This window comes from Curtobacterium sp. CFBP9011 (genome assembly GCF_034045095.1).
Lineage (GTDB): Bacteria > Actinomycetota > Actinomycetes > Actinomycetales > Microbacteriaceae > Curtobacterium.
In genome coordinates, this window is sequence record NZ_JAXCWN010000002.1 from 401924 (window position 1) to 516029 (window position 114106).

Here is a 114106-nt window from a genome sequence, read left to right on the forward strand (position 1 = left end):
GCCCAGTCGTTCAACCTGATGCACGTCTACGGCCACCAGGTGGTGCACTCGGTCGTGCCGATCGGCACCTACTCGACCGTCGGGGAACCCGTTTCGTCGATCGAGACCGAGGCCCGTCTCGCCGCGGCCGGCGTCGTGATCCCGTCGGCCGTCGAGCCGGCGCCCGTCACGGCGTCCATGCCGGTGTTCACGCTCGACTCGGTGCCGGTGTCCCCGATCCACCGCTGAGCGCCCAGGAGGGCCAGCCACGGCCCTCCTGGCGCAGCCTCAGGTGCTGGGGCGTTCCCAGGGTGCCGGGAACGGGAAGTAGCGCTCGAGGAAGTCGGTGACGCGCTCGGTGCGCTCCTCGTCACTGACCTCCGGGAAGCTGCCGTCGTTCAGGCAGAACATGTCCACGTTCCGCTTCTTCAGCAGTTCGTCGAGCTCGCGGAGACCGGCTTCCATCGTCGTGTCGATGTACCCGACGGTGGCGTTCTCCTGGATGATCCCCCGCCCCGTCAACAGCGCGTAGTAGTGGTACAGCGAGTTCGTCACGGAGATGTTGTCTGCCGCGCGGAACCGGGAGCCGGCGGTCGCCGCGAACTCCGCCGCGAACTCGTGCTCCATCTCGGTCATGATGCTCTTCCGCAACGGCGTCGCCGCGTGCTCGAGGTGCCGGGTCGTGACCGCACCGAACCGCTGCTGCAGGAGCTTCCGGTTCACCCGAGCCGAGTTCTCGAACCCGCTGCGGGCCGGGTTGTTCGTCCCGAGACCGATCCGCGTGATCGCCAGGATGAACTTCGTCACCGAGCCCGGGCTGAAGAACATCGACGGGTCGACCTGGCGCCCGAAGAACATGTCGTCGTTCGAGTAGATGAAGTGCTCGCTGAGCCCGGGGATGTGGTGCAGCTGCGCCTCGACGGCCTGCGAGTTGTGCGTCGGCAGGACGGAGGGGTCGGCGAAGAACTCCTCGCTGCGGACGATCCGGACCTTCGGGTGGTCGGCCAGCCACTCCGGCGCCGGTGAGTCGGTCGCGATGTAGATGCGACGGATCCACGGCGCGAAGATGTGCACCGACCGCAGGGCGTACTTCAGCTCGTTGATCTGCCGGAAGCGGGCCGGGGCGTCGTCGCCCTCCCCCAGCACGGCGCTCGCCTGTGCGGCCTGACGGGCGCGCTGGTACTCGATCGCGTTGCCGTCGACCCACGAGAACACGATGTCGATCGGGAAGCGGATGTCGGACACGTGGTCGTCGAACATGTGCTCGACCGTGGACCAGCCGCGGCCGTAGCGCTCGATGTCGACGAGGACGAACTCCTCGATCGGCAGACTGCGGCGCATCAGGGCGTTCTCGACGGGAGCCAGGACCTCGGTCTCGGTGACGCGCCAGAACTCGAGCTGCACACTCGTCTCGGCACCGTAGCGCAGGCGTCCCATCGGCTCGAGCCGGGGACGGAACAGGCGGAGCACGGGCTCGTCGGCCGAGCCGAAGCCGTCGTCCACGACGAGCAGGGCGGCCTTGCCCGGCGGCTTCGCGTAGAAGGGCTCCCCCGCGGCGGCGTCCATCACGGCGCTCTCGGCACGCTGACGGTCCCGCTCGTCGATGGCGATGACGGGCCGCTGGTCGTTGCCGCGGATCAGCAGGTGGTCGACGTCGGCCGCGGTGAGGGCGTCGTCGAGGAACAGCAGGTCCTCGATCATCGACTGCTGGGGCGTGAGGTGCCCGTTGATGAGGGTGAGCCGTCCCTTGCGGAGGACGACGTCAGGACGGTCGAGACCGCCGGAGGACGGTCGAGGGGTCAGCAGAGGACTCTCGGTCACCGGCTCGGTCTCGTTGCTCATCCATGCCTTCCAGGTCGCGCCGCCGCGCGCGATGCACAGCACGTGCGATCTTACCGGGAGGCGCGACGTCAGTCCGCCGCGCGCGGCACCTTGACCGTGATGCCGACGACGATGAAGAGCGCCGCCGCGACCAGCTGCAGCGCCGCCCAGAGCTGCCCGGGGATCGGGACGACCACGACCGGGTTCCAGCAGACGGCGACGGCCGCGGTGAGCACCGCTGCCCACCAGACCCGACCGCGGACCGCGAAGACCAGCACGATGAGCGCGAGCACGGTGACGCCCCAGCGCGCGAACACGAACGCCGACGAGTCGAGGAACGCCACGCAGGCCAGGAGCACCACGGCCGCCAGCAGCGACGGTGCGAGGGCCGGCCGGGTGAAGTCCGGGAGCGCCTGTCGGTCACGAGCCGCCCCACCCGCCCCACGAGCACGACCCGACCCGGCGGGGGTCGACGACGCCGTCGAAGTGGACGGCGACGCCTGCTGTGACGACCCGATCGCGGGCCGTCCCTTCCGAGCCGTCATCGGTCCTGCGCGTCGCGGAGGTCGGCGAGCGAGATCGGGCGGGACATCGGTGGCAGCTCCCGGACACGCTCGAGTGCCGGGACGAGCTCGGCGACGTACGCGCGGTACCCGTCCTCGGTGAGGTGCAGCCCGTCGGCGGTGAAGCGCTCGTCGAGGTGGTCCCCGTCGGCCAGGGCCGGCCAGACGTCGAGGTACTGCGCGTGGCAGGTGGCCACGAACTGCCGCAGGTGCCGGTTCGCCTGCTCGGTCTTCTGCGCGTACTCGGCCTGCCGCGGCAGGATCGACACGAGGAGCAGCCGGACGCCGGGCAGTGCCCGACGCAGCTGTACCAGGGCCGATTCGACGTTCCGGACGACGTGCTCCGCGCTGGCCCGGTGGTGACCGAAGTCGTTCGTGCCGATCAGCAGCACGATGACCTCGGGTGCGGCCTGCACGACCTCGTCGAGCCTCGCGAGGACACCGTCCGTGGTGTCGCCGTCGACACCGAGGTTGATGGTCCGCTCGTCGGGGAGCCACTGGCCCCAGTCGCCGCCCGCGGTGATGCTGTCACCGAGGAACAGGAGACCGCCGCCACTCGTCGTGCCGTCGTCGCTCATGCCGCCTCCTCGTGCGCTGGCTGCGCGTCGTCATTCTGGTACGTGGAGTTGCGCTGCGTCGAGTCGGTGTGGTGCGCCTCCCGTTCGGCACGGGCGGTGATCCGCTCGACCATGCCGGGGAAGATCACCCCGTGGAAGGGCAGGATGCCGTACCAGTAGAGCCGTCCGGCGAGCCCCTGCGGGAAGTAGATCGCCCGCTGGTGGTAGTCGCTGCCGCCGTCTTCGGCGGGGGTGACGGTCATCTCGAGCCAGGCACGACCCGGCGACTTGAACTCGGCGCGGAGGCGCAGGTACCGGCCGCGGACCAGCCGCTCGACGCGCCACCAGTCGAGTGCGTCGCCCTGCTCGAGCCGCTTCGGGTCGCGACGGCCGCGGCTCAGGCCGACGCCGCCGGCGATCTTGTCGAGCCAGCCGCGAGCGACCCAGGCGAGCGGGAACGAGTACCAGCCGTTCTCGCCACCGATCGACTCGACGACGCTCCACACGGCTTCCGGCGGAGCCGACGAGTGCCGCTTGCGGTCGTCGACGTACACGGTGTGGCCGGCCCACTCCGGGTCGCTCGGCAGCGGGTCGGCCGAGCCGCTCGAGAGCGTCGCGTTGCGCCAGCTGGTCAGGACCTCGCCGCTGCGCATCTTCGCCAGCGCCAGCCGGACGGCCCGTCGGTACGAGGTCAGTCCACCCTCGGGCTGCGGGATCACGTCGTCGATGTCGTGCTCGCGCTGCACGCACTCGAACTGCAGCGACTCGATGATCGGCGTCGCGAGCTTGCGCGGGATCGGAGTCACGACGTTGAACCAGTGCGCGGCGAGCCGCGGGGTCAGGACCGGGAGGACCGTGATCGGTCGCTGGGGCAGCTTCGCCTCGACCGCGTACCCGTTGAGCATCTGCCCGTACCGGAGGACGTCGGGGCCGCCGATGTCGTACGTGCGGTTGACGTCGGCCGGGATCGTGAGCGCCTCGACGAGGTAGTACAGGACGTCGCGGACGGCGATCGGCTGGATGCGGTTCCGGACCCAGCGGGGCGCCGGCATCCAGGGCAGCACGTCGGTCAGGTGGCGGATCATCTCGAACGAGGTGCTGCCCGATCCGATGACGACGCCGGCCTGGAGCGCGATCGTCGGCACGCCGGAGCCGAGGAGGATCTCCCCCACCTCTTTCCGGCTGCGCAGGTGCTTGCTGAGGTCGCCGTCCGGGTGCAGGCCGCCGAGGTAGACGAAGCGCTGGACACCGGCGTCGTGGGCGACGCGGGCCATGGTCTGCGCGGCGTCGCGTTCGGCCTGCTCGAAGTCGCCGTCCGCCCCCATGGCGTGGGCGAGGTAGTAGACCGCCTCGATGCCGTCGACCGCCGCGGACACCGCGTCGGCGTCCTGCAGGTCACCCTCGGCGACCGTGACACGGTCGTTCCAGGGAACGTCCTGCAGCTTGCGCGGGTTGCGGACGAGGACCCGGACGTCGTGCCCGGCATCGAGGAGTCTGGGGACCAGTCGACCACCGATGTACCCGGTGGCCCCGGTGACGAGGACGCGCATGCTCCGAACCGTACGCCTCGCGCCTGCTTGTAGGCTTGCCGGGTGGACAACGCATCGAACCCCGTCACCGCAGCCGCTCTCGATGCCGACTCGGTGCGTCGACTCATCGACCACGCGATCCTCAAGCCCGAGCTGAGCCGTTCCCAGGTGGACGAGCAGCTCGACGAGGCCGCCGCGCACCGGGTGTTCAGCGTCTGCGTCCGACCGGGCGACGTCCAGCACGCCGTCGAGCGCCTCCAGGGCACCGGCGTCGGCGTCGGCACCGTGATCGGCTTCCCGCACGGCACCACCTCCACCGCGGCCAAGGTCGCCGAGTCGCTGCAGGCCCTCGCCGACGGCGCCTTCGAGCTCGACATGGTGCAGGACATCGGCGCCGCGAAGTCCGGCGACTGGCAGCGCGTCGAGCGTGACGTCCGTGCCGTCGTCGACGCCGCCGGCGACACGATCGTCAAGGTCATCCTCGAGACCGCGTACCTGACCGACGACGAGGTCGTCGCCGCCAGCCGCGCCGCGGTCGCCGGGGGTGCCGCGTTCGTGAAGACCTCGACCGGGTTCGCCGGTGGTGGCGCGACCGCCGAGCACATCCGGCTCATGCGCGAGACCGTCGGCCCGGACACGGGCGTGAAGGCCTCCGGTGGCGTCCGCGGCCTCGACACGCTGCTCGAGATGGTGCAGGCCGGCGCGACGCGCATCGGCACCAGCGCCTCGGCCCGGATCCTCGACGAGGTCGCGCACCGTGTCACGACCGGCGCGTCCTCGGACCGCGGCGACGACACCTCGTCGTACTGAACCCCTCGCCCCGACCCATCTGAACCAGACCGACCTGAACCAGGCCGGCCGCGTCCGGACGTGACCACACGTCGGGGACTGCTGCCGGGCCTCCCGACCGCCACACCGGAGTGCGCATGTCCAGCACCACGACCCCGTCCGCGAACCTCGCCCTCGCCGTCGACCTCGGCGGCACCAAGGTCGAAGCCGCACTCGTCACCGACCAGGGCGTCGTCCTGCCGGCCACCCGGCACCGCAGCCCGACCGGTGCCGGACGCACGTCCGAGGAGCTGCAGGCCGCGGTCGACGAGGTCGTCGTCGCGACCCTCGCCACGCTGCCGTCCGACGCGACCCTGGTCGGCGTCGGCATCGGCTCGGCCGGCCCCGTCGACGAGGAGCACGGCCTGGTCTCCCCGCTGAACATGCCGGTCTGGCGCGGCTACCCGCTCCGCGACCGCGTCGCCGCGCACGTTCCCGACGGCGTCCCCGTCACCCTGCGGATGGACGGCCTGGCGATCACGCTCGCCGAGCACTGGGTCGGCGCCGCGCAGGGCTCCGACCACGTGATGGGCATGATCGTCTCCACCGGCGTCGGCGGCGGACTGATCCTGCACGGCCGGACCGTCAGCGGGCCGACCGGCAACGCCGGCCACATCGGCCACGTCGAGTGCGGTGGGTACGACGACCCGTGCGCCTGCGGTGGCACCGGCTGCCTGGAGGCCGTGGCCAGCGGGCCGAAGACCGTCGCCTGGGCACGTCGCCAGGGGTTCGCGGGCAGCACGGGCGAGGAGCTCGCGGCCGCCTACGCGGCGGGCGACGAGATCGCCGTGGCAGCCGTCAGGCGGAGCGGGCGGGCGCTCGGGCAGGCCATCGCCGCGGCCGCGAGCCTGGTCGACCTCGAGGTCGTGGCGATCGGCGGCGGCTTCTCCCACGTCTCCCCCGACCTGTTCGAGTACGCCCGACAGGCCGTCGCGGAGCGGGTCGAGTTCCCGTTCGTGACGAAGGTACGGATCGTGCCGACGGGGCTGTCGCAGGACGGGCCGCTCATCGGGGCGGCCGCGCTCGTGCACCGCGCCGACGTCCTGCGCTGACGACGCAGCACTGATGTCGCTGGGCTGACGGCTCGGCTCGGCTTCTCCACAGCGGCGACGCCGGAGGCACCGGGTGCGGGATCATGTGCTCGTGCCCTCCTCCCGCCTCGTGACGACGGACGACTGGCCGGCGGCAGAGCTGCACGCCGCCGTGCTCGCCGGTGACCTCGTCGCGGTCGGGGCCTGCTGGGCGTCGATCGCCGAACCGCAGGACGCCGCCCTCCGCGCCGCCTCGTTCGCCTGGAGCGTCGGGGACACCCGGGTCGTCGCGGGCGGCCTCAGCGCAGCATGGATCTGGGGTGCGTGCTCACGACCACCGGTCCCCCACGACGGCTGTGTCCCCGCGGACGAACGCTTCCGGCGGAAGGGAGCGTGGACCGCGGTGCGGGAGATCGCCCTGGAGGCCGACGACGTCACCACCTGCGCCGACGTGCGCGTCCTGACGCCCACGGCGACCGCCCTCGACCTGCTGCGGTTGCGCCGACCGTTCGGCGCGCGCGACGCCGAGGGCCTGCGCGGCCTGGTCCTGGCCGCCGGGGTCGATCCCGCCGCCCTCGCCCGCGGCCTGGCAGAGAACGAGCGGGCGCCGATGGGACGGCAGGCACAGCGACGGTTCCGCGACGCCGGAGTCGAACTGGGCTGACTGGCTGCGACTTGCCTGGCCGGGCCGGACTGGCCCGACGGGTTCAGCCCGCGCTGACCCGGTACACGTCGTAGACGGCGTCGATGCGACGGACGGCGTTCAGCACGCGATCGAGGTGGGTGGTGTCACCCATCTCGAACACGAAGCGGGACAGCGCCAGTCGGTCCGACGACGTCGACACGGTGGCGGACAGGATGTTCACGTGGTGGTCGGTGAGGACCCGCGTGACGTCGCTGAGCAGCCCGGAACGGTCGAGGGCCTCGATCTGGATCTGGACGAGGAACACCGACTTCGACGACGGCGCCCACTCGACCTCGATCATCCGGTCGGGCTCGTTCATCAGCGACTTCACGTTGGTGCACGACGCCTGGTGGACCGACACACCCTGGCCGCGGGTGATGAAGCCCACGATCTGGTCGCCCGGCACCGGGGTGCAGCACTTCGCGAGCTTGACGAGGATGTCCGGCGCACCGCGGACCAGCACACCGCTGTCGCTGTTGCGGAGCTGGCGGCTCGTGACGTGGCGCGGGAACGACAGCTCGGGCTCGTCGGTCTCGGTCTCCGTCTGGATGCTGCCGAGGGCCTTCTCGATGACGGACTGGCTGGACACGTGGCCCTCGCCGACCGCCGCGTACAGGGCGGCGACGTCGTCGTAGCGCATCGCCGACGCCACCTCGGAGATGGTGTCCTGGCTCATGATGCGCTGGAGCGGCAGGTTCTGCTTCCGCATCGCCCGGGCGATGGCGTCACGGCCCTGCTCGATCGCCTCTTCGCGACGTTCCTTCGTGAACCACTGCTTGATCTTGTTCCGGGCCCGCGGACTGCGGACGAACGTCAGCCAGTCCTGGCTCGGCCCCGAGTCAGGGTTCTTCGACGTGAAGATCTCGACGACGTCGCCGCTCGACAGGGCGCTCTCGAGGGGCACCAGTCGGCCGTTCACCTTGGCACCCATCGTGCGGTGCCCGATCTCGGTGTGCACGGCGTACGCGAAGTCGACCGGGGTCGCGCCGGCGGGCAGGCCGATGACCTTGCCCTGCGGCGTGAAGACGTAGGTCTCCTTCGCGCCGATCTCGTAGCGCAACGAGTCGAGGAACTCGGCCGGGTCGCTGGTCTCCGCCTGCCAGTCGGTGATGTGTGCGAGCCACGCCATGTCCTGGTCGGACTGCGTGGTGCTCTCGGCTTCGCGACCGGTGATGCGCTGCTTGTACTTCCAGTGCGCGGCGACACCGAACTCGGCCCGCTGGTGCATCTCGTGCGTGCGGATCTGGATCTCGACCGCTCGGCCCTGCGGTCCGAGCACCGAGGTGTGCAGCGACTGGTAAAGGTTGAACTTCGGCGTCGCGATGTAGTCCTTGAAACGCCCGGGCAGCGGCGTCCACCGGGCGTGCACGGCTCCGAGCATCGCGTAGCAGTCCCGCACCGTGGGGACGAGGACGCGGATGCCGACCAGGTCGTAGATCTCGTCGAACTCACGCCCGCGCACGATCATCTTCTGGTAGATCGAGTAGTACTGCTTCGGGCGACCCATCACGTCGCCGCGGATCTTGGCGGCCTTCAGGTCCTTCTTCAGGGTCCCGGTGACGTTCTGCACGAACTGCTCGCGCTTGGGCTGCCGCTCCTTGACCAGGCTGTCGATCTCGACGTACAGCTTCGGGTGGAGCACCGCGAAGGACAGGTCCTCGAGCTCGAGCTTGATCATCTGGATGCCGAGGCGGTGCGCGAGCGGCGCGTAGATCTCGAGCGTCTCCTTCGCCTTGCGCGAGGCGGAGGCGGACTCGACGAAGCCCCAGGTCCGGGCGTTGTGCAGGCGGTCGGCGAGCTTGATGACGAGCACGCGGATGTCCTTCGACATCGCGATGACCATCTTGCGGACGGTCTCGGCCTGGGCGCTGTCGCCGTACTTGACCTTGTCGAGCTTGGTGACGCCGTCGACGAGCATCGCGATCTCGTCGCCGAAGTCCTCGCGCAGCTGGTCGAGCTGGTAGTCGGTGTCCTCCACCGTGTCGTGCAGCAGTGCCGCGGCGATCGTGATGGTCCCGATGCCCAGGTCGGCCAGGATCTGCGCCACCGCGACGGGGTGCGTGATGTACGGCTCCCCCGACTTCCGCTTCTGCCCGTCGTGCGCCCGCTCTGCGACGGAGTACGCCCGCTCGATGAGCGTGGTGTCCGCCTTGGGGTGGTGCGACCGCACCGTGCGGATCAGGGTGTCGACGGCCCCAGCGGGCTGTGCACGCGAGAACAGCCGCGGCAGCAGCGACCGGAGCGACCCGAGGTTGCCGGTGGTGTTCGCGCCCAGCGGCGGACTGGAGGGCCGGGGCGACGAACCGGGACGGCTTCCGTCCCCGGGGCGGGACGCACCACCGGGCTGGGGAGCGGCGCCGGCATCCGGCTGCGAGGACTCACGCGTGTCGGTCATGCTGCGCCTCCCGGGACTCGATCCGACAACACTACGCGCGTCGTGTCAGTGCTCGTGACCACGTTCGCCGTCAGCGGCGGCGTCCGAGCCGGCGCGGACGACGGGTGCGCCGGACTGCTCCCAGGCGACCATGCCGCCGGCCAGGCTGATGGCCGGGACACCGGCGCGCTCGAGCGCGGCGACGACCTGGGCCGACCGGTACCCGCTGTGGCACACGACCACCGCGGGGTGCTCGTCGTCGACCGGCACCTCGGCCCAGCGGGCCTGCAGCTCGGACATCGGCAGCAGCAGTGCCTGTGGGGCGTGCACCTCGTCCCACTCGGACTGCTCGCGCACGTCGATCAGCGGGGCACCCGCGTCGAGACGGGCGAGGGCATCGGTGAGGTCGACCTCGGCGGCGGCCATCAGACGTCCGCCCCGGCCTCGACCGGACGCTTCTTCGCAGCGGACTGCTGCTTCTTGGCGTCGGCCGCGACGATCTTCGGCTCCTTCTCGCGGAGGTGCGCGTACATCGGCGACGCCAGGAAGATCGTGGAGTACGTCCCGACGATGATGCCGATGAACAGCGCGAGCGAGATGTCACGGAGCGTGCCGGCACCGAGCACGTACGACCCGATGAAGAGGATCGCCGCGACGGGCAGGAGCGCCACGATCGAGGTGTTGATCGACCGGACCAGCGTCTGGTTCACCGCGAGGTTCACCGACTGCTTGAACGTACGGATCGACTCGATGCTCGTGTTCTCACGCACCTTGTCGAACACCACCACGGTGTCGTAGAGCGAGTAGCCGAGGATGGTCAGGAAGCCGATGACGGCGGCCGGAGTGACCTCGAGCCCGACGATGCCGTAGACACCCGCCGTGATGAGCAGGTCGTGGATCAGGGCGACCATGGCCGCGAGCGACATCTTCCAGGTGCGGAAGTACAGCGCCATGAACACGGCGGCGAGGGCCAGGAAGATCACGAGGCCGCGGATCGCCTGCGCCAGCACGTCGGCGCCCCACGTCGCACCGATGAACGTGGCGGCGACCTTCTCGGACGGCACCTTGTACGCCGTCGCGAGCTCGGACGCGATCTCGTCGGTCTGTGCCGTGGTCAGCTGCCCGGTCTGCACACGGATGCCGTGCTGGCCGAGCTGCGAGACGCGCGGGATGACGTCCGGGACGACGCGTTCGACGGTCTCGGTGGCGATGCCCTGATCGGTCGACTTCGCGTCGGAGATCGTGAACTCGGACCCACCGGTGAACTCGATGCCGAGCTGGTACCCGCCGCGGAGCCACGGGATGGCCAGCGACAGCACGATGCACACGATCGCGATGATGTACCAGGTCTTGCGGCGCCCGACGATGTCGTAGGACCGCTTGCCCGTGTAGAGGTCGCTGCCGAACTGGCTGAAGCTCGCCATCAGCTGTCCTTCCCGTTGCCGGTGCCGTTGCCCGTGCCGTTGTCGGAGCCGGCGGCCTTGCGCTCGGCGATGGTCTGGCGACGAGCGGCTTCACGCGCACTGCGCTGCCGCTTGCCGTCCACGATCGGCGCCCGGAACTGGGCACGTCCGCGGTACACCGCGCCGAGGGCGGCCGGGTCGAGCCCGCTGAAGCGGTGCCCCTCGCCGAAGAAGCGCGTGCGGGCGATGAGCTGCATCATCGGGTGGGTGAAGAGCGCGACCACGACGACGTCGATCAGCGTGGTGAGCAGCAGCGTGAACGCGAAACCCTTCACGTCGCTGACCGCGAGCACGTAGAGCGTCACGGCGGCGAGGAAGTTCACCGAGTCGGACGCCAGGATCGTGCGGAGGGCACGCTTCCAGCCGGACTCGACCGCGCTCTCGAGTGCCCGACCGTCACGGAGTTCGTCACGGATGCGCTCGAAGTACACGATGAACGAGTCCGCCGTGATGCCGATCGCCACGATCAGACCCGCGACCCCCGCGAGCGAGAGTCGGTAGTCGACGCGCCAGGACATGATCGCGATCACCAGGTACGTCAGCGCGGCGGCGACACCGAGCGACAGGACCGTGACGAACGCCAGGGACCGGTACTGGATGACCGAGTAGATGACGACCAGGATCAGACCGATCAGCCCGGCGACGAGACCGCCGACGAGCTGCGCGGTGCCGAGGGTCGAGGAGATGACCTCGTTCGACTGCACCTGGAAGTTGATCGGCAGGGCGCCGTACTTCAGCTGGTCGGCCAGGGTCTTCGACGAGTCGGCGGTGAAGTTGCCGGTGATCTGCGCCTTGCCGTTGGTGATCGCGGAGTTCGTCGTCGGCGCCGTGATGACGGTGCCGTCGAGGACGATCGCGAACTGGTTCTGCGGCTGCGTGAGCTTGACCAGACGGTTCGTGACCGAGCCGAAGTCCTTCGTGCCCGCGCCGTTGAAGGACAGGTTGACCGCCCACTCGCCGGTGGTCGTGCCCTGCGAGTTCGACGCGAGGCCGGAGGTGGCGTTGCTGATGTCGGACCCCGACACCTCGACCGGACCGAGGATGTACTTGGCGGCGCCGTCGTTGTCACACGTGACCAGGGGCTCGTCGTCCGGGGCCGACGTGACGTCGTCCGGAGCCGAGCACTTGTAGTTCGTGTAGAGGTCCTGCAGCTTCGGCGTCACCCAGGCGAGGTCGCTGCCGTTCGTCGGCTTCGAGCTCGGGGTCGCCTGCAGTGAGGCGGGCGGCGAGTACGGCGTCGGTGAGGCGGTGGAGCCCTTGCCGGAGTCCCCCACGGCGCTGTCGGACGCGGCCTCGGTGAAGAGCACCGGGCGGAAGGTCAGCTTCGCCGCGGCCTCGATGCGCTGGATCGTCTGCTGGTCCGGCTTGCCCGGGATCGACACGACGATGTTGTTCGCGCCCTGGGTGTTGATCTCGGACTCCGAGACACCGGTGGCGTCGATGCGCTGGCGGATGATGTTCACCGCCTGCTGCAGCTGCTGCGAGGTGACTGCCGAGCCCTCGGTGCTCTGCGCCGCCAGGGTGATCTGGGTGCCGCCCTGCAGGTCGAGTGCCAGCTCGGGGACCCAGCTCGCGCCGGCGTACCACTTGTCGGAGGCGTCCTTGGTGCTGCCCGCGAGGACCGATGCGGCGGTGTTCAGCCCCGCGAGGACCGCGATCAGGATCACCAACCAGGTGAGCGAGCGGAGCGCCTTCTTGACGGGTGTCGATCGTGCCACCGGTCGTCTCGTCTTTCTGTCGTGAGCCCCGCGCGTCGCAACGCACGGGGCTCATGGTGTCGCACCGCCGGTCAGCCGGCGGCGTCGGAGGTCAGTCTTCGGTCTTGCGCTTCGTGCTGTCGACGTCCTCGACACGCTCGCCGTAGATCGGCTCGCCGTTGAGTTCGGTGACGTGCGAGTCCGCTTCGGTCTCGGTCGTGACGGTCGTGTCGACGGCCTCCGGGGTCTCCTCCGGGACGACGCGGGACAGCGTCTGGCGGTGCACCGTGATGACGGTGCCCGGCGCGATCTCGACGTCCGCGGTGACCTTCTCGTCATCGACCGACACGAGCGTGCCGTACAGGCCGAACGAGAGCATGACGCGCGCACCCGGGACCATCTGGCTGGCGGTCTCGGTCTGCTGCTTCTTGCGCTTGCGGCTGCTGTAGAACATGAAGGCCGCGAACGCCACGACGATGATGATGAGGAAGTACTGGTCCATGGGAGCCTTCGGTCGGTCGAGCGGTTTCGGGCGCGAGCAGTCTAGAGCACGCACATGTGCAGTACTTCACGCATCGTCTGCGGCGAACAGTCCGGGCTGTGCCGCGGCCTGACCGGGCGTCAGACCGAAGTGGCGCCACGCCTGCGGGGTCGCGATCCGCCCGCGGGGCGTCCGCGTCACGAGACCGATCCGCACGAGGAACGGTTCGACGACGGACTCGATCGTCTCGGACTCTTCACCGACGGACACCGCGAGGGTGTTCAGGCCGACCGGACCGCCGTCGAAGCGGGTCAGCATGGTCTCGAGCACCGCACGGTCCAGCCGGTCGAGGCCGTACTCGTCGACGTCGTACAGCTCGAGGGCGCCCTGGACCGCAGCCATGCCGTCCCGCGTGCCGTGCACGAGTGCGAAGTCCCGCACCCGTCGGAGCAGTCGGTTCGCGATGCGCGGGGTGCCGCGGGAGCGCCCGGCGATCTCCCGCAGGGCGTACCGGTCGAAGTCGAGCTCGAGCAGATGCGCGGCGCGGATCAGGACCTGTTCGAGTTCGTCGCGCTCGTAGAACTCGAGGTGCGCCGTGAAGCCGAAGCGGTCGCGGAGCGGGTTCGGCAGGAGCCCGGCACGGGTGGTCGCGCCGACGAGGGTGAACGGCGCGAGGTCGAGCGGGATGCTCGTCGCCCCGGCGCCCTTGCCCACCATCACGTCGATGCGGAAGTCCTCCATCGCCAGGTAGAGCATCTCCTCCGCCGAACGCGCCATGCGGTGGATCTCGTCGATGAACAGCACGTCACCGGGCATCAGCGACGACAGCACCGCGGCGAGGTCCCCCGCGTGCTGGATCGCCGGTCCGCTGGACATCCGCAGGGGGCGCGACGACTCGTGCGCGACGATCATCGCCAGCGTGGTCTTGCCGAGTCCGGGAGGCCCGGCCATCAGGATGTGGTCCGGCGTCCGGTCCTGCATGGCGGCGGCCTTGAGCAGCAGGTCGAGCTGCCCGCGGACCTTCCGCTGCCCGACGAACTCGTCGAGCGACTTCGGCCGGAGCGCGCCCTCGAACGCCAGCTCCTCCGGTGACTGCGCGTTGGCGGCGGTGATCCCGCCGCTCATCGGCCGGCACCCGTGGGTCGGAGGGTCCCGAGCGCGGCCCGGAGCAGCGCCTGCGTCCCCATCTGCTCGACGCCGGGCTCGTTCGCGACGGCGTCGTCGACGGCGCTGCGTGCTGCGTCCTCGCGCCAGCCGAGGCCGACCAAGGCGATGACGACGTCCTCGGTCGCGGGGTGGGCGACCGTGGCAGCGGCGCCGGTGGTCGTGGGTGCCTCGAACGCGGCGAGCTTGCCGGAGAGGGCGACGATGATGAGCTTGGCGGTCTTCGGTCCGATGCCAGAGACCTTGCGGAACGCCCCGTCGTCGTCGTGCGCGACGGCGTTCGCGACCTGGGCCGCGGTCATCTGTCCGAGGACGCCGAGTGCGGACTTCGGGCCGACGCCGGAGACGCTCCGGAGCAGGTCGAAGACGCGCAGGGCGTCGGTCGACTCGAAGCCGAAGAGCTCGAACGCGTCGTCCCGGACGATCAGGGCCGTGCGGACGAAGACCTCTGATCCGTGGCGCATCGTCAGGGCGTGGGCGGGCGTCACCGTGACGGCGTACCCGACTCCGCTGACCTCCACCACGGCGGTCGATCCGGCGACGTCGATGCAGGTGCCCCGGAGACTCGCGATCATGCCCCGAGCCTAGGGCGGGCCGGGGACGTCCTCGCGCCGCCGCTCCGCACGAGGGGTGACGCGGCACTGCGGCCGGCCGCCCCGGCCTGCGCGTCACGCCAGGCGCGCTGTGCCGGGGTGAGGGTCCCCGGTCCGGAGCTGACGGCGTCGGGTGAACCGAGCCTCCAGGCATGACAGACCGCCAGGGCGAGCGCGTCCGCGGCGTCGGCGGGCTTGGGCGCCTCGGCGAGGCCGAGGACCCGGGCGACCATCGCCTGGACCTGCCGCTTGTCGGCGTTGCCGTAGCCGGTGATCGCGGCCTTGACCTCGGACGGGGTGTGCAGCCCGACCGGCAGCCCGCGCGCGGCGGCGGCGTGCAGGGCGAGGCCGGACGCCTGCGCCGTGCCCATCACCGTCCGGACGTTCGCCTGCGCGAACACCCGCTCCACGGCCACCGCGTCGGGCCGGTGCGCGTCGATCTGCTCGGCGATGCCCTCGGCGATCGCGAGCAGCCGGAGCTCCAGCGCCATGTCGGCCGGGGTACGGACGACCGTGACGTGCACCAGGCGGGCGCGGCGGTCCGGCGTGACCTCGACCACGCCGACGCCGCAGCGGGTGAGCCCGGGGTCGACCCCGAGCACCCGCAGCGCGCCGGCCCTGGCCGTGATCAGTCCTCGTCTTCGTCGAGCTCGGCCTGCACGTCCGCCGGCACGTCGAAGTTGGCGTAGACGTTCTGCACGTCGTCGCTGTCCTCGAGCGCGTCGATGAGCTTGAACACCTTGCGGGCGGTGTCCGCGTCGACCTCGACCTTGAGGTTCGGCACGAACTCAGCGTCCGCGGCGTCGTAGTCGATACCGGCCGCCTGCAGGGCGGTGCGGGCCTCGACCAGGTCACTCGCCTCGGTGATGACCTCGAAGCCACCACCCTGGTCGATGACGTCCTCGACACCCGCGTCGAGCACGGCCGTCATGACGTCGTCCTCGGTCAGGGCGTCGGTCTTGGTGACCGAGATGACGCCCTTGCGGTTGAAGTTGTACGCGACGCTGCCCGGGTCGGCCATGGTGCCGCCGTTGCGGTTCATCGCCGTCCGGACCTCGGCCGCGGCACGGTTCTTGTTGTCGGTGAGGCACTCGACCAGGAGCGCGACGCCGTTCGGGCCGTACCCCTCGTACATGATGGTCGTGTACTCGATCGACTCACCGGTCAGGCCGGCACCGCGCTTGATGGCGCGGTCGATGTTGTCGTTCGGCACCGAGGTCTTCTTGGCCTTCTGGACCGCGTCGACGAGGGTCGGGTTGCCCGACATGTCGGCCCCGCCCATCTTCGCGGCGACTTCGATGTTCTTGATGAGCTTGGCGAACGACTTCGCACGGCGACCGTCGATGACGGCCTTCTTGTGCTTCGTCGTCGCCCACTTGGAATGCCCGGACACGGTTCTCCTTGCGTCGTGCGGAAAGTCTCCGACAGTTTACCGGCCCGGGAGGCGCGGTGTGCGTCCGCCGCGCAGGCCCGGCTGGCCAGGCGGCCGGGTGGGCATCAGGCGCGACGGACGATGTCGAGGAAGCGGCGGTGGAACCGGTCCTCGCCCGCGACCTCGGGGTGGAACGCACTCGCGAGCACGTTGCCCTGCTGCACGGCCACGACTTGACCGTCGGGCAGGGCACCGATGACGTCGACGCCGGCGCCGTGCTGCTCGACCACCGGCGCCCGGATGAACACCGCGTGCACCGGGGCCTCGCCGAGGTCGGGCATCGGGATGTCGATCTCGAACGAGTCGTTCTGGTTGCCGAACGCGTTCCGCCGCACCGTGGTGTCGAGCACGTCGAGCGTGTGCTGCCCCGCGATGCCGTCGGTGATCCGCGAACTGAGCATGATCATGCCCGCGCAGGTGCCGTAGGTCGGGAGTCCCCCGAGGATGGCGTCGCGCAGGGGTTCGGCGACCCCGAACGCGCGGGACAGCTTGTCCATCACGCTCGACTCGCCGCCGGGGATCACGACACCGTCGAGGGTGTCGATCTCCTCCGGGCGGCGGAGCGGCACGACGTCAGCGCCGAGCTCGGTGAGCGACGCGATGTGCTCGCGGAAGTCGCCCTGCAGGGCGAGGACGCCGATCCGGGGCGACGGCTTACCAGCCACGCTCGGCGAGGCGGTGCGGTGCGGGGACGTCGGCGACGTTGATGCCGACCATCGCCTCACCCAGACCGCGGGAGACCTCGGCGATGACCTTCGGGTCGTCGTGGAACGTGACGGCCTTCACGATCGCGGCCGCACGCTTGGCCGGGTCGCCCGACTTGAAGATGCCGGAGCCGACGAACACGCCGTCCGCACCGAGCTGCATCATCATCGCGGCGTCGGCCGGGGTGGCGACACCACCGGCGGTGAAGAGCACGACGGGCAGCTTGCCGGTCTGGGCCACTTCCTTCACCACGTCGTACGGCGCCTGCAGTTCCTTGGCGGCGACGTAGAGCTCGTCTTCCTTGAGGTTCCGCAGCGCAGCGATCTCCTTCGAGATGGTGCGGATGTGGCGCGTGGCCTCGGACACGTCACCGGTGCCGGCTTCGCCCTTGGAGCGGATCATCGCCGCGCCCTCGGTGATGCGACGGAGCGCTTCGCCGAGGTTGGTGGCACCGCAGACGAAGGGGGTGGTGAACTTCCACTTGTCGATGTGGTTCACGTAGTCGGCCGGCGAGAGGACCTCGGACTCGTCGATGTAGTCGACGCCGAGCTCCTGCAGCACCTGGGCCTCGACGAAGTGGCCGATGCGGGCCTTCGCCATGACGGGGATCGACACGGCGGCGATGATCTCCTCGATCATCGACGGGTCGGACATGCGGGCGACACCACCCTGGGCGCGGATGTCGGCGGGGACGCGCTCGAGGGCCATGACGGCGGTGGCGCCGGCTTCCTCTGCGATGCGTGCCTGGTCGGCGTCGATCACGTCCATGATGACGCCGCCCTTGAGCATCTCCGCGAGACCGCGCTTGACGCGCGAGGACCCGGTGGTCGAAGTGGCGTTGACGGTGCTGGGGGTGCTGTCGCTCATGATCCCCTCAGTCTAGTCCGACGGCCACCCCTCGGCGACGAGTCGACGAGTGTCGCCGAGCATCTGCGAGAGCGACTTCGTCCGGGCGATGATCGGGAAGAAGTTCGCGTCCGACTGCCACCGCGGCACGATGTGCTGGTGCAGGTGGGCGGCGACGCCCGCTCCGGCGACCTCGCCCTGGTTCATGCCGATGTTGAAGCCGTCGCAGTGCGAGACCTCGCGCAGGACCCGCATCGCCGTCTGGGTGAGTTCGCCGATCTCCTGCAGCTCCTGGGGCGTCGCCTCGTCGTAGAGCGGGACGTGCCGGTAGGGGCAGACCAGCAGGTGGCCGTTGTTGTACGGGTACAGGTTGAGCAGCACGTAGGCGTGCTCGCCCCGCGCGACGATGAGGGCGTCCTCGTCGGACTTCCGCGGTGCCTCGCAGAACGGGCAGTCGTCGCGGTGGCCGCGGCCCTCCCCCGCGCGGCCGGCGTCGATGTACGCCATCCGGTGCGGGTTCCACAGGCGCTGGAAGGAGTCCGGGACCGCCGCCTGGGTGGCGGCGTCCCGGATCTCCAGCGGGTTGCCCTCGTCGTCGAGCGGGCCGGTCATCAGACCTGCACGCGGTCGCGGATCGCGGTCGTGATGCGCTCGACCGCTTCGTCCACGGGCACACCGTTGTCCTGGCGGCCGTCGCGGAAGCGGAAGCTCACGGCGCCGGCGTCACGGTCGTCCCCGCCCGCGATGAGCTGGAACGGCACCTTGGCCTTCGTGTGCGTGCGGATCTTCTTCTGCATGCGGTCGTCCGAGTGGTCGACCTCCGCGCGGACGCCCTGGGCGCGGAGCTTCGCGACGACCTCGTCGAGGTAGTCGCCGTACTCCTCGGCCACCGGGATGGCGACGACCTGCACCGGCGACAGCCACGCGGGGAACGCACCGGCGTAGTGCTCGGTGAGGACGCCGAAGAACCGCTCGATCGAGCCGAACAGGGCGCGGTGGATCATCACCGGACGCTGGCGGGTGCCGTCGGCGGCGGCGTACTCGATGCCGAAGCGCTCCGGCAGGTTGAAGTCGAGCTGCACGGTCGACATCTGCCAGGTGCGGCCGATGGCGTCGCGGGCCTGCACCGAGATCTTCGGGCCGTAGAACGCCGCTCCGGCGGGGTCCGGCACGAGTTCGAGTCCGGTCTCCTCGGCGACCTCGCGCAGGGTGTTCGTGGCCTCTTCCCAGACGTCGTCGTCGCCGACGTACTTCTCCGGGTCCTTCGTGGAGAGCTCGAGGTAGAAGTCGTCGAGGCCGTAGTCACGGAGCAGCGACAGCACGAACTGCAGGGTCGTGGTGAGCTCCTCCTTCATCTTCTCCTTCGTGGTGAAGATGTGGGCGTCGTCCTGGGTCAGGCCGCGGACCCGGGTGAGGCCGTGGATGACGCCGGACTTCTCGTTGCGGTAGACCGTGCCGAACTCGAACATCCGCAGGGGCAGGTCGCGGTACGAGCGGGCCTGCGACCGGTACGCCAGGATGTGCATCGGGCAGTTCATCGGCTTGAGGTAGTAGTCCGCACCCTGCCGGGTGACGTTGCCGTCCTCGTCGCGGGCCTCGTCCATGTGCATGGGCGGGAACATGCCGTCCTTGTACCAGCCCAGGTGTCCGGACTGCTCGAACAGGTCGCCCTTGGTGATGTGCGGCGTGTAGACGAACGAGTAGCCCTCCTGCTCGTGCCGACGGCGCGAGTAGTCCTCCATCTCACGGCGGATGATGCCGCCCTTGGGGTGGAAGATCGCCAGGCCCGAGCCGATCTCGTCCGGGAACGAGAACAGGTCGAGCTCGGCACCGAGCTTGCGGTGGTCGCGCTTCGCGGCTTCCTCGAGGCGGACGAGGTACGCCTTGAGCTGGTCCTTGTCGGGCCAGGCGGTGCCGTAGACGCGCTGCAGCTGCGGGTTCTTCTCGGAGCCGCGCCAGTAGGCAGCAGCCACACGCATGAGCTTCGCGGCGTTGCCGATCCAGCGGGTGTGCGGCACGTGCGGGCCACGGCAGAGGTCCTGCCAGACGACGTCACCGGACTTCGGGTCGACGTTCTCGTAGACGGTGAGTTCGCCGGCACCGACCTCGACGCTCTCGCCCGAGTCGCCCTCGGACGCGGCACCCTTGAGCCCGATGAGCTCCTGCTTGTAGGGCTCCCCCACCATCAGCTGGCGAGCTTCGTCGTCGCTGACGACCCGGCGGCGGAAGCGCTGGGCCTGCTTGACGATCCCGTCCATGCCCTTCTCGATCGCCTTGAGGTCCTCCGGCGTGAAGGGCTCGGCGACGTCGAAGTCGTAGTAGAAGCCGTCGGTGACGGGCGGCCCGATGCCGAGCTTGGCGTCGGGGTTGATCTGCTGTACGGCCTGCGCCAGCACGTGGGCGGCGCTGTGCCGGAGGATGTCGAGGCCGTCCTGCTCGTCGAGCGTCACCGGCTCGGCGGTCTCGCCTGCCTGCACGTCCGCGGCGAGGTCCTTGAGGACGCCGTCGACCCGGATGGCGACGACCCCGCGGACGCCGTCGAAGAGCTCGGTGCCCGTCGTGGTGGTCGTCGCGGTGCGGGGCTCGGGTGCCTGGGGCACGGCGTCGGGCTCGGCGGACGGTGCGGCGACTGACTCGGTCACGATGGTGGGGCTCCCTCGGTCTGGTGGTACGTCGATGGTAGTGGCGGGCCGGGTCAGGCGGGCACGCGGCCGAGCGTGGTGACGGGCAGGCGCGGCTCGATGCGTTCGCGACCCGACAGGCCGTCGAGTTCGAGGAGTGCGGCGAACCCGATCGCCTGGTAGCCGGCACGTTCGAGCAGGGTCACGGTCGCGGCGGCGGTGCCCCCGGTGGCCAGGACGTCGTCGACGACGAGCACCCGGGTGCCCGGTTCGAGCTGGCCCGGACGGAGCTCGAGTTCGGCCTCGCCGTACTCGAGCGCGTACTGCTCGCTGAGGACCTCGCCGGGCAGCTTGCCGGCCTTGCGGACCGTGAGCACGCCGACCTGGTGCTGCGCGGCGATCCCGCCGGCCAGCGCGAACCCGCGCGCCTCGATGCCGGCGACGGCGGCGAAGCCACCACCGACGGCGAAGGGCGCGGCGAGGGCCTCGCACACACGGCCGAAGGCGATCGGGTCGGCGAACACCGGCGTCACGTCGCGGAAGAGCACGCCCGGCTTCGGGAAGTCGGGGACGATCGTGGTGAGGCGCTCGACGAGGGCAGCGGCGGAGTCGGTCATGTCCTCAACCGTACGGGGCTGGCAGGGTCCCGCCGTTCCGCGGTCGGGTACGCGGCTGGCGTCGGACGGGAGGCGCGGCGCCGGCTGGTGCCGAGCCTCCCGTCCGACGCTGGTCGCGCTGGGCGTCCACGTCGGTCACCGCCACATGTGCATGGCGGCGCCGAGGACCACCCACTCGGCTTCACGAGCGAGGCGGGCCTGTTCTTCGCGGTGCCGCCGGAGTTCGGCGGCGGGGTCGATCTCGTGCGGCTGACGCCGGGTGCGGCGACTCCACACGATGAGGGCGAGTCCGATCCGGAGGGCGATCCGGTCCGGCAGCGACACCCGGGAGGGGCGTCCGGTCGGCGGCCGCACCGGGCGGAGGAGGGTCTTCGATGACATGGTGTTCCCTGTTCGGAGAATGGCGGAGGAAAGCGGAATGGGGGTCGACGAATCGACCGGGGTCGCACCTCGGTCGACGTCGAGGCGCGATGAGCGGACGCGCGACGGATCACCCGAGGAAATACGTTCGCGTGAATGCGCGGGGAAATGCGTGTGCATTCAGCGACGATGACCTGCGGTGCGGTCCACTCGCGTGATGAACGGTCGAGTCAGCGTGGACGAGCAGCCGTCGTGGACGAGCCCTGTCGTGGATGACGAGCCGCAGCCCAGCAGCCGGACGGCATGCGGCCGGCGACGACACGAGCCAGGGACCGCGGCCTGAAGGGCCACGGAACCGGCGACTGGACGAGTCCAGCAATGGAACGAGTCCGGCGGATGGACGTGCCCGGCGAGGGGCCGACCCAGGTCAGCCCAGGTCAGCCCTGGCCGTGGTTCAGGACGGCGTGTTCATCAGCACGACCAGGCGAAGGAGCCGGTGGTTCCACGGACTGCTCGGAACGGCGTCTGCGTGGTGATCATTGTCGGCCCCCTTTCGGCACGGTGTCTGCTGGTTCTCGACGGCGGATCGGTGATCCGTTCGCGTCGAGAGAACACTATCCACGTCGAGAACGCACGCGCAACCCTTTTCTCGCATTTCTCCGAGATTGCACTCGGGAACACCCGAGAAGCCCCCGGTACCGCAGTACCGGGGGCTTCTCGGGGAACAGCTGACTAGACCGCCACCGGTGCGTCGACCACCGCGACGAGCACGTCCTCGGCGACGTCGATCCGGACCGTGTCACCCTCGTGCGCCGACCCATCGACCACGAGCTCGGCGATCCGGTCGTCGACCTCGCGCTGGATCAGCCGACGGAGCGGCCGGGCGCCGTACTCCGGCTCGTACCCGTGCTCGGCGAGCCAGTCCGTCGCGGCCTCGGACACCGACAGGACCATGCCCTGCGCGGCGAGCCGGAAGGCCGTGTCCTGCAGCAGCAGCGACACGATGGACCGCAGCTGCCCGCGCTCGAGCTTGCGGAAGAGCACGATCTCGTCGATGCGGTTGATGAACTCCGGCCGCATCGACTCGCGGAGCTTGCCCATCACCCGGTTGCGCAGGTCGTCCTCCGCGTAGCCACCGTCGGCGGCGACCGAGAACCCGAGCGCCCCCGAGCGGGACGCCAGGAACTCCGACCCGATGTTCGACGTCATGATGACGACGGTGTTCCGGAAGTCGACCGTCCGACCCTGCCCGTCGGTGAGTCGCCCGTCGTCGAGCACCTGCAGCAGCAGGTTGAACACGTCAGGGTGGGCCTTCTCGACCTCGTCGAGCAGGATCACCGAGTACGGGTTGCGGCGGACACGCTCGGTGAGCTGCCCGGCCTCGTCGTAGCCGACGTACCCGGGAGGGGCACCGACCAGCCGCGAGACCGTGTGCCGCTCGCCGAACTCGCTCATGTCGAACCGCAGCATCGCCGACTCGTCACCGAACAGCGACGCGGCCAGGGCCTTGGCGAGTTCGGTCTTGCCGACACCGGTCGGACCGAGGAACAGGAAGCTGCCCACCGGACGACGCGGGTCGCCCATACCGGTCCGGCTGCGCCGGACCGCCTTCGCGATCGCCCGCACGGCGTCGTCCTGGCCGACCACACGGTCGTGCAGCTCGGACTCCAGGGCGGCGAGGCGGGTCTTGTCGGCCGAACCGAGGCGGGTCACCGGGATCCCGGTGGCACGCGACACCACGGCCGCGATGTCCGCTTCGGTGATGACGTCGTCCGCGGGCGCCGGACGGGAGGCGCGTTCCACGTCACCGGTGGTGGCGGCGGTGATCCGCGCCTCCAGTCCGGCGACCTCGTCGCGCAGGAGCGATGCCTCTTCGTACTGCTCCTCGGCGACGGCGCGGTCCTTCCGGGCCGTCAGGTCCGCCACCTGCGTGCGGAGGGCCTCGACGTCGACGTCACCCGAGCGGGCGAGACGACGACGGGCGCCGGCCTGGTCGATGAGGTCGATGGCCTTGTCCGGCAGGTGCCGGTCGGTGACGTAGCGGTGCGACAGCTCGACAGCGGCGCGGATCGCGTCGTCGGCGTAGGTCACGCCGTGGTGCTCGGCGTAGCGGGGGCTGAGGCCGGTGAGGATCGCGATCGCGTCCTCGACGTTCGGCTCCCCCACCGCGACGGGCTGGAAGCGACGCTCGAGGGCCGCGTCCTTCTCGATGCGGCGGTACTCGGTGAGCGTCGTCGCACCGACCAGGTGCAGGTCACCCCGGGCCAGGCGCGGCTTGAGGATGTTGCCCGCGTCCATCGAGCCGCCCTCGCCGCCACCACCGGCGCCGACGACGGTGTGGAGTTCGTCGACGAAGACGATGAGTTCGTCCGTGTGCGCGGCGATCTCGTCCATCGCGTTCGTCAGGCGCTCCTCGAAGTCACCGCGGTAGCGGGTGCCGGCGAGCATGCCGGGCAGGTCGAGGGCGACGACGCGCTTGCCCTGCAGCAGGGCGGGGACGTCGCCGTCGACGATGCGCTGGGCGAGTCCCTCGACGATGGCGGTCTTGCCGACGCCGGGCTCACCGATGAGGACGGGGTTGTTCTTGGTGCGACGGAGCAGGATCTCGACGGCCTGTTCGATCTCGTCCGCGCGACCGATCACCGGGTCGATGCCACCCTCGCGGGCGCGGGCGGTGAGGTCGGTGCCGTACTGGTCCAGCGTCGGGGTCTCCGACTGCTGGTCCTGCTGGGCGGTGGTGCCGGGCATGGGACGCCCCTCTCGTGCGGCCTCGGCCGCCTCTTGTGCATAGGACTGCATCACCTGCGGGGTGACGCCGGCGCTCGCGAGCAGTTGGCCCGCGACCGTGTCCTGGTCCGTGACGAGCGCGAAGAAGACGTGCTCGGGGTCGGTGTAGGTGCTGCCGAACCCTCGGGCGGCCTGGGTCGCCTCGAGCAGGATCCGCTGCGCGGACGGGGTCAGCGCGGGGCGGCCCTCGACGGTGTCGCCGGACGGCATCGGCAGGCGCTGCTCGACCTCGGCGGCGAAGCGCTCCGGGTCGGCGCCCGCGGAACGGAGGACGGCCGCGAAGGGCTCGGTACCGACGAGCACGTGCAGGACGTGCAGGGCGTCGATCTCGTGCTGGCCCTGCTCGACGGCGTACGCGGCCGTCTGCTGGAGCAGCTCGTGGGTCCGCCGGCTGAGCAGGCGGGTGATGTCGACCGGTCGTCCGAACGGCATGGACCGCTGGGACTGGCCGGGGTTCTGGGAGGCCGCGAGCAGTCGTGCGAGGAACTCGTCGAACGAGTCGTTGCCGCCGGTCGGGCCGAACGTCTGTGGCAAAGGGACCTCCTGAGGAACTTGAGTGCCTTCGACTCAATGCAACGCAGGGGTGCCGTGCTCATTCCCGTTCGGTGGAAGAACTTGCGGCGGCTCGACTCAACTCCGGGCGATGGGGGCCGTACTGGCCCCGGTGACCCGCGCCAGGTCCGCCGGGGACAGCTCGATGTCGAACCCACGACGCCCGCCGGACACGAAGATCGTCGGGTGGTCGGACGCCGACGCGTCGAGCACCGTGCGGATCCGGGTCTTCTGCCCGACCGGACTGATCCCCCCGACGACGTACCCGGTCCGCCGCTCTGCCAGGGTGGGGTCGGCCAACGAGGCCTTCTTCCCGCCGACGGCCGCCGCGATCGCCTTGAGGTCGAGACGGTCGGCCACCGGCACGATCGCCACCGCCAGGTCGCCGTCCACCGAGACGACCAGCGTCTTGAACACCTGCTCCTCACGCAGCCCGAGCGCCGCCGCCGCCTCTTCGCCGAAGTTCGTCGCGCTCTCGTGGTGCTCGTACACGTGCGGGGTGAACGGCACGCCAGCCCGCTCCAGCGCGAGGGTCGCCGGGGTGCTCGGGGAAGCTGCGCTCATGCCCTGATCCTGCCCCGGAGGACCGTCACGGCCTCGGAGGCTCGCGGTCGGTACGCTGAGCCACACCATGACCGTCATCGAGGTGTTGCTCCGCGGGGTGTCCGCCCTGCACGGCCTCGACCCGTCCGCGCTCGGCTCGCTCCCGGCCCTCGCCGCCGCAGCCCTCGGGCTCGGCGCGCTCGGCATCACCGTCACCGCGGTGGCCGCCCTCGCCGCCGCGCTGCTCGTGGTGCGGCTTGTCGGCCTGCTGACCGGAGCCGACGCGGCGGGCGCACCACGGGCCTCCCGGACGACACCGGACCTCGTGACCCGGATCGCCTGGAGCGACCCGGACGCCGACGGGCACCCGCGACCGCGGGCACCGGGAGCCGTCCCGGCGGTCTGACACCGATCGGTGTCGGGCCGCAGACGCTCCCGACCCCACGATCGAAGGACCACCGTCATGGACATCACCACCCTGCCCGGACTCAGCACCCTGCTGCACGCCGGCGCCACGCTCGTCACCACCCTCACCGACCTGCTCACACCCGTCGCCGGCACGGCCGCTGCGGCGCTCGCCGTGGTCCTGCTGACCCTGGCGGTCCGACTCGTGCTCGTCCCGCTCGCCGTCCTGCAGGTCCGCGCCGAGCGGGACCGGCGCCGACTCGCTCCGCGGATCGCCGAACTCCGCCGCCGGGCCGGGAAGGACACCGCCCGGTTCCAGCGGTCGCTGCAGGAGCTGTACACGAGCGAGCGGGTCTCGCCCCTCGCGGGGTGTCTGCCGGTGCTCGCGCAGGCACCGGTCGTGTCGCTGCTGTACACGCTGTTCACGCACGCGAGCATCGACGGAACGGTCAACACGCTGCTGCGGGCGACCCTGGCCGGCATCCCGCTCGCGCAGTCCGCGGTGGCCGTCGTCACGTCGCCGCTGTGGGTGCACGGCTGGGTGCTGCTCCTGCTGCTCGCCACGCTGGCCGTCGTCGTCGAGCTGACCCGACGCGCACAGCTGCACTGGAACCCGCTGCCCGTCCCGGAGCCGTCCGCCCCGGCCGTTCCCGGCGCGGCGGCGATGACCGGGATCGCCCGGTGGATGCCGTTCGTCTCGGTCGGGTTCGCGGCGATCGCGCCCCTGGCGGCAGCGCTCTACGTCGTGACGAGTGCGCTCTGGACCCTCGGCGAACGGGCGGTGCTGCGGCGGGTGCTCCGGTGACGGGGGCGGGCAGGTCCGGTGACGGGCGGGTGTGACTAGCCGCCCTGGCCCTCCTGCTGCGGCCCCTGGTCCGCCGGGTCGTACTCGGTGTCGCGGCCCTGCTCCTCCTCCGGCAGCGGGAGGTGCCGTTCGGTACCGCTGCCGCCCGGGCTCGTCGCGACGTAGTCGGCCTCGCCGGACTGGGTGTCGTGGCTGAGCGGTTCGAGGGTCTCGTCGTCGACGTCCTGCGGCGTCGATCCGGTGGCGTCCGCGGGGACGGCGGGGTCGTTCGGGTCGGCGGCCTGGTCGTTCTGCGCATCGGTCATCCCTCGGGCGTACTCCCCCCGGTCTGGGTGCGCGCCGTCGCCGCAGCGGTGGCAGCATGAGGACGGGCGTGACGACGAGGAGCGCGGATGAGCCGGACCGACGACGACGCGGCAGCACGATCGCGTCTCGAACGCATCGCGTGGGGCGCCGGGCCGTCCCCGGCGGAGGCGGCACGCGCCCGCATCGCGCTGGAAGACCTCGACCGGGAGGCCCGCAAGCGCCCCGCCACGGCCGCCGGCCCCGCCACGGGGTCGCGTCGCGGGCGCCGGGCTGGTGCAGGGTCGCCGGAGGCTGGGCGGTCCGTTCCGGAGGCCGTGCCGTCCGTCCCGGTCGCTGCGTCGGCCGTTCCTGCAGCTGCACCGGCTGTTCCTGCGGCTGCGCCGGCCGTTCAGAGTGTGACGCCGTCCGTTCCGGACTCGGTGTCCGCCGTTCCGAGGGCGGAGCTCCCTGCTGCTGCGGCGGCAGATGCTGCCGACGATGCTCGTGACGGTGCACCGGCTCCGGTGCCGGACCACGACGTGGACCGTGCAGCTTTCCACGGCGACGGAGACGGGGACGGCGACGGCGACCAGACGCCCGAGGCGCCTGGCGACGGCGGACGCGGGGCGGGCCTCCAGGCCGGCGGTCGGCGGCTCCTCGACCGGGCCCGGGTGCTGCTGCGCCGGGTCCGACGCACCGACCGGACCGTCCTGTGGGCGCTCGGCGGTGCCGCGGTCGTGATCGGTCTCGTCGCCGGCACCGGCGTCGGCCTGTCGATCGGGACCCGGACCGCGGCCGAGCCCGCGTCCGCCGTGACGACCCCGGCGGCTGGCACCGTGACCCTCGAACAGATGCTCGACCTGCCGCAGACCTACGCCGACCAGCTGCCCGGCGGGATCGACGCGCCGGTTTCCCTTCACACGACCCGGCTCGTCTTCACGAACCGGTCCCTGGCGGGCGACGACGCCGCGACGCCCTGGAACGTCTGGGCCGGGGTCGGGCGGGACAGTTCGACGCTCTGCCTGGTCGCGACGGCCGACCGACTGCAGGGCACGAGCGCCTGCTACCCCCGCGACGACGCTCTGCACGGGGTCGTGTCGTTGTCCGCGACCTCGCTGAGCGGGACGCTCTGGGTGCGGGTCGTCGGCGGTGCGGTCCGGGGCACCGTGACCAGCTCGCCGCCGCCGCTGTACTGACCCGGAGCGGCTGGAACCCACTGCTCCAGGTGGGCAGTGCGTTGGAGCGCTCCTGAGAACGACCGGGGAGCCCTCGCGCGATCGGCGTGCACCGTGCAACACTGGATGGAGCGCACTCGCCGTGGAGTGGCCAGAACCACATCTCCACATCCCCAGTCCACCACCGAGCGCGCTCCGACCGGTCGAACAGTCCCTCGTTCCCGCGCGCTCCTCGCACGTCCTCGAGGAGGTCAGCCGCCGTGTCCACCACCAGCAACCGAACCGTCCACCCGCACACGACGCCGATCACCGTCACGACGTCGTCGGTGATCGGGATCGCCGTCCTCGGCCTCGCGACGTTCTTCGCCATCACGACCGAGCTCATGCCGGTCGGCCTGCTCGGCACGATGAGCCAGGACCTCGGCGTCACCGAGTCGACCATGGGCATCGTCATCACCGTGTACGCCGCCGCCGTCGCGCTGCTCGCACTGCCGCTGACCTCGCTCACCGCGAAGCTGCCGCGGAAGACCGTCCTCGTCGCCACCCTCGTCGGCTACACGGTGTCGAACGCACTCGTCGCACTGGCCCCGTCGTTCGCGGTGGTCTGCGCCGGTCGGGTGGTCGGCGGCGTCGCGCACGCCCTGTTCTTCTCGGTCGCCTCGGCCTACGCGACCCGGATCGTGCCGCCCCGGCTCGCCGGCCGCGCCATCGCGTTCGTCTACTCCGGCAGCTCGCTCGGGTTCGTGATCGGCGTTCCCCTCGCCACCGGTGTCGGGCAGTCCGTCGGGTGGCGCCCGGCGGTCGGCGGCGTCGCGGCCTGCGCCGCACTGCTCGCCGTCGTCGCCGCGCTCTGCCTGCCCGCCGTGCGCGGAGCCGCCTCGCCGCACATCGGCTCGCCGAAGGCCTGGGCCCGGACCGGGCTGCTGTCGGTCGTCGTCGCCGACCTGCTGCTCTTCGCCGGGCACTACATCGTGTACACGTACATCGGCCCCTACGTCATCGACGCCGGGCTCGACGCCGGCATGGTGTCCGGCGCGCTGCTCGTCCTGGGCGGGACCGGCGTGATCGGCCTCTGGCTGGCCGGGATGTTCGTCGACCGGGCACCCCGTCAGACCCTCCTGGCCGCCATCGCCGCCATGGCCGTGGCGTTCGCCCTGATGCCGTTCGCGCACGGGTCCCTCGTCGGAACCATGGTCGTCGCGGGCATCTGGATGGCGGCGAACGGCACCACCGGCACGCTGTTCATGGCCGCGGCGATCCGCACCGGTGGCGTCAGCCCGGAGATCGCGGGCGCCCTGGTGAACGGGGCGTCGAACATCGGCATCGCGGGCGGTGCGGCGATCGGCGGGCAGGTGCTCGGGTTGTCGGGACTACAGACGCTGCCGTTCGCCGGCGCACTGGTCCTGGTCGCGGGGCTGTCCGTCGTCGCCTTCGCGAAGCGTGGGTTCCCGGTGCACGCGACGGCGCAGCCGCACCTCAGCACGTCGTCGATCGAGGTGTTCACCTCCTCGCTCGCCGTCGTCACGAGCTCGATCCCGACCGTCAGCCGGGCGATCCAGACCATCACCGGGTCCGTCGCCACGGTGCACCGGGCAGCCACCGGCTCGATCCGGACGGCCACCGGGTCGATGCGGACCGTCCGCGAGCGGTAGCCGCCGACGACGTACCGCCGCCGACGTGCCGGGCGGCTGCGGGCCTCCCGGTCGGAGCAACGGGCGGCCTGGTACGCGACTGGAGGCCTGGGAAACGAGACGCCGCCGACCCCTCGGGGCCGGCGGCGTCTCGTCGTGCGTGCGAGGTCAGTCGTGCATCTCGGGGCGGCGGCAGTTCCGGACGCCGCGGAGGGTCAGGAGGCCCGCGCCGAGCAGCAGCAGCACGCCCGCGGCGACGAGCCCCGGGGTGAGTTCGGCGCCGGTGAAGGCGAGGCCGCCGGCGGTCGGGGTCGTCCCGGCGCCGGTGCCCGGAGTGCTCCCGCTCCCCGGTACCGTGCCGCCGCCGGCCGCAGGGGGCGTGGTCGGCGAGACGGTCGGCGTGGGAGACGGGGTGCCCGGAGTCGGGGTCGGAGTGGGAGTCGGCGTCGGGGTCGCGGCGGCCACGACGAAGACGAGCGGGGTCGCCGCCGTCCCGGCTGCCGGCGTCGTCACGAGCTGCGGTTCGCCAGCGTCGTCACCGGTGCCGGCGACGACCGCGTACTCGGTCTCGGTCCGCAGGTCCGGCAGCGTGAAGGTGCCGTCGGACGCGGTCGTGACCGTCACGGGACCGCCGACGGTCGTGTCGGTCGGTGTCGCCGTCACGGCGAGGTCCGGAACCGGCTCCCCCGCCGTGTCGGTCACCGTGCCCGGGAGGTCGACGACCGTCGGCACCGGGACAGCGGCCGGGACGACGAGTGCGAGGGGCGCCGCGGTGGCACCGGCCGCCGGGGTCGTGACCAGCTGCGGGACACCGGCCTGGTCTCCGGAACCGGCGACCACGGAGTACGCGGTCTCGGTCTGCAGCTCCCGCAGGACGAACGAGCCGTCCGTCCCGGTCTCGGTCGTCACCGGGTCGCTGACCTCCGGGTCGATCGGGGTCGCGACGACGGGGACGTCAGCAGCCGTCGCTCCCGCGGTGTCCGTCACGGTGCCGGTCAGGTCGACGACGGCGGCCGGGGTCGCGAAGGCGAAGTCCTGGGTCGTGCCGGTCGCGGGGATCGTGACGGCCTCGGTCGCGGGGCCGGTCGTCCCCTCCGGCGCGGTGACACGGATGCGGTGGTCGCCCGGCGTGGTCGTGAAGCGGTAGCCGCCGGCAGCGTCGGTGGTGGTGGCGGCGATATCGGTGCCGTCGGTGTCGAGCAGCTCGACGCGGGTGCCGGTCGGCACCGGGCTGCCGTCGAGGGTCACGGTGCCCGTGACCGAGGCGAAGACGAAGTCCACGCCGGTCCGGTCGGCGCCGCCCGGACTGCCGGCGAGCGAGACGCCGGAGACCGTCGCGTCGGCGGCCACTCCGGGCGGGGCGGTCAGGGTGACCCGGTACCCCGAGTCGACGCCGAGGTCCGGGAAGACGTAGGTGCCGTCGGCCCGGGTGGTCGTGGTGACCTGGCGGCCGCCGGGTGCGGTGGCGGTGACGGTCGCGCCGGCGACCGGGGCTCCGTCACGCGTCGCGGTGCCGCTGATCGCAGCCGTCCGGTCGGCGAACCAGGTCTGGTAGACGGGGAACCCGCTCCGCTGCTGGTACCGGATCGTCAGCGACCCCAGCGGGACGGTGGGCGTGAACCACGCGGTCGCCCCGGCCGTGTCGGTCGCGGTGGCGTTGCCGGTGAGGGTCCGCGTCGCGGCGTTCCACGCCGGGACGTCCCGGCCGGTGGTGCCGTTCGGGTCGGCCGAGCAGGACGGCCCGCCGGGCGACACGGCCGAGCAGGAGTTGTACGCCCCCTGGAACCCGAGTTGCGCAGCCGTCGCGGTCCCGCCACCGGGCAGGGTCGCCGAGATGGTGGCCTGGTCGGCGTCGATGTCGCCCAGCACGAAGGACCAGCTGCGGGCGCCGGGCGTCGGCGTCGCGAACCGGTACGTCGTGACCGATGCTCCGGTCGGGTTCGGGGTGTCCACGCTCGGGCGCTGGTTGAGGTACGTGTTCCCCCGGCTCGACCCGTACGTCTGGCCCGGACCGGTCGCCGGCCCCTGCCAGGTGAAGGCTCCGCTGATCACCGTCGTCTGCCGTGAGGTCGACGTGTAGGTCGTCTCCGGGAAGCCCGGCAGGCTCATCGTGCCCGTGTAGGCGCGCGCACCCCCGTCGACGGTGAAGGTCCCCCAGTGGCCGACCGGTGCAGCGGAGGCAGCGGTCGCGCCGCCCACCGCCGACCCGGCTCCCATGACGAGTGCGGTCACTCCCGCGACCAGCATCCGGCTGCGCTGCATGTGCTCCCCTGTCCCCTCTTCGGCCCGTAGTGCGACACATGTCGCGGACCTGAACGACCCTCAGGCTATCCAGGCAACGCAGACGCGGCCAGGCCGTGCGTCGAACGGCCAGTCAAGGCAGGTGGGTCGGCCTCAGATCCTGGCAGCCAGGGCGTCCAGGGCCGCGACCTGGCCCGCGACGACGAGCTGGCGGGCCTCGGCCAGACCGACCCAGCGGGCGTCGTCGACCTCCGGCACCTCGATGACGTGCCCGGATCCACGCGGGAGTTCCAGCGACACGGTGTTGCTCCGCACGGCCTCGATGGTGAAGCCCGGTGCGGCGAGGGTCCAGACGGTCACGACCTTGCCGGACGCCTGCCGGAAGTCCCCCAGTAGTTCGGGCGTGCCCGCGGGTGCGGGGGTGCCGATCTCCTCGCCGAACTCGCGGAGCGCCGTCGCCAGGGTGTCCTCGCCCGCCTCGAGCTCGCCCTTCGGGATCGACCACGCACGCGGTCGCCGACGCCAGAACGGACCACCCATGTGGGCGATGACGACCTCGAGCGACGGTCCGGTGCCACGGTGCAGCAGGAGTCCGGCGGAGCGTGGGGGCACGGCCGGAGACTACCCTCCGGCGCATGCAGACTCGCCGCCGCGGCGCTGCTGCCCGACCGGGTCGCCGCGGTCGCGACCGTCGCCTCCCCCGCCCCCGTCGACACGCCGGTCTGGTGGGACGGGATGGCCGACGACGGCGGGCTCCGCGCCGCGACCGCCGGACGGGAGGCACGCCTCACCTGGGCAGCGACCGCCGACTTCGACCCGTCCCAGTTCGTCGACACCGACTGGGCCGCCCTCGACGGCGACTGGGCCGCCCTGGGACGGGACGCGACGGCGGCGGGTGGGGCGGGCCTCCAGGGCGGTGCGGACGACGACGTGGCGTTCGTGACGGACTGGGGCTTCCCGCTGTCAGCCGTGACGGTCCCGACCGTCGTGGTGCACGGCACGCGCGACCGGGTCGTGCCGGTGGCGCACGGTCGGGCCTTGGCCGAGGCGGTGCCGCACGCGACGTACGAGGAGCGACCGCACGACGGGCACATCGCGGTCCTGTCGACCGTGCCGTCGCTGATGGACCGGTTGGCCGCGACCCTGCGCGGCTGAGCTGCCGAAGCGAGGGCCCGCCGGACCGCGGACGGTCAGCCGAGCAGGTCGCGGAGCTCCGCGTCGAGCTGCCGTGTCAGGTACCGGACACCGGCCGGGTTCGGGTGCAGCGCGCCGGGCTCGAGGTCGATGCTGCTGAACCCGCCGAACGAGTCGAGGGACACCCCGGAGACGTAGGCGCCGGACCGGGCACACGCCGAGTGCGCCTGCGTCGCCGCGAAGACGTCGACGAAGCGGACGCCGGCGGCCCGGGCGGCGTCCTGGCCGACCTCGTCGAGCTGCTCCTGGATGCCGTGCAGCCACCGGACGTCGGTGTCGGTGAACGGGTACGTGTCCGTCGGGAACCGCCCGGCGAGGGTGCCGAAGTCGACGGCCGGCCGGAAACAGCCCCGCTTCGGCGTGTGCTCCGCGTCCGGGAAGATCGCCGGGTAGCCGAGCAGCAGCACGGTCGCGTTCGGGGCGGCACGCCGGATGTCGGCCAGCGTCGCCGCGATGCCCAGGGCGACGCGGCTCTCGATCTTCGCGCCCAGCGTGTCGACCCCGTCGACGTCGAGCGTGCTCCGGCACGACGGCGCGTTCTTGCCCGAGAACACCGGGCCGGACGCCGACAGCGCCATGCACGACGCCGCGGTGCCGAACAAGTCGGCGTCGTTGCCCCCGATCGTCAGGGTGACGAGCCGGGTGGACTCGGAGAGCGCCTCGACCTGCGGCGGAGCCCCGCGCCACTGCGTGCGGTCGCGGACGTCCTCGCTGGTCGCGCCGGCGCACGTGACGTCCGTCAGCGCCAACCCGAAGCGCGCGGCGATCCGGTGCGGGTAGTCCCGCCCCGACTGTGCACACGCGGCGACCGGCAGACCCGTCGGGTTCGCCAGGCCGTACCCGGCGGAGTACGAGTCGCCCATCGCGACGTACTCGCTGCCGCGCGGCAGGTCCGTCAGCGCCTCGGGCGGGTCGTCCGTCACCGGGAACGGCTGGGGCACCGGCCACTGCGGGGCGGCGACCGCCGACGGCGGGGCGAGCGGCCCGCCGGACGGCCCACTGACCAGGGCGGTGCCGACGAGCACGGCGGACGCGACGAACGCGCCCAGCAGGCGGGTGGCTCGCTGGCGGGCGGAGGGCGGACGGCGCAGGGTGGGCTCCGGGAGGCTCGGGTCGGGTCGAGCGGACCAGGCTAGCCGGTCCCGCTCGACCCGTCCTGCGACGACGCCGGCGTGGTCGTCAGGTGTCAGCGACGACCGAGACGGCGCTCGCCGCCCGAACCGGCCTGGTAGTCGAGGCCGTAGTGCTGGAACAGCTCCGGCTCGGTGGCGGCGTCGAGCTCGCCGTCGGTCGCGATGGACGGCGCGTCCTTCACGGTCTTCTTGTCGAACGCCACGAGCAGGTGCTTCGGGGCGACGGTCGCGCCGACGAGCGGCACGAACACGAGCTTCTTGCCGACGACACCGGTGGTCACGGAGCCGAACGCCGGCTGCTGCGTCGCGGTGTCGTAGTAGATGCTCTCGAGGTTGCCGATCTTGTCCTCGTTGCCGTCGACGACCGGCAGGCCGATCCAGTCCCGGATGTTGGCTGCTTCGAACACGGCGACTCCCTCCGACGACCGGACTGTCCGTGCCGTCGGATCGACGCTACCGACTCGCGCTGTGCGCCGCGCTACCGGTCGCCGTCGTGCGCGGGGACGGCCGGCGTGGCGCCGAGTCCGTCCACCGCGGTGAGGACGTCGTCGGCGCTCACCGCGAGGATCGCCGGGTCCGGGTCCTCGGCGAACACGTCGCCGCGGCGGACCGAGGCGTCGGTCAGCACCACGTGCGGGCCGGACGCGGGCGGACCCCAGGACTCGGGCGGTGCCGGGCCGAAGAGGACGACCGAGGGGATGCCGTAGGCGGAGGCCAGGTGCGCGGCTCCCGTGTCGACGGTGACCAGGAGGCTCGCAGCCGCCACGACGGCGGCGAACGGCTGCAGGTCCAGGCGTCCGGCGAGGACCGCCGAGTCGTCCAGGCCGGCCAACTCGGCGACGGCCAGCGCGCGCTCGACGTCGTCCGCGCCTCCCGTCAGGACCACGTGGTGACCGCGTGCGACGAGACCGCGCACCACGTCGGCGAAACGGTCGACCGGCCAGTGCCGGGCACCGTGGAAGGCACCGACGTGCACGACCGCCGCGCCCTCGACCACGGCGGGCAGGGCGGGGACCGCGATCGACACGTCGTCAGGGTCGGCGGGCATGCCGTGCGCGGTCATCAGGCCGGCCCAGCGGACCCGCTCGTGCACGTCGTGTTGCCACTCCGGGCCGTCGGGTGCGCCGTGACCGATCACCCGGCGGGCCTGCAGCGCGTCGATGAGGTCGCCCGACTCGGGGCCGGCGCCGTGCAGGTTGACGGCGACGTCGACGACGCCGGTCGGCACCTGGATCGGGTGGTCCAGGCCGTGCTGGGCCAGGTGCACGTCGACGTCGGTGACGAGCTCGACGACCGGGGCGAGCCAGGCGGTCGTCGCGAGCGTGATGCGGTGCCCGGGGAACGCCCGGCGGAGGGCGTGCAGCGCGGGGACGGCGACGAGCAGGTCGCCGAGCTTGATCGCCCGGAGCACGACGAGCTCGGGTCGGCCGTCGGACGGGGGCAGGGTGGGTACGGCGGTCACGTGGCCCGACGCTACCGGCCCGGCACCGCGACGTCCGCCGGGCGGCACCGGCTTGTCCACGGCGCGCCACGGGCCGGGTGCGGACTGGTCGGGGACGCTGCCCGGCCGGTAGAGAGAGGTGTGGCCCTCTCCGACCGTCCGCTCCGCGGAGTCCTCTTCGACCGTGACGACACCCTGGTGGTCGACGTCCCCTACAACGCCGACCCCGACCGGGTGGTGCCGGTACCCGGTGCCGCCGACGCGGTCGCCGCGGCCCGCGCGGCGGGTCTCGCCGTCGGCGTCGTCACGAACCAGTCCGCGATCGCCAAGGGCCTGGCGACCCGCGACCAGGTCGACGCGACGAACGCCCGCGTCGACGGGCTCGTCGGCCCGTTCGACGTGTGGGAGGTCTGCCCGCACGACCGCGGCGACGACTGCGCCTGCCGGAAGCCCCGACCCGGCATGGTGCTGCGTGCCGCCGACCGGCTCGGGCTGGACGCCGCGGACCTGGTCGTCATCGGCGACATCGGCGCCGACGTCGGTGCCGCGGTCGCCGCGGGAGCGCAGGGGATCCTCGTGCCGACCGCGCGGACGATGCCGGCCGAGGTCGAGGCCGCCGCCACCGTCGCCGGTTCGATCAGGGAAGCCGTGGCGCTCGTCGTCGCGCGCGCTGCCGGGGCGTCGGCATGAGCGACCAGGTGGCCGCGGGCGGACCTGCCGGGCGCCGGGTGCTGGTCGCCCGACTCGACTCGTTCGGGGACGTCCTGGTCGCCGGTCCCGCCGTCCGCGCCGTGGCCGCCGGCGCCGACCACGTCACGCTGCTCTGCGGCCCACAGGGTGCGCCGGCCGGGGCGCTCCTGCCCGGCGTCGACGCGCTCCGCGTCTGGGCGGCGCCCTGGGTGACGGAGACCGTCCGCCCGCTCGACGACGCCGTGCTCGCCGAGTTCCGCGCACTGGTCGCCGAGGAGCGTCCCGACGAAGCCGTCGTGCTGACGTCCTTCCACCAGTCGCCACTGCCCCTCGCGATGCTGCTGCGGCTCGCCGGGGTCCCCCGGGTCTCCGGCGCCTCGGTCGACCACCCCGGGTCCCTGCTCGACGTGCGGCTGCGGCCCGGCGAGGACCTGCCCGAGGACGTCCCGGAACCCGAACGGGCCCTCCGCATCGCCGACGCCGCGGGCTTCGCGCTGCCGGACGGCGACGACGGCCGGCTCCGTGTCCGGTCGGACGACTCCGCGGTGCTCCCCGCCGAGGTCGCCGCGCTCGACCGGTACGTGGTCGTGCACCCGGGCGCCAGCGTGGAGGCCCGCTCCTGGCCGCCCGCCGCCCACCGTGCCCTCGTGGCCGCGTACGACCGGCTCGGCATCCCCGTGGTCGTCACCGGGTCGCCCGGCGAGCGGGGCCTCACCGCCGAGGTCGCCGGCACCACCGGCATCGACCTGGGTGGTCGGACCAGCCCGGCCGTGCTGGCGGAGGTCCTGGCCGGCGCGGAGGTCGTCGTCGTCGGCAACACCGGTCCCGCCCACCTGGCCGCGGCCGTCGGTGCCCGGATCGTCTCGCTGTTCTCTCCTGTGGTGCCCGCCGTGAAGTGGGCGCCGTACGCCGAGCACGTCGAACTGCTCGGCGACCAGGACGCCCCCTGCCGTCTCTCCCGCGCCCGCGAGTGTCCCGTCCCGGGCCACCCGTGCCTGTCCGGCGTGAGCGTCGAAGAGGTCCTCGCGGCACACGAACGGCTCGTCGGATGCGCTCTGCGGACGAACGACGACTCCCTGCGAGGAGCGCCAGAAGCCCGTGCGTAGCGTGCGGCACTGCTTCTCCTTCTCCTTCTCATCCTCCTGATCGACAGCGACCGAAAGGCAGTGCATGCGGATCCTCGTGTGGCACGTGCACGGCGGCTGGATGGACGCATTCGTCCGCGGCCCGCACGAGTACCTCATCCCCACGACCCCCGCCCGAGACGGCTGGGGCCTCGGTCGTGGTGGCCGGAGCTGGGGTACGAACGCCGTCGAGATCGCACCCGAGGACGTCGCCGACGCCGAGGTGGACCTGGTCGTCCTGCAGCGGCCCGAGGAACTCGAGGTCGCCCGCGAACTGCTCGACGGTCGTGACGTGCCCGTCGTCTTCGTCGAGCACAACGCCCCGCGCATCGACGTGCCGGACAGCCTGCACCCCTTTCGGGACCGCGACGACGTGACCATCGCGCACGTCACGCACTGGAACGCCCTGATGTGGGACTGCGGCTCCACCCGGACGACCGTCGTCGAGCACGGTGTCGTCGACCCCGGCCCGCTCTACACCGGCGAGCTCGAGCGGTTCGGCGCCGTCATCAACGAACCCGTCCGACGGAACCGCGTCGTCGGGACAGACCTGCTCCCCCGCTTCGGCGCCGTCGCCCCGGTCGACGTCTTCGGGATGGGCACCGAGAAGCTCGCCGGGCTCGGCCACGGCGACCTGCTGGTCGGCATGGGCGACGTCAAGCCGGACCCGATGCACGCGGCCCTCGCGCAGCGCCGGGCCTACGTGCACGCCAACCGGTGGACCTCCCTCGGACTCTCGCTCATCGAGTCGATGCACATGGCGATGCCGGTGCTCGTCCTCGCCACGACCGACGCCGCCCGGACCGTGCCCGCGGAGGCCGGCGCGATCGGGACCGACGTCGAGGAGCTGGTGCGGGCCTCCCGGACGCTGCTCGACGACCCGGACGAAGCACGCCGACGCGGCCTCGTCGCCCGGGAGGCCGTGCTCGCGCGGCACGCGCTGCCCCGGTTCCTCGCCGACTGGGACGAGCTGCTGGACGACGTGCGGTCGCGCCACCGGTCGCGGACCGGCACGGCGACCGCCGGTGCGGGTGCTGCGGCACCGCAGGGAAGGAGCAACTGATGGAGATCGCCATGGTCTCGGAACACGCGAGCCCGCTCGCGACCCTCGGCGGCGTCGACGCCGGTGGTCAGAACGTCCACGTGGCCGCGCTGTCCGCCGCCCTGGCCGACCGCGGACACACCGTCACCGTCTACACGCGTCGAGACGACGCCTCGCTGCCGGTCCGCGTGCCGCTGCGGCCGGGTGTCGACGTCGTCCACGTCGACGCCGGTCCCGCGCGGCACGTCCCGAAGGACGACCTACTCCCCTACATGGGCACGTTCGCGCAGGTGCTGGCGTCGGAGTGGTTCGTCGACCGACCCGACGTCGTGCACGGGCACTTCTGGATGTCCGGCCACGCGACCGTCGACGCCGTGAACCAGGTCCAGGTGCGGACCGGTGGCACCCGCATCCCCGTCGTGCAGACCTTCCACGCGCTCGGTGTCGTGAAGCGTCGCCACCAGGGCACGGCCGACACCAGCCCGGCCGAGCGCGAGTGGCTGGAGCCCGCCGTCGGGCGGAGTGCCGACCAGGTCGTCGCCACCTGCTCCGACGAGGCGTTCGAGCTGAAGAGCCTCGGCGTCCCGCTCCGCTCCATCTCCGTCGTCCCCTGCGGCGTCGACGTCGAGCTGTTCCGACCGGACGGCCCCGTCGAGGAACGCGGGCGGACCTTCCGGGTGCTCACCGCCTCGCGCCTGGTGCAGCGGAAGGGCGTCGGCACGACCATCGCCGCCGTCGCCCAGCTCGTCGCGGCCGGTCGCGACGTCGAACTCGTCATCGTCGGCGGTGCCGGCACCGCGGGCGCCGACCTGCCGGACGACCCGGAGTACCAGCGCCTGGACGCGCTGGCCCGCGACCTCGGCATCCGTGACCACGTCTCGTTCCGCGGGCAGCTCGCCCAGGAGGCCATGGGCGCGGTGTACCGGAGCGCGGACGTCGTCGTGTGCGCGCCCTGGTACGAGCCGTTCGGCATCGTCCCGCTCGAGGCGATGGCCTGCGGTGTCCCCGTGGTCGCCTCCCGCGTCGGCGGACTCATCGACACGGTCGTCGAGGACGCCACCGGGCTGCACGTCGAACCGCGCGACGAGGACGGCCTGGCCACCGCGCTCGGCGGGCTGCTCGACGACCCCGAGCGCCGTGCCGCCTACGGTCGCGCCGGTCGCCGCCGTGCCGAGTCCCGCTACACCTGGCAGAAGGTCGCCACCGACACCGAACGCGTCTACGACCGGCTGGTCGCCGGCGGCCGGGGCCGACCGGTCCGCCCGGCCAGCGGCACCGACGTCGCCACCACCCGCATCCCGGACTCCGTCCGCCCCGCCGAGGAGCAGCTGGCCGACGCCCCGCTCCCCATCACCGAGAGGAACGCCCGATGACCATCGAGCAGACCGGGATCGGCACGACCGAGACCCCGACCAGCACCCGCACGGTGCTCGACCACATCGCCGCGTCCGTGCCGGTGATCGCGTCCCTCGTCGACCACGGCGACCACATCGCCGCCTGGGCCGACGACATCGCGGGGCGCCTGGTCGCCGGACGTCGCCTGCTGGCCGCGGGCAACGGCGGTTCCGCGGCCGAGGCGCAGCACCTGACCTCGGAGCTGACCGGCCGCTTCGACGGGGACCGGCCGGCGTACTCGGCGATCTCGCTGCACGCCGAGTCCTCCGCCGTCACCGCGATCGGCAACGACTACGGCTTCGAGGAGGTCTTCGCCCGCCAGGTCCGCGCCCACGCCCGCGCCGGTGACGTCGTCGTCCTGCTCAGCACCAGCGGCAGGAGCGCGAACCTGCTCGCCGCCGCAGCCGCCGCCCGTGACGCCGGAGCCCGGTCGATCGCGATGACCGGTGCGCTGCCGAACCCACTCGCGAGCGTCGTGGACGACGTCATCGCCATCGACGGGCCGTCCGCCAACGTGCAGGAGGCCCAACTCGTCCTCGTGCACGCCCTCTGCCGGGCCATGGAGCCCGCCCTCCGCCGTGGAGGCACCCGATGACCGACCGCCAGCTCCGCATCGTCGTCGTCGGCGACACCCTGCTCGACGTCGACGTCAGCGGCACCAGCGACCGGCTCAGCCCGGACGCCCCGGTGCCCGTCGTCGACGTCCGCTCGGACCAGCGTCGTGCCGGTGGTGCCGGCCTCGTCGCGACGATGCTCGCGAAGGACGGCCACGACGTCACGCTCGTCACCGTCCTCGGCGACGACGCGCCGGCCGACCAGCTCCGATCGCTGCTCCCCGGCGTCCGGATCGTCGACGGGCCCTCCGGCGCACCGACCCCGGTGAAGACCCGGGTCCGCGTCGGCGAGCACGCCCTGGTCCGGATCGACGAGGGCTGCGACACCCCGCCGGTCCCCGCCGTGACGTCCGCGATGCACGACGCCCTGGACGGCGCCGACGCGGTGATCGTCGCTGACTACGGCCGGGGGCTCACCGAGGCCGCCGAGATGCGCGCCGCGCTGCACGCCGTCGTCGCGCACACCCCGGTCGTCTGGGACCCGCACCCGAAGGGCGCCACGCCGGTCGCCGGCACCACCGTCGCGACGCCGAACGCCAGCGAGGCCCACCGCTTCACCGGCATCGTCGGCAGCGGTGTCGCCTTCGCCACCGACGCCGCCGCGGACCTGGTCGCCCGCTGGGACGTCCAGGCCGTCGCCGTCACGATGGGCGATCGCGGCGCCCTGGTCGGCAGCCGCACCCCTCGTGGAGCCGACTCCCGCTTCGTCCCGGCGCCGTCCGTCACCGCCGGTGACCCCTGCGGTGCCGGCGACCGGCTCGCCGCGGGCGTCGCCGTCGCGCTGGCGTCCGGGGCGGAGATCGCCGACGCCGTCACCGCGGGGGTCGAGGCCGCGTCCGCGTACCTCGCCGCCGGCGGCGTCGCCTCGCTCGTCGAGGGAGCCCCGCCCGCACCGATCGCCGTGCCCGGCGCCGACCGCGACGCGCTGCGCGTCGTGCACGAGGTCCGCGCCGCCGGCGGCGTGGTCGTCGCCACCGGCGGGTGCTTCGACCTGCTGCATGCCGGCCACGCGCGCACCCTGTCCGCAGCGCGGGCGCTCGGCGACTGCCTGGTCGTCTGCCTGAACTCGGACGAGTCCGTCCGCGGGCTGAAGGGTCCGGACCGGCCGATCATGGGCCAGGACGACCGCGTCGAGCTCCTGCTCGCCCTGGACTGCGTCGACGCCGTGGTGGTGTTCGACGAGTCCACCCCCGACGAGGCGCTCCGCCGCTTCCGTCCGGACGTCTGGGCGAAGGGCGGCGACTACACCGCCGACGAACTGCCCGAGTCCGTGACCCTCGCCGAGTGGGGCGGCCGGGTCGTCACGGTGCCGTTCCACCCGGGCCGCTCCACCACCCGGCTCGCCGCCGCCATCGAACGCGTCGGCTGAGCCGCACCCCGTCTTCCCTCCTCACCACAGCACCAGATCGCAAAGGACATCCATGCCCGTCCCCACCACCCCCATCGGCCGCGTCCTCGTCACCGGCGGCGCCTCCGGACTCGGCGCAGCCGTCGTGGCCGCCGTCACCGAGGCCGGCGGCACCCCGATCGTCCTCGACCTGCGCATCGACGCCGTCCCCGAAGGCGTCGACGCGGTCGCCGTCGACGTCTCGGACACCGACGCCGTCGAGCAGGCCGTCCGCGAGGCGGTCGAGCGCCACGGTGGCCTGGATGCCGTCGTCACCGCCGCGGGCATCGACACCCCCGCCCCGATCGACGCCATCTCGTCCGGCAACTGGGAGAAGATCGTCGGCGTCAACCTCATCGGCACCGCGTCGACCGTCCGCGCCGCGCTCCCCGCGCTCGAGGCCACGCACGGCCGCGTCGTCACGATCTCGTCGTCCCTCGCCCTGCGCGGCGTCGGCCACGGCACCGCGTACTCGGCGTCGAAGTTCGGTGTCCGCGGGTTCTCGCAGGCCCTCGCCGCCGAGACCGCCGGCCGTGTCGGTGTCACCAACGTGATCCCCGCGGGCATGCGGACGAACTTCTTCGCCGACCGCACCGAGCAGTACAAGCCGGGTCCGGACGCGCAGCTCATCGAGCCGGAGTACGTCGCGAACTCGATCATCTTCGCCCTCTCGCAGCCGGCCGGGTGCGAGATCCGCGAGCTGTCGATCATGCCGGCGACGGAGCCCAGCTGGCCCTGACCGCGCCCGCGCCCGGCGCGCGCACCTGACGGACGGGAGGCCCGGTACCAGCTGGTACCGGGCCTCCCGTCCGTCTGCGGGCCGGCCGCCGCCGGCCCACCGACCCGCCGCGAGGTCGCACGAAGTGCCGCCTGGTGGGCTGCCCGGCAGCCGGTCCTGCGACCTCGGCGATGCGCGCACGGCACGTCGTGCGACCCCGGGAGGCCCGCGCCGGCCCCGACGGACCGGCGCACCGCCGTCAGTTGGTGGCGAGCAGGTCCTCGACGTCCGCCAGGACCCGGTCCGGGGTGATCTCGTCGACGAAGGACGGGTCGTGCTCGCAGCGTTCCGCGGTCCAGCCCACCTGGGTGACGTCGACCCCGCACACTGGGCAGCGCGTGACGAAGCTCATGAGGACGCGGTGCCGTCCGCGGTCCAGGGGGCCGGCGTTGATGACGTTGCCGAACCAGAACACGCCGACGGTGGGCGTGCCGACGGCGACGGCGAGGTGCCGCGGGCCGGAGTCGTCGCCGACCATCACGTGGGCGGCACCGAGCACGGCGGGCAACTCCACCAGCGGCAGGGTGCCGGTGAGGTCGTGCAGCCGTCGGGCGGCATCGGGGCCGACGGCCTCGGCGACGGACGCCCGGATCGCGGTCGCGGCCGGCCGGTCCGAGTCGTCCCCGACCAGCACGACGTCGTCGCCCGCCTCGAGCCTGGCGACCGCGACGGCGGCGAACCGGTCCGGGCTCCAGCGGCGGCGGGGGTCGGTGGCGCCGGGGTGCATCGCGACGAGACGCCCGGTGACGCCGAGGCGCTGTCGGACCGCCGCCCGCTCGTCGTCGGTGACCGTGAGGCGGGGGTCGAGTGTGACCGGTTCCGCGCCGGCGAGCCCGACGACCTCGAGCGCCCGGAGCACCTCGTGCTGGTAGTAGACGTAGCGGACCCAGCGCTCGGTGGGGACGGCGTCCTCGGTGGCGGTGCCGACCGAGTGCGCCGCGCCGAGCCGGAGCAGGAACGGGTTCGAGTTCCGACCGCCCCCGTGCAGCTGCACCGCCAGGTCGAACCGGCCGTGCAGGCGGGCGAAGAAGTCGTCCAGGTCGGGGGCGCCCTCGCCACCGTCGCGGACCCCGGGCGACAAGGGGAGCTCCTCGACGGCGTGCACGGCGTCGGTGCGGCCGGCCAGCAGCACGCGGGCCATCGGCGTCCCGAGCAGGGTGATCCGGGCCTCCGGGTACGCGGCCGCCAGGGCCTCGATCGCCGGCATCGCGAACATCAGGTCTCCGAGTCCCCCACCCCGGAGGACCGCGATCTCACGGACCCCCTCGAACCGTTCGCCGCCACGTCCGATCTGCACCACGCCTGTCGTCCTCCTCGGTGTCCGACGTGCCCCGGGAGTCCGTCGCACGTCCCTTCGTTCCTACCGACGGGCAGCCGTGCGGGTGCCGATCGACCGGTGCTGCTGCGCCCCGTGGACACCACGACGGACCCCGTGGGCGTGCACAGCAGCAGCAGTGCAGCGTGGGGAGCCCCGGTGCACGCGACCGGACCACGACGAGAAGGACGCACATGACGCTCGATGCCCCCACCACCACCGCTCCGTCGTCGGACGACTCGTCCGCGGACACGATCACGGTGCTCGACCCCGTGACCGGTGAGGTGGCCTCGGAGACCCGTCGCAGCACGGCGGACGAGGTGCGTGACGCCGTCGCGCGGGCCCGGGCAGCGGCGACCGGGTGGGCGCGGACGGCTCCCGGCGAGCGTGGGGCGCTCCTCCGCGCCGCGGCCGAGCGGCTGCGGGACCACGCCGACGAGCTCGCGGCGATGAACACCCGCGAGACCGGCAAGGTGCCGGGCGACGCCCTCGGCGGGGTCGAGGCGGGCATCAACACGCTCATCCAGTACGCCGAGCTCGGCCCCCTGCACCGCGGTGAGGCGCTGCGCGGCAACCACGGCGCCGCCGACTTCGCGGTCCCGCACCCCCGGGGCGTCGTCCTCGCGCTGACCCCGTGGAACGACCCGGTGGCCGTGGCGTGCGGGATCCTCGGCGCGGCGATCGCGGCCGGCAACACCGTCGTCCACAAGGGCAGCGAGCGGAGCCCGGGCACGATCGCCCTGCTGAACCGCCTGCTCGCCGCCGAACTGCCCGAGGGCGTGCTCGTCGGGGTCGACGGCGACGCCACGACGGGCGAACAGCTCCTGGCCGAGGACGGCATCGCGGTCTACGCGCACGTCGGCTCGACCGCGACGGGTGACCGTCTCGCCGAGGCCGCACTCCGCACCCGCGCGCACGTCATCCGCGAGAACGGCGGCAACGACGCAGCCGTCGTGGACGCCGACGTCGACCCCGTCTGGGCCGCCGAACAGGTCGCCCTCGGCGCGTTCGCGAACACCGGGCAGATCTGCACGAGCGTCGAGCGCGTCTACGTGCACCGCGACGCCGCCGAGGAGTTCACCGCGGCCCTCGTGCGCGCCGCCGAGCGGAAGACCGCGGCCGCCGCAGCGGAGTTCGGTCCCCTGGTGGACGAGCGGCTCCGTGCGACGGTGCAGCAGCACGTCGACCAGGCCGTCACCGCGGGCGCCCAGGTGCTGACCGGCGGCACCGTGCCCGCGGGCGCCGGCACCTTCTACCCCGCCACCGTGCTCACCGGCTGCACCGACGACATGCTCGTCCTCACCGAGGAGACCTTCGGTCCGGTCGCCCCGATCCGCATCGTCGAGGACATGGCCGAGGGCCTGCGTCTCGCCGCGGAGGACCGCTACGGCCTGGCCGCGACCGTCCTGACCGGCGACACCGCGACGGCACTGCAGGCCGCCGCCGAGCTGCCGGTCGGCACCGTGAAGATCAACGCCGTGTTCGGCGGCGCGCCCGGCGGCAGCGCGGAGCCGCGCGGCGCGTCGGGCTCCGGCTTCGGCTACGGCCCGCACCTGCTCGACGAGATGACGACGACCACCGTCGTGCACCTCGAGGCCGCCCCGCGCCGCGCCACGGCCACCGCCGCGGGCAGCAGCGCCGTCGACCCAGCCACCGCCGGCAGCCACGGCACCGACACCGCGACCGCCGAGGACGTCCGATGACCGCCGACGTCCGGATGGTCCGCCGGGTCGCGGACTCCGTAGCCGCGGCCGAGCCGGTCGTCGTCGTGGTCGGCGACGTGATCCTCGACCGCTGGACGGTCGGCGCGGCCGAACGGGTCTCCCGTGAAGCCCCCGCGCCCGTCGTCCGGGTCACCGAGACGATCGCCGTCCCGGGAGGCGCGGCCAACACCGCCGTGAACGCCCGGGCCCTGGGTGCCCACGTCCGGATGGTCGCGCTGATCGGTGACGACGAGACCGGCCGGGTGCTCCGTGACCGCCTGGAGGCCGCCGGGGTCGACACCCGCTGGCTCGTGGCCGTGCCGGGAGCGACGACGACGAGCAAGGACCGGATCGTGGGCGGGGACCGCGTGGTCGTCCGGGTCGACGACCTGGCCGGCCCGCCGAGTGCCGCGGACACCGCGCTGCTCGCCGAGGCGACCGCCGCTGCCGTGCAGGCCCACGCGCCCTCGCAGGGCCACGCGCCGAGCACGGCCGGGTCCTCGGCCCCGACGGACGTGCGGGCCGACGCCGTCGTGGTCTGCGACTACGACCTCGGGGTCGACGCGACCGCGATCGTGCCGGTGCTCGAACAGGACCGCCCCACCACCGTCGTCGTCGATGCGCACGACCTCACCCGCTGGAGCGCCCTGCACCCCGACCTCGTCACCCCGAACGCGGGCGAGGCCGCCGCACTGCTCGGCTGCGACCTCGGACAGGGCGCCGAGCGTGCCGGCACCGTGGTGGCCGCCCGCGACGAGGTCCTCGCGGTCACCGGCGCCCGGAACGCCGTCGTCACGCTCGACCGGAACGGCACCGTCCTGCTGGAGGACGGCGCGGTCCCGGCCACCGACGTGCACCGCACCCGTGCCACCCCGGCGTCCGAGCAGCAGGCCTCCGGCGCCGGCGACACGTTCTGTGCCGCCGCCTCGGTCGCCCTCGCCGTGGGCACTCCGGTGCGCGACGCCGTCTCGTTCGCGCAGGCCGCCGCCGACGTCGTCGTGCGTGAGGCCGGGACCTCCGTGTGCACCGCCGACGCCCTCGTGGCGTCGGTGTCCGCCCCCGCCGAGACCGTCGTCGACCACGACCAGCTCGCCGACGCGGTGGACGAGGCCCGTCGTGCCGGTCGTCGCATCGTCTTCACGAACGGCTGCTTCGACGTCGTCCACCGCGGACACACGACGTACCTGCGGCAGGCCAGCGAGCTCGGCGACCTGCTCGTCGTCGCGCTGAACGACGACGACTCGGTCCGCCGTCTCAAGGGACCCGAGCGGCCGATCAACACCGCCGAGGACCGCGCCGGCGTGCTCGCCGCCCTGGCCTGCGTCGACCTGGTGACGGTGTTCGCGACCGACACCCCCATCCCGCTCATCGAGCGCATCCGCCCCGACGTCTACGTCAAGGGCGGGGACTACTCCCCCGAGATGCTGAGCGAGACCGAGGTGGTCCGCGCGCACGGCGGCGAGGTCGTGATGGTCGACTACGTGGCCGAGCACTCCACGAGCGCGGTGGTCCGTCGGATCCGCGAGACGGCCGCCGGCAACGGGACCGCTCCGGTTGCCCCGGCGGCCGACCCCGCTCCGGCCGGGCCAGGGGACGCATGACACGGGGCGCGCGGTGGTCCGGCGAGTGGGGTCGTCCGGCCGAGGTGACACCGACCGAGAGCGCCTCCGTCGACGTCGACGTCCTCGTCCCGACAGTGGGTCGGACCGCCGAGCTCGCCGCGACCCTCGCCGGGCTCGCCGCCCAGACCGACGTCGCCTTCCGCCTGGTCCTCAGCGACCAGTCCGAGACCGGTGACGTCGCCGAGCGTCCGGCGGTCGCCGCGATGGTGCGCGTCCTGGAGGCCCAGGGCCGCCCCGTCACGCTGCTCACCCACCCGGAACGGCGTGGCCTCGCCGAGCACCGGCAGTTCCTGCTCGACCACGCCCACGCCGACGCCGTGCTGTTCCTCGACGACGACGTGTGGCTGGAGCCCGGTTCCGTGCAGCGGATGCTCGACGCCCTGCGGTCGCTCGACACCGGCTTCGTCGGCAGCGCCGTCCAGGGTCTGTCCTACCTGCAGGACCGCCGTCCGCACGAGACCGAGCCGTTCACGCTCTGGGACGGCCCGGTCGTCCCCGAGGTGGTCCGTCGGGGCACCCCGGGCTTCGACCGCTGGTCGCTGCACAACGCCGCGAACCTCGTGCACGTCGCCGCCGAGCTCGACGTCGAACCGGGCGGCTGGTTGCCCTACCGGGTCGCCTGGGTCGGGGCCTGCGCGATGTACGACCGCGCCGCACTCGAGGCCGTCGGTGGCTTCCGCTTCTGGGAGTCGCTGCCGACCGGGCACGCCGGCGAGGACGTCGTCGCGCAGTGGCTCGTGATGGAGCGGTTCGGCGGCGTCGGCATCGTCCCCTCGGGAGCCGTGCACCTCGAGGCACCGACGACCGTGACCGACCGCTCGGTCGACGCTCCGGACGTCGTCTTCGCGCACGAGACGCACGAGACGCACGACGCGCACCAGCACGAGCACGAGCACGAGCACCGGTAGTACCGACCGCGACGGGTCATACCGCGGTAGGGGGTCGGACGCGACCCCAGCGGGATGGCAGGACGCCCGTCGCTCCGTAGCGTCGTACCCGTCGGCGAGGTCCGCCGACGGGAGGAGCGACACCCGTGTTCGACCAGATCACCCCCTTCGTCGTCGACCTGGCGTCATCGCCGCTCGTCTACCTCGTCCTGTTCGTCCTCTGCCTGGTCGACGGGTTCTTCCCGCCGGTGCCGAGCGAGACGGCCCTCGTCGCCGTCGCCGCGGTGGCCGCGACCTCCGGACAACCGGTCCTGGCCGTGGTGCTCGGCGCCGCTGCCCTCGGTGCGATCGCCGGCGACTCGATCGCCTACGCGATCGGCCGACGCGTCGGACTCAAGCGGCTCCGGAACGCCCGCCGGCCCCGGATCGCGGCGGCGTTCGCGTTCGCCGAGCGGCAGATGCAGCGCCGGTCCGCCAGCCTCATCCTGATCGGGCGGTACATCCCGGTCGGACGCGTCGCGGTGAACATGACCGCCGGTGCCACGGGGCTCCCCTACCGACGGTTCCTCGGCATCAGTGCGGTGGCGGGCGTCGCCTGGAGTGCCACCTCGATCGGCATCGCGCTCGCCACCTCGTCGTTCCTGCACGAGCCGCTCGTCGCGGCCGCGGTCTCGATGGTCGTCGCCGGCGGCCTCGGCCTGGTGGTGGACCGGGTGCTCGGTAGGCTCCAGCGCAGGCGGGACGCACGTGCCGCCGCCACCGGCACCGTCACGAGCCCCGACGCCGCCACGGTCACCGACCGGGAGGCACGCCCCACCCCCGCAACGGGCCGTCCGGTCCGCACCAGTCGGGCCGCGACGCCCCCGCGCACCGCCCCCTGCCCCCTCACCACCGGAGAGACCGCCCGACCGTGACCGACCGCACCAGCAGGAGCGCCGCGGACCAGAGCCCGGCCCGGACCCCGGCCCGGACAGTCCCCGGGACGCGGCTGCGGGCCTCCCGGTCGGTCGTCCTCACCCGCGGTTCCCTCGTCGTCGCCGCCGTCACCCTGCTGGCGGTCGGTGCGCCGGTCGCGGCCGTCGTGCACGGCGTCCCCGTCCCGCTGGCGCTCCTGGTGACCGCCGTGCTCAGCGCGACGCTCCTGGTCGCACCGGCTCGGCCGCGCTCGGCGACGGCCGTCCACCTGCTCGCCCTCGCCGGACTCGGCGTCCTGACCGCCCCCGGCCGGGTCGGACCGTGGCCGCTGCCCGTGACCGCGATGATCGGCCTGGCCGTGTTGCTCGTCGTCCTCGGGCTCCGGACCGGGTGGCGGACCACCGCCGTAGCCTGGGGTGCGTCGACCGTCCTGACCCTGGTGCTCGTCGCCGCGACCCCCGCCCGCTGGGCCGAACCGGAGGTCTGGGTGAGCACGCTCGTCGTCTCGTCCGGCAGCGGGCTGCTCATCGGGACCGCCGCGGTCCTGCTCGGGCAGCGCCGGAGCGTCGGCGCCGAGCTCGTGGCCGCGCGCCAGGACGCCGAGCAGCAGGCCGGTGCCCGCCGTGCGGTCGAGGAGCGTGCCCGCATCGCCCGGGAGCTGCACGACGTCGTCGCGCACAGCATGTCGGTCGTGCACATGCAGGCCGAGTCCGCGCCCTACCGGGTGGCGGACCTGCCCCCGGCGGCACGAGCGGAGTTCCGGACGATCGCCGAGACCTCCCGCACCGCGCTGCGGGAGATGCGGCAGCTGCTCGGCACCCTCCGCGGCGAGGAGGACGCCGAGCGTGCCCCCCAGCCCGGGCTGTCGGACCTGCCGGCGCTCGTCGCGTCGACGCGGGCGGCGGGGCTCACGGTCACGCTGGACGTCCTCGGCGCAGCGGACTCCGCAGTCGACGACACGGTCGGCCGGGTCACGCAGCTCACCGTGTACCGCATCGTGCAGGAGGCGCTCGGCAACGTCGTCCGTCACGCCCCCGGAGCCGACACCACGGTGGCCGTCCGGGTGTCGGACGCCGCCGTCGAGGTGACCGTGACGAACGCCGAGGCGCCCCTCGCTCCCCCACCGCCGGCCGACGACGGCGGGTACGGCCTCGCCGGCATGCGCTCCCGCGTCGCCGCGCTCGACGGCTCACTCGACACGGGACGCACCACCGACGGCGGCTTCCGCGTCGCCGCGACCCTGCCCCACCATCCGGACGGAGACCCCCGATGACCCGAGTGCTCGTCGTCGACGACCAGGCCGTGTTCCGCATGGGACTCGTCGCGATCCTCGGCTCGCAGCCCGACCTCGAGGTCGTCGCGGAGGCCGGCGACGGTGCCGAGGCCGTCGCGCTCGGCATCGACCTGGAACCCGACGTCGTGCTGATGGACGTCCGGATGCCGGTGCTCGACGGCATCGAGGCGACACGACGCCTCACCGCGGCGCCGGGTGCACGGCCGGTCCGTGTCCTCATGCTGACGACGTTCGACATCGACGACTACGTGTTCGACGCGCTGCGGGCCGGGGCCAGCGGCTTCCTGCTCAAGGACGCCGGGGCCGAGGACCTGATCGCCGCCGTGCGGACCATCGCCGCCGGGGACGCCCTGCTCGCGCCCCGGGTCACCCGCCACCTGGTCGAGGCGTTCATCGCCGCGCCCCGACCCGCCGCGCCGGCCGCGGACGTCCTCACCGTCCTCACCGACCGGGAGCGGGACGTCTTCATGCTCATGGCGCGGGGACGCTCCAACGGGGAGATCGGCCGCGAGCTGTTCATCGCCGAGCAGACCGTCAAGACCCACGTCGGCCGGGTGCTGGCGAAGCTGCAGCTGCGGGACCGTGTGCACGCCGTGGTGCTGGCGTACGAGTCCGGCCTGGTCACCCCGGCCGGCTGAGTCGGACGGCCGGTCACGGCAGTCGCGTCGATGCTGGCTGTCCTGGCTGTCCTGGCGGTCCTGGCGGTCCTGGCGGCGGTCACCACCGCTGCCGTGGCAGGATCGAGAGGGCGGCGGTCTCGGCGCCGGCGACGACAGGGACGAGGACACGATGGCCAGCTTCACCCGCGGGTTCGGCGGACGCCGCCGTGACGTCGACGACAGCAAGGTCCCGCCCGGGCAGACCCTGGTGCACGACTGGCCGGTGCTGTCCGCCGGTGCCACGCCGGAGATCGAGCCGTCCGAGTGGAGCTTCTCGATCCGCACCGAGTCCGGTCTGCACTCGTGGACCTGGGACGAGGTGCGGGCGCTCGGGCTCGAGGACATCACCGTCGACATCCACTGCGTCACGCACTGGACGAAGCTCGGCATGGGCTGGCGCGGTGTCCCGCTCGACAAGCTGTTCGCCGAGGTCGAGACCGCGCTCGACTTCTGCATGGTGCACAGCTTCGGCGGGTACACCACGAACGTCCCGCTCGACGAGCTGCTCGAGGGGCAGGCCTGGATCGCGTTCGAGGCGGACGGTGAGCCCCTGACCCCGGAGCACGGCGGCCCCGCACGACTGCTCGTCCCGCACCTGTACTTCTGGAAGAGCGCGAAGTGGGTGCGCGGCATCGTGATGCACGCCGAGGACGAGCCGGGGTTCTGGGAGAACGCGGGCTACAACATGCACGGCGACCCGTGGAAGGAAGAGCGGTACTGGTGAGCCTGCCCACTGCGCCGGTCCGGCCGCTCCGCCGTCCCGCGTGGCACGACGCCACGGTCGTGGCGGTCGCCCCCGAGACGCCGAACGCCGGCCGACTGGTCCTCGACGTGCCGACCTGGCCGGGCAACGACCCCGGGCAGCACCTGGACCTGCGTCTGACGGCCGAGGACGGCTACCAGGCCACCCGGTCGTACTCGATCGCCTCCGCCGGGGACGGCACCCGGATCACCCTCGCGGTGGACCGGGTCGAGGACGGCGAGGTCTCCCCGTTCCTGGTCGACGCCGTCGAGGTCGGTGACTCGCTCGAGGTGCACGGCCCGCTCGGCGGCTGGTTCGTCTGGCGCCCGGACGTGTCGGCGGAGCGCCCCAGGCCCGTGCAGCTGATCGCCGGTGGTTCGGGCGTCGTACCGCTGCTGCCGATGGTCACCGCGCACGCCGAGGCAGCCGACCCGTCGCCGTTCCGGATGCTCTACGCCGTCCGGACGCCCGAAGACGTCTTCTTCCGCGCTGAACTCGACGCGGCGCTCGCCCTGGCGGACCGCGCGCCGTTCACGCTCGAGGTCGTGTACAGCCGCCAGAGCCCGCCCGGGGCCGAGACGCCCGCCGGACGTCTCACGCGCGACCGGCTCGCCGCGTCGGTCCTGCCGCCCGAGGCCGGGGCCCTGGTCTACGTCTGCGGATCGACGCCGTTCGTGGAACAGGTGCTGCGCTGGCTCGGCGAGCTCGGGCACGACGTCACCGAGGTCCGGGCGGAGCGCTTCGGCGGCGCCTGAGCACCCGACATGACGAGAGCAGGCGGCCCCAAGTGGGACCGCCTGCTCATCGTGCCGTGGTTCAGTTGCGCGCCGGGAACTCCTGGACGAAGAACTTCTGCGCCTCCGACTTCCGGCCGGACGAGTCCTCGACCCACATCTTGTACTCGAGGTAGTCGTGGCCCGCGGGCAGGGTCACGTCGATGTCGGTGAACTTCCCGATGCCACCACCTGCCGTGTAGGTCGCTCGATCGGTGAAGGTCACACCGTCAGAGGACTGCTGGACGTGGAGCGTGCCGTCGGTCGGACGGGTGACCGTGGCCTCGCGGCGGGCGTGGTCGTACGCGGTGAAGAGCGACTCGACCGCGCCGGTCTCGAAGTCGTTCGTCCAACCAGCCTCGGTCCCGGTCACGCTGAGGACGTTCGGCATCCCCGGCTGCTTCGCGTCCTGCTCGGGCTGCGGCTGGGGCTCCGGCGCGGGGTTCGGGTCCGCCGGCACCGGCAGCGGGGTGAGGGTGGGACGCGGCCCCGGCGTCTCGGGCGGCGTGCCCGGCGCGACGGCGGACCAGAGCACGGACTCGACCGTGGCGAAGTTGTACGAGTTGACCTTCGTACCGAACCGCAGCTCGAAGCTCGGGGAATCGGACGCGACGGACGCCGAGAAGTGGCCGCCGGCACCGACCTTGCCTGCCTGGTAGCCGTGGCCGGCAGCGATCTGGACATCGCGGACGCGCTCGGTGATCACGCCTTCGACGGAGATCCGCCCCTGGTCGTACACGGCGGAGGTCAGGGTGACGATGCCGTGGGCGAACACGTGGCCGCCGGAGCCCAGCTCCGGCGTGGTCGCGGCGGCCGAGACGGACGAGGTCGGGGCGGTCGCTGCCATCGCCGGGAGCGAGCCGACGACGGGGGCGCCGAGCGCCAGCACGAGGCCGGCGGCGGCGGTGATGAGGGTGCACTTCTTCTGCATGGGGTGGTGTTGCTCCTGCGTTCGGGGCGGATGGGCCGAGCAGGACTGTGCCACTGCAATCTGACGGTATTTCGGATGCAATGTCCATCGGTGTCGACCGGACGACCGGGCTCCCTGTCAACACCGCGCTCGACTGATGCGGGGAGATTGCGGGAAACCGCATGTCGGACCGATGACCCCACCTCGGGGGGTGACCGCTCCGAAGACATGCCCGGGACCTGCGGCGGACCACCCATCCGCCCGTCCTCCGGAGGCGACGAGGCCTCTGCGCCGGCGTGGGCGCGGGGACCCGAACCCTGCGCCCAGCCGGCACCCGCGGCGTGACGACGTCCCCGGTCCGCGATCCCCCGGCAGGGCGCCCGTGAACGACGGAACCCCCGACCGATGGCCGGGGGTTCCTGGTGCCCTCTGGAGGGACTGTCCGAGCGGATGACGAGATTCGAACTCGCGACCCTCACCTTGGCAAGGTGATGCGCTACCACTGCGCCACATCCGCATGCTGGTCACCGGGGTGACCAACGTCGACAACTGTACCCGACGACGGGCGCGATGCGGGCCTCCCGACCGCGTGTCGGGCGCGCCGGACGGAAGTCCCGCTCGCATGACCGGGGGTCGGGTTAGGGTCGGAGGCGTGACGACGACGTTCCGACGCAGTTCCCCGTCCGCCCTCGGCATCGACGCGGCGGGCGTCGACCGGCTGGTCACCGCGCTCGAGGGCGCGCCCGGCGTGGAGCCGCACAGCATCATGGTCCTCCGGCACGGCGAGGTCGCCGCCGAGGGCTGGTGGGCCCCGTTCGCGGCCGACCGGGTGCACCTGCTCTACTCGCTGAGCAAGAGCTTCACCGCAGCGGCCGTCGGGATCGCCGTCCGTGCCGGGCTCGTCGACCTGGATGCCACGGTGATCAGCCACTTCCCGGAGCTCGACGCCGAGGTCACCGACGAGCGCACCCGCCGGATGCGCGTCCGCCACCTGCTGGCGATGGCGAGCGGGCACCGGGCCGAGACCATCGAGCGGGCCCGGCAGCTCGACCCGACGAACACCGTCCGGGGCTTCCTGCTGCTGCCGGTGGACGAGGAGCCGGGCACCGTCTTCGCCTACAACCAGCCGTGCACGTACACGCTCGGCGAGATCGTGCGGCGGGTCAGCGGGACCTCGCTGCTCGAGTACCTGCGGCCCCGGCTGTTCGCACCGCTCGGCATCGACGACTTCGCCTGGTGCCGGGACGACTCCGGCGCCGAACTCGGCTACAGCGGCGGCTACACGACGACCCACGCCGTCGCTGCCCTCGGCCAGCTCTACCTGCAGGGTGGCGTGTGGGACGGCGAGCGGCTGCTCGACGAGGACTGGGTCGCCGCGGCCACCAGCACCCGGGTCGCGAACCCGGACGAGGCGAACCCGGACTGGTCGGTCGGCTACGGGTTCCAGTTCTGGATGGCCCGGCACGGGTTCCGCGGCGACGGTGCGTACGGGCAGTTCTGCATCGTGCTGCCGGAGCAGGACGTGGTCGTCGCGATGACCGGGCAGAGCCTCGACATGCAGGCCGTCCTCGACGCGGTGTGGGCGAACCTGCTGCCGGCGATCGACCGGCCGGGGACCGCCGAGGGCGACGAGGACCTCCGCGCACGGCTCGCGGCCCTCGCGCTGCCGCCGGTGGTCGGCGGACCGCTCGGCGAGCTGCCGTCGGGCTCCGCCTCGGTCGGCGGGTCGCCGTCCGCGCGTCTCGGCGCCGGACTGGAGGCCCTGCACCTGTCCCAGGACAGCGACCGCGGGTGGGTGCTCACCCTCCGCGACGCCTGGGGCGAGGTCGTCGCACCGGTCGGCGAAGGCTCATGGGCGATCGACGGCGCGACCGCGACGAGCGGCGCCCGGGACGGCGACCAGGTGTCCGTCGACGTCCGGTTCGTGGAGACCCCGCACCTGCTGCACGTCCGGTGGGACCTGGCGTCGGGCGTGGCTTCGGCCGTCTGGGAGACCGAGCCGCTGCACGACGCCGCGTCGACCCTGCACCGGCCCGCCGACTGACATCGCCTGCCGGGGGCCGGCTCAGCGCGTGGCGCCGGTGACCACCGCGTGCGCGAACGACCACTGCGCGTCCCGCACGCCGGAGCACATGTACGCGCCGATGGACGGGTTGCACGGCTGGTCGCGGGTGGCTTCCCAGTAGGACAGCACCTCGATGCCGTTCGCCACCGACCACGCGGCGAGGTCCTGGGCGTCCGCGCGGGTGAAGACCTCGCCGGTGTCGTTGAGACCGACCATCGGCGTGAGGCCGATCATCGACAACCGTGCCGAGGCGCTGAGCCCGGCGTACGTGGGGATCGTCGCGAGCTGGCCGGCGGTCGCCACGGCGGCGGACTTCGCGGCGGCGCCCATCGGCCGGGTGCCCTGTCCGTAGTCCATCGCCATGAGGTTCACCGCGACCGGACGGACTCCGGCAGCGGCGAGGCCCCGGACGGCCGCGACCCCCTCGCCGTGGAGCCCCGTCGGCATCACCGGCAGCGTGAGGGAGACGTCGAGGTGACGACCCTTCGCGGCCTGTGCGGCGACGACCCGGGCGATGGCGGTCGCGCGACGCTGGTTCGCCGCCGTGTCGCCGAGCGCGGTGCCCTCGATGTCCAGGTCGATCCGGTCGACGCCGAACCGCTCGACGACCTGCTGGTAGGCCGCCTGCAGCTTCGCCGGGTCGGTGCACCGCAGCGCGAGTTCGCTGTTCACGGCACCGCCGAACGACACCACCACTTGGCCACCGCTCGCCTGGAACGCGGCGATGTTCGCGTGGAAGTCCTGCGGGCCGCCGATCCGGTACGCGTCGAAGCCCGCCCAGGCCGGGGTGCAGGCGTTGCCGCCGTTGTCCGAGACGACGAACGCCAGCGTGAAGGCCCGCATGCCGGTCTGCTTCGCGAAGGTCCGCAGGTCGGCGGTCGGCCAGAGCCCGAGGTCGACGTACGGGGCGATCAGGGTCCGACCAGCGCGCGGCTGGGTCAGTGGTGCCGGCACGGCGATCGGGGTCGGCGCCGGAGTGCTCGAGGCGGGCGGACCCGCGGGGACACCGGACACGGTGCAGGCGACGTCCGTGCCGGCCGGCAGGTCCAGCACGGTGCAGCCGGTCGGGACGACGGCGGCACCGCCGGTGGTCGTCGAGGTGAGCCCGAACGACGTCGCAGCTCCGGCTTCGAGCGTGGTGGCGGAGGACGGGGCGGAGGCGATGAAGCCGCCGGTGGTCGGGCTCGCGCTGGCATCCCAGATCGTGGCGACCCTGTCGGCGGTGGTGAAGCGGATGCGCCAGGGGGCGAGACGCAGAGCCGTCCGGTTCGTCACGCTGACCGAGGACTGGCTGCCGGTCGTCCAGGTGGCGGTGTGCAACCAGCCGACCGCGACGGTGCCGTCCCGCCCGGTCGACGGCTTCGGAGCCGGAGTCGGGGTCGGCTTCGGAGTCGCTTCCGGGGTGGCCGGCGGCTTGCCGGGTGTGGTCGCACCCCCGTTCACCGAGCACGGCGTCGCCGCACCGATGACCGTGCACGAGGTCGGTACGGTGCCCGCCTTCGGCACCTTCCGCGAGTCGATCCGGAACGAGGCCGTCGCTCCCGTCGCGATGTCCGGACGCGCCGTCACCCCGGCCAGGGTGAGCGACCCCTTCGCGCTCGACACCTTCCTGACGTCGCGGAACGTGCGGGCGTCCGACGCGTACGCGAACCGGATCGTCCAGCCGCGCCAGGTGGCGCCGGACCCGTTCGTGACGCCGACCGTGGAACGGAACCCGGTGGACGTCACCGCGCTGTTCTTCCACGTGACGGACACCTTCAGGGTCACCGCGGCCGAGGCCGGCGGAGCGGTGACCGTCGACCCGACCAGCGGGACCAGCGCGAGGAGCACGGCCGCCGGCAGGAACCGTCGGATCAGGGTCGGACGCCGCATGGGGCCACTCCTCGGTTCGGGAACCACCCGCCGCCCCCTCGGGCCGGGCCTCGTGTTCCGTCAGCACCTATCGGCGGTGCGGCGGGATCCGTCGGCGTCAGCCGCAGAACTCGTAGGGCGGTGTCGCCTGCTGTCCCACCCAGACCAGGGCGACGTGCTCGCCGTCCCGACCGAGCTGGAAGGTGATGTGGCGCGAGCCGGCGTCGATCGTCCACGTCGTCGGCACCGCGGCCTGCTCCCCCGATGACCCGATCGGCAGCGCCGCCAGGTCGGGGTGGGCTACTTTGAGCTCTGCGATACTGCTGCCGACCCCCGTGCCCGCCGAGGTCTCCGGTCCGGTGACCGACGTCGCAGTCGTCTGCGGACCGCCGATCTCGACGCCCGTGACCGTGCCGTCGCGGTCCTCGACGATGAGGCCCGGACTGGCCTCACGGTGCCAGAACGAGGTGGCCGGAGACGCGGGGCAACCGCTGGAGTCCCGCGTGTAGGCGGCGCGGAGGTCGTCGACCTCGGCGGAGGTGCTGCCCCCGAGGGCGATCGGGCCGACCTCGTCCCCGGAGATCGTCCACGTGTCGGGGTCGGACAGCGCGAAGGGGCTGCCTGACGCTGTCGGTGTCGGCGAGGTCGTCGGCGTGGGGGTCGCCCCCGTGTCCGACGACGTCGATGTGGGCGCCGTCGCCGTCGCCGTCACGGTCGCCGTCGGCGATGCGCTGTCCGACGCGCTCGGATCGACGGACGAGCAAGCGGTGGTCGACACGAGCGTGGCGACCACCGCCGCGATGCCCAGTCCTCGGACGGCACGGCGGAAGGCGGTCCGGTCGGTGATCGAGAAGTCCCCCATGTGGCCGACGGTACCCGCGGACCCTCAGTGGCGGCTTCGTTCGAGTCCTCGAAGCACGACACGCACTCTTCGCCCGGACTTCCCAGCACGACCGCCCACGCTGGGCCTGACGCGCCGCCCATCGGGGGGCGGACCCGCCGCGTCGGACGACGTCACGAGGAGTCTGCAGTGCACAACGACGGAACCGACACCTGTCCCCACCACATGGACGGCGAACTGCCGGCCGGAGGTGACCACCTCGGCGGGTCGTTCGGCGACGCGCCGACGCTCGAGAGCTGGTACCCGCAGCGCCTCCGGGTCGAGCTGCTGCACCGGAACGGCATCGACGCCGACCCGCTGGGTGCCGACTTCGACTACGCCGCCGCCTTCGCCACGATCGACCTCGACGAGCTCAAGCGCGAGATCACCACGCTGCTGACGACGTCGGTCGACTGGTGGCCGGCCGACTACGGCAACTACGGCCCGCAGATGGTCCGGATGGCCTGGCACGCGGCCGGCACCTACCGCATCGCCGACGGCCGCGGTGGCGCCGGGACGGCCATGCAGCGCTTCGCCCCGATCGGCAGCTGGTGGGACAACGGCAACACCGACAAGTCCCGGCGGCTGCTGCAGCCGATCAAGCGGAAGTACGGCAACGCCCTGTCCTGGGCGGACCTGATGGTGCTGACCGGCAACTGCTCGCTGGAGCTGATGGGACTGCCCACCTACGGCTTCGGCGGCGGACGGCTGGACGCGTGGGAGCCCGACGACGGCACCTGGTGGGGCCCCGAGGTGTGGGACCCGCACCAGGCACACCAGGGCGACGACATGGTCTCCCGTGACGAGCGGTGGACCGGACAGAACGGTGACGCCGACTACGACCTGCAGAGCCCGCTCGCCGCGTCGCACCAGGCACTCATCTACGTGAACCCCGAGGGACCGTACGCGAACGGCGACCCGATGGGCTCGGCTCGTGACATCCGCATCACCTTCACGCGGATGGCGATGAACGACGAGGAGACCGTCGCGCTCATCGCCGGCGGGCACGCGTTCGGCAAGAGCCACGGCCAGGTGCCCGCGGCGGACATCGGCCCCTCGCCCGAGCTCGCGCCGATCGAGTCGATGGGCCTCGGCTGGCACAACCCGGTCGGCACCGGCAACGGGCAGTACACCTCCACGAACGGCATCGAGGGCAGCTGGACCCCGAACCCGACGCAGTGGGACAACACCTACCTGGAGAACCTGTTCCGGTACGACTTCGAGCAGACGAAGAGCCCGGCCGGTGCGCTGCAGTGGACCCCGACCGACCCGGACGCCCCGAAGACGCCCGACGCGCACGTGCCCGGGCAGATGAACCCCCTGATGATGATGACCTCGGACATCGCACTGAAGGTCGACCCGGCTTACCGGGAGGTCTGCGAGCGCTTCCTCGCCGACTTCGACCTCTTCACGCTCGCGTTCTCGAAGGCCTGGTACAAGCTGACGCACCGCGACATGGGGCCGAAGCACCGCTACCTCGGCCCGGAGGTCACGATCGCCGACGACCTGCTCTGGCAGGACCCGCTGCCCGAGACCGAGGGCGCCCCCCTCGACGCGTCCGACCTCGCGGCGCTGCAGCAGGCGACGCTCGCCACCGGTCAGTCCGTCTCCGACCTCGTCTTCACGGCGTTCTCGGCGGCCTCGACCTACCGCGACAGTGACAAGCGCGGTGGTGCGAACGGCGGCCGCCTTGCCCTGGCGCCGCAGAAGGACTGGGCGGTGAACCGTCGCACGGTCCCCGTGATCGCCGCCCTGCGCGAGGTGCAGGCGGACTTCGCCCGGACCTCCGGCAAGCAGGTGTCCCTGGCCGACCTCATCGTCCTGGGCGGCTGCGCGGCGGTCGAGCAGGCCGCACGGGCCGCCGGTACGGAGACGAGCGTGCCGTTCACCCCCGGCCGCGTCGACACCACCCAGGAGCTCACCGACATCGAGATGTTCGAGTGGCTCCGACCGGTCGCGGACGGGTTCCGGAACTTCCTGTCGCCGCGCTTCGCCGAGTTCGCGCCCGGGGTCGCCCCCGAGTCCGCGTTCCTGGACAAGGCGAACCTGCTCACGCTCACCGCTCCGGAGTGGACCGTGCTCACCGCCGGACTCCGCTCCCTCGGCGCGAACTGGGACGGCTCGGACACCGGGGTGCTCACCGACCGGGTCGGCGTCCTCAGCACCGACTGGTTCGTGCACCTCACCGACACGGACCTCGACTGGACGCCGGACGACGAGTCGGAGACGACCTTCACCGGCCGGACGAAGGCCACCGGCGAGGCCCGCTTCACCGCCACCCGGCACGACCTGCTGTTCGGCTCGAACGCGCAGCTGCGGTCGATCGTCGACGCCTACGCGGGTGCCGACGGCCAGGAGCGCTTCGTCCGCGACTTCGTCCACGTCTGGGACAAGGTCATGATGCTCGACCGCTTCGACGTCAAGGGGCACCGCCGGTACGGGCCGATGGCGGCCTGACCGCGTCGGGTCGCGGACGCGACCACCTGACGGACGGGAGGCCCGGTGCCAGCTGGTACCGGGCCTCCCGTCCGTCGTCGGTGCGGGCGACCGAGACCGATCCGACGGGTGACGTGGGCGGGCAGTCGTGCCACGCTGGAGGGCATGACGACCGACCTGGTGGAGTTCGGGGTGGGGGCGGCGTGACCGCGACGGACGGACGGCGGGCGACCGGGCTGCGTGTGAGCCGGGCGCTCATCGCGGGTGCGGCCCTGTCGTGGGTGCCGTCACTGGTGGTGGTGCTCGTGCGGACGACCTGGACCGGAGCGCCGACGCGGATCCCGGTGCACTGGTCGGGAGCCGGCGCCGACCAGTGGGGCTCGGCGTCGTCGCTGTTCTGGACGCTGCTCGTGCCGGGGTTGGCCGGCGCGGTCCTCTGCTCGGTGCTCGCCGTACCGCTGTCGTCCGACGTCAGCCGCCTCGGCGCCGCCGGGGTCCTGGGCGGCATCACCGCCGGGACCGGAGCGATCACGACCGTGTGGGTCGCGGCACTGCTGAGCGCCGCACGTGCGCCGGCACCGTTCCTCGTCGTGCTGGGTGCGCTCGTCTGGGGCGGGGTCGTCTTCGGCGTGTGTCTGCTGCGGGGCGCGGGCAGGTCGTCCTCGGACGCGACGGGGGCCGATGGCTCGGAGCCGTCCCCGGCTACCAGTTGCGACGTGCCGGGCCCTCGCTGAGCACTGACGTCGCTCGGGCCGCCGTCACGCAGCCGGCTGTCGGCGCGCGACGTCGACCGTGTCGAGGACCGCGAGGAACCGGCGGCGACGTCGGTCCTGCACGAGCGCAGTGACGACCGCGGCGACGACGAGCCCGACGGCGACGACGAAGAGGAGGATGGTGAAGCTCTCCACCTCGGTGCCGCCGAGCATCCGGGCCACCTGGTTCATCCCGATCGAGAGCCCGAGGCCGGCGTTCTGCACCGCATCGACCACGATGCTGTCCCGCGACCCGCGGGCGTACTCCTCCGCCACGCGCCGGTCATCCTCGGTCAGTCCGTCGACGGACCCGCGCCGCACCGCCCGACGCAGCCGACGGATTGCCTGGACGTCCCCGAAGCGCCGCCCGTTGGACCAGCTCGTCCCGAGCGACGCCCGCAGCGTGAACGCCGTGACCACGACGGCGAGGCCGGCGATCGAGAACCCGAACGCCACCGATCGCCAGTCGAACCCGGCGGCCAGGCTGATGAGCAGGCTCCCCAGGACGGCGGCGCTCAGTCCGACCACGAGCAGGCGGGTGACGACGACCCGCATCACCAGGCGTCCGTCCCCGTTCGTCACGCTGTGCACGGTGCCCCCTCGGCCTCGGTCGTCCGAGCCTACGCAGTGTCCGGCACGGCAGTCCCTCACCGGGTGGCGCAGGAGCCCGGTGCTCCTTCGTGGCGGAGCAGACGATGGGTGCATCTGGTCGCAACGGAGCCAGAAAACACGAAAACCCCCGGTTTCCCGGGGGTCTTCGTTCTGTGGGCGATACTGGGATCGAACCAGTGACCTCTTCCGTGTCAGGGAAGCGCGCTACCGCTGCGCCAATCGCCCAGATGAGTTCCGCCGGAGCGGACTGGAGGTGGGGACGGGATTCGAACCCGCGTGGACGGCTTTGCAGGCCGCTGCCTCGCCTCTCGGCCACCCCACCATCAAGGTCCACGTCTGGCGTAGTACCCGATCGGTGGGATACCTCTTCTGGAGAGTTGCTGTCTTCCGGAGAAGACAGGCACCTCGAGCGGATGACGAGATTCGAACTCGCGACCCTCACCTTGGCAAGGTGATGCGCTACCACTGCGCCACATCCGCATGGTCTGACCTGAGTCACACCGGTGTTGTCCGACCCGCTCTCGCGGCGACTCGTAAACTGTACCCAGTTCACGCTGTTTCTCCAAAACCCGTTCCGTTCACCGGGCGTGTCCCCCGGGTTCATGCGGATCGGCGGGGTCTCCACGGGCCTCCAGGCCGCCCGCCCGGCCAGCGACGCGCGCGACAGACGGACGGTGTTCCGACCACGGCCGGACATCCGCTACTATCGATCCGCACGCAAGTGCGACGGGCGATTGGCGCAGTTGGTAGCGCGCTTCGTTCACACCGAAGAGGTCATCAGTTCGAGTCTGGTATCGCCCACGTGCCCGTTCCGGGCAGTCGAAACACCCGAAGAGCCCGACGCCACCGCGTCGGGCTCTTCGCATCCCGGCACCCGTGCCACAGCGAACCGTCCGACCACCAGGGGCAGCATGACCGACGTCGACCTCGAGTTCGCCCGGGTCCGCCAGGTACTCGACCGTCCGACGCTCCGACTGATGTCGCGTCCGACGAGCGCCGCGGTCGTCTCGGTCTTCCGCACGGTGTTCGACCGCGACGTGCAGTACGTGCCGGCCGACCGGATGCACCTGCAGGTCGAGGAGCACGTCGCCCGGCTGCAGGCCACGGGGGCGCGGGTGCCGGCGAGCGACTCCACGACCGGTGACCTGCCGGCCGGCGAGGCCCCACGTCCGAACGGCCGGTCGCTCTGCCGCGAGTGGGTGGCCGCGCAGTGGCTGGTGCGCTCGAACTCCCCCGACGGCGACGAGCAGTACAGCCTGACGAGCCACGCCCTCGAAGCACTGAGCCTGATCGACGCGCTGTCGTCCGAGCGCGCGCTCATCAGCGAGAGCCGCCTGGCGATGATCGTCGACGCCGTGCACCGCTGGGCCGCCCGTGCCGAACCCGACCGGGACACCCAGGTCCGCCGGCTCGACGCCCAGATCGCCGAGCTGCAGGCCGAACGCGACCGCCTGGCCCGCGGCGACGAGGTCGTCACGGTCGACGAGGACCGGATGCGCGACGGCTACACGAACATCACCGACCTGATCCGCCAGCTGCCGAGCGACTTCAAGCGCGTCGAGGAAGCGGTGGCGACGATGCACCGCGAGATCGTCGAGGACTTCCGACAAGAGGTCCGCCCGATCGGCGAGATCCTCGACGACTACCTCGCCCGCACCGACAACCTGATGGAGTCGACCCCCGAGGGCCGGGCGTTCCAGGGAGCGTTCGAGCTGCTGCGTGACGACGCCCTGCTCCTCCGGCTCCGCGACGACATCACCACGATCCTCGAGCACCCGTTCGCGGGCTCACTCAGCCCGACCGAACGTCGGACCTTCCGCGGGACGGTCGGCATCCTCCGTCAGGGCATCGAGGACGTCCTCGCCCAGCGCCGGATGCTCACGGCCACGCTCCGCGACCAGATCGTCGCCCACGACGTCGTGCGCGACCGCGAACTCGACGCCGTGCTCCGGTCCGTCAACCGCGGCCTGGCTGCCTGGATGGACGCCGGCTCGGCGCGCGACCGCGTCCCGCTCGGACTGCTGCCGCCGTCCGCCGCGGTCGGCACGCTCCGCGAACGGTTCTACGACCCGGACGCCGAGTCCGTGCCACCACCGATCGAGGAACCGGACGACGACGTGTTCGAGGACCTCGACGTCGAGTCACTCCGCCGCCACGGCGGTCCGCTGCTCGCCGAGCTGCGCGACGTCCTGGCGCACGCTGCGACCGGCTCCAGCGTCGAGGCCTTCCACGCGCTGCCCGCCGAGCAGCGCCGGCCCGTCGAGCTCTTCGGACTCGCCCACCTGCTCACCGGACACGACGACTTCGAGGCGGGCACGGCCTCCGCCCCGCACCACACGGTCCGGCCCGACGGCGAGCCGGTCACCTTCCACATGCCCACCGCCGCCCTCGCCCCGGCGGGCGACGCACCGCACCACGACGACGAACCCGGCCAGGAGGCACGGTGAGCGACACGACGCCAGCACCCGTCCACGACGAGGTCACCTCGGTCGACGACGGACTCGACGACGCGACCGGTGCGTACGAGCACGCGGCCGAGTCCGAGTCTGAGTCCGAGTCCGAGCGGGACGAGAGCACCTTCGCGCTGTTCGAGGGCGACGAGGGTCGCCTCGACGAACCGCAGCGCCGCGCCCTGGTCGCGCTGCTGCGCCACCCCTACGTCAGCGCCCGGACGCACAGCGACGAGTGGCGCGCCGTCCTGGACGCCGAACACCAGCTGCGGTCGCGGCTCAACGACCTGTTCCTCGAACTGCACGTCGACCGGGACCGCGAGGTCGCCTTCAAGCGCCAGGCCCGGTCCGAGAGCACCCGACGCGGCTTCCCGACCCTGCTCCGTGACGCCCCGTACACCCGCGAGGAGACGATCGTCCTCGTCTACCTGCGGATGCGCCTGCGTGCCGACGCCCGACCAGGGCCCGACCAGGTCGTCGTGGACCGGGCCGAGATCCTCGGACACGTCTCCGGGTTCCGGCCGGCGACCGCGACCGACCGCACCCGCGACGAGGCCCGCGTGGCCAAGGCGATCGAGCGGCTGGTGACGGCCCGGGTGCTGTTGAAGACCACCGACCCGGACCGCTTCCGGATCGCGAGCGTCATCGAGGTCCTCCTGCCCCTCGAGCGACTGGTCGAGCTCGACCGGTGGCTGACGAGCACGGCGCTGCGGAACGCGACCACCGACGGGGGTGCGGCGACCGACGGGGGCGATCCGGGCCTCCCGGCCAGCGAGGACGACACCGACGTCGAGACCGACACCGACGCCGAGCCGGACACCGGGACCGACCCCGACGACACCGAGGAGGACCGCGCGTGAGCACCGTCGACATCGACACCACGGGCATCCCCGCCCTGTTCGACACCGTCGCGCAGTGGCGCGCCGAGTCCATGCAGGTCGTCAACTGGGGCGGCTTCCAGGGCCACCGCCAGGTCGAGCTCTCCGGCACGGCGACGCTCATCTCCGGTGCCTCCGGAACCGGCAAGTCGACGCTGATGGACGCCTACCTGGCGGTCATGATGCCGTCCGACGTGCCGTTCAACGGCGCCTCGAACGACGCGACGACCGGGCGTGCCCGGAGCGCCGACCAGCGGAACCTGCTGACCTACCTGCGCGGCAAGGTCGACACCCGGCGGGACCCGGAGACCGGCGCGCTCAAGGACGTCACGCTCCGCGGCGACGAGCAGACCACGTGGGGCGCCGTCGCCGTCACGTTCCGGAACGACGACGAGCGGCGGTTCACCGTCCTCCGCGCCTACATCGTGCCGCGCCGTGCCCGCGGTGTGGCGGACATCCAGATGACCATGGCGACCGTCGACGACGTGTTCGACCTGCGTCGGCTCGAGGACTTCGTGCCCTCCCGATTCGCGCACCTGGAGCTCACCGGCCGGATCCCGGGGCTCGTGATCCGTGACACCTACCAGGAGCTCGCGTACACGCTGCAGACCCGGCTGGGCATCGGCGACTCCGGTGGCGGCAACCGGGCGATGCGCCTGCTCGCCCGGATCCAGGCCGGGCAGCACATGCCGACCGTCGACGCCCTCTACAAGTCCCTCGTCCTCGAGACCCCCGGCACGTACGAGGCGGCCGATCGTGCCCTCGCGCACTTCGCCGCCCTCGACGAGGCGTACGAGGCGATGGACACCGAGGAGCGCAAGGTCCGCATCCTCTCCCCCATCACCGAGCTGCACGACGAGATCGAACGCTCCCGTGCGGCCGCGGCGGCCCTCGACGGCATCGCGACCGGCGCCGACGTCTCCCCCTTCGCGCACTGGACGGCGTCGCGGAAGCGGGAGCTGCTCGACCTGGAGGTCGAACGGAACACCCGTGAGCGCACCGCCACGCGCGCCGAGGTCGAGGCAGCCTCGGCCCGGCACGCCGCGGTGGAGGTCGAACTGCGGGACGCCGAGGCCCGGCTGCGCGACTCCGGCGGCAACGCGCTGGCGCAGCTGGAGGACCGCATCGACCGCGGCACCCGGGAACGCGCCGCCGTCGCCCGCACCCGCGAGGTCTTCGACGAGCGCACCGCCCCCCTCGGCGAACCGCTGAGCACCGAGGCCGAGTTCACCGAGGCGCAGCGTGCCAGCCACGAGTTCCTCGGCACCTACGGCGCCCGTCGCGACGACCTGGACAGCCGTCGCGACGCGCTCACCCGCGAGGAGTACCCGCTCCTCGACCGCGAGCGGACCCTGCGCCAGGAGCGCCGGTCGCTCGAGCACCGTCAGGGCGCCATGCCGCTGCCGATGCACGAGGCCCGCGTCGCGATGGCCCGGGCCGCCGGCCTCGACCCCGCCGACGTCCCCTTCGTCGCCGAACTGCTCGACGTGCTGCCCGCCGAGGAACAGTGGCGCGCCGCGATCGAGTCCGTGCTCGCCCCGGTCGCCCGCACCCTGCTCGTCGACGAGGACCGCCTCGACGACTTCAGCGCCGCCATCGACTCCCTGCGCCTGCCGGTCCGCGTGCAGTTCGAGGGGGTCCCGATGGGGCCACACCTCGACCTGCCGGGTGACAGCTCGATGGTCTCGGGCAAGCTCGCGATCAAACCCTCCCCGTTCAGCACCTGGGTCCGGGAGCGCATCGAGTCCGACCGGATCGACGCCCGCTGCGTCGAGGACGCCGCCGACCTGGGTGGTGGTGGCCGCCGTGTCACCGCCGCCGGGCAGCTCCGCGACGGCCGCCGCGGCGCCCACGGCGACCGTCGCCAGGCGAACGTCATCGGCTTCACGAACGAGTCACGGGTCCGCTCCGTCGAGACCGAGCTCGCCGAGATCGCCGCGGACCTCACCGCCCTGGAGGCCCGCCGCACCGACATCGCGCAGGACCTGGCCGCCCTCGACGCGCTCCGCACCGCCCACCAGCACCGCGTGGACGTCACCTGGGACGCCGTCGACGTGGCCGGCGCCGACGCGTCGCTCACCCGCCTGGAGGACGAGCGGCGGGCCCTCCTCGCCGCCGACGACGGGCTGCGGACGCTCCGCGAGTCGGTCGCCCGCCTGCGTTCGGCACTCGACGAGGCCGCCGACCGCCGCTCCGCCGCACGCCTGAGCGTCAAGCGGCTCGAGGAACGCCACGCGGTGCTCGTCGACGGCCAGGACGCCGCCAGCGAGATCCTCGAGCGTTTCACCGACGCTCCCGAGCGGCTGCCGGACGAGCAACAGGAACGCCTGCTCGCCGAGGCCTTCGACGAGGTCGGGGCCCCGGACGGCGTGGACGGCTTCGACGACGCGACCAAACGCCTCCGGAGGCGACTCGAGGAGCGGCTGTCGCAGGCCCTCGACGGCGCCGCGACCGCCTCGGTGGCGCTCACCACGACGTTCGAGCGCTACCAGGACGCGTGGGCGGACCCGAACCTCGGCACCGGGGTGGCGTCGTACCCGGACTACCGGGCGATCCTCGACCAGATCGTCGCCACGGGCCTCCACGCCCGACGCAGCGAGTGGCGTCGCCGGTTGTCGCAGTGGAGCGGCGAGGACCTCGTGCCGCTCTCCGGTGCCTTCGACCGCGCGGTCGTGGAGATCGAGGAGCGGCTCGAGCCGGTCAACGAGATCCTGCGCGACCTGCCGTTCGGCGCCAACCGGGACCGGCTGAAGATCGTGATCCGCCGGGTCACCCGCGAGGACGTCACCCAGTTCCGCAAGGAGCTCCGCGCCCTGTCCGCGTCGGTCGACACCGAGCTGACCGACGACGTCCTCGAGACCCGGTTCCGACGCCTGCGCCGGTTCATGGCCGTCATCCGCCCCGACCCGGAGTCCCCGCGCGGCCGGACGACGCAGCGGGACGCCGTCCTCGACGTCCGGCGACACATGGAGATCACGGCCGTGCGGTACGACACCGCTGGCGACGACCTCGGCGTGTACTCGTCGCTCGGCGACAAGTCCGGTGGGGAGACGCAGGAGCTCGTGGCGTTCATCGTCGGCGCGGCGCTGCGGTACCAGCTCGGCGACGAGACCCGGCCCCGCCCGCGGTTCGCCCCGGTGTTCCTCGACGAGGCGTTCATCAAGGCCGACTCGGAGTTCGCCGGGCGTGCCGTGACGGCGTGGTTGCGGCTCGGGTTCCAGCTCGTGGTCAGTGCGCCGCTCGACAAGGTCACGGCCCTGGAGCCGTCGATGGAGCGGCTGCTGTCGATGCGGAAGCACCCGGACACCGGGTACTCGTCCGTGACGGAGATCCGGCGGGACTGAGCGCGGGGCCGGGTTCCGGCCGTGTCTCTGCCGGTACTGCCGGGTCGCTGCCGGTTCGTTCGCGGGGCTCCGGCGGTAGGGTCGTGGCGTGTTCGGACGTCGCACTCCCCGCCCTGCTGCCCACGACGACTCCGTCGGGGCGGTGCCGTCGGACGTCCCGGTGCTCGGCATCGGTGCCGTCGTCCGGGTGGTCCCGTCGGACCGCGGCGACCAGTGGGCGGACGACCCGATCGGGCTGATCGTCGCTCCGGGAGGCGCGCAGCTCGCCGGGTACGCCGGCGCCGGTGTGCGCGTGGCCTGGGTCGTCGAGTTCGACGAGCCCGCCTACACGACGGACGGCCGCGGCCCGTTCGAGCGCGCGACCGTCCCGAGTCGTCAGTTGGTGCCGGTCCCGATGGAGCCGGAGACCGTGGACGCCGGAGCGTCCTGAGCGGTCAGTACTCTTCGGAGCCGGACTTCATCATGGCGGCGAAGGCCAGGCAGGTCCCGAAGCCGCCGAGGACGCCGATGCCGATGATGATGCCTGCGATGAGCTCGAGCATGGGGGTGACTCCTCGTGATCCGGTGCTGTTCAGCTGTGGCCAAGGCTACCGGACGGCGCCTGTCCGACGTGCGGTGGCGCGCGCCCCGCACCTGGTGGCGGGCACTTAGCGGATGCCGCGCATGAGTCGGAGGACCGGCCGGGCGATGACGAGCAGGACGATGCCGACCACGACGGCGACCAGGCCGAGGACCGTGAAGTACGGTGCCTCGTTCTCCGGGTCGTAGTACCGCGACAGCACGCCGGTCAACGCGGTGCCGAGCGACACCGACAGGAAGAACAGCGCGACCATCTGCGTCTGGAACTTCGACGGCGCGAGCTTCGTGGCGACGGACTGCCCGGACGGCGAGAGCAGCAGCTCCGCGACGGTGAACACGAGCAGGATGCCGACCAGGGCGAGCAGCGGCGTGCCGTTCTCCCCGGTGCCGACGAAGGGCAGGAAGAGCAGGAACGCCACGCCCATGATCGCGGCGCCCAGGCCGAACTTGGTCGGCGTGGACGGCTGGCGGTCACCCAGGCGGGTCCAGAGCGCGGCGAAGAGCCCGGACAGCGCGATGATCATGATCGGGTTGATCGACTGCACCCACGACACCGGCATCGGGAAGCCGAACAGGTCGCGGTCCAGGCGTTGGTCGGCGTAGACCGTCACGACGGTGAACTGCTGCTGGTAGAGCGACCAGAACACCGCGCTGCCGATGAACAGCGGGATGAACGCGAACACCCGGGAGCGCTCGTCCGAGGTCAGGCCGCTGGACAGGATCACCACGAAGTACGCGATGGTGGCGACGACCACGACGGCGACCACCACGACCGGCAGCGTGGAGACGTTCAGCAGTCCGGTGAGCACGGCCACCGCGACGACCACGACCGCGACGACGACCACGACGACGACCAGCGGGTACCGCGACCGCGGCAGCGGGTTCGTGACGTGCTGCACCGCGTCGGGCAGCTTCCGGCGGCGGACCGCGTACTGCACCAGCCCCGCAGCCATGCCGACCGCGGCGAGCCCGAAGCCGTAGTGGAAGCCGAGCGTCGACTGCAGCAGCCCGGTGAGCAGCGGCCCGGCGAACCCGCCGAGGTTCACCCCCAGGTAGTAGAGCGAGAACCCGGCGTCGCGGCGTGGGTCGTCCCGCGTGTACAGCGAGCCGACGATCGTCGTCGCGGTGGCCTTGAGCCCGCCGGACCCGAGCGCGATGAGCACGAGGCCGACGCCGATGCCCGCGACACCCGGCACCAGGGCGAGCGCGATGTGCCCGAGCATCACGACGACGGCGCTGCCGAACAGCGTGCGGTCGGCACCGATCAGCCGGTCGGCGACCCAGGCGCCGATGATCGTGAACAGGTACACCGAGCCGCCGTAGGCGCCCATGATGCCCTTGGCGAGACCCTCGTCGATGCCCAGCCCGCCGCGCGTGACCGAGTAGTACATGTACAGCAGGACGATGCCCTGCATGCCGTAGAACGAGAAGCGCTCCCACAGCTCGACGGCGAAGGGCGTGGACAGCTCGAACGGCTGCCCGAAGAAGGTGCGTCCGCTGCTGCGCCGCTCGGGCTTCGTGGTGCTCGACATGGCGGAGAGTGTGCCCCGGAACGGGGGCCGCACCGAATCGTTGCCAGGGTCTCGACGGATGTCCCGGGCGGGTCTTGGAGGGTTCCCACGAACGGCGCCGGGTCGGCGGGGCGGCCGGTTGTGGCCCTGGCACGGCTGTCATGCCATCCGCGACACCGGTGCTTACGCTGGCCTGGTCGGACCGCCGTGCAGTGACGCGGTCCGTGCACCGTGCAGTCCAGGAGGCACCCGATGGTCGACATCGCACCAGTCCGCAGCAGCGCCGAACGCCGCCCGACCGACACCGACACCGGCAGCGCGCCGAAGGCCGACGCCACCGGCGACCCGGCGGTGGGGACGCCCACCGGCAGCACCGACACCGACGTCCGCATCGACGTCGACCTGCTCGCCGAGCACCTGCTCGGTCGTTGGGCGGAGGACCGCCGGATCTCCCGCCGCCTGGCCCGCGACCCCGCGCTGCACAAGATCGAGGGACAGCCGATCGCCGAACACCGCGCCCGGGTCTTCGAGCAGCTCCGCATCCTGGTCGACGCCGGCGCGATCCAGCGCCCCTACCCGCTCGAGTTCGGCGGCCAGGACAACCACGGCGGCAACCTGGCGGCGTTCGAGGAACTCACCGTCGCGGACCCGTCGCTGCAGATCAAGGCCGGCGTGCAGTGGGGGCTCTTCGCCTCCGCCGTGCACCACCTCGGCACCGAGCGGAACCACCGCGAGTTCCTGCCCGGCATCATCGCCTTCGACGTCCCCGGCTGCTTCGCGATGACCGAGACCGGCCACGGTTCCGACGTGCAGAACATCGCCACCAGCGCGACCTACGACCCGGAGACGCAGGAGTTCGTGGTGCACACGCCGTTCCGCGGTGCGTGGAAGGACTACATCGGCAACGCGGCCCTGCACGGCAAGGCCGCCGTCGTGTTCGCCAAGCTCGTCACGCAGGGCGTCGACCACGGCGTGCACGCGTTCTACGTCCCGCTGCGCGACGAGGACGGCTTCCTGCCCGGGGTCGGCGGCGAGGACGACGGCGTCAAGGGCGGTCTCAACGGCATCGACAACGGACGGCTCTGGTTCGACCACGTCCGGATCCCCCGCACGAACCTGCTGAACCGCTACGGCGACGTCGCCGAGGACGGCACCTACTCCTCGCCCATCGAGTCCCCCGGCCGCCGGTTCTTCACGATGCTCGGCACCCTCGTGCAGGGTCGGGTCTCGCTCGACGGTGCCGCGGTCGTCGCACAGAAGGTCGGCCTGCAGATCGCCCTGACCTACGCCATGCAGCGTCGGCAGTTCCCGACCGGCGACGGGCAGGAGGGCGTGCTCCTCGACTACGGCCGTCACCAGCGCCGCCTGATCCCGCGTCTGGCGACGGTGTTCGCGCAGTCGTTCGCCCACGAGAAGCTGCTGCAGACCTTCGACGACGTGTTCAGCGGACGGGCCGACACCCCGGAGCGCCGCGAGGACCTCGAGACCCAGGCCGCGGCGTTCAAGTCGATGTCGACCTGGTCGGCCCTCGACACGCTGCAGGAGTGCCGCGAGGCGACCGGCGGCGCGGGGTTCCTCGCCGAGAACCGGATCACGAGCCTCCGGTCCGACCTGGACGTCTACGTGACGTTCGAGGGCGACAACACCGTGCTGTTGCAGCTCGTCGGCAAGCGTCTGCTGACCGACTTCCGGAAGGCCGCGCCGCGGGATGCCGCGTCGACCGCGAAGTTCGTCGCCGCCCAGGTCGCCTCGAAGCTCGCCGACGCCACGGGCCTCCGTCGACTCGGTCAGACCGTTTCGGACCGCGGGTCGCTCGCGGCCTCGGTCGCCGACCTGCAGGACGCCGGCACCCAGCGAGCACTGCTGGCCGGGCGTGTCGAGACCATGGTGACCGAGATCGGGATGCGGCTGCGCACCGCGGGCAAGGACCGTGCGCGCGCCGCCGTGCTGCTCAACCGGTCGCAGCACGAGCTCATCGAGGCGTCGAAGGCGCACGCGGAACTCATGCAGTGGGACGCCTTCACCGACGCGATCGCCGACGTGCCGCCGGGTGACACGCAGACCGTGCTCGTCTGGCTGCGGGACTTGTTCGCCCTCGGGCTGATCGAGCAGCACCTCGACTGGCACCTGCTGCACGGTCGGCTCTCGGCGCAGCGTGCCCGCGCGGTGTCGGCGTACGTCGACCGGCTCGTGGCGCGGATCCGCCCGGTCGTCCCGCAGTTGCTCGAGTCCTTCGGGTACGAGCCCGAGCACGTCCGCTCCCCCATCGCGGCCGGTGCCGAGCAGGCCCGCCAGGACGAGGCCCGCGCCTGGTACGCCGCCGAGCGTGCCGCGGGCCGGCTCCCCGAGCAGGAGAAGAAGCCCCGCCCGTAGGCGCGAGCCGGACCTGCACGGCGGCATCCGCCCGTCACCGCGACTTCTCGCGGTGACGGGCGGTTCCCGTTCGTGCCGCCCGGGCGGCGCCGCGCGCCGGCGCTGGCGCCGGCGCGGCGCGGCGAGGACCCGCACAACGGAGACCCGCCTGAACCGCGGGATGCCGTGGCGCGAGGCGGACGCGGTTGGGCGCAGCCGAACCGCGGCAGCGCGCAGCGCGGCGGCAGCGCGTCAGTCGGCGGCGGGAGGCCGCGGAGCGCCGAGCGCGGCGCGCAAGCGCGCCTCGGCGTCGTCGTCGGCGCCAGCGGCGGCGACGTTCGCCTCGGCCACGGCTCGGACGACCTCTTCGCGCTGGATCTTCACGCCACGCGGGGCATCGATCCCGATGCGCACGCCGTCCCCGCGGGAGTCCAGCACCGTGATGACGATGTCGTCACCGATGAGGATCCGCTCGCCGACCTTCCGCGTGAGTACCAGCACCGGACCAGCCTAGCGACTCCCCCGCCGACGGCCCGGCAGCGACGAGCACCGGCACCAGCACCGGCACGGGCACGGGCACGGGCACGGGCACGGGTCAGAGCGTGCGGACCGGGACCCTGAGCAGGCGGACGGTCTCCGGGGTGTTGGTCTCCTCGGCGCCGATGGCCAGGACGCCGGCGATCGGCACCCCGACCTCGACCACGGCCGTCAGCATCGCGACGGCGTCCTCGTGCTTCCGCCCGACGTCCACGACGACCCACACCTGGTCCGGCGCGAGCGAGGCGGTGGTCGCCACGTCCGTCCACGCGGCGACCGCGAGCAGCGCCACGCCGTCGCGGACCGCATCGGCACGGGCGAGGATCCCGCTCCGCCGGTCCGAGGCGGCTGTCGCTCGGAGTCCGTGCCGGTTCGCGAAGACCCCGGCGGCGGCGTCCACGTCGGTCGCGCGGCCGACGAGCAGGACCAGGTCCCCGTCCGCCGACCGGACGGCGGGTGCGGGCGGCGGGACCGGCGTCGGCACGGCCGCTGCGACGGCGACCGCGGCAGCCGCGGCGCCGGGGGCGAGCAGCTCGGCACGCAGGTCGGCCCATGGGTCGGTCTCCGCGCCTCCCGGCAGGCTGGTGACGGCACCGTCGGTGACGGACGGGAGGCCCGGCTCGCCCGGCGCAGGTCGGCCGGCGGCCCGGCGCGGCGGAGCCAGCCCGTCGGACGCGAAGCCGTCGAGGACCGACGCGAAGGCGTCCGCACGGGTGCCCGCGGTGCCGTCGGTCTCGGCGATGCGGGACTCGGCCGCCTCGGCGTCCGCGAGGAGCGCCGCGATGCCGACCCGCTTGGCCGGGGACGAGGCGATGGCGACGCGGGCGGTCGGCGGGTCGAACGGGTCGGGGACCTCGATGACGGCCTCGACGTGTGCCTTCCGGAACAGCCCGGCGACCCCACCGCTGGTGACCCGTTCGGCGGAGACGATGCGGGCGCCGGGGCCGAACTCGGCGAGGACGCTGGCGCGGACCTCGTCGAGCGTGGCGCCGTTACGCTGCGATCGGATCGGCGGCACGGACCACTCCCACGGTCTCGATGGTGGAGCCCGCGGCGGTGGCCTCCTGGTACGACAGCACCGGCAGGCCGTTCGCCTGCGCGGACACCATGCGGTGCACGGCCGGGCGGAGCTGGGGTGCACAGACCAGGACGGCGGACAGGCCCTGGTCCTCGACGGCGCGGACCGAGTCGCGCACCGAGCCGAGGACCTGTTCGATGCGGTGTGCGTCGAGCAGGATCTGGCTGCCCTGTTCGGACGGTCGGAGTCCTTCGAGCATCGCCTGTTCGAGTACCGGGTCGATCATGATGACGCGGAGCACGGTGCCGTCGAGGTGTCGGGCGGCCAGCGCGGGTCCGAGTGCGGCGCGTGCCGACTCGACCAGGCCCTCCGGGTCGGTGGAGACCTTCGCGCGGAGGGTCAGGGCCTCGCAGATCCGGCCGAGGTCGTTGATCGGCACCCGCTCAGCGAGCAGTCCCTGCAGCACGCGCTGCAGTTCGGCCATCGACAGCATGGCGGGGACGAGTTCCTCGACGGCGGCGGGGTTGACCTGCTTCACGCCCTCGGCCAGGACCTTGACGTCCTCGCGGGTGAGCAGGCGGGCGGCGTTGTCGCCGATGACGGCCTGCAGGTGGGTGACGAGCACGGACACGCGGTCGATCACGGTCGCGCCGGTCATCTCGGCGGCGTGCCGGAGTTCCGCGGGGACCCATTTGCCGGCCAGGCCGAACACCGGCTCGACGGTCGGGTCGCCGGGCAGGCCGTCGAGCTGTTCGCCGAGGGCCAGGACGCTCCGCGCGGGGGCGGTGCCTCGGCCGGCCTCGACCCCGGCGATGCGGATGGCGTAGGTCGCGGGCGGCAGGTCGATGCTGTCGCGGGTGCGCACCGGCGGGACGACGATGCCCATGTCGACGGCGATCTTCCGGCGGAGTGCCCGGACCCGGCCGAGCAGGTCGTCGGAGGCGCCGGAGACCATGTCGACGAGGTCGGGGGCGAGCAGGATCTCGAGGGCGTGCACGCGCATCTGCTCGAGGAGGTCCTCGGGGGTGTCGCTCGTGGGGACGGCTGCCTCGAGCGCCTGTTGCTCGGCAGCCGTGGCGGCGGCGCGTTTGGCGTTCTGGCCGATCCGCCACCCGGTGAACAGCAGCGTCGCGCCGATGAGCAGGAACGGCAGGATCGGCATGCCGGGGATGAACCCCATCGCGATCGCGGCGGCACCGGCGATCATCAGGGCGGTGCGGGACTGCGAGAGCTGGTCGGACGCCGACGTGCCGATGTCGGACTCGGCACCGGAGCGGGTGACGATCATGCCGGTCGACACGGCCATCAGGAGCGCCGGGATCTGCGACACCAGGCCGTCACCGATGGTGAGGATGCCGTAGTGCGACAGGGCGTCGGTGATCGACATGCCGTTCTGCAGCATGCCGATCGCGATGCCGCCGACCAGGTTGATGACGAGGATCAGGATGCCGGCGATCGCGTCGCCCTTGACGAACTTCGACGCACCGTCCATCGCGCCGTAGAAGTCGGCCTCGGCGGACACCGCGGCACGCCGTTCCTTGGCCTGCACGTCGGTGATGAGGCCGGCGTTGAGGTCCGCGTCGATCGCCATCTGCTTGCCGGGCATCGCGTCGAGGGTGAAGCGTGCGCCGACCTCGGCGACGCGCTCGGCGCCCTTCGTGACGACGACGAACTGGATCACCACGAGGATGAGGAAGATCACCGCGCCGATGATGACCGAACCGGCGACGGCGACGTGCCCGAACGCCTGGATGACGTCCCCGGCGAAGCCCTGTGCCAGCACGAGCCGGGTCGAGGCGACGTTGAGTCCGAGCCGGAACAGCGTCGCGACGAGCAGCAGCGACGGGAACACCGAGAAGTCGAGCGGCTTCTTGACGAACAGCGTCGTGAGCAGGATCACCAGCGCCAGCAGGATGTTGCAGATGATGAGGACGTCCAGCAGGAACGGCGGTACCGGCAGGATCAGCAGCAGGATGATGCCGACGATGAGCACCGGGACGGCGAACTTCGGCAGGTCGGCGCGCTTCATGCGGGGAGGGCCTCTCCGGGAGTGTGGTCGGGGACGGGACGCGGGGTCCGGAGCTTCCGGGGGCGGACGTCGCCGCTGAGCGTGGTCGGGTCGAGCACGGTGGCGACCTCCTCCGGGGTGGTGGGACGGGGCGGGGTGTGGGTGCCGGCGGTGGCCCCGCGGGCGGCGAGCGTCATGACGAAGGACAGGACGCGGGCGACGGGCGTGTAGAGGTCGACCGGGATCTCCTGGCCGAGCTCGCACGCGGCGTGCAGTGCCCGGGTGAGCGGGATGTCCTGCACCATCGGCACGCGTTCCTCGGTCGCCTTCTGGCGGATGGCGTCGGCGACCGGACCGGCCCCCTTGGCGACGACGCGGGGTGCGGACTTGCCGGCCTCGTACTTGATCGCGACGGCGTAGTGCGTCGGGTTGGTCATGACGACGTCGGCGGTGCCGATCGCGGCGATCATCCGGTTCCGGCTGGCGGCGAGCTGGCGCGAGCGGCGCTGCGACTTCACGAGCGGGTCGCCCTCGGCCTGCTTGTTCTCGTCCTTCACCTCGCGCTTGGTCATCATGGTGCGCTTGCGGTTCCGCCGGACGACCACGAACACGTCGAGGGCGGCGAGGACGAGCCCGGCCGCGATCGCGGCCCGGAGCAGGGTGCCCGCGCCGTCGCCGGCGGCCTCGAGGACGCTCGTCAGCGGCAGCGACCCGCTCGACATCAGGACGGGGACGAGGCCCTGGACGGCGAACCAGAGCACCAGGCCGACGACCGCGGTCTTCAGCAGTGCCTTCAGCCCGTTCCAGAGCGCCTGGGTGCCGAACACCCGCTTCACGCCGGCGACGGGGTCGAAGTGCTCCGGCTCGGGGGTCAGCTTCTTGAAGTGGACTCCGCCCTGCGCGACCGCGACGGCGAGCACGGCGACCGCGACGACGCCGAGCATCGGACCGACGGTGCTGCCGATCGAGCCGAGGGCGTCGTCGAGCACGTGCCGCATCGTGCCGATGCTCGGGTCGGCGATGACGAGCGTCACGGCGTGCAGCTGCTGCTGCCCGGCGGCCGAGGCGTGCCCGATCGTGGACGGGATCATGAGCGCGGCGACGGCGATGCCGATCCACGCGCTGAGGTCCTGCGACCGGCCGAGCTGCCCCTTCCGGTGCACCTCGCGCATCCGCTTGTCGGATGCCTGTTCGGAGCGCTCTCCGCTGTCGGACACGTCGTCACCCCCTGCCCGTGATCGCCTGGACGGCGTCGCCGGTGAGCGAGGACACCACGCTCGGCAGCGCCATGAACAGCGCGCCGGCGAACAGGACGGTGAGGCCGATCTTGATCGGGAAGCCCATCTGGAACGCGTTGAGCGCCGGGGCGACACGGGTCAGCAGGCCGAGCCCGACGTCGGCCAGGAACAGGACGACGACGAGCGGACCGGCGATCTGCAGTGCGGCGAGGAACATCTGCCCGAACGCGGCGACGAGCATCGGTGCGACGCCGTCGATCGGGAACCGGCCGTCCACGAGCGGGACGCCGTCGAACGAGCGGACGAGCCCGCCGATGATGAGCTGGTACCCACCCGAGGCGAACAGCAGCGCGAGTGACGCCATCTGGAAGAGCCGGGTGAACTGGGCGCCGTTCACCTGGGACTGCGGGTCGTACGCCTGCGCCAGGGTGAACCCGCCGAACAGGTCGACGAGCGCACCGGCGGACTGCACGGCCGCGAACACCAGGTACACCATGAAGCCCAGCACCAGGCCGACGAGCAGCTGGGTGACGAGGGCGACCAGGAACGCCGCGGTGTCGAGCTGCTCGTACCCGGCGGTGACCTTCGGGGCGAGGCCGATCGCGAGCCCCAGGCCGAGGATGACCTTCACCACGCCGGGGAACGCCTTGTACGAGAACGGCGGCGCGACGACGAAGAACGCGACGAGCCGGACCCCGGCGAGCATCGTGCCCTCGAGTCGGGCGGCGTCGAAGACCAGGTCCATCAGCCGCTCCCGAGCAGCTTCGGGATCATGTCGAACGCCACGTGGGTGAACGCGATCATCTCGGAGATCATCCAGTTGCCGCAGACGACCAGCGCGATGGCGACGGCCAGGGCCTTCGGCACGAACGAGAGCGTGACCTCCTGGATCTGCGTCACGGATTGGAACAGTGAGATCGCGAAGCCGACGACGAGGGACGTGATGAGCACGGGCGCCGCGAGTTTGCCGGCGACGAGGAGCGCCTGGAGGGTCAGGTCGATGACCGCCTGCTGGTTCACGAGGGGCCCCCGGACGTGGTGCGGCTAGACAACGTGGTAGCTCTCGATGAGGGACGTGATGATGAGCCCCCAGCCGTCCACCAGGACGAACAGCAGGATCTTGAACGGCAGCGAGATCATCACCGGCGGGAGCATCATCATGCCCATCGACATCAGCGCCGCGGAGACGACGAGGTCGATGACGAGGAACGGGATGAAGATGACGAACCCGATGATGAACGCGCTGCGGAGCTCGGAGATGATGAACGCCGGGATCACGGTGGTCATCGGCACGTCGGCCAGGTCCTTCGGGTTCGCCTGACCGGCGGCCCGGGTGATGAGGGCGACGTCCTCGTCACGGGTCTGGTGCAGCATGAACGTCCGGAGCGGCTTGGTGCCGATCTCGACGGCCTGCTGGAAGTCGAGGTGCCCGGCCAGGTACGGCTGCAGGGCGTCGTCGTTGACGTGCCCGATCACCGGCGCCATCACGAACAGGGACAGGAACAGGGCGAGTCCGGCGATCACCTGGTTCGGCGGGATCGACTGCAGGCCGAGTGCGTTCCGGGTCATCGCGAGGACGACGAAGATCTTCGTGAACGACGTCATCATGAGCAGCAGGGCCGGGGCGACGCTGAGCAGCGTGATCCCGATGAGGGTGACGACGGCCGACGACGGCGTGCCGTCCGGGCCGTTCACGTTCACGCTGAAGCCGCCGGTGGACGGTGTCGGCGGGGCGGTCGGTGCCGTCGGCGCGGTCGGCTGGACGACGCCGGCCGCGTGCGCGCCGGTCGTGGTGAGCATGAGGTACCCGGCCACGACGGTCACGCCGAGCAGGACGAGCAGCAGGAGCCGACCCGTGCGGGCCGCGCTCACCCGGTCCGCCGGGAGCGGAGCGCCGACGCCGCCTGGCGCCAGGTGTCCGCGGAGAGGACCGAGCCCTGCAGCTGGGCGGCGGTCGGGACGACCGGGTTCGTCCGCGGTGCGGCACGCCGTCCTCGGGGCCGGAGCGGCAGGACGTCATCGGACACGGCTGGGGCTGCGGCGGTGTCGGACGGGAGGCCCGCCCCACCCTCGTCCTGCCGGTCCAGTTCCGCACGGAACGCGTCCGCCGTCGGCAGCGCGACCGGACCCGTCACGATGGTGAGCTCCGGCGCGGGCGCCTGGCCGCTCGTGAGGAGGGTCACGCCGTGCTCGGCCACGCCGAGGACGAGCCGCTGTCCGTCGACGTCCACCACGACGACGCTCGCCTTGCCGCCGATGCCCTGGCGGGCGACGACCTCGAGCGACGCCGAACGGCGCCCCCGGGTGCGTCCCGCGCCGAACTGCCCCTTCTGCATGCGTCGGTGCAGCGCCCACATGAGGGCGAGCACCACGCCGAGGGAGAGCGCGACGCGGAGCGCGATGACGAGCGTGTCCACCGGGTCAGACCGTCTCGGCGACGTCGAGGATCTTGGTGATGCGGACGGCGTAGTCCTGGTCGACGACGACGACCTCGCCGTGCGCGATGAGTCGGCCGTTGAGGAGCACGTCGGCGGGGGCACCGGCCGAGCGGTCGAGTTCGACGACGGCGCCGGGCTCCATGCCGAGCACGTCGCGCACCGACATCCGGGTGCGGCCGATCTCCACGGTGAGGGTCATCTCGACGCTGTTGATGCGACCGAGGTTGCCGGCGGACAGGACCGGGGCGGCCGGGACCGGTTCGGCGACCGTGCCGTTCTCGCGGATCCGGATCGCGACCCAGCCCATCGGCTGCCCGGCGGCGGTGAGGGCGAACACCACGGCCTCCGGGTCGGCGACGAGCGCGACGGCGGAGTCGCGGCGACCCTCGCCGAGCACACCGGCCCCGAGCGGGGCGACCGCGGCCTCGAGCGACGGCCGGAGCACGTCGGCGACGGACACGAGTCCGGAGTCGACGCCACCGGCGGCGGTGATCGCGGCGAGGTCGAGCAGCACCACGGCGAGGTCGGCCGAGACGCCACCGACGAAGGAGGCGACCACGGCGTCGGCGGCACGTGCCTGCAGGTCGGCGGACGGGCCTCCCGGCTGGGCGACGGCGACGAGCGGGACGGCGGTGGGCAGCGCGCTGGCGAGCGCCTCGGCGGCGGTCGTGTGCAGGGTGGAGGTGACGACGGTCATGCGGACGGCTCCGATGCGGTGGTGGTGACGACGACGCCCGCGAGCCGCGAGCCGTTCGCGCCGACGGCGGCGGTGCCGACGGGTTCACCGTCGACGGAGATGGTGAGCGGGCGGTGCTGCGGGTGCGGCAGCGGCAGCACGTCGCCGACGGCGAGGCCGAGGACCTGCGCCGGCAGGACGGTGGCCGGGGCGAAGCGCAGCGAGACACCGACCGGCACGGACGCGAGCTGGGCGTCGAGCAGGGCCTTCGCGTCGGCGGTGGAGACGTCGGCGGGCCGGTCGACGAGCTGCGGCAGGACGGCCTCGGCGGGCAGCGCGAGGGTGCCGGCGGCGACGCGCTCCCCCACGCGGATCTCGAAGGACGCGACGATCATCAGGTCGGACTTCTGCGCGGCCTGGGCGAACTGGCTGTTGAACTGGAAGGCACCGGCCGTGACGGTCTGGTCGAGCAGCCCGCCGAGCGAGTACCGGAGGTCGTCGAGCGCGTCCTCGACCAGGCGGCGCACGAGGGCCTGCTCGATCGGGGTGAAGGTGCGCTCGGGCGTCGGCAGCGGCTTCGAGGCGCCGAGCGAGTGCGAGACCCACGTCAGGGCGGCGTCGAGCGGCACCTGCAGGACACCCTTGGCGGCGACGCCGTCGATGGGCAGCAGCACCATGCCGGTGAGCGCGGGCAGCGACGCGGCGTACTCGTCGTAGGTCATCATCGCGACCTGCTCGCACGTGACCTGGCTGAGGACACGGACCTTGGCGGTCAGCTGCGTGCCCCACTGGCGGGCGAACGTCTCGAAGGCGAGTTCGAGGACCCGGGCGTGCTCACGAGCGAGCGTCGACGGGCGCGCGAAGTCGTACACCTCGGGCGCGGTCAGGGTCTCGGTCACGAGTCGTACTCTCGGCCGCCGGAGAGCGGCCGTCAGCTCTGGCCCCTCTTCTGGGGCGACGGTCGCGCCTACCCGGAACGGGCTCCGTCCTGCGCCTTCGCCAGGCTCGGCATGAGGGCGCTGACGTCCTGGTCGGCGTTCGACAGCACCACGATGTCGACCCGGCGGTTGAGCGCGAGGTCCTGGTCGGTGCTGCCCTTGGCGAGCGGCCGGCTGGAGCCGAAGCCGACGGACTGGATCCGGGCGGCCGGCATGCTGCCGCGTTCGACCAGGTCGCGGAGCACCCCGGTGGCGCGGGCGGCACTGAGCTCCCAGTTCGTGGCGTACGGGGCGGTGGAGTTCCGGCTGTCGGCGTGGCCCTCGACGCTGACGTCGTGGTCGGCACCGCGGAGGACCGGGGCGATGGCGTCCATGATCCGCTTCGCCTGGTCGGACAGGTCGGCGCTGTTCGTGCCGAAGTACGTCTCGCTGCCGATCAGCCGGACGGTGAGGCCGCGGGCGTCGACCGTGAACTGCACGTTCGTCGACTGCCCGGCCTTGTCGAGGTTGCCCTTGATCGCCGCCTCGATGGCCTTCAGGTCGTCGAGTTCGGCCTGCGCCGCCTTGACGTCCGCCTTGGTCGCGGTGGCCGGGACGACGGTCGAGGCCGGGTCGACGTTGGTGTCCTTCGTGCCCGACGCCGCGGTGGAGTGGTCGGCCTGGGCCTTGTCGACCGAGTAGCCGGAACCGTCCTCGACCTGGTCCTTCGTGACGACGGTGCCGGAGGCGGTGTCGACCTTCTGCGACTTCACCTCGCCGAACCCGGTGGCGAGCGAGTTCTTCAGCGCGATGTACTTCTCCTGGTCCACGGTCGACATCGCGAACAGCACCAGGAACATGCACATCAGCACCGTGATCATGTCCATGTACGACGCCATCCAGCGCTCGTCGGGGTGTTCGGCCTCGTCGTGGCCGCCCTTCTTGCGACCGCGTCCACGGCCGCGGGGGTTGGCGCTCATGCTCAGGCCGCCAGCTGCTGGTCGTCGGCGCCGGCCTTCGCCTTCGCGCCCTTGCCCGAGTCCCCGCGCGCACTCGGCGGGACCATCGCGGTGAGACGCTCGCCGAGGAGACGCGGCTGACTGCCCGCCTGCACGGCCAGGAGGCCCTCCATCAGCAGCGTCTGCCGGTCGGACTCGAGCTGTGCGAGCTTCCGGAGCTTGCCGCCGATCGGCAGCCAGAGGAAGTTCGCGGTGAGCAGGCCCCAGAGGGTCGCCACGAAGGCGCTGGCGATGAGCGGGCCGAGCTCGTCCGGCTTGCCGAGGTTCGCCAGGACGTGGGTGAGCGAGACGACGGTGCCGATGATGCCGACGGTCGGGGCGAATCCGCCGAGTCCCATGAAGAACGAGCTCGCGCTCCGCATCGGTGCCGCGTTCGACTCGATCTCGTCCTCGAGCAGGATCCGGAGCTCGTCGCCGTCGGTGCCGTCGGCGATGTTCTGCAGCGCCTTCTTCATGAACGGGTCGTCGTGCTTGTCGGCCTCCTGTTCGAGCGCGAGCAGGCCGTTCGAACGGGCGGTCTCGGCCAGCCCGACGACGTCGTCGATGACGGTCTGCGGCGGGGTGACCTTGCCCGTGAACGCCTTCGGGGCGGACTTGAACGCCGAGAGGGCGTCCTTCAGCGTGGTGCTGGCGATCCCGGCGCCGATGGTGGCGCCGAACACGAGCAGGATCGGCGCGGGGAGGAACAGCCCGCCGAGCTCGACGTGCTCCATCTCGATCATGCCGAAGAGGGCGCCGAAGGCCAGGAGGATGCCGACGATCGTCGCGATGTCCACGTCAGCGACCCCCGTCCTGCGTGCGGAGCGGAGCGACCGGCGCGAGCGTCGGCTGCGGGCCGGTGGCGTCGCGGCCGATGGGCAGGTCGGTGCCGTACGCCATGCTGACGATGCGTGCCCGGTAGGTGGCGATGCGGTCGATGACCTCGGCCAGGGACTCGCGGACGATGTACTTCGCCCCGTCGACCATGATGAGCGTCGTGTCCGGCGTCTCCTGGATGCGCTCCACGAGATCGGGGTTCACAGCGAATCCGCTGCCGTTCAGTCGTGTGACGACGATCATGGCCCGTCCTGGTTCTCGATCGACCCGCCGCCGTCCGTGGGGCAGGTGTTCGACCGCCCGTCCGTGGGTGGTCAGTGCGCACTATCGGCGGACGCGTCCGGTCCGTAAGTGCAGAACGGACGGGAGGCGCGTGGCGGTGTCGCCACGGGCCTCCCGTCCGTCAGGTGGTCGGGTCCGTGGGTCAGACGACCGCGATCTCGTTCGGCACGCCCGGCAGACGGTCGCTCGTCGCGACGACGTCGCCGGTCTCGAGGTCCACCGCGGTGACGCGGCGCTCCGCCGGGTCGGTGACGTAGGCGATACCATCGACGACCTTGAGCGCGGGGTGGGCGTCCTGCCACTCGGCCGGTCCCTCCCACGCATCGATCACCGGGATGGTGTCGAGGGACTTCCCGGTCTCCTCGTCGAGGACGTGCAGGGCGCCGTCGCTGCCGAGGACGACCGCCGAGTCGCCGGGGCCACGGCCGAGGTCTCGGAAGGTGAAGCCGACGCCGTCGGGCAGGTCCGCGACCCGGTACTCGCCGGCAGCAGCGTCGACGAGGGCCACCTGCTCGAGCAGGTACCCCTCGGAGTCCGGGTCGTCGTTGAAGTCACCGACGGCGATGCTCGACGTCTCGGTCGTGAACAGGTTGCCGCTGCGGCCGTACTCGGTCGGTGCGTCGAGCTTCTCGAACGCCCCGTCCCGGTAGACGAGCGCACCGTCGCTGCAGCCGAAGACGGCGACCTCGTCGGCCACCGCGCCCTCGCCGTGCACGTCGGGGCACTCCTCGCTGCGGGCGGTCTCCTGCCCGTCGGCGTCGAGCGCGCGGACGCCGGAGCGGGACTCCTCGGTGCCGATCGTGGTGAGGAGCGTGCCGTCCTCGAGCTCGATCGCGACGCCGTGGTGGGCGGCCTCGGACTCGGTCGTGTCGGCGTCCGGCAGCTCCCCCGACGCGACGGCGGTGCCGAGGTCGGCGGTGTCGAAGGTGGTCACGTCGCCCGAGCCGTCGGCGAACAGCGCCGTGCGGTCACCGTGCACGACGACGTGTCCGCCGGTGTCCGCCGGGAACGTGAGGTCGGTCAGGGCCGTGTCGCCGGTCGTGCCGGCGGCGGTGTCGAGGACGCGGAAGCCCTCGGGCACGGTGACCAGGACGTGCCGGTCGTCGCCGGCCGGGTTGACGCGGGTGAAGCCGTCGACGTCGTGCTCGCCGACGACGTGCAGGTCCTGGTCGAGGACGAGCAGGCCGCCGTCGACGGTCAGCGTGACGCGGTGGCCGGTGTCGGTGCGCGCGGGGTCGGTGCGCGTGCGGTCGGTGGTCGCGGTGTCCGAGGCGCGGGTGCCCGCCGGACGGTCGGCGCTGGCGCAACCGGTGAGGAGCAGGGCGGCGGTGCCGAGCAGCACGGCCGGGGCGAGGAGTCGTTTCGTCGTCATGGTCGACACTGTATTGATTCTCATTCTCATGTGCGAGCCGACAGGCCGTCGACGATCGCCGCGGTGTTCGACCGCATCATCTCCAGGTACGTCGCGGCACCCTGACCCTCGGCGCTGAGCGACTCGGTGGCGAGGGACCGGATCCGGACGTGGACGTCGGCCTCGTCCGCCAGCACCTCGGCGAGTCGGGCCGGTTGCGAGGCGTCGACGAAGACCGTGGGCACGCCGGCGTCCTCGATCGCCGTGGCCAGGTCACGGAGGTCGGCGGCACTCGGGGACGCCAGCGTCGTCCCGCTCGGGATCACCGCTCCGACGACGCGGAAGTCGAACCGGTCGGCGAGGTAGCCGAAGACGTGGTGGTTCGTCACGAGTGCCCGGCGGTCCTCCGGCAGCGCCGCGAAGGCCGCCGTCATGTCCTGGTCGAGGTCGGTCAGGTCGTCGCGGTAGTCGTCCAGCGCCGTGTCGAGCCGGGCGTCGTCGAGCCCGGGGACGTCGTGCAGCTCGGTCCCGAGTGCGTCGACGACGGCCCGCATCCGCGCGGGGTCGGTCCAGAAGTGCGGGTCCGGTCCGCTGGCGTCCTCGGTGGTCCACTCGAGCACGTCGATCGCGTCCCCGGCCGTGAACACCCGGGCGCCGTCGGTCTCGGCTGCCCGGACGTGCTGAGCCACCCCCTCCTCGAGCCCCAGACCGTTCTCGACCACGAGGTCGGCGGAACGCATCCGCGCGGCCTGCTGGACGGAGACCTCGAACGAGTGCGGGTCGGCACCCGCGGACATCAGCACCTCGACGTCCGCGCTCTCGCCGACGACCTGCTCGACGACGTCGCCGAGGATGTTCGTGGTGACGACGACGAGCGGTCGGTCACCCCCGCCGTCGGCGGTGCACCCCGCGGCTCCGAGCGTCGCGAGCACCGCGGCCGTGGCGAGGGCGGCGCGCAGGACCCGGGTCACCGGCCGACCTCGGCGAGGACGTCGGGGCGGACCGGGACGTCGATCGACCGGGCGAGGCGCACGTCGTCGGCGAAGTCGATCTCGTGCACGACGGACCGCGCCGGGTCCGCCAGGTAGGCGCGCTGCGCGTCGAGCTGCAGCGTGGCGTCCGCGGCGGGCGCGACCAGCGGTCCGGTCTCGACCCGGTGCCGCTGCCCGTCGGACCAGACCACGATCCTCCCGTCCGTGTCGAGGGCGACGACGTGCTCGTCGGCGTCGTCGACCGCGACCACCTGCACGAGTGGACGCTCGGTCGGGACGTGCTCCCAGGTGCGCTCGCGTGTGTCGAGGAGCCAGTACCCGGTGTCCCCGGCGAGGGCGGCGACCGTCGGCCGACCGGTGCGGCTCGCGAAGTCGGTCGCGCGCGGCAGACCGGCGGGTGCGGCGATCGTCTCGACGACGGGGTCGCCGCCGTCGGGGTCCTCGGTCACGAGGACGGCACCGTCGGCACACCCGACCACGGCACCGACGCGGGTCGTGATGCCACCCGCGGGGTCGGCACAGTCAGCCCCGACGCCGGTCGACCGCCCGTCACCGGCGAGCACCTCGACGCGGTCCAGCTCGGCGTCGCCGGCGACGAGGGACGGGCCCAGCGGCAGGAGCACCCCCGCGCCGTCGACGGTCGCGGTGGGCCGGACCTCCCCCTGGCCGAGTGCGGCACGGTCGAGCGCGACGGCGGCCGCCGAGTCCGGCCACGCCACGGTCGTGACGGTCTCGGAGGACGCCACGGTCAGGGGGCCGCCCGTGTCGAGCGAGCCGACGACGCGGGCGGAGGCGTCGTAGTAGTGCGTGTGGTCACCGTGGTCGACCGTCCACGAGCCGCCGTCGAAGATCGTGGAGCCGGAACCGTCGCTCGTGACGAGGAAGCGTCCGTCGGTCGCCGCGTGCCGCGGTGCGGGGACGGCGTCGAGCGCATCGGACTCCCCCGTGAGCAGGTCGTGCAGCGCGACCCGCCCGTCGGTGTCCGCCACGACCAGCCGGAGCTGGGGTTCCGGGGCTTCGGTGGCGCCGGCGACGAAGCCGTGCGGGGCGGCCGTCGCGGACGACGACGCACCGTGTTCCGCCCCGGGGGGACCGGACGGGGAGCAGGCGGTCAGGACGAGCGTGGCTGCGACGCCGAGGGACGCCGGGCCGACGATCCGGCCGGGGTGGGTGCGGAGGTGGTGCATGGTTCCTTCCGGGGGTTCGGGACGAGGAGCTGGACGGCACGGCGGAGTCCGTGCGAGGCGGCCACGGCGACGATCGCGATGAGGGCGATGCTCGCGCCGGCCGCGGTGCCGGCGTGCCACGAGACGAGGAGCCCGGTGGCGACCGCCGCGACCCCGAGGACCGTGCCGAGCACCATCGTCTGGGCGGTGCCGCGGGTCCAGGCCCGGGCGGCGGCCGCGGGGGCCAGGAGCAGTCCGACGACCAGGAGCGTGCCGACGGCGCGGTACGAGGCCACGACCGCGAGGGTCACCAGGGCGACGAGGACCACCTCCGCCAGCCGTGGACGCAGCCCCAGCGTGCGGGCCTTCCGCGGGTCGAAGGCGGTGGCGGTGAAGGACCGGTGGAAGAGGCCCGTGACGACCAGGGCGACGGCGGCCGCGACGGTCAGCGTGACGACGTCGGTGGTGGTCACGGCCAGCACGTCGCCGAACAGGATCGCGGTGACGTCGGTGGCGAAGGAGCGCGACCCGGACACGATGATCACCCCGAGCGCGAGCATGCCGACGAAGAGCAGTCCGATCGCGGTGTCGACCGACAGCCCGCGACGTCGACGGAGCGCCTGCACACCGAGCACCATCACGCCGGCACTGACCGCGGCGCCGAGGACCGCCGGCACACCGGTCAGTGTGGCGACCGCGACCCCGGGGAGCATGCCGTGTGCGAGCGCCTCGCCGAGGAACGCCATCCCCCGGACGAGCACCCACGTGCCGACGACCGCGCAGAGCACCGCGGCGGTCGCCCCGGCGGCGAGGGCTCGGAGCATGAAGTCGACGGAGAAGGGATCGGTCAGCCAGGTCACGGTCCCGAACGCTACATGAAAACGATTCTCCTTACTGATAGTCTCCTCAGATGCCCCACGAGCCCGTCCGACTGCACGCGGTCACCGTCCGCCGCGGCCCCCGGACCGTCCTGCACCGCACCGACGCGCACTTCGACGCCGGCACCGTCACGGTCGTCGCCGGCGCGAACGGCTCAGGCAAGTCCACCCTGCTCGAAGCCGTCGCCGGCACCCTGCCCACCGCCGAGGGACGGGTCAGCGGCACCACACCGGGCCGGGTCGCGCACGTCGCCCAGACCGTCCCCGACCCCGGGCCACCGCTCACCGTGCGCGCCACCGTCACGATGGGCAGGTGGGGCACCCTCCCCTGGTGGCGTCCGCTCGGCCGCCGGGACCGCGACCTCGTCGACGACCAGCTGCACCGACTCGAACTCGCCGACCTCGCCGACCGACCGCTCGCCGAGCTCTCCGGCGGCCAACGGCAACGCACCCTCGTCGCGACCGGCCTCGCCCAGCGCGCCCCGGTCCTCCTGGTCGACGAACCGACCGCCGGCGTCGACGCCCGATCACTCCGACTGGTGCTCGACGCGCTCGCCACCGAGGCGCAGCGCGGGGTCGTCGTCGTCCACGCGGCCCACGAACCGGCTGCCCTGGCATCGGCGGACCGCGTGCTCGCACTCCGTGACGGCGCACTCCACTGACCGTCGCACTCCCGCGGGGTCGCCGGACGACACGACCGCAGCGACAGCTGCCCATCCGGTCCGCGGAAGGGGGGACGGGCCGTCACCCGGACCGGGGAACCGGCCCGTTCCTCCAGGCCGTTGCCCAGGCCCACCCCAGCACCGACGCAGGTCGGGAGCGCTCCATGGGGCGATGGCCAGATCCCTGCTGACCGTCCCCCTGTCCCTCACCGTCGTCGCGGCCGCCCTCGCCTGGGTCGTCCTCGGTCCCGCCGCCGCGGTCGCCTTCATCGCCCTCGCGGTGCTCGAGATCGCGATGGCCGCCGACTCGTCGGTCCCGATGGCCGGCATCGCCGGCCGCCTGCACTCCCCCGCCAGACGGCTGTTCCTGTCGCTCGGCATCGTCGCCGGCGTCCTCACCATGCGCCTGCTGCTGCCACCGGCCGCGGTCGTCGTCGGGTCCGCCGAGGACCCCGCCGCCACCGTCGGCGAGGCCGTCTTCGCCCCCGGCGCCTTCGCCGCCCACCTGCAGGAGGTCCGACCCGCGCTCGCCGCGTTCGGTGCGGCCTTCATCTGGCTGGTGTTCGCCGAGTACCTCTTCAACACCGACCGCGCCTCCCGCAAGTCCTGGCTCGGCCGACTGGAGGCCCGCCTCGCCGCCGTCGCCCGGCCGCGCGTCTGGTCGCTGGTCACCGCAGCGACCGGCGTCACCCTGACCTCCGTCCTGGTCGCGGCCACGGCGGAGGGGCGACCGACGTCCGTCCTGCTGGGTCAGGTCGTGCCGGTCCTGGTCGGCGGGCTCGCCGGGCTCGCCGCGTACCTCGGGTCGAAGCGGCTGGCGCGGTGGGCACTGCAGGGACGTCCGGCTGCCGGCTCGGACACCGGCTCGATCGGCACCGGGCGCGACGCCTGGCGCATCCACCTCTACGCGTCGACGGTCGTGTTCGAGCGCGGGCTCGTGGTGTTCATGCTGTTCGAGATCCTGGACGGCGTGTACTCGCTGTCCGGCTCGGGGGTCCTCGGGACGGACGGCCTCGGGGCGCTCGAGCAGGTCGCGGTCGGGGCGGCGGCGATCGGCGTCGGCGCGATGTTCCTCGCCCGGCTGACCTCGCACCTCGACCAGGCCGCCGGACTGCGGCGGCTGCGGTACCTCAAGGCGGGGGCCGCGTACGTGCTCGGGGTGCTCGCGGTGCTGCTCTGGATGAGCCTGCTCGTGCCGGTGCCGGGGACCCTCGTCGCCTGGTTCGGCACGGTCGTCATCGGTGCGGCGCTGGCGTCGTCGCTGCCGTGGCGGGCGTGGGCGCGGCGTGCGCGGGCGACGTCCGCCGACCGGTCACGAACCGTCGCTCTCGCCGCCGGGGAACGACGATCCGTGACCGCTCGGCGGGACGGGAACGGGGTGTCGTGACCGGTGGGCTCGGCTACTCGCGCTGGTCGAGCCGGAGCAGGCGGGTCTCCTCGGCGTCGTACTCGGCCCGGACCTGGCGAAGGACCAGGTCGTCGATCTCGCCCTGGTCACGCAGCCGCAGCACGGTCGCCGCCTTGAGCCGGACGAGGGCGAGCTCGAGTTCGACGGCCGCCCCGCGCTGCACGAGCAGCGGGTGCTCCTCGTCGTCGCTCTCCTCGGCCTTCACCAGCGCCAGGTGGCCCTCGTAGTCCTCGCGGATCCGGTCGACGATCTCCGACTCCGCCCCGGTCTTCCGGGCGAGTCGGGGCAGGGCGTCGAGCGCCGCCTCGATCGCCGTGCGCTCGGCCGACCGGCGCTCCTCGAGCACCTCACCGCTGCCGTCGAACGCGGCCCAGCGCACCACGGCCGGCAGCACGAGCGACTGCCCGACGATGGTGACCACCACGACGCCCGCGGTGACGAACACGATGAGGTCGCGGTCCGGGAACGCCCCACCGCTCTCGACCACCCGCGGGACGGCGACGGCGGCGGCGAGCGAGACGGCGCCGCGGAAACCGGTCAACCCACTGACCAGCCGGTCGCGGTGTCCTTCGCGGGGTGAGCCTCCCGTCCGCAGCGTGACGAGACGAATCGTGCCCCACGACAGGTTGAGGAACGCGAACCGCAGCACGACGACGGCGACCGACACGGCGCCGATCAGACCGAGGCCGACGACGATCTCGCTGCCGGCGAGGTTGCGGACCGAGATCGTCGCCTCGATGCCGACCAGCACGAACAGCGCGCCGTTCAGCAGGAACGTCGCGAACGACCAGAACGACCGCACCTGCTGGCGGGTCTCGGCGCGGTCCAGCTTCGGCGCGACCTGGCTGACGACGAGCCCCGCGACGACGACGGCGAGCACTCCGGAGGACCCGACCGCCTCGGCCAGCAGGAAGGCGGCGAACGGCACGAGCAGCGTCAACAGGTTCTCGAGCACGACCGCGTGGATCCGACGGAGGACGAGCATGCCGAGCCACGAGGTGAGCAACCCGGCCGCGATCCCGCCCACGTAGGACAGGACGAGCATGCCGGAGACGTTCCAGACGGTGAGCTCCTGCTCGCCCGCCGTCACCGCGACGGCGATGCCGTAGATGACGAGGGTCGTGCCGTCGTTCACCAGCGACTCGGCACGGAGGACCGTGGTGTTCCGCCGGGGCAGCGATCGGGTGAGCGCGCCGACGGCGGTGGCGTCCGTCGGGGCGACCGCGGCGCCGAGGACCCAGGCCGGACCCCACGGCATGCCGAGCAGGTGCAGCAGGGTCGCGACGCCGCCGGCGGTGAGGACGACGAGCAGGGTGCCCATCAGGACGATGCCGCGGAGGTTCGCGCGGATCTCCCGGAGCGAGATCGTCAGGCTCTCCCAGTAGAGCAACGCCGGCAGGAACAGCAGGAGCACCGCGTCGGCCGGCAGCTCAACCTCGCCGAACACCGGGATGAAGGCGATCGCAGCGCCGAAGGCGAGCAGGAGGACCGGGGGCGCGACGCGCAGCCGGCCGGAGACCGCGGTGGCGACGGCGATCGCGACCACGAGCACGACGACGAGTTCGGGCGCGATGAGTTCCATGGGGAGTCCAGCCTGGCAGGGTGTGGATGCGGGGACGTCCGGGTCGTCCGCGCAGCGTCGCCGTGCGGAGCGCGCCGCCGCTCAGCGCTGATGCTCGGCGGTTGCGCTCAGCGTTGGCGTTCGGCGCGTGCGGTGAGCACCAGGAAGGTGACGTGCCCGAGCAGGGCGATGCCGAAGAACACGAGGGCGACCGCGTAGACCCGGTCGAGCGTGCCGTCGCCGGTCAGCAGGAGCACGATGCACCCGACCACTGCGGCCGACAAGACGCCGACCTGCACCATCGACCACGTCTTCCGCCACCGCGGCTGCTGTCCCTGACCGTCCACGCCCTCATTCTCCCCCGGGACCTCGTGCCCGGCCGACCGCTGCCGCGCAGTCGCGGTGCTCGGTTCGGTCGGCCGGGCCGCCGCGGCTCCTACGATCGTCGCGCGCCGCAGGTCGTGGTGCAGGGAAGGACCGTGGCCATGGCGACGAGGCAACTGCACTTCGACGGCTCGGGGGTACCGGACGGCGAGGGCGTCGTCGCGACCCGGCTGGGATGGCTGCTCGACCCGGGAGACGTGCACGTCGCGCTCGCCACGCACGGCACCGGGGCGACGGACTTCCACCGGGGCGGCTGGAACTCGTGGTCGCCGACCGGCTGGGCCCCGCTCGACGAGAGTCCGCTCCGCATCTGGGGCGACGACGAGCGACGGCTCACGGCGGACGACGCGGCGAACGACACGCCGGACCGGCACGAGGGCAACGGGTTCGGCGCGCTGCGGCTGGCCGACGGCCGGGCCCTGCTCCTCGGCGCGCTCGGCCTCGGCACCCCGCGGGTGGGCGGCACAGCGAAGGGCCTCTGGGCCACGGTCGAGACCGACGACGGCGACGGGTGGTTCCTGGGCGTCGGAGCCGAAGCCGCCGTGTTCGCCCGCTACGCGGAACTCCTGCGCGACCGGCTCGGCACCCCGTCCGCGCCGCCCGTGTCGACGCTCTGGTGCAGCTGGTACTCGTCCTTCGAGGACATCGACGAGGGGCTGATCGCCGACGCGACGGCCGGGCTCGGCGACCTGCCGGTGGACGTCGTCCAGATCGACGACGGGTGGGAGGATATCGTCGGCGACTGGGTGCCGAACGACCGCTTCCCGTCCGGCATGGCGGCCACCGCGGCGACGGTCGCGGCTCGGGGGTCGCGCCCGGGGCTCTGGCTCGCCCCGCTCATCTGCCTGCCCGGGTCACGGACGGCGGCCGAGCACCCCGACTGGCTCATGCAGGACCCGGGCGGCGGTCCGCTGGTCGCCGGGTACAACTGGGACTCGCACTACTTCGCGCTCGACACCACCCACCCTGCGGTGCAGGAGCACCTGGACGCCGTGGTCCGGACAGTCGTCGGGTGGGGCTTCCGCTACCTCAAGCTGGACTTCCTCTACGCCGGAGCCCTGCCGGGCGTCCGACACCGGGACGTGCCGCGGGAACGGGCGTACCGGGAGGCGCTGCAGCGGATCCGTACTGCCGCCGGGCCGGACGTGTACCTGCTCGGGTGCGGTGCGCCGATGCTGCCGTCCGTCGGGGTCCTCGACGGCGTCCGGGTCGGGCCGGACACGGCGTCCGACTGGGCACCGCCCGGCAGCGTCGCCGATCCGAGCCACGAGGGCGGACGGAACGGCGCCACGGCGTCCCTCGCCCGGCTCTGGATGCACGAGCTGTACCAGGTCGACCCCGACGTGGCGTACTTCCGGTCGATCGAGACGACGATGAGCGCCGAGCAGCGTCAGGTCGGCGTCGACCTGGCGATCGTTGCCGGCTTCCGGTCGACGTCCGACCCGGTGGCCTGGCTCGACGCCGGGGAGCAGGCGGCGCTCCGACGGTTCCTCACCGGAGACCCGGTCGTCGAGCCGGCAGGCCCGGACCGCTTCGTCGTCGACGGCCGGACGGTCGACTTCGGCCCGGTCGTCCGCGAAGCCCGTGTGGGTCGGGAACACCTGACCGAGGAGCGCGACCGGCGACCCCGCTAGTGCGGTGACCCCACGGTCACCGGGGCACCGGGGAGCCCGGGCACCGCGACGGTGTGCACCCGGACGCCGTGCCGACGGATGCGGTCGAGCTCGTCCGGGTCCGCTGCGTCGTCCGTGACCAGGTCGTCGACGTCGTCGAGCCCGGCGACCCAGGCGGTGGTGACGCGACCGATCTTCGACGAGTCGGCGACCACGACGACCCGCTGGGCCCGCCGTGCCATCACGCTGTTCGTCCGCGCCTCGGTGCCGTCGTGGGTCGTCGCCCCGCCCGCCGCGCTGACGCCGTCCATGCCGAGGATCGCCGTCCCGACGGTCACCGCGTTGAACGTGCTCTCGGCCAGCGCCCCGACGAGTTCCAGGGAGTGTCCCCGGACGACACCGCCGGTGACGACCACCGTGAGGTTCGGCCGTCCGCCGATCTCGGACGCCGTCGTCACCGAGTTCGTGACCACGGTCAGGTCGTTCCGGAACATCAGGGCACGTGCAACCCCGGCGGCGGTGGTGCCGCCGCCGATCGCCACCACGCACGGCCCCTCGGGCAGCAGGGTCGCGGCGCACCGGGCGATGCGGGTCTTCGCCTCGCGGTACTGCGCATCACGCAACCCGACCGGCACCTCCGCGGCCGGCAGCGTCCGCGCTCCACCGTGTGTCCGGGCCAGGAGCCCCTGGTCCTCGAGGTCGGCGAGGTCCCGTCGGATCGTGGCCGGGGAGACGCCGAACGCCCGGACCAGGTCATCCAGGCCCATGCTCCGACGTTCGCGGACGGCCGTGATGATCGCGATCTTGCGGCTGGACCGCTTCGACGACCCGGACTGCAGAGACGGGGCGGACTCGAGGAAGTGCGTCACGGATTCCCTTTCGCTCAACTGGACTGCGCGTTTCTGGTCGTTCGTTGCGACAACTGCTCAAAACCACACAGTATGCCTCCACGACGCATCCCACCGTTCGACGAAGGAGTTCTCGGTGCCGACACCACGACGCACGTCCCCCCGCCGACCACGGACCAGACGACTGCGGGGTGCCGTCCTCGGGATCGCGCTCGCGGTCACGACGACGATGCTCAGCGGCTGCGCCACCCCGGGCGCGACCGTGCTCGACGTCGACGCGCCAGTCACCATCACGATGTGGTCCGGGCAGAGCGACCAGGCCGAGAAGCTCCTGCAGCGGCTCGTCACCGAGTTCGAGGACGAGCACCCGAACGTCACGATCGACATGTCCGCCGGCTCGTCGTCGACGGAGGAACTGCTGCAGAAGCTCGCGGCGTCATTCGCCGGCCACGACTCCCCCGACGTCTCCTACACGTTCGGGTCCTGGGCCAGCCAACTCGAACGCTCCGGTCGCACGCTCGACCTGCGGGACGTGGTGTCCGACCCGGAGGTGCGGTGGGACGAGTTCTCGCCGGCGGCCCGGGCGACCGCGCAGCCGACCGGCGGCAAGGTGATCGGGTTCCCGGCCGTCGTCGACAACATCTCCCTGCTCTACAACAAGACGGTGTTCGACCGGGCCGGTGTCGCCTACCCGACCGCGGACTGGACCTGGAGCGACTTCCGACGCGCGGCGAAGCGGCTGACCGACACCGACAGCCACACCTACGGGTACGGCTACTCGGTGTCCGGCAGCGAGGAGACGACCTGGCAGCTCTGGCCGCACCTGTGGCAGAACGGCGGCGCGATCCTCAGTGAGGACGGCGAACGGTCGGCGTTCGACTCGGAGGCCGGTGTGCGGGCGGTCGCGTTCCTCCGCGGCATGGCCGTCGACGACCGCAGCGTCTACCTGGACCAGACGGACACGAAGGCCGCGCAGCTCTTCGCGAGCGACCGGATCGGGATGATCACCTCCGGGCCGTGGCAGCTCTCCGCCCTGCAGACCGCGAAGACCTCGTACGGCGTCGTGCAGCTGCCGGGCACCGACGGCGACCACCAGACGGTGTCCGGCCCGGACCTCTGGACCGTCTTCGACAACGAGGACGTCAACCGTGCGCACTGGGCGACCGAGTTCACCCGCTGGCTGACCTCGGCGGAGCAGGACGAGCGGTTCAACGTGGCCGTCGGCAACCTGCCGCTCCGCTCGAGCGAGACCTCCAGCGCTGCGTTCCGGAAGCAGGTCGCCGCGCTGCCGGGGCTCGACGTCATGCAGGCCAACTCCGCGAACGCGCGGCAGGCCCGACCGACGGTGCCCGGGTACAACGGCCTGTCCGAAGCCGTCGGCAACGGGGTAGCCCGGGTCCTCCAGGGCGAGGGCACCCCCGCCGAGACGCTGCGGCAGGCGACCGTCGCCGCCGACAAGGCACTGCGACAGGGCTAGGAGCCACGACATGACCACCTCCACGATCCAGCCTCCGAAGCCGCGGGAGCAGACCGCCGCGAAGGCCGCGGCTCGGCGGCGGTCCGCCCGCTCCCGGCGGGAGGCAGCAGCCGGGTGGGGGTTCGTCGCCCCCGCGCTCGCCATCGTCCTCGGCCTGACGGTCTTCCCCGGGGTGTGGGCGCTCGTCCTCTCGTTCCAGAGCTGGGACGGCTTCAGCCCGGCCACCCCGGTCGGCACGCAGAACTACCAGGACCTGGTGACCGATGCCTCGCTCGGCGCCGCCGTCCTGCACACCGGCCTCTACACGGTCCTGTTCGTGCCGGCGTCGCTGTTGCTCGGGCTGTTCCTCGCGGTGGCCCTGAACCGGAAGATCCGGTTCATCGGGCTGTACCGCACGGCCGTCTTCGTCCCGTTCGTGGCCTCCGCGGCAGCGACCGGCATCCTCACCACCTACCTGTTCAGCCCACAGTTCGGCATCGTCAACAACGTCCTCCGGGTCCTGCACCTGCCGCAGCAGGGCTGGCTCGAGGACCGGAGCGAGGCGATGCTCGTCATCATCGTGATGTCCCTCTGGGGCCAGGCGGCGTTCACGACGGTGATCTACCTCGCCGCGCTGCAGGACGTCCCCGGCGAGGTGATCGAGGCCGCCCGCATCGACGGCGCGAACGCGTGGCAGACCTTCTGGCGGGTCGTGTGGCCGCAGCTGACACCGGTCACCACGTTCGTCGCGATCTACCAGACCCTGCAGGCGGTGCAGCTCTTCGACCTGGTCTACGCGACCACCCGGGGCGGGCCGCTCGACGCGACGCAGACCATCGTCTACCACCTGTGGAAGGTCGCGTTCCAGAACCTGCAGTTCGGCTACGGCTCCGCCATCGCCTACGGCCTGTTCTTCCTCACCCTCGTCACCACGGTCATCGTCACGGTCGCGCAGCGTCGCGCCGGAAGGAGCACGCCCTGATGTCCACCGGACTGCCCACCGCCCGACGACGCCGCCTGCCGTTCAGCCCCTGGCACCTGTTGCTGCTGCCGATCTCGCTGCTCTTCCTGGTGCCGTTCATCGAGATGTTCACGACGTCGCTCGAGCCCGCGTCGGAGATCAACAAGTTCCCGCCGGCGTTCATCCCGACGCACTTCACGCTGTCCGGCTACGAGCGGCTCTTCGCCGAGAGCGACGTCCTGCACTGGCTGCTCAACACCGTCATCGTCTCGGCGTCGGCGATCGTCTCGCACCTGGTCCTGTGCTCGCTCGCCGGGTACGGGTTCGCCCGGCTGCGGTTCCCCGGGCGCACCTTCGGGTTCCTGGCCGTCCTCGCCACGATCATGATCCCGTCGCAGCTGCTCATGATCCCGACCTACGTCATGTTCGCGCGGCTACACCTCGTCGACCACCTCGGCGCCGCGATCGTGCCGTGGCTGGCGTCCGCGTTCGGCATCTTCCTGATGCGCCAGTTCTTCCTCTCGCTCCCCGCCGAACTCGAGGAGGCCGGCATGATCGACGGCTGCAGCCGCCTGCAGGTCTTCTTCCGGATCGTGCTGCCGCTCGCCCGTCCGGCACTCGCCACCCTGGCGGTCTTCACGCTGCTCGGCTCGTGGAACGACCTGGTCTGGCCGCTCATCGCGATCAACAACGAGGACGCCTTCACGCTGCAGCTCGGCCTGACGAACTTCCAGGGGGTCCGACGCACCGACTGGTCGCTGCTGATGGCCGGCAACGTCGTCGCGACCCTGCCGCTGATCCTGCTGTTCCTCGTCGCGCAGAAGCAGTTCGTCGCCACGATGGCCTCCGCCGGTCTCAAGGGCTGACCGACCGCCGCTGACGGACGGACGCACCCGACGGACGGGAGGCCCGTGGCGGCGCCGCCACGGGCCTCCCGTCCGTCGTGTCCCCGGTCCGGAACCGGTCAGGCCACCCTGACCGGGTCAGCCGATCTGTGCCGTGAAGTCCACCGGATCGCCCGCCAGGGAGGCCTTGACCATGCGGGTCCAGTCGTCGACGAGCACCTCGGTGGCGTCCCGCTCGACGCCGTCGAGGGCTGCGCGGACGACGTCCGCCGGGTCTGTCATCGGGCCGTCGTAGCCGGCCATCATGTCGGTGTCCGCGGCACCGAGGTGGAGACCCTGCACGGTCACGCCCCGGCCGGCGAGCTCGAGCCGGACGGCGTTGGTCATGTTCCACTCGGCGGCCTTCGCGATGGCGTAGCCACCCGCACCCGGTGCCGAGAACCACGAGAGTGCGGAGAGCACGTTGACGATCGCGCCGCCGCCGTTCCGCTCGATGACGGGGGCGAAGGCCCGGACCATCTCGAGCGTTCCCCACAGATGCGTGTCGACCGCGCGCCGGGCGTCCGCCAGGTCGTCGGTCAGCAGCGAGCCGGACGACAGGACGCCGGCGTTGTCGATGAGCAGCGTGACGTCGCCAGCGGCCGCTGCGGCTGCCGCGACCGAGGCCGGGTCGGTGATGTCGAGAGCGAGCACCTCGACACCGGGGACGTCGACGAGTTCGGGGCGACGGGCCGTGGCGTAGACCTTCGACGCGCCGCGCTGCAGGAGCTGCTCGACGAAGTGGCGTCCGATGCCGCGGTTCGACCCGGTGACGAGGGCGACGGATCCGGTGATGTCCATGGTGTTGTCCTTCCGCCGAACGGGTCCGTCCCGCTGCGGCTCGGTTACGGTAGGACCTCACATCAATGTCAGGGGCAAGCCCGAACGGAGACGACATGCGCATCGGGGACCTCGCCGCCCGGACCGGGGTGAGCGTCCGCTCCCTCCGGTACTACGAGGAGCAGGGGATGCTCACCGCCACCCGCACCGGCAGTGGACAGCGGACCTACGGGACGGAGGCGGTGGACCGGGTCCGCCTGGTGCAGCAGCTCTTCGCCGCCGGACTGCCGAGCCGCACGATCGTCCAGCTCCTGCCCTGTGTCGACGCGGGGACCGCGACGCCCGAGTCCTTCGCGCTGCTCGTGCAGGAACGCGACCGCATCACGACGCAGCTGGCGGAGCTGACGGCGGCGCGCGACCGGCTCGACGAGGTCATCCACATCTCCGAGCACCCGACCCCCGAGCACTGCCCGACGCTCCGGACCACCCCGTTCCCTGAGGACGCCGAAGCCGCCGCCTGACGTTCTCTCAGGTGTCTTGACGGTCGGGAGCCTCGCCGTCCGGCATGATGGCGAGACCGGGGCTCCTCTCGGTCGACCCTGGGAGATGCATGTCGGACGACGGACGAGCGCACGCGGAACAGTCGACGACCCCGGCGCCGCCCACGCGGCACGGCAGACTCCCCCGCCGCAGTCCGTTCGGCTTCGTGCTGCGTGGCATCGCCGTCGTCGCGGCCGTCGCCGTCGTGGGCTCCGGTTCGATCGCCGCCATCGCCACCTGGCAGGTCCTGCAGAACGCGCAACCCTCGGTCTCGCTCGCGATGCCCGGCACCACGGCGAAGAAGGCGCCCGCACTGACGGCGCAGTCCGGCGAAGTGAACATGCTGCTCGTCGCGACCGACACCCGCGACGGTCAGGGTGCCGGGTTCGACGACGCGGCGAACCAGAAGGCGAGCAACGGTGTCGGCAACAACGACACCAACATCCTGGTGCACATCTCGGCCGACCACACCAACATGTCGGTCATCAGCTTCCCGCGCGACCTCGTCGTCCCGATCCCGGCATGCACGAACGACGAGGGCACCGTCACACCGGCATCGTCCGCGGCGATGCTGAACACCGCGCTCTCCCGCGGTGGCGAGAAGCACGGTCTGGCCTGCGTCGCGAGCACGATCGGCAAGCTCACCGGCCTGCAGATCGCCTACGCCGGCAAGATCACCTTCGACGGGGTCGTCCGGATGGCCGACGCCGTCGGTGGTGTCACGGTCTGCCTCGCCACCCCGATCAAAGACGACGACGTCACGCCGGCGCTCGACCTGCAGCCCGGCAACCGGGAGCTCAAGGGCGCCGAGGCCGCCGCGTTCCTCCGATCCCGGCACGGCGTCGGTGACGCGAGTGACCTCGGCCGCATCAGCAACCAGCAGACCTTCATGTCGGCGCTGGCCCGCCAGACCGTCTCCGCCGGCACACTCACCAACCCGGCCAAGGTGCTGCGGCTGGCCGACACGGCCTTCAAGAACATGGTGCTGTCGGACACCCTGAACGACCCGGCGACCCTGGCCCGCCTGGCCCTCGCCGTGAACACCGTCGGACTCTCGAACATGGTGTTCCTGCAGTTCCCGGTCGTCGATGACCCCGCCGACCCAGCGCGCGTCCTGGTCTCCGAGGGGCCGGCCGCCACCCTGACCGCGGCGCTGCAGGCCGACGAAGCGGTGCAGCTCGCGCCGGACAGCCTCGGCCGCTCGGCGGTGCGCGATCCGGACGCGCCCACCGCGGCACCGTCGGCTCCGGCCAGTGCGTCGGGCACCACCACCCCGCCCGCAGCCGGCAGCCCGACGACGGCTCCGGCGACGCCCCGGCCGAGCGCGTCCGCCGCCGAGCTGCCGGATTCGGTCTCCGGGCAGACCGCCGACACGGTGACCTGCGCGGCGAAGTCGAAGTACTAGGCCGATCGCAGAGGCCGGGCCTCAGACCCCGGTCACCAGCCGCCGCGCCCAGTGACCGGAGCGGCCGTCACCCGCGAGCGGCGAAGGTCCCCCGGCAGACCATCGTCACCGCCAGTGCCAGGGCCCCGAGCACGGCCATGAACACCGCGAGGACCAGCCCACCCGAGAACCCCAGGAGCAGCGCTCCGACCAGGCCCGCGGCGGAGATCGCCAGGTTGAACGCGACCGGCAGGAACGCGTTGGCGAGGTCCGACTCGGAGCCGCCGGCCTTCGTCAGGGCGCTCTGCAGCTGCGGCGACGCTCCACCGAAGGTCAGCCCCCAGAGCACGGCGGCACCGAGCACGACCGCGGGTGACCCGTGTCCGACGAGGAGCAACACCGCGGCGGACACGAACCCGCCGAGGCTCGCCCAGAGCAGCCCCCTCGGGTGCTGGTCGATCAGCGCCGCCGCCAGTGCGACTCCACCGATCGAGCAGACGCCGTAGACCAGGAGCACCAGGTCCGCCGAGAGCCCGGTCCCGGTGTCGCGGAGGAACGGCGCGATGTAGGTGTAGATCGTGTTGTGGCCGAGCATCCACAGGACGATGACGACCAGGACGACCGGGACCCCGGGCAGCAGGAACACCCGTCGTAGGGGCAGGCGTCCACCGGCTGCCTGCCCCGCGACGTCGGGCACGAGCAGCACGACGAGGACCAGCAGCACGATGCCGAGCAGTGACATGCCGGCGAACGACCACCGCCAGTCCAGGACGCCGCCGACCCAGGCGCCGAGTGGTGTGCCGAGCGCGAAGCCGACCGGTGCGCCCGTCGACACGACCGCCAGGGCCAGGCCGCCGCGTGTCGGCGGGCTGATCCGGCGCCCGTACGCGGCCAGCATCCCCCACAGGACCCCCGTTGCCGCGCCGCCGACGAAGCGGGACACGAGCGACAGGACGACGTCCGACGAGAGCGCCGTGACCGTGTTCGCGAGCACCAGGCAGGTCAGCGAGGTGAGCAGCAGCGGCTTCCGCCGGATCCCGCGGGTCAGGGTGATCGCGGGGACAGTGACCACGACGGTGCCGAGGGCCCAGACGCTGATGAACTGACCGATGACGCCCTCGCTGGCGCCCAGGTCGCCGGCCATCAGCGGCAGCAGTCCGGCGGGCATCGTCTCGGCGGACAGCAGCAGGAAGCCGATCGCAGCGAGGGCGACCAGCGCCGCCCAGGGCATGCGGGTGACTGCGTGGCCGGTCGTCGTCGGGGTGGGCGCGGTGGTCGTCACCGGGATCCGTCGCGGGTCACGTCCTCGGCCCGGGAGGCACCGCTCGCGTCCGTCGAGCGGGTCGCGGCCCAGCTCGCCAACAGCTGCAACGACTCCGCGTCCGCACTGCCCGGTTCCGCCGCGTAGACGATCACGCTGTGCTCGCCGTCGAGCCCGGGCGTCAGGTTCTCGAAGTGCAACCGGACGTCGCCGACCGCGTGGTGGTGGAACGTCTTGACGCCGTGGGTGTGCAGCCGGACCTCGTGCGCCGCCCACTTCTGTCGGAACTCCGGACTGAGGGTCGCGAGCTCACCGATCAGGTCCCGCAGGGCGCGGTCGTCCGGGTGTCGTCCGGCCGCGGTCCGCAGCATCGCGACCGAGGTGTCCGCCGCTCCTTCCCAGTCCGGGTAGAGCCGACGGGACAGGTCCTGGTGCAGGAACGCGAAGCGCGCGAAGTTCGGCTGATCGCCACCGGCCAAGATGACGTCGCTGTGGAGCGCCCGGCCGAGGTCACTCATCGCGACGACGTCGAGTCGGGTGTTCTGGACGAAGGCGACGACGTCGTGCATCGCCTCGAGTGCGTGGCGGAGGCCCGGGCGGACGGAGGCCGGAGCCGTCGGACGACCACGGCGCACCGGGGACGTGTTCGCCGACCGGGCCAGGTCGAACAGATGCGCCCGCTCGGAGTCGTCGAACCGCAGGGTCTGGGCGACGGCGTCGAGCACCGTGTCGGTGACGCCGGTCAGGTTCCCGCGTTCGATGCGTGCGTAGTACTCGGCGCTGACCCCGGCGAGGACGGCGACCTCACCACGACGGAGGCCGGGCACGCGTCGACCGGGTCCACCCGGCAGGCCGACCGATTCGGGTGTGATCCGGGCACGGCGGGACATCAGGAAGTCCCGCACCTCGTTCTCGTTCGGCATGCGCCCACGGTACGGCCGGGCCTCCCGAGGAGGGGTTCCCTGTCGTGCCACCTCACCCGGGCATCGGTAGGGTCCGGGTATGTCGACCCCCGGTACCGCGTCCCCGTCGTCCGCGAACCAGGTCGGCGACGCCCTGATGGCCCTCCACCGCGCGACCGAGCACCCGTTCGACATGACGTTCGAGGACGGACAGTTCATCGCGACCCACCAGCTCGGTCGCTCCGGCGGCGGAACGGTCACCACCTACCGCTACGGCATCCGGCTGCTGCCCGAGACGAACGAGTACCGCCGCCTGATGCGCACCAGCACCCGCTCGTCGACCGGCAGATCCGGCTCCTCCACGTTCAACTCGCGGTGGATCACGAAACCGGTGAACGACACCCTCACGGCGCACGGCTGGAGGCCCCGCCGGACCGCGATCGGCAAGCTGTTCCGTCGCATCCTGGCGATGCCCACCTGACCGGGACGGGCCTCCCGGAGGCTTCCGGTTCGTCGACTGTCCGGGGCAGTCGGTATCGTCGTGGGGTGCAGAAGTCGGAACGCCCAGGTCTCGCCGTCGGTCGACGCCCCGAGCGGGGCGACGCGTGACCGGTCCGTCCCCGGCGGACGCCGCGCTCGCCGGCACGATCGAGCGGGAAGCCGACCGCCGTCGCACCGTCGCCGTCATCGCCCACCCGGACGCCGGCAAGTCGACGCTCACCGAGTCGTTGACGCTGGCGGCCTCGGCCATCGACGAAGCCGGCGCGGTGAAGGGCAAGGCCACCCGCCGTGCGACCGTCTCCGACTGGATGGAGATCGAGCGCAGTCGCGGCATCTCGATCAGCTCCGCGGTCGTCCAGCTCGACGCCGGCGGCACGCTCATCAACGTCGTCGACACCCCGGGTCACGCCGACTTCTCCGAGGACACCTACCGAGCGCTCGCGGCCGTCGACTGCGCGGTCATGCTGATCGACGCGGCGAAGGGCATGGAGGCGCAGACGATCCGCCTGTTCGAGGTCTGCCGCACGCGCGACATCCCGGTGATCGCCGTCGTCAACAAGTGGGACCGCCCGGGCCGCGAAGCCCTCGACCTGCTCGACGAGCTCGAGGAACGCACCGGCCGTGCGCCCACTCCGGTCACCTGGCCCGTCGGCGAGGCCGGCAACCTGCAGGGGCTGGTCGACACCGCGACCGGGACCCTGACGACGTACGAGTCCACCGGTGGCGGCCACCTGCCGGTCGCGACCGAGCGCCCCGCGGCCGAAGCTGCCGAGCTCTTCGGCTCTGCGTGGGAGACCGCGCTCGAAGAGGTCGAACTCACCCGTGAGGTCCGTGGCCTGCCCGACCAGGACGACTTCCACGCCCGGGTCAGCATGCCGGTGTTCTTCGGCGTCGCCACCAAGCACCTCGGCACGGTCGACCTGCTGCGCTTCCTCCGCGACACCGCTCCCCCGGCCCTGCCCCGCCGGACCGAGGACGGCGCTCCCCGCCCGGTCACCGAGCAGTTCGCCGCCCAGGTGTTCAAGGTGCAGGCGAACATGGACCCGGCCCACCACGACCAGGTCGCGTTCGTCCGCATCTGCTCCGGCCGTTTCGACCGCGGGATGATGCTCACCCACGCACAGTCCGGCCGTCGCTTCAACACCAAGCACGCGCTGAGCGTCTTCGGTCGGGAGCGCGACACCGTCGACGTCGCCTGGCCCGGGGACGTCGTCGGTCTGGTGAACGCCACGATGCTGCACCCCGGCGACACCCTCTACAGCGACGAGGCGGTCGAGTTCGAGCCGCTCCCCCGGTTCGCGCCCGAGATGTTCGCGACCGTCGCCCCGACCGACCCCAGCACCGCGAAGAAGTTCCGGAAGGGCATGCAGCAGCTCGCCGGCGAGGGCGTCGTGCAGCTGCTCGAGTCCGAGCGCCGGACCGCGCAGGCGCCGATGGTCGGCGTCATCGGTTCGCTGCAGTTGGAGGTCCTGACCTCGCGTCTGCAGGCCGAGTTCGCCACCGCCGTCCGCGTCGAGCCGCTGCCCTGGACGATGGTCCGCACCGTCACCGACTCCGACCTGGCGCTGCTCGAACGTCGCCGTGACCTCGAGATCGTCACGACCGACCGCGACCGCTACGGGCTGTTCCGCGACCAGTGGCACCTCAACTCGGTGATGCGCGAACTCAAGGGGCTGGAGTTGCCGGCGCCGGTCTGACCGACGCTGTCCCGGACGGGAGGCACGGTGCGGGCTGGTGTCGAGCCTCCCGTCCGGCTCCGGTCACGGCCGTCAGCCGGGTGACACGGTCAGACGCCTGATGCTGGCATGCGCACCGTGACACGTCCGGACGACGGCCCGCCGCACGGCTCCGCCGCGTGCGGGCTGTCCCAGCGGAACGTCACCGCCTGCCCGACGAGCAGCTGACCAGCATGGTCGTACACGGCGACCGCGCCGCGGTGCGGGGTGTCCATGCCCAGGTGCAGCGGCCAGCGGACGCCGCCCGGCACCGGGGCCGGCGTGCTGCCGAGGGCGGCCTCCGGCGGGTCCGCGAGCGGATCATCCACGGTGGGCGGTGTGCACCCGGCCCCGCCACACGCCGTCACGGTGGCGACCGCCGAGGTGTCGCCGAGCAGCGTCAGCTCGACGCCGTTCGCCCAGCCGATCGCAGTGCAGGTCGCCGGACCGGCGCAGCCGGCGGCCCCGAGGACGACCACGAGCGCGATCGACGCTGCCCCGCTGATGACCGCCGCCCGCCCTGTCCCCATGCGACGATCCTGCACCGGTCGCTCGCGGCTGCGGGACACGGTTCGGTCACGTCGTCGGGAGCGGCAGCCTGGGGCGGCGGAGGAGCGTCAGCACCACCGCGGCCGCCGCGACCAGGAGGACCGCCCCGGCCACCGCGGACACGGCTGCGGACGGGTGCACCACCGACTGACCGGCGGCCGCCTGCAGCGTCAGCAGCAGGGTGCCGGCCGCGTAGGCGAGCGCGACGACGACCACGATGCGCACCTGTGTGGTGTCCGAGCGCAGTTGCGGGACCCGACGCGCGAGGACCGTCACCGCCAGCGCCAGGAGCGGGATCAGCTGGAGGGCATGCATGCCGACGAAGTGCGCGACCCGGTAGTCACCGCCGGTCGTGCTCCACCCGAGGACCGGCACGCCCGGCCCACCGTCCACGACACCGACCGCGTGCGCGCCGACGATGCCGTCCGGGCTCGTCAGCTGGGTCGGCGTCGGACCCGTCATGAGGAACGCGACACCGATGCCGCCCAGGGCGATCACCGCGCCGAGCCGGACCGCCACGGTGAGCGCGGGTGTCGGCAGGCGCAGGAAGAACAGTGCGACCGAGGTCACGAAGGTGCAGAGGTACAGCACGGTGATCGACACCGCCATCACGCCCCACACCACGACGTGCAGGGGTGACGAGACGTTGAAGTGGCTGGTCGTGCCGGTGGCGGCCGCCCAGAGGATGAGCGCCTGTTCGACGAGCAGTGTGACGGCGATCACCGTGCCGAGCCGGTGCGCCAGCCGCCGCCACCGGGGCAGGTGGGCGATCAACCACGCCCAGGTGACGGCGTACAGCAGGATCGAGACCGAGAACTTCAGCGGCTTCGCCCACAGCGGCGCGCCGAGGACCGTGCGCGGGTCGACGAGCAGCCCGACGACGCTGACGACGGCGCAGAGGGCCATCACCGCGGCGACCGTCATGAGCGCCGGGTGCCAGGCGACGGCGCGGCGGAACGCGGGGGTCACCGGGACACCGAGCGGGTGTGCGCGAGTGCTGCGGGGATGCTGACCTCGAGCGGGGTCGGCACGATGCCGAACGTCCGCTCGAAGGCACCCGAGTCGAGGACCGACGGCTCCGCCCACTGGTACCGCATCTCGAGTGTCTCGCGAGCGGACGCGGAGAACACCCCGCCGAGCCGGAGCATCGCCGAGCCCATCACCGCGGTCTGCGTCGCCGGGAGGCCGGCGAGTTCGACGACCTGCCGACCGGTGCGGGCCGGAGCGGTGGGGAGGTGCCAGGTCCGGCCCGCGGCCCGCTCATCGGTGCCGAGGACCACGAGCGCGTCACCCACGTCGACCGTCGAGGTCAGGGAGTGCGGCTGGCCCGCGTCGAGGAGCCACGTCGGTCGCTTCCCGGCGGCGATGCGGTCGAGGACGAAGCCGTTGAGGACGCTGGTCGTCGCCCCCGGGCCGAAGAAGTCCGCGCTGCGGCCGATCGTCACCCGCAGGCCGGCAGCGGCGGCGGACGCGAGCTGGTCCAGGGCCTCGGCACGGACCCGGCCCTTGCGGCTCACCGGGCGGATCGGGGTGTCCTCCGTCATCGGTCCGGAAACCCGGCCGTAGGCGTAGACGTTGTCGAGGTACACCAGGTGGGTGCCGTGGCGGCGAGCAGCCGCGATCGTGTGCTGCACCATCGTCGGCCACTGCTCCGCCCACACCGACGCCGAGTAGGGCAGCCCGGCGACGAAGTACGCCACGTCGGCACCGTCGAGGGCTCGGCCGACGGCGTCCGCGTCGAGGAGGTCCGCGGTGAGCGACGCGTCCGTGTGGTCGACCGCGGGGCGTCGGCCGACCGACACCGGGTCGAGGCCGTGGAGGCGGAGGGCGCGCAGGGTCTCGCGGCCGATGATGCCGTTGCCGCCGAGCACGACGTGCCGGGGCGCGGTCACGAGGTCGCGCCGTCCGTGGGCACGGGGAACAGGTCGTGGGTTGCGTCCTCCTGGGCGATGCGCCGGAGTCCGGCGAACAGCGGGTCACCCAGCACGGTGCCGACGACCATGAGCTCGGCGACCGCGTCGCGGCCGTCCCGGCTCTGCAGCGCGGCGACGTCGGCACGAGCCGCGGTGGCGGCAGCGGTCAGGTATGCGTCGAGGTAGTCGTCCGGGGCGTCGAAGCCGATGGTGGCGAGGCCGTCCAGCGCCCGTGCTGCGGTCTCGTGACCGGGGTTGTCGGTCGTGGCGGCCCACCCGGCGGCGGTGACCCGGTCTGCGATGCGGTCACGGGCCTCCCGGCTCGCAGCGGCCTCCGGCGACCGAGGTGCGGTCATGGAGTACTGGGCCACCTCGAAGACCTCGCCGAGCGGGGCGTCGTCGGTGTCGAGGACGGCGAGGACCTGCTTGGTGACGGCGACCGACAGGCCGCCGGTCTCGAGCAGCGCGCGGACCAGGCGGACCCGCTCGACGTGCCGCCGGTCGTACGCGGTCTGGTTCGGGGCGGTCTTCTCGCCGGCGGGGAGCAGTCCTTCGCGCTGGTAGTACTTGACGGCGGTCAGCGGTGTTGCCGCCTCTCGGGCAAGATCAGATATTCGCACTCTCGGAGAGTACGGCTATCCATGCATGGGCGCAAGCGCTCGACCGGATCGACGCCGGCTGTTCACCCGTGGCCCGGGTCGGCGGCCGATCCACTCGGCGATCAGGGCGGTCCCGGTGGTGAAGGCCGGGAGGCCCGGGCGGTTCAGGAAGGCATGCGCACTGTCCGCCAGGACGTGGCGTTCCACATCGGCGCCCACGTCGGCGAGTTCGGTGGCGAAGCGGTCTGCCGACGTCCGCATCGTGTCCCGTTCGGCGTTCACGACGAGCGTCGGCGGGAACCCGGTGAGGTCGAGGCCGCCCGGAAACGCGTACCGGTGTGCGAGCGCCTGACGCGTTCCGGTGTGGTTCCGGTTCGCGACGTCGAGTGCCCACGGTGCGTGCGTGATGCGTCGGTGTCCGCGCGATCGGTGCGCCGGGTCACCGTCCCGCGGGTGCCGGGCGTGGAAGAACCCGTACGCGAAGACCGCACCGACCGGAGGGGCACCGTCGTCCAACGCGTGCAGGGTGGCGGCGGCGGCCAGACACGCGCCGGCGCTCGCGCCGCCCAGGACGACGCCGTGCGGCGACACGGCCGACACCGCTCGTGCTGCGGCGACGACGTCCTCGAGTGGCAGCCGGAAGCGTTCCTGCGTGTCTGCCGGTCGGCGCCGGAGCATCCCGGTGCCGGGGAACGGTGCCAGGCGGTAGGCCGCGGTCACCACCGTGACGCCCTGCTCGGCGAGGACGCGGGCGACGTCGTGCGCCTCGGGCTGCGCGGGGGTCCCGCGGAAGAACCCGCCGCCGTGCAGCCAGAGGAGCGCCGGGCCGGGGGCGCGGGCCTCCCGGATCGGGCGGTACCAGCGCAGCGAGTCCGCACCGACGACGTTCCCCATGCGAGTTCCCCCTCGTTCCCGGGTGGTGCTCCCCTGGCACTCCCCGGTGCGACCGTACCGGGTACCCGACTGGGCGCTCGCCCGGTGGTCAGAGGACCGGGCGGACCTCGATGCGCCGGTTGCACGCCCGTGAAGCCTCGTGCGCCAGCCGGAGGGCCGTGTCCTCGTCCGGCAGGTCCCAGATCCAGAACCCGGCGACGTGCTCCGGTGCGTCGACGGCCGGGCCGCGGTGCACGAGTCCGGCACCCTCGCGGTCGTCGACGACGGTCGACCGCGACGGTTCCGACAGACCCGCGGCGAAGACCCACCGGCCTGCGGCGCGGAGCCGTTCGTTGAAGTCGTCGATCGCTTTTGCTTCGGCGTCCGAGGCGCGCCCGGTCGTCTGCGTTCCGAGGGACGGGCCGCCGTCGAGGACGTTCACGAGGTAGTGCATGTCGTCTCCCGCTGCCGCTCCGGGGCGGCACCGTCGCCGCTCCTGACGACAGTGTGCGCTCACATCGGTCAGGAGTCACGCCTGGTGGGCTCAGACGGGTCAGGCCGAGGCACGTCGGCGGGCGAGGACCGCTCCGTGCGGCCGCGGTCTCCCGGTCGCCGCGATGCGGGTGTGGGTCTCGACGATGTCGAAGCCGGCGGCCTGCAACTCCTGCTCGAGCGCCTCGGCCGGCCAGCGCCAGGCCGTCACGACGGCGTGGTCGAACGCCTCGACCACGGGGCCGACGAAGAACCCGACGAGGAGCGTCCCGCCCGGCCGCACGACCCGGGCGAACTCGTCGAGCGGGACGCGGATGGACTCCGGGTCGTGGTGGATCAGCGAGTACCAGGCGAGCACGCCGCCGACAGTGCCGGGACCCGCGTCGAGGGCGTCGATGCTGCCTGTCGTGAAGGGCACGCCCGGGAAGGTGTGCCGGGCGTGGCCGATGAACGCCGGCACCGCGTCGATCCCGTGTGCGGCCCGCCCCTGCTCCGCGAGGAACGCCGTCCAGTGCCCCGGACCGCACCCGGCGTCGAGGAGCGCGCCCTCGACCGATGCGGCCCAGGCGCCGACGAGCTGCACGTCGGACGGGTGCACCGATGCCATCGTCCCGAGGTGCTCCACGTACTCCGCCGCCCGGTCGGTGTACGCGGCCTCGACGCTCGTCCCCATCCGGGCAGGCTACCGACCAGGGCCGACGGACGCGGGAGGTCTGTGCGAGGCTCGGCACATGCAGGACGACGGCGGAGCACAGCGGCGTTCCCGTCCCGACCGGGTCCGGGAGACCCGGTGAGCGACGTCTTCGTGTTCGGGCCCGCACCGCAGCGCAACCCGGTGACGACCGAGGTCGTCCGTGGCCTGGTCGCAGAGCAGTTCCCGCAGTGGCGCGATCGACCGGTACGACCGGTCGACGACGGCGGTTGGGACAACTGGACCTTCCACCTCGGTGACGACCTGTCGGTCCGGTTGCCGAGCGCCGCCGAGTACGCCCTCGCGGTCGACAAGGAGCACGAGTGGCTCCCCCGGCTCGCCCCGCAGTTGCCGTTCCCGGTCTCGGAGCCCGTGGCGCTCGGCCGCCCCAGCGCGGACTACCCCTTCGACTGGTCGGTCCGGCGGTGGATCGAGGGAACCCCCGCCTCGACGGCCGCGATCGCTGACCTCGATCGCCTCGCGACCGACCTCGCCGGGTTACTCGCCGCGCTGCAGCGGATCGATCCGAGCAGCGGTCCGGGTCCGGGAGTGCACAACTGGTTCCGCGGCGGATCGCTCCGGACCTTCGAACCGTTCACCACCCGTGCGCTGGCGACGCTGCAGCACCGCGTCGATGTCGACCTGGCGTCGGCGATCTGGTCGGAGGCGGTCGACGCGCCCTGGGACGGCGCCGTGCGCTGGTTCCACGGCGATCTGGCCGCCGGCAACCTCCTGCTGCGGGACGGGCGCCTCGCAGCAGTCATCGACTTCGGAACGTGTGGGGTCGGCGACCCGGCATGCGACCTCGCCGTTGCCTGGACGCTGCTCGACACGACGAGCCGCCGACGCTTCCGTGACCTGCTCGACGTGGACGACGCGAGCTGGGCCCACGGCCGAGGCTGGGCGCTGTGGAAGGCGCTGTCGACCGTCGCGAACGCTCCCGACCCGGACGAACCGGCCGCGGTGGCGGCACGCCGTGCCGTCGATGAGGTGTTGGTCGACTCCACCGTTCGCTGACCGTGTCAGGCCTCGTGGCGGCCAGCCCGCTCGGGCTACCGGTCGGCGCTCAGGCTCGCGGTCAGGCGAGTGATCGACGCGCGCCACTCGGCGAGGTCGTCCGATCCGGCATCGTCCCAGAGTTCGGCGAGTTCACCGTCCGGGCTCCCGGCCGCGGTGACGGCCTGCGCGGCGAGGCTGACGAGCGTCTCGTCCGGCTTGCCCGCCCGCTCGACGAACTGCGCGATGCTCGCGGTGTAGGCGTCGTCCTGGGTCGGGCGTCCGACACCGTGGGCGACGACCTCGGCGGCGGCGAGGGCGAGTTCGGCCACATCGCTGTCGATCTCGGGTCCCGCGTCGGTCGCGGCGGTGAGTGCCGCCTGCACGACGGACCACCCGCGCTCGTCCTCGAGATCGCCGACGAAGTCGGCTGCCGAGTCGTTGCCCACCGGTTCTGCACTCCAGGTCCCCATGCGGCCACCCTAGACCGCAGGAGCTCGGTGGTTCTGCCGTCGAGCAGTTCGCGGAGTCAGACCGGTTCGGTCGTCGTTCTCAGCCGGCGGCTGCATCGCTTCTCAGGGCAGCACGACGTCTCGACCCATACGATCGTCTTGCCACTGCGGTCTCCGTGCGTCTCAGCCAGGTCATGCGGGGTGCGCCGTTCCCCGGCTGATCGGACAGCCTCGCGACACCGCCGTGGGTGTCACCCCGACCCAAGCACCCATCTGACGAGCACCGCGCGGTGACCGTCCAGACCCGGAGATCCTGATGCGAACTGAACACGGACGACTTCTCACCGGCCGGCACCTGCTGGTCGATCGACCGGAGTCAGGTTCGTCGGCGGCGGGGAGCGCACGGGCATGAGCGGGGAGCGCCGGCGCCCGCGTGTCCTGTACGTCAGCGACCTCGGGTACGAAGCGAAGGGTCGACGCTACTGCGACGAGGACATCTTCCTCTCCGGCGCGCTGGGTGCGGAGTTCGACGTCGCGATCTGCCCGCCGCTGGCTGCCGAGCACTTGATGGATGCGTTCGACGTCGTCGTGGTGCGCAACAGCGGGCCTGTTCTGCACTACCTGGCCGAGTACGAAGCGTTCCGGGAAGCCGCACGGGCTCGCGGGATCCGAGTGTTCACGGACGTCACCGGACGAGCCGACCAGATGGGGAAGCAGTACCTCCTCGATCTGTTCCGAGCCGGGTACCCGGTCATCCCGACGATCGACTCCGCCGAGGACATCGCACGGCTCCCGGAGGCTCCGGACTACATCGCGAAGCCGAAGCTGGGCGCTGACTCGATCGGTCTCACCGTCGTGCACCGTGACGACCTCGCCGGGTTGCACTACGACGACCTGCTCGTGCAACCCCGCATCGACTTCCAGTACGAAGTCTCGTTCTACTACGTGGACGACGTGCCGCAGTACGCGCTCAATGCCCCCGATCCGGCGAAACGGTGGGAGTTGCAGCAGTACCAGGCGAGCGAGGACGACTGGGCCTTCGCGCAGCAGTTCATCGAGTGGAACACGATCGAGCACGGCATCCAACGCGTCGATGCCTGCCGCACCCGAGGCGGAGACCTGCTCCTCGTGGAGTTGGAAGACCTGAACCCGTACCTGTCACTCGACCTGCTCGACGAGCCCACCCGGACGTCCTTCGTCGACGCGATGAAGCAGTCCGTCCGGGCGGCGGCGGGCGATCGCCAGCCTGGTCCTCTTCGTGGCGCTGCTGACTGAAGCAGTGGGTGACGCGTCGGGCGGGAACCGTGCCACTCGTCCTCGAGACCGCCGATGAAGTCGGATGAAGTCGGACACTACGTCGCCGTTCACCGCGTGACCAGCGACACCGTGGACCGGACGAACAGCCCGGGAACCGCCAGCAGCGCCGTGCGTGCCGGCCGTTCCACCAACCGGTGGAGCACGGCGGCGATCAGCAGCGCGACGGCCAGCGCCAGGACGGTGAGTGCCAGCCCGCCGGTCGCCGGCCGCGGGTCGGCGACCGGCCAGAGCGCACCGAGCGTGTCGATGACGAGCAGGTGCACGAGGTAGAACGCGAAGGACCGTTCACCGAGGGCCACGAGGGGCCGGGACGACAGGACGGTCCGGACGCCGGCGACGTCGGCGCGGGCGAGGGCGGCGATCAGCAGCGTGAACCCGATCAGGGTGAAGCCGTTGAGGGCGAACGGTGACGCCGGGTACCGGTCGGCTGCGACGAAGCCCGCGACCGCTGCGACGGCGGAGACCGCCAGGCCTGGTCCACGCCAGGCGCCGGACCGGATCAGGCACGCGACCGCCACGCCGAGCACGAACTCGGGCAGCCGGGCCGGCGGCCAGTTCGCCGCGGACAGCTGGCCGGGGAGTACCGCGAGCAGATGCGGCACGACGACGACCAACAGCACCGACAGCGCCACGGCAGCCCAGAGCACCCCGGCCCGCGCCCCGTGCAGGACCCGGATCAGCAGGGGGAAGACCAGGTAGAAGAACGCCTCACAGACCAGCGACCACGACACCGGGTTGCCCGCCTGCCACCACGGCCCGTGCCAGGAACTCACCAGCAGGAAGTTCGCCAGGAGCGCCTTCGACGACGTCGTGACGATGCTCGGCATGAGGGCGTGCGCGACCACGACGGCCAGGACCACGCCGACGAAGTGCAGCGGGTAGACGCGGGCGACGCGGCGCCACCAGAACGTCGTCGGCCGCGTTCCGGGT

The 114106-nt window shown here is 72.4% G+C and carries 109 protein-coding genes and 5 tRNA genes (2 of these 114 cut by a window edge); 45 read left to right on the forward strand and 69 right to left on the reverse strand.

Annotation, left to right across the window (positions count from 1 at the left end; genetic code table 11):
* A protein-coding gene (locus SOM35_RS06125) for a phosphodiesterase (protein ID WP_111073459.1) crosses the window boundary here: on the forward strand, positions 1-228 show its end. It extends 732 nt beyond the left edge of the window; the window shows 228 of its 960 coding nt (coding positions 733-960); the start codon falls outside the window, past its left edge; it ends in the stop codon at positions 226-228.
* Positions 229-267: 39 nt separating this feature from the next.
* Here SOM35_RS06125 and SOM35_RS06130 read toward each other — a convergent pair whose 3' ends face one another.
* The 4 genes from SOM35_RS06130 to SOM35_RS06145 form a co-directional block, all read right to left on the reverse strand.
* On the reverse strand, positions 268-1821 hold the full coding sequence (locus SOM35_RS06130) for a stealth conserved region 3 domain-containing protein (RefSeq protein ID WP_320514732.1): 1554 nt from the start codon (positions 1819-1821) through the stop codon (positions 268-270).
* A gap of 68 nt (positions 1822-1889) precedes the next feature.
* A complete protein-coding gene (locus SOM35_RS06135) occupies positions 1890-2345 on the reverse strand; it encodes a DUF6804 family protein (protein WP_320514733.1) in 456 nt (151 codons plus the stop codon).
* On the reverse strand, positions 2342-2941 hold the full coding sequence (locus tag SOM35_RS06140) for a GDSL-type esterase/lipase family protein (protein ID WP_320514734.1): 600 nt from the start codon (positions 2939-2941) through the stop codon (positions 2342-2344). Before SOM35_RS06140 ends, SOM35_RS06135 begins: the two co-directional genes overlap by 4 nt.
* On the reverse strand, positions 2938-4470 hold the full coding sequence (locus SOM35_RS06145) for an SDR family oxidoreductase (RefSeq protein WP_320514735.1): 1533 nt from the start codon (positions 4468-4470) through the stop codon (positions 2938-2940). The genes SOM35_RS06140 and SOM35_RS06145 overlap by 4 nt, the downstream gene beginning before the upstream one ends.
* A gap of 42 nt (positions 4471-4512) precedes the next feature.
* Here SOM35_RS06145 and deoC point away from each other — a divergent pair, with 42 nt between their 5' ends.
* The 3 genes from deoC to SOM35_RS06160 all read left to right on the forward strand — a co-directional run bounded on the left by deoC (position 4513) and on the right by SOM35_RS06160 (position 6972).
* Complete coding sequence (deoC, locus tag SOM35_RS06150) at positions 4513-5259, forward strand: deoxyribose-phosphate aldolase (protein WP_320514736.1); 747 nt, start codon at positions 4513-4515, stop codon at positions 5257-5259.
* A gap of 116 nt (positions 5260-5375) precedes the next feature.
* Positions 5376-6329 carry an ROK family protein gene (locus SOM35_RS06155; RefSeq protein ID WP_320514737.1) on the forward strand — a complete coding sequence of 318 codons (954 nt, stop codon included), beginning with the start codon at positions 5376-5378 and terminating at the stop codon, positions 6327-6329.
* Positions 6330-6420: 91 nt separating this feature from the next.
* The gene (locus SOM35_RS06160) at positions 6421-6972 is read left to right on the forward strand and encodes a type IV toxin-antitoxin system AbiEi family antitoxin (RefSeq protein WP_320514738.1); all 552 of its coding nucleotides are present in this window, start codon (positions 6421-6423) and stop codon (positions 6970-6972) included.
* Between the two features lie 43 nt (positions 6973-7015).
* Here the strand turns inward: SOM35_RS06160 and SOM35_RS06165 are convergent, their stop codons facing one another.
* The 17 genes from SOM35_RS06165 to ybaK all read right to left on the reverse strand — a co-directional run bounded on the left by SOM35_RS06165 (position 7016) and on the right by ybaK (position 25249).
* A complete protein-coding gene (locus SOM35_RS06165) occupies positions 7016-9388 on the reverse strand; it encodes a RelA/SpoT family protein (RefSeq protein ID WP_258376612.1) in 2373 nt (790 codons plus the stop codon).
* A 45-nt stretch (positions 9389-9433) separates the two neighbouring features.
* A complete protein-coding gene (locus SOM35_RS06170; protein WP_320514739.1) occupies positions 9434-9793 on the reverse strand; it encodes a rhodanese-like domain-containing protein in 360 nt (119 codons plus the stop codon).
* The gene (gene secF / locus SOM35_RS06175) at positions 9793-10791 is read right to left on the reverse strand and encodes a protein translocase subunit SecF (protein ID WP_253463094.1); all 999 of its coding nucleotides are present in this window, start codon (positions 10789-10791) and stop codon (positions 9793-9795) included. Before secF ends, SOM35_RS06170 begins: the two co-directional genes overlap by 1 nt.
* On the reverse strand, positions 10791-12548 hold the full coding sequence (gene secD, locus SOM35_RS06180; RefSeq protein ID WP_320514740.1) for a protein translocase subunit SecD: 1758 nt from the start codon (positions 12546-12548) through the stop codon (positions 10791-10793). Before secD ends, secF begins: the two co-directional genes overlap by 1 nt.
* 91 nt (positions 12549-12639) lie before the next feature.
* Entirely contained in the window at positions 12640-13029 is a 390-nt protein-coding gene (locus tag SOM35_RS06185; protein ID WP_111073450.1) for a preprotein translocase subunit YajC, read from the reverse strand.
* A 66-nt stretch (positions 13030-13095) separates the two neighbouring features.
* Positions 13096-14133 (reverse strand): Holliday junction branch migration DNA helicase RuvB, encoded by a 1038-nt coding sequence (gene ruvB / locus SOM35_RS06190; protein ID WP_320514741.1) that lies wholly within the window; start codon positions 14131-14133, stop codon positions 13096-13098.
* Positions 14130-14747, reverse strand: coding sequence for a Holliday junction branch migration protein RuvA (gene ruvA / locus SOM35_RS06195; RefSeq protein WP_221849561.1), 618 nt, complete (start codon positions 14745-14747; stop codon positions 14130-14132). The genes ruvB and ruvA overlap by 4 nt, the downstream gene beginning before the upstream one ends.
* A complete protein-coding gene (ruvC, locus tag SOM35_RS06200) occupies positions 14744-15367 on the reverse strand; it encodes a crossover junction endodeoxyribonuclease RuvC (protein WP_181439114.1) in 624 nt (207 codons plus the stop codon). The genes ruvA and ruvC overlap by 4 nt, the downstream gene beginning before the upstream one ends.
* Before the next feature lie 26 nt (positions 15368-15393).
* A complete protein-coding gene (locus SOM35_RS06205; protein WP_111073446.1) occupies positions 15394-16158 on the reverse strand; it encodes a YebC/PmpR family DNA-binding transcriptional regulator in 765 nt (254 codons plus the stop codon).
* A 104-nt stretch (positions 16159-16262) separates the two neighbouring features.
* Positions 16263-16862 (reverse strand): pyridoxal 5'-phosphate synthase glutaminase subunit PdxT, encoded by a 600-nt coding sequence (gene pdxT / locus SOM35_RS06210; RefSeq protein ID WP_320514742.1) that lies wholly within the window; start codon positions 16860-16862, stop codon positions 16263-16265.
* Positions 16852-17769, reverse strand: a complete 918-nt coding sequence (gene pdxS, locus SOM35_RS06215) for a pyridoxal 5'-phosphate synthase lyase subunit PdxS (RefSeq protein ID WP_111073444.1) — start codon at positions 17767-17769, stop codon at positions 16852-16854. The genes pdxT and pdxS overlap by 11 nt, the downstream gene beginning before the upstream one ends.
* Positions 17770-17781: 12 nt before the next feature.
* A complete protein-coding gene (locus SOM35_RS06220) occupies positions 17782-18360 on the reverse strand; it encodes an HIT family protein (protein WP_111073443.1) in 579 nt (192 codons plus the stop codon).
* On the reverse strand, positions 18360-20348 hold the full coding sequence (gene thrS / locus SOM35_RS06225) for a threonine--tRNA ligase (RefSeq protein WP_320514907.1): 1989 nt from the start codon (positions 20346-20348) through the stop codon (positions 18360-18362). Before thrS ends, SOM35_RS06220 begins: the two co-directional genes overlap by 1 nt.
* Before the next feature lie 95 nt (positions 20349-20443).
* On the reverse strand, positions 20444-20986 hold the full coding sequence (locus SOM35_RS06230; RefSeq protein ID WP_111073442.1) for an adenine phosphoribosyltransferase: 543 nt from the start codon (positions 20984-20986) through the stop codon (positions 20444-20446).
* Between the two features lie 135 nt (positions 20987-21121).
* Positions 21122-21367: a hypothetical protein gene (locus tag SOM35_RS06235; RefSeq protein WP_320514743.1), complete on the reverse strand. Its 246-nt coding sequence runs from the start codon at positions 21365-21367 to the stop codon at positions 21122-21124.
* A 711-nt stretch (positions 21368-22078) separates the two neighbouring features.
* The gene (locus SOM35_RS06240) at positions 22079-24667 is read right to left on the reverse strand and encodes an ATP-dependent Clp protease ATP-binding subunit (protein WP_320514744.1); all 2589 of its coding nucleotides are present in this window, start codon (positions 24665-24667) and stop codon (positions 22079-22081) included.
* A 96-nt stretch (positions 24668-24763) separates the two neighbouring features.
* Complete coding sequence (gene ybaK / locus SOM35_RS06245) at positions 24764-25249, reverse strand: Cys-tRNA(Pro) deacylase (RefSeq protein ID WP_320514745.1); 486 nt, start codon at positions 25247-25249, stop codon at positions 24764-24766.
* A 67-nt stretch (positions 25250-25316) separates the two neighbouring features.
* Here ybaK and SOM35_RS06250 point away from each other — a divergent pair, with 67 nt between their 5' ends.
* Positions 25317-25634 carry a DUF6412 domain-containing protein gene (locus SOM35_RS06250; protein WP_320514746.1) on the forward strand — a complete coding sequence of 106 codons (318 nt, stop codon included), beginning with the start codon at positions 25317-25319 and terminating at the stop codon, positions 25632-25634.
* Positions 25635-25691: 57 nt separating this feature from the next.
* Complete coding sequence (gene yidC, locus SOM35_RS06255; protein ID WP_320514747.1) at positions 25692-26438, forward strand: membrane protein insertase YidC; 747 nt, start codon at positions 25692-25694, stop codon at positions 26436-26438.
* Between the two features lie 35 nt (positions 26439-26473).
* Here the strand turns inward: yidC and SOM35_RS06260 are convergent, their stop codons facing one another.
* Positions 26474-26743, reverse strand: coding sequence for a hypothetical protein (locus SOM35_RS06260; protein ID WP_320514748.1), 270 nt, complete (start codon positions 26741-26743; stop codon positions 26474-26476).
* A 519-nt stretch (positions 26744-27262) separates the two neighbouring features.
* Here SOM35_RS06260 and SOM35_RS06265 point away from each other — a divergent pair.
* Positions 27263-27919 carry a hypothetical protein gene (locus SOM35_RS06265; RefSeq protein ID WP_320514749.1) on the forward strand — a complete coding sequence of 219 codons (657 nt, stop codon included), beginning with the start codon at positions 27263-27265 and terminating at the stop codon, positions 27917-27919.
* Positions 27920-28158: 239 nt separating this feature from the next.
* On the forward strand, positions 28159-29550 hold the full coding sequence (locus SOM35_RS06270; protein ID WP_320514750.1) for an MFS transporter: 1392 nt from the start codon (positions 28159-28161) through the stop codon (positions 29548-29550).
* 147 nt (positions 29551-29697) lie between these two features.
* Here the strand turns inward: SOM35_RS06270 and SOM35_RS06275 are convergent, their stop codons facing one another.
* Both SOM35_RS06275 and SOM35_RS06280 read right to left on the reverse strand, forming a co-directional pair.
* Positions 29698-31791, reverse strand: a complete 2094-nt coding sequence (locus tag SOM35_RS06275; RefSeq protein ID WP_320514751.1) for a carboxypeptidase regulatory-like domain-containing protein — start codon at positions 31789-31791, stop codon at positions 29698-29700.
* Between the two features lie 132 nt (positions 31792-31923).
* On the reverse strand, positions 31924-32382 hold the full coding sequence (locus SOM35_RS06280) for an NUDIX hydrolase (RefSeq protein WP_320514752.1): 459 nt from the start codon (positions 32380-32382) through the stop codon (positions 31924-31926).
* Here SOM35_RS06280 and SOM35_RS06285 point away from each other — a divergent pair.
* Entirely contained in the window at positions 32350-32925 is a 576-nt protein-coding gene (locus SOM35_RS06285; protein ID WP_320514753.1) for an alpha/beta fold hydrolase, read from the forward strand. The genes SOM35_RS06280 and SOM35_RS06285 overlap by 33 nt on opposite strands.
* Before the next feature lie 35 nt (positions 32926-32960).
* Here SOM35_RS06285 and SOM35_RS06290 read toward each other — a convergent pair whose 3' ends face one another.
* The 3 genes from SOM35_RS06290 to SOM35_RS06300 form a co-directional block, all read right to left on the reverse strand.
* A complete protein-coding gene (locus SOM35_RS06290; protein ID WP_320514754.1) occupies positions 32961-33989 on the reverse strand; it encodes an SGNH/GDSL hydrolase family protein in 1029 nt (342 codons plus the stop codon).
* Between the two features lie 161 nt (positions 33990-34150).
* Positions 34151-34504, reverse strand: a complete 354-nt coding sequence (locus SOM35_RS06295; protein ID WP_111073430.1) for a PRC-barrel domain-containing protein — start codon at positions 34502-34504, stop codon at positions 34151-34153.
* 71 nt (positions 34505-34575) lie between these two features.
* Positions 34576-35559, reverse strand: a complete 984-nt coding sequence (locus SOM35_RS06300) for a glycosyltransferase family 9 protein (RefSeq protein WP_320514755.1) — start codon at positions 35557-35559, stop codon at positions 34576-34578.
* Between the two features lie 120 nt (positions 35560-35679).
* On the opposite strand from SOM35_RS06300, the gene SOM35_RS06305 reads away from it, so the two are divergent.
* The 7 genes from SOM35_RS06305 to SOM35_RS06335 all read left to right on the forward strand — a co-directional run bounded on the left by SOM35_RS06305 (position 35680) and on the right by SOM35_RS06335 (position 42529).
* On the forward strand, positions 35680-36228 hold the full coding sequence (locus SOM35_RS06305; protein ID WP_111073428.1) for an HAD-IIIA family hydrolase: 549 nt from the start codon (positions 35680-35682) through the stop codon (positions 36226-36228).
* On the forward strand, positions 36225-37334 hold the full coding sequence (locus SOM35_RS06310; RefSeq protein ID WP_320514756.1) for a glycosyltransferase family 9 protein: 1110 nt from the start codon (positions 36225-36227) through the stop codon (positions 37332-37334). Before SOM35_RS06305 ends, SOM35_RS06310 begins: the two co-directional genes overlap by 4 nt.
* A gap of 64 nt (positions 37335-37398) precedes the next feature.
* Complete coding sequence (locus SOM35_RS06315; protein WP_320514757.1) at positions 37399-38415, forward strand: glycosyltransferase; 1017 nt, start codon at positions 37399-37401, stop codon at positions 38413-38415.
* On the forward strand, positions 38415-39767 hold the full coding sequence (locus tag SOM35_RS06320) for a glycosyltransferase (RefSeq protein WP_320514758.1): 1353 nt from the start codon (positions 38415-38417) through the stop codon (positions 39765-39767). Before SOM35_RS06315 ends, SOM35_RS06320 begins: the two co-directional genes overlap by 1 nt.
* Complete coding sequence (locus SOM35_RS06325) at positions 39764-40384, forward strand: D-sedoheptulose-7-phosphate isomerase (protein ID WP_111073425.1); 621 nt, start codon at positions 39764-39766, stop codon at positions 40382-40384. The genes SOM35_RS06320 and SOM35_RS06325 overlap by 4 nt, the downstream gene beginning before the upstream one ends.
* Positions 40381-41772, forward strand: a complete 1392-nt coding sequence (locus SOM35_RS06330) for a PfkB family carbohydrate kinase (protein ID WP_320514759.1) — start codon at positions 40381-40383, stop codon at positions 41770-41772. Before SOM35_RS06325 ends, SOM35_RS06330 begins: the two co-directional genes overlap by 4 nt.
* 52 nt (positions 41773-41824) lie before the next feature.
* A complete protein-coding gene (locus tag SOM35_RS06335; protein ID WP_194625710.1) occupies positions 41825-42529 on the forward strand; it encodes an SDR family oxidoreductase in 705 nt (234 codons plus the stop codon).
* 238 nt (positions 42530-42767) lie between these two features.
* Here SOM35_RS06335 and SOM35_RS06340 read toward each other — a convergent pair whose 3' ends face one another.
* Complete coding sequence (locus SOM35_RS06340; protein ID WP_320514760.1) at positions 42768-43868, reverse strand: glycosyltransferase family 9 protein; 1101 nt, start codon at positions 43866-43868, stop codon at positions 42768-42770.
* Between the two features lie 209 nt (positions 43869-44077).
* Between SOM35_RS06340 and SOM35_RS06345 the strand changes: the two genes are divergently transcribed.
* The 8 genes from SOM35_RS06345 (at position 44078) to SOM35_RS06380 (ending at position 52460) form a co-directional block, all read left to right on the forward strand.
* Positions 44078-45586, forward strand: a complete 1509-nt coding sequence (locus SOM35_RS06345; RefSeq protein WP_320514761.1) for an aldehyde dehydrogenase family protein — start codon at positions 44078-44080, stop codon at positions 45584-45586.
* Positions 45583-47187, forward strand: coding sequence for a D-glycero-beta-D-manno-heptose 1-phosphate adenylyltransferase (gene rfaE2, locus SOM35_RS06350; RefSeq protein ID WP_320514762.1), 1605 nt, complete (start codon positions 45583-45585; stop codon positions 47185-47187). Before SOM35_RS06345 ends, rfaE2 begins: the two co-directional genes overlap by 4 nt.
* Positions 47184-48116 carry a glycosyltransferase family 2 protein gene (locus SOM35_RS06355; protein ID WP_320514763.1) on the forward strand — a complete coding sequence of 311 codons (933 nt, stop codon included), beginning with the start codon at positions 47184-47186 and terminating at the stop codon, positions 48114-48116. Before rfaE2 ends, SOM35_RS06355 begins: the two co-directional genes overlap by 4 nt.
* A 125-nt stretch (positions 48117-48241) precedes the next feature.
* Positions 48242-49009, forward strand: a complete 768-nt coding sequence (locus tag SOM35_RS06360) for a DedA family protein (protein WP_320514764.1) — start codon at positions 48242-48244, stop codon at positions 49007-49009.
* A complete protein-coding gene (locus tag SOM35_RS06365) occupies positions 49006-50283 on the forward strand; it encodes a sensor histidine kinase (protein ID WP_320514765.1) in 1278 nt (425 codons plus the stop codon). The genes SOM35_RS06360 and SOM35_RS06365 overlap by 4 nt, the downstream gene beginning before the upstream one ends.
* Entirely contained in the window at positions 50280-50942 is a 663-nt protein-coding gene (locus SOM35_RS06370) for a response regulator transcription factor (protein WP_320514766.1), read from the forward strand. The genes SOM35_RS06365 and SOM35_RS06370 overlap by 4 nt, the downstream gene beginning before the upstream one ends.
* A 151-nt stretch (positions 50943-51093) precedes the next feature.
* Complete coding sequence (locus tag SOM35_RS06375) at positions 51094-51687, forward strand: molybdopterin-dependent oxidoreductase (RefSeq protein ID WP_320514767.1); 594 nt, start codon at positions 51094-51096, stop codon at positions 51685-51687.
* Positions 51684-52460, forward strand: coding sequence for an FAD-binding oxidoreductase (locus SOM35_RS06380; RefSeq protein ID WP_320514768.1), 777 nt, complete (start codon positions 51684-51686; stop codon positions 52458-52460). Before SOM35_RS06375 ends, SOM35_RS06380 begins: the two co-directional genes overlap by 4 nt.
* A gap of 61 nt (positions 52461-52521) precedes the next feature.
* Here SOM35_RS06380 and SOM35_RS06385 read toward each other — a convergent pair whose 3' ends face one another.
* Positions 52522-53409 carry a hypothetical protein gene (locus SOM35_RS06385; RefSeq protein WP_320514769.1) on the reverse strand — a complete coding sequence of 296 codons (888 nt, stop codon included), beginning with the start codon at positions 53407-53409 and terminating at the stop codon, positions 52522-52524.
* 424 nt (positions 53410-53833) lie between these two features.
* Positions 53834-53905, reverse strand: a tRNA-Gly gene (locus SOM35_RS06390).
* Between the two features lie 135 nt (positions 53906-54040).
* Here SOM35_RS06390 and SOM35_RS06395 point away from each other — a divergent pair.
* Positions 54041-55432, forward strand: a complete 1392-nt coding sequence (locus SOM35_RS06395; protein WP_320514770.1) for a serine hydrolase domain-containing protein — start codon at positions 54041-54043, stop codon at positions 55430-55432.
* Between the two features lie 21 nt (positions 55433-55453).
* Here SOM35_RS06395 and SOM35_RS06400 read toward each other — a convergent pair whose 3' ends face one another.
* Both SOM35_RS06400 and SOM35_RS06405 read right to left on the reverse strand, forming a co-directional pair.
* On the reverse strand, positions 55454-57325 hold the full coding sequence (locus SOM35_RS06400; RefSeq protein WP_320514771.1) for a cellulose binding domain-containing protein: 1872 nt from the start codon (positions 57323-57325) through the stop codon (positions 55454-55456).
* A gap of 97 nt (positions 57326-57422) precedes the next feature.
* Positions 57423-58166 (reverse strand): hypothetical protein, encoded by a 744-nt coding sequence (locus tag SOM35_RS06405; RefSeq protein WP_320514772.1) that lies wholly within the window; start codon positions 58164-58166, stop codon positions 57423-57425.
* Positions 58167-58334: 168 nt separating this feature from the next.
* Between SOM35_RS06405 and katG the strand changes: the two genes are divergently transcribed.
* The gene (katG, locus tag SOM35_RS06410) at positions 58335-60641 is read left to right on the forward strand and encodes a catalase/peroxidase HPI (protein WP_320514773.1); all 2307 of its coding nucleotides are present in this window, start codon (positions 58335-58337) and stop codon (positions 60639-60641) included.
* A 182-nt stretch (positions 60642-60823) separates the two neighbouring features.
* Entirely contained in the window at positions 60824-61354 is a 531-nt protein-coding gene (locus tag SOM35_RS06415) for a hypothetical protein (protein WP_320514774.1), read from the forward strand.
* A gap of 24 nt (positions 61355-61378) precedes the next feature.
* Here SOM35_RS06415 and SOM35_RS06420 read toward each other — a convergent pair whose 3' ends face one another.
* The 4 genes from SOM35_RS06420 to SOM35_RS06435 form a co-directional block, all read right to left on the reverse strand.
* On the reverse strand, positions 61379-61954 hold the full coding sequence (locus SOM35_RS06420; RefSeq protein WP_320514775.1) for a hypothetical protein: 576 nt from the start codon (positions 61952-61954) through the stop codon (positions 61379-61381).
* A 183-nt stretch (positions 61955-62137) separates the two neighbouring features.
* Positions 62138-62209: transfer RNA gene (locus tag SOM35_RS06425), tRNA-Val, on the reverse strand.
* A 23-nt stretch (positions 62210-62232) separates the two neighbouring features.
* Positions 62233-62306: transfer RNA gene (locus SOM35_RS06430), tRNA-Cys, on the reverse strand.
* A gap of 86 nt (positions 62307-62392) precedes the next feature.
* A tRNA-Gly gene (locus SOM35_RS06435) sits at positions 62393-62464 on the reverse strand.
* Between the two features lie 248 nt (positions 62465-62712).
* On the opposite strand from SOM35_RS06435, the gene SOM35_RS06440 reads away from it, so the two are divergent.
* From SOM35_RS06440 to SOM35_RS06460, 5 genes are all read left to right on the forward strand, one after another.
* Positions 62713-62785: transfer RNA gene (locus SOM35_RS06440), tRNA-Val, on the forward strand.
* A 110-nt stretch (positions 62786-62895) separates the two neighbouring features.
* Positions 62896-64431 carry a DUF3375 family protein gene (locus SOM35_RS06445; RefSeq protein WP_253463026.1) on the forward strand — a complete coding sequence of 512 codons (1536 nt, stop codon included), beginning with the start codon at positions 62896-62898 and terminating at the stop codon, positions 64429-64431.
* Positions 64428-65294: a DUF4194 domain-containing protein gene (locus SOM35_RS06450; RefSeq protein ID WP_320514776.1), complete on the forward strand. Its 867-nt coding sequence runs from the start codon at positions 64428-64430 to the stop codon at positions 65292-65294. The genes SOM35_RS06445 and SOM35_RS06450 overlap by 4 nt, the downstream gene beginning before the upstream one ends.
* Positions 65291-68656 carry an ATP-binding protein gene (locus SOM35_RS06455; protein WP_320514777.1) on the forward strand — a complete coding sequence of 1122 codons (3366 nt, stop codon included), beginning with the start codon at positions 65291-65293 and terminating at the stop codon, positions 68654-68656. The genes SOM35_RS06450 and SOM35_RS06455 overlap by 4 nt, the downstream gene beginning before the upstream one ends.
* 88 nt (positions 68657-68744) lie before the next feature.
* Positions 68745-69086: a hypothetical protein gene (locus SOM35_RS06460; RefSeq protein ID WP_320514778.1), complete on the forward strand. Its 342-nt coding sequence runs from the start codon at positions 68745-68747 to the stop codon at positions 69084-69086.
* 217 nt (positions 69087-69303) lie between these two features.
* On the opposite strand, the gene SOM35_RS06465 is transcribed toward SOM35_RS06460, so the two are convergent.
* A complete protein-coding gene (locus SOM35_RS06465; RefSeq protein ID WP_320514779.1) occupies positions 69304-70767 on the reverse strand; it encodes a peptide MFS transporter in 1464 nt (487 codons plus the stop codon).
* 231 nt (positions 70768-70998) lie between these two features.
* Between SOM35_RS06465 and SOM35_RS06470 the strand changes: the two genes are divergently transcribed.
* Positions 70999-73119, forward strand: coding sequence for an acyl-CoA dehydrogenase family protein (locus SOM35_RS06470; protein ID WP_320514780.1), 2121 nt, complete (start codon positions 70999-71001; stop codon positions 73117-73119).
* A gap of 231 nt (positions 73120-73350) precedes the next feature.
* Here the strand turns inward: SOM35_RS06470 and csrA are convergent, their stop codons facing one another.
* From csrA to aztB, 17 genes are all read right to left on the reverse strand, one after another.
* A complete protein-coding gene (csrA, locus tag SOM35_RS06475) occupies positions 73351-73599 on the reverse strand; it encodes a carbon storage regulator CsrA (RefSeq protein ID WP_111073369.1) in 249 nt (82 codons plus the stop codon).
* 94 nt (positions 73600-73693) lie between these two features.
* On the reverse strand, positions 73694-74653 hold the full coding sequence (locus tag SOM35_RS06480) for a hypothetical protein (RefSeq protein WP_320514781.1): 960 nt from the start codon (positions 74651-74653) through the stop codon (positions 73694-73696).
* On the reverse strand, positions 74628-76682 hold the full coding sequence (locus SOM35_RS06485) for a flagellar biosynthesis protein FlhA (RefSeq protein ID WP_111073367.1): 2055 nt from the start codon (positions 76680-76682) through the stop codon (positions 74628-74630). The genes SOM35_RS06480 and SOM35_RS06485 overlap by 26 nt, the downstream gene beginning before the upstream one ends.
* Positions 76679-77878, reverse strand: coding sequence for an EscU/YscU/HrcU family type III secretion system export apparatus switch protein (locus SOM35_RS06490; protein WP_320514782.1), 1200 nt, complete (start codon positions 77876-77878; stop codon positions 76679-76681). Before SOM35_RS06490 ends, SOM35_RS06485 begins: the two co-directional genes overlap by 4 nt.
* A 4-nt stretch (positions 77879-77882) precedes the next feature.
* Entirely contained in the window at positions 77883-78644 is a 762-nt protein-coding gene (locus SOM35_RS06495; RefSeq protein WP_221851395.1) for a flagellar biosynthetic protein FliR, read from the reverse strand.
* Complete coding sequence (locus tag SOM35_RS06500; RefSeq protein ID WP_110902510.1) at positions 78644-78919, reverse strand: flagellar biosynthetic protein FliQ; 276 nt, start codon at positions 78917-78919, stop codon at positions 78644-78646. The genes SOM35_RS06495 and SOM35_RS06500 overlap by 1 nt, the downstream gene beginning before the upstream one ends.
* A gap of 24 nt (positions 78920-78943) precedes the next feature.
* Positions 78944-79771 carry a flagellar type III secretion system pore protein FliP gene (gene fliP / locus SOM35_RS06505; protein ID WP_221851393.1) on the reverse strand — a complete coding sequence of 276 codons (828 nt, stop codon included), beginning with the start codon at positions 79769-79771 and terminating at the stop codon, positions 78944-78946.
* The gene (locus SOM35_RS06510) at positions 79768-80316 is read right to left on the reverse strand and encodes a FliO/MopB family protein (RefSeq protein WP_320514783.1); all 549 of its coding nucleotides are present in this window, start codon (positions 80314-80316) and stop codon (positions 79768-79770) included. Before SOM35_RS06510 ends, fliP begins: the two co-directional genes overlap by 4 nt.
* Positions 80317-80320: 4 nt before the next feature.
* The gene (gene fliN / locus SOM35_RS06515) at positions 80321-81034 is read right to left on the reverse strand and encodes a flagellar motor switch protein FliN (protein WP_320514784.1); all 714 of its coding nucleotides are present in this window, start codon (positions 81032-81034) and stop codon (positions 80321-80323) included.
* Entirely contained in the window at positions 81031-81912 is an 882-nt protein-coding gene (locus SOM35_RS06520) for a flagellar motor switch protein FliM (protein WP_253463001.1), read from the reverse strand. The genes fliN and SOM35_RS06520 overlap by 4 nt, the downstream gene beginning before the upstream one ends.
* A 68-nt stretch (positions 81913-81980) precedes the next feature.
* Positions 81981-82910 (reverse strand): OmpA/MotB family protein, encoded by a 930-nt coding sequence (locus SOM35_RS06525; protein WP_221851386.1) that lies wholly within the window; start codon positions 82908-82910, stop codon positions 81981-81983.
* 2 nt (positions 82911-82912) lie between these two features.
* Positions 82913-83725 (reverse strand): motility protein A, encoded by an 813-nt coding sequence (locus tag SOM35_RS06530; protein ID WP_290156038.1) that lies wholly within the window; start codon positions 83723-83725, stop codon positions 82913-82915.
* Position 83726: 1 nt separating this feature from the next.
* Positions 83727-84008, reverse strand: coding sequence for a flagellar FlbD family protein (locus SOM35_RS06535; protein ID WP_111073358.1), 282 nt, complete (start codon positions 84006-84008; stop codon positions 83727-83729).
* Positions 84009-84189: 181 nt separating this feature from the next.
* The gene (locus SOM35_RS06540; RefSeq protein ID WP_320514785.1) at positions 84190-85419 is read right to left on the reverse strand and encodes a hypothetical protein; all 1230 of its coding nucleotides are present in this window, start codon (positions 85417-85419) and stop codon (positions 84190-84192) included.
* 26 nt (positions 85420-85445) lie between these two features.
* Positions 85446-86369, reverse strand: a complete 924-nt coding sequence (aztC, locus tag SOM35_RS06545) for a zinc ABC transporter substrate-binding protein AztC (protein ID WP_414648559.1) — start codon at positions 86367-86369, stop codon at positions 85446-85448.
* Positions 86366-87577 (reverse strand): ABC transporter, encoded by a 1212-nt coding sequence (locus SOM35_RS06550; RefSeq protein WP_320514786.1) that lies wholly within the window; start codon positions 87575-87577, stop codon positions 86366-86368. Before SOM35_RS06550 ends, aztC begins: the two co-directional genes overlap by 4 nt.
* The gene (gene aztB, locus SOM35_RS06555) at positions 87502-88416 is read right to left on the reverse strand and encodes a zinc ABC transporter permease AztB (RefSeq protein WP_320514787.1); all 915 of its coding nucleotides are present in this window, start codon (positions 88414-88416) and stop codon (positions 87502-87504) included. Before aztB ends, SOM35_RS06550 begins: the two co-directional genes overlap by 76 nt.
* A gap of 50 nt (positions 88417-88466) precedes the next feature.
* On the opposite strand from aztB, the gene SOM35_RS06560 reads away from it, so the two are divergent.
* Both SOM35_RS06560 and SOM35_RS06565 read left to right on the forward strand, forming a co-directional pair.
* Positions 88467-89096: a metal ABC transporter ATP-binding protein gene (locus tag SOM35_RS06560; protein ID WP_320514788.1), complete on the forward strand. Its 630-nt coding sequence runs from the start codon at positions 88467-88469 to the stop codon at positions 89094-89096.
* Positions 89097-89268: 172 nt separating this feature from the next.
* Positions 89269-90483 carry a DUF475 domain-containing protein gene (locus tag SOM35_RS06565; protein ID WP_320514789.1) on the forward strand — a complete coding sequence of 405 codons (1215 nt, stop codon included), beginning with the start codon at positions 89269-89271 and terminating at the stop codon, positions 90481-90483.
* 13 nt (positions 90484-90496) lie between these two features.
* Here SOM35_RS06565 and SOM35_RS06570 read toward each other — a convergent pair whose 3' ends face one another.
* Both SOM35_RS06570 and SOM35_RS06575 read right to left on the reverse strand, forming a co-directional pair.
* Positions 90497-92086, reverse strand: coding sequence for a Na+/H+ antiporter (locus SOM35_RS06570; protein ID WP_320514790.1), 1590 nt, complete (start codon positions 92084-92086; stop codon positions 90497-90499).
* Positions 92087-92193: 107 nt separating this feature from the next.
* Complete coding sequence (locus SOM35_RS06575; RefSeq protein WP_181439108.1) at positions 92194-92412, reverse strand: hypothetical protein; 219 nt, start codon at positions 92410-92412, stop codon at positions 92194-92196.
* Positions 92413-92550: 138 nt separating this feature from the next.
* Here SOM35_RS06575 and SOM35_RS06580 point away from each other — a divergent pair, with 138 nt between their 5' ends.
* Positions 92551-94083, forward strand: a complete 1533-nt coding sequence (locus SOM35_RS06580; RefSeq protein WP_320514791.1) for a glycoside hydrolase family 36 protein — start codon at positions 92551-92553, stop codon at positions 94081-94083.
* Here SOM35_RS06580 and SOM35_RS06585 read toward each other — a convergent pair.
* Positions 94080-94931 carry a DeoR/GlpR family DNA-binding transcription regulator gene (locus SOM35_RS06585; RefSeq protein WP_320514792.1) on the reverse strand — a complete coding sequence of 284 codons (852 nt, stop codon included), beginning with the start codon at positions 94929-94931 and terminating at the stop codon, positions 94080-94082. The two genes, SOM35_RS06580 and SOM35_RS06585, sit on opposite strands and share 4 nt — an antisense overlap.
* Positions 94932-95046: 115 nt before the next feature.
* Between SOM35_RS06585 and SOM35_RS06590 the strand changes: the two genes are divergently transcribed.
* Genes SOM35_RS06590 through SOM35_RS06600 form a run of 3 tightly spaced genes read left to right on the forward strand, consistent with a single transcriptional unit; the run spans position 95047 to position 98193 of the window.
* The gene (locus tag SOM35_RS06590; RefSeq protein WP_320514793.1) at positions 95047-96387 is read left to right on the forward strand and encodes an ABC transporter substrate-binding protein; all 1341 of its coding nucleotides are present in this window, start codon (positions 95047-95049) and stop codon (positions 96385-96387) included.
* A gap of 10 nt (positions 96388-96397) precedes the next feature.
* Complete coding sequence (locus SOM35_RS06595; protein ID WP_253462983.1) at positions 96398-97348, forward strand: carbohydrate ABC transporter permease; 951 nt, start codon at positions 96398-96400, stop codon at positions 97346-97348.
* The gene (locus SOM35_RS06600; protein ID WP_221851362.1) at positions 97348-98193 is read left to right on the forward strand and encodes a carbohydrate ABC transporter permease; all 846 of its coding nucleotides are present in this window, start codon (positions 97348-97350) and stop codon (positions 98191-98193) included. Before SOM35_RS06595 ends, SOM35_RS06600 begins: the two co-directional genes overlap by 1 nt.
* Before the next feature lie 117 nt (positions 98194-98310).
* Here the strand turns inward: SOM35_RS06600 and SOM35_RS06605 are convergent, their stop codons facing one another.
* Positions 98311-99012, reverse strand: coding sequence for an SDR family oxidoreductase (locus SOM35_RS06605; RefSeq protein WP_111073347.1), 702 nt, complete (start codon positions 99010-99012; stop codon positions 98311-98313).
* 95 nt (positions 99013-99107) lie between these two features.
* Between SOM35_RS06605 and SOM35_RS06610 the strand changes: the two genes are divergently transcribed.
* Both SOM35_RS06610 and SOM35_RS06615 read left to right on the forward strand, forming a co-directional pair.
* Positions 99108-99512, forward strand: a complete 405-nt coding sequence (locus SOM35_RS06610; protein WP_320514794.1) for a MerR family transcriptional regulator — start codon at positions 99108-99110, stop codon at positions 99510-99512.
* An 89-nt stretch (positions 99513-99601) separates the two neighbouring features.
* Entirely contained in the window at positions 99602-100936 is a 1335-nt protein-coding gene (locus SOM35_RS06615) for an LCP family protein (RefSeq protein ID WP_320514795.1), read from the forward strand.
* 67 nt (positions 100937-101003) lie between these two features.
* On the opposite strand, the gene SOM35_RS06620 is transcribed toward SOM35_RS06615, so the two are convergent.
* Both SOM35_RS06620 and SOM35_RS06625 read right to left on the reverse strand, forming a co-directional pair.
* Complete coding sequence (locus tag SOM35_RS06620; protein WP_320514796.1) at positions 101004-102197, reverse strand: MFS transporter; 1194 nt, start codon at positions 102195-102197, stop codon at positions 101004-101006.
* Positions 102194-103099, reverse strand: coding sequence for a helix-turn-helix transcriptional regulator (locus SOM35_RS06625; protein WP_320514797.1), 906 nt, complete (start codon positions 103097-103099; stop codon positions 102194-102196). Before SOM35_RS06625 ends, SOM35_RS06620 begins: the two co-directional genes overlap by 4 nt.
* Before the next feature lie 79 nt (positions 103100-103178).
* Between SOM35_RS06625 and SOM35_RS06630 the strand changes: the two genes are divergently transcribed.
* Entirely contained in the window at positions 103179-103559 is a 381-nt protein-coding gene (locus SOM35_RS06630) for a hypothetical protein (protein ID WP_320514798.1), read from the forward strand.
* Between the two features lie 124 nt (positions 103560-103683).
* Positions 103684-105276: a peptide chain release factor 3 gene (locus SOM35_RS06635; RefSeq protein ID WP_308118884.1), complete on the forward strand. Its 1593-nt coding sequence runs from the start codon at positions 103684-103686 to the stop codon at positions 105274-105276.
* A gap of 89 nt (positions 105277-105365) precedes the next feature.
* Here the strand turns inward: SOM35_RS06635 and SOM35_RS06640 are convergent, their stop codons facing one another.
* The 7 genes from SOM35_RS06640 to SOM35_RS06670 all read right to left on the reverse strand — a co-directional run bounded on the left by SOM35_RS06640 (position 105366) and on the right by SOM35_RS06670 (position 110393).
* Positions 105366-105824 carry a hypothetical protein gene (locus tag SOM35_RS06640; protein WP_320514799.1) on the reverse strand — a complete coding sequence of 153 codons (459 nt, stop codon included), beginning with the start codon at positions 105822-105824 and terminating at the stop codon, positions 105366-105368.
* 46 nt (positions 105825-105870) lie between these two features.
* Entirely contained in the window at positions 105871-106812 is a 942-nt protein-coding gene (locus SOM35_RS06645; protein ID WP_320514800.1) for a hypothetical protein, read from the reverse strand.
* Positions 106809-107735, reverse strand: coding sequence for an NAD-dependent epimerase/dehydratase family protein (locus SOM35_RS06650; RefSeq protein ID WP_320514801.1), 927 nt, complete (start codon positions 107733-107735; stop codon positions 106809-106811). Before SOM35_RS06650 ends, SOM35_RS06645 begins: the two co-directional genes overlap by 4 nt.
* Positions 107732-108376, reverse strand: a complete 645-nt coding sequence (locus SOM35_RS06655) for a MerR family transcriptional regulator (protein WP_320514802.1) — start codon at positions 108374-108376, stop codon at positions 107732-107734. Before SOM35_RS06655 ends, SOM35_RS06650 begins: the two co-directional genes overlap by 4 nt.
* 15 nt (positions 108377-108391) lie before the next feature.
* Positions 108392-109249 carry an alpha/beta hydrolase gene (locus SOM35_RS06660; RefSeq protein ID WP_320514803.1) on the reverse strand — a complete coding sequence of 286 codons (858 nt, stop codon included), beginning with the start codon at positions 109247-109249 and terminating at the stop codon, positions 108392-108394.
* 88 nt (positions 109250-109337) lie between these two features.
* On the reverse strand, positions 109338-109682 hold the full coding sequence (locus SOM35_RS06665) for a YciI family protein (RefSeq protein WP_320514804.1): 345 nt from the start codon (positions 109680-109682) through the stop codon (positions 109338-109340).
* Positions 109683-109781: 99 nt separating this feature from the next.
* Positions 109782-110393, reverse strand: coding sequence for a class I SAM-dependent methyltransferase (locus tag SOM35_RS06670; protein WP_320514805.1), 612 nt, complete (start codon positions 110391-110393; stop codon positions 109782-109784).
* 117 nt (positions 110394-110510) lie between these two features.
* Here SOM35_RS06670 and SOM35_RS06675 point away from each other — a divergent pair, with 117 nt between their 5' ends.
* On the forward strand, positions 110511-111428 hold the full coding sequence (locus SOM35_RS06675; RefSeq protein ID WP_320514806.1) for an aminoglycoside phosphotransferase family protein: 918 nt from the start codon (positions 110511-110513) through the stop codon (positions 111426-111428).
* 35 nt (positions 111429-111463) lie between these two features.
* Here the strand turns inward: SOM35_RS06675 and SOM35_RS06680 are convergent, their stop codons facing one another.
* Positions 111464-111880 (reverse strand): DUF4259 domain-containing protein, encoded by a 417-nt coding sequence (locus SOM35_RS06680; protein WP_221852410.1) that lies wholly within the window; start codon positions 111878-111880, stop codon positions 111464-111466.
* Between the two features lie 387 nt (positions 111881-112267).
* On the opposite strand from SOM35_RS06680, the gene SOM35_RS06685 reads away from it, so the two are divergent.
* Positions 112268-113134, forward strand: coding sequence for an ATP-grasp domain-containing protein (locus SOM35_RS06685; RefSeq protein WP_320514807.1), 867 nt, complete (start codon positions 112268-112270; stop codon positions 113132-113134).
* Between the two features lie 89 nt (positions 113135-113223).
* Here SOM35_RS06685 and SOM35_RS06690 read toward each other — a convergent pair whose 3' ends face one another.
* On the reverse strand, positions 113224-114106 hold the 3' portion of the coding sequence (locus SOM35_RS06690; RefSeq protein WP_320514808.1) for an acyltransferase family protein. The gene runs 236 nt beyond the window's last position; 883 of the gene's 1119 nt are visible here — the last part of the coding sequence; its start codon lies off the right edge, out of view — the gene reads right to left on this strand; its stop codon occupies positions 113224-113226.

Excerpts from the sequence above, each read along its gene's own strand:
- SOM35_RS06540 (WP_320514785.1), bottom strand. The coding sequence starts at position 85,419 with ATGACGACGAAACGACTCCTCGCCCCGGCCGTGCTGCTCGGCACCGCC.
- SOM35_RS06320 (WP_320514758.1), top strand. The coding sequence starts at position 38,415 with ATGGAGATCGCCATGGTCTCGGAACACGCGAGCCCGCTCGCGACCCTC.
- SOM35_RS06660 (WP_320514803.1), bottom strand. The coding sequence starts at position 109,249 with ATGGGGAACGTCGTCGGTGCGGACTCGCTGCGCTGGTACCGCCCGATC.
- SOM35_RS06630 (WP_320514798.1), top strand. The coding sequence starts at position 103,179 with ATGTCGACCCCCGGTACCGCGTCCCCGTCGTCCGCGAACCAGGTCGGC.
- ruvB (WP_320514741.1), bottom strand. The coding sequence starts at position 14,133 with ATGAGCGGCGGGATCACCGCCGCCAACGCGCAGTCACCGGAGGAGCTG.
- SOM35_RS06610 (WP_320514794.1), top strand. The coding sequence starts at position 99,108 with ATGCGCATCGGGGACCTCGCCGCCCGGACCGGGGTGAGCGTCCGCTCC.
- SOM35_RS06345 (WP_320514761.1), top strand. The coding sequence starts at position 44,078 with ATGACGCTCGATGCCCCCACCACCACCGCTCCGTCGTCGGACGACTCG.
- SOM35_RS06315 (WP_320514757.1), top strand. The coding sequence starts at position 37,399 with ATGCGGATCCTCGTGTGGCACGTGCACGGCGGCTGGATGGACGCATTC.
- SOM35_RS06485 (WP_111073367.1), bottom strand. The coding sequence starts at position 76,682 with ATGAAGCGCGCCGACCTGCCGAAGTTCGCCGTCCCGGTGCTCATCGTC.
- SOM35_RS06310 (WP_320514756.1), top strand. The coding sequence starts at position 36,225 with ATGAGCGACCAGGTGGCCGCGGGCGGACCTGCCGGGCGCCGGGTGCTG.
- SOM35_RS06670 (WP_320514805.1), bottom strand. The coding sequence starts at position 110,393 with ATGGGGACGAGCGTCGAGGCCGCGTACACCGACCGGGCGGCGGAGTAC.
- SOM35_RS06355 (WP_320514763.1), top strand. The coding sequence starts at position 47,184 with ATGACACGGGGCGCGCGGTGGTCCGGCGAGTGGGGTCGTCCGGCCGAG.
- SOM35_RS06570 (WP_320514790.1), bottom strand. The coding sequence starts at position 92,086 with ATGGAACTCATCGCGCCCGAACTCGTCGTCGTGCTCGTGGTCGCGATC.
- SOM35_RS06665 (WP_320514804.1), bottom strand. The coding sequence starts at position 109,682 with ATGCACTACCTCGTGAACGTCCTCGACGGCGGCCCGTCCCTCGGAACG.
- SOM35_RS06155 (WP_320514737.1), top strand. The coding sequence starts at position 5,376 with ATGTCCAGCACCACGACCCCGTCCGCGAACCTCGCCCTCGCCGTCGAC.
- SOM35_RS06250 (WP_320514746.1), top strand. The coding sequence starts at position 25,317 with ATGACCGTCATCGAGGTGTTGCTCCGCGGGGTGTCCGCCCTGCACGGC.
- SOM35_RS06680 (WP_221852410.1), bottom strand. The coding sequence starts at position 111,880 with ATGGGGACCTGGAGTGCAGAACCGGTGGGCAACGACTCGGCAGCCGAC.
- SOM35_RS06550 (WP_320514786.1), bottom strand. The coding sequence starts at position 87,577 with ATGCACCACCTCCGCACCCACCCCGGCCGGATCGTCGGCCCGGCGTCC.
- rfaE2 (WP_320514762.1), top strand. The coding sequence starts at position 45,583 with ATGACCGCCGACGTCCGGATGGTCCGCCGGGTCGCGGACTCCGTAGCC.
- ybaK (WP_320514745.1), bottom strand. The coding sequence starts at position 25,249 with ATGAGCGCAGCTTCCCCGAGCACCCCGGCGACCCTCGCGCTGGAGCGG.
- SOM35_RS06230 (WP_111073442.1), bottom strand. The coding sequence starts at position 20,986 with ATGACCGACTCCGCCGCTGCCCTCGTCGAGCGCCTCACCACGATCGTC.
- SOM35_RS06140 (WP_320514734.1), bottom strand. The coding sequence starts at position 2,941 with ATGAGCGACGACGGCACGACGAGTGGCGGCGGTCTCCTGTTCCTCGGT.
- SOM35_RS06375 (WP_320514767.1), top strand. The coding sequence starts at position 51,094 with ATGGCCAGCTTCACCCGCGGGTTCGGCGGACGCCGCCGTGACGTCGAC.
- SOM35_RS06465 (WP_320514779.1), bottom strand. The coding sequence starts at position 70,767 with ATGTCGAGCACCACGAAGCCCGAGCGGCGCAGCAGCGGACGCACCTTC.
- SOM35_RS06600 (WP_221851362.1), top strand. The coding sequence starts at position 97,348 with ATGTCCACCGGACTGCCCACCGCCCGACGACGCCGCCTGCCGTTCAGC.
- SOM35_RS06640 (WP_320514799.1), bottom strand. The coding sequence starts at position 105,824 with ATGGGGACAGGGCGGGCGGCGGTCATCAGCGGGGCAGCGTCGATCGCG.
- SOM35_RS06330 (WP_320514759.1), top strand. The coding sequence starts at position 40,381 with ATGACCGACCGCCAGCTCCGCATCGTCGTCGTCGGCGACACCCTGCTC.
- SOM35_RS06400 (WP_320514771.1), bottom strand. The coding sequence starts at position 57,325 with ATGCGGCGTCCGACCCTGATCCGACGGTTCCTGCCGGCGGCCGTGCTC.
- SOM35_RS06495 (WP_221851395.1), bottom strand. The coding sequence starts at position 78,644 with ATGGACCTGGTCTTCGACGCCGCCCGACTCGAGGGCACGATGCTCGCC.
- SOM35_RS06595 (WP_253462983.1), top strand. The coding sequence starts at position 96,398 with ATGACCACCTCCACGATCCAGCCTCCGAAGCCGCGGGAGCAGACCGCC.
- SOM35_RS06370 (WP_320514766.1), top strand. The coding sequence starts at position 50,280 with ATGACCCGAGTGCTCGTCGTCGACGACCAGGCCGTGTTCCGCATGGGA.
- SOM35_RS06135 (WP_320514733.1), bottom strand. The coding sequence starts at position 2,345 with ATGACGGCTCGGAAGGGACGGCCCGCGATCGGGTCGTCACAGCAGGCG.
- SOM35_RS06335 (WP_194625710.1), top strand. The coding sequence starts at position 41,825 with ATGCCCGTCCCCACCACCCCCATCGGCCGCGTCCTCGTCACCGGCGGC.
- pdxS (WP_111073444.1), bottom strand. The coding sequence starts at position 17,769 with ATGAGCGACAGCACCCCCAGCACCGTCAACGCCACTTCGACCACCGGG.
- ruvA (WP_221849561.1), bottom strand. The coding sequence starts at position 14,747 with ATGATCGCGAGTCTCCGGGGCACCTGCATCGACGTCGCCGGATCGACC.
- SOM35_RS06260 (WP_320514748.1), bottom strand. The coding sequence starts at position 26,743 with ATGACCGATGCGCAGAACGACCAGGCCGCCGACCCGAACGACCCCGCC.
- SOM35_RS06685 (WP_320514807.1), top strand. The coding sequence starts at position 112,268 with ATGAGCGGGGAGCGCCGGCGCCCGCGTGTCCTGTACGTCAGCGACCTC.
- SOM35_RS06235 (WP_320514743.1), bottom strand. The coding sequence starts at position 21,367 with ATGTCATCGAAGACCCTCCTCCGCCCGGTGCGGCCGCCGACCGGACGC.
- SOM35_RS06185 (WP_111073450.1), bottom strand. The coding sequence starts at position 13,029 with ATGGACCAGTACTTCCTCATCATCATCGTCGTGGCGTTCGCGGCCTTC.
- yidC (WP_320514747.1), top strand. The coding sequence starts at position 25,692 with ATGGACATCACCACCCTGCCCGGACTCAGCACCCTGCTGCACGCCGGC.
- SOM35_RS06130 (WP_320514732.1), bottom strand. The coding sequence starts at position 1,821 with ATGAGCAACGAGACCGAGCCGGTGACCGAGAGTCCTCTGCTGACCCCT.
- SOM35_RS06470 (WP_320514780.1), top strand. The coding sequence starts at position 70,999 with ATGGTCGACATCGCACCAGTCCGCAGCAGCGCCGAACGCCGCCCGACC.
- SOM35_RS06565 (WP_320514789.1), top strand. The coding sequence starts at position 89,269 with ATGGCCAGATCCCTGCTGACCGTCCCCCTGTCCCTCACCGTCGTCGCG.
- SOM35_RS06560 (WP_320514788.1), top strand. The coding sequence starts at position 88,467 with ATGCCCCACGAGCCCGTCCGACTGCACGCGGTCACCGTCCGCCGCGGC.
- SOM35_RS06220 (WP_111073443.1), bottom strand. The coding sequence starts at position 18,360 with ATGACCGGCCCGCTCGACGACGAGGGCAACCCGCTGGAGATCCGGGAC.
- SOM35_RS06445 (WP_253463026.1), top strand. The coding sequence starts at position 62,896 with ATGACCGACGTCGACCTCGAGTTCGCCCGGGTCCGCCAGGTACTCGAC.
- SOM35_RS06165 (WP_258376612.1), bottom strand. The coding sequence starts at position 9,388 with ATGACCGACACGCGTGAGTCCTCGCAGCCGGATGCCGGCGCCGCTCCC.
- SOM35_RS06325 (WP_111073425.1), top strand. The coding sequence starts at position 39,764 with ATGACCATCGAGCAGACCGGGATCGGCACGACCGAGACCCCGACCAGC.
- secF (WP_253463094.1), bottom strand. The coding sequence starts at position 10,791 with ATGGCGAGCTTCAGCCAGTTCGGCAGCGACCTCTACACGGGCAAGCGG.
- SOM35_RS06605 (WP_111073347.1), bottom strand. The coding sequence starts at position 99,012 with ATGGACATCACCGGATCCGTCGCCCTCGTCACCGGGTCGAACCGCGGC.
- SOM35_RS06405 (WP_320514772.1), bottom strand. The coding sequence starts at position 58,166 with ATGGGGGACTTCTCGATCACCGACCGGACCGCCTTCCGCCGTGCCGTC.
- SOM35_RS06145 (WP_320514735.1), bottom strand. The coding sequence starts at position 4,470 with ATGCGCGTCCTCGTCACCGGGGCCACCGGGTACATCGGTGGTCGACTG.
- SOM35_RS06580 (WP_320514791.1), top strand. The coding sequence starts at position 92,551 with ATGGCGACGAGGCAACTGCACTTCGACGGCTCGGGGGTACCGGACGGC.
- SOM35_RS06625 (WP_320514797.1), bottom strand. The coding sequence starts at position 103,099 with ATGCCGAACGAGAACGAGGTGCGGGACTTCCTGATGTCCCGCCGTGCC.
- SOM35_RS06385 (WP_320514769.1), bottom strand. The coding sequence starts at position 53,409 with ATGCAGAAGAAGTGCACCCTCATCACCGCCGCCGCCGGCCTCGTGCTG.
- SOM35_RS06525 (WP_221851386.1), bottom strand. The coding sequence starts at position 82,910 with ATGAGCGCCAACCCCCGCGGCCGTGGACGCGGTCGCAAGAAGGGCGGC.
- SOM35_RS06275 (WP_320514751.1), bottom strand. The coding sequence starts at position 31,791 with ATGCAGCGCAGCCGGATGCTGGTCGCGGGAGTGACCGCACTCGTCATG.
- SOM35_RS06170 (WP_320514739.1), bottom strand. The coding sequence starts at position 9,793 with ATGGCCGCCGCCGAGGTCGACCTCACCGATGCCCTCGCCCGTCTCGAC.
- SOM35_RS06615 (WP_320514795.1), top strand. The coding sequence starts at position 99,602 with ATGTCGGACGACGGACGAGCGCACGCGGAACAGTCGACGACCCCGGCG.
- SOM35_RS06535 (WP_111073358.1), bottom strand. The coding sequence starts at position 84,008 with ATGATCGTCGTCACACGACTGAACGGCAGCGGATTCGCTGTGAACCCC.
- fliN (WP_320514784.1), bottom strand. The coding sequence starts at position 81,034 with ATGACCGTCGTCACCTCCACCCTGCACACGACCGCCGCCGAGGCGCTC.